Origin of the sequence: Gluconacetobacter takamatsuzukensis (genome assembly GCF_014174275.1) — a bacterium.
In the GTDB taxonomy this organism is placed as follows: domain Bacteria; phylum Pseudomonadota; class Alphaproteobacteria; order Acetobacterales; family Acetobacteraceae; genus Gluconacetobacter; species Gluconacetobacter takamatsuzukensis.
Map to the genome: position 1 here is coordinate 1 of NZ_JABEQK010000006.1, position 115343 is coordinate 115343.

The 115343-nt window shown below is 65.8% G+C and carries 93 protein-coding genes, 3 tRNA genes and 1 pseudogene (1 of these 97 running past the window's edge); 26 read left to right on the forward strand and 71 right to left on the reverse strand.

The window, feature by feature from the left end; genetic code table 11:
* Window positions 1-2547: hypothetical protein (locus tag HLH27_RS09010; protein WP_456305487.1), on the forward strand; the 2547-nt coding region annotated here is incomplete at its 5' end.
* 139 nt (window positions 2548-2686) lie between these two features.
* Here HLH27_RS09010 and HLH27_RS09015 read toward each other — a convergent pair.
* Window positions 2687-3655: a mitochondrial fission ELM1 family protein gene (locus HLH27_RS09015; RefSeq protein WP_246375682.1), complete on the reverse strand. Its 969-nt coding sequence runs from the start codon at window positions 3653-3655 to the stop codon at window positions 2687-2689.
* A 104-nt stretch (window positions 3656-3759) separates the two neighbouring features.
* Between HLH27_RS09015 and HLH27_RS09020 the strand changes: the two genes are divergently transcribed.
* Entirely contained in the window at window positions 3760-4956 is a 1197-nt protein-coding gene (locus tag HLH27_RS09020) for a DEAD/DEAH box helicase (protein ID WP_182949704.1), read from the forward strand.
* A gap of 164 nt (window positions 4957-5120) precedes the next feature.
* On the opposite strand, the gene HLH27_RS09025 is transcribed toward HLH27_RS09020, so the two are convergent.
* Complete coding sequence (locus HLH27_RS09025; RefSeq protein ID WP_182949705.1) at window positions 5121-5318, reverse strand: hypothetical protein; 198 nt, start codon at window positions 5316-5318, stop codon at window positions 5121-5123.
* A gap of 444 nt (window positions 5319-5762) precedes the next feature.
* On the opposite strand from HLH27_RS09025, the gene HLH27_RS09030 reads away from it, so the two are divergent.
* From HLH27_RS09030 to HLH27_RS09040, 3 genes are all read left to right on the forward strand, one after another.
* Window positions 5763-6818 (forward strand): DegT/DnrJ/EryC1/StrS family aminotransferase, encoded by a 1056-nt coding sequence (locus tag HLH27_RS09030; protein WP_246375684.1) that lies wholly within the window; start codon window positions 5763-5765, stop codon window positions 6816-6818.
* A gap of 50 nt (window positions 6819-6868) precedes the next feature.
* Window positions 6869-7936 (forward strand): glycosyltransferase, encoded by a 1068-nt coding sequence (locus HLH27_RS09035; protein WP_182949706.1) that lies wholly within the window; start codon window positions 6869-6871, stop codon window positions 7934-7936.
* Between the two features lie 386 nt (window positions 7937-8322).
* On the forward strand, window positions 8323-8889 hold the full coding sequence (locus HLH27_RS09040; protein ID WP_182949707.1) for a class I SAM-dependent methyltransferase: 567 nt from the start codon (window positions 8323-8325) through the stop codon (window positions 8887-8889).
* A 453-nt stretch (window positions 8890-9342) separates the two neighbouring features.
* Here the strand turns inward: HLH27_RS09040 and HLH27_RS09045 are convergent, their stop codons facing one another.
* Window positions 9343-9945, reverse strand: a complete 603-nt coding sequence (locus tag HLH27_RS09045) for an acyltransferase (protein WP_182949708.1) — start codon at window positions 9943-9945, stop codon at window positions 9343-9345.
* 591 nt (window positions 9946-10536) lie between these two features.
* On the opposite strand from HLH27_RS09045, the gene HLH27_RS09050 reads away from it, so the two are divergent.
* The 4 genes from HLH27_RS09050 to HLH27_RS09065 all read left to right on the forward strand — a co-directional run bounded on the left by HLH27_RS09050 (window position 10537) and on the right by HLH27_RS09065 (window position 15710).
* Complete coding sequence (locus tag HLH27_RS09050; RefSeq protein ID WP_182949709.1) at window positions 10537-11574, forward strand: M14 family metallopeptidase; 1038 nt, start codon at window positions 10537-10539, stop codon at window positions 11572-11574.
* 319 nt (window positions 11575-11893) lie between these two features.
* Window positions 11894-12589, forward strand: coding sequence for a gluconate 2-dehydrogenase subunit 3 family protein (locus HLH27_RS09055; RefSeq protein ID WP_246375686.1), 696 nt, complete (start codon window positions 11894-11896; stop codon window positions 12587-12589).
* A gap of 14 nt (window positions 12590-12603) precedes the next feature.
* On the forward strand, window positions 12604-14382 hold the full coding sequence (locus HLH27_RS09060; protein ID WP_182949711.1) for a GMC family oxidoreductase: 1779 nt from the start codon (window positions 12604-12606) through the stop codon (window positions 14380-14382).
* Window positions 14379-15710 carry a c-type cytochrome gene (locus HLH27_RS09065; protein ID WP_182949712.1) on the forward strand — a complete coding sequence of 444 codons (1332 nt, stop codon included), beginning with the start codon at window positions 14379-14381 and terminating at the stop codon, window positions 15708-15710. The genes HLH27_RS09060 and HLH27_RS09065 overlap by 4 nt, the downstream gene beginning before the upstream one ends.
* A gap of 88 nt (window positions 15711-15798) precedes the next feature.
* On the opposite strand, the gene glyA is transcribed toward HLH27_RS09065, so the two are convergent.
* Complete coding sequence (gene glyA, locus HLH27_RS09070) at window positions 15799-17097, reverse strand: serine hydroxymethyltransferase (RefSeq protein WP_182949713.1); 1299 nt, start codon at window positions 17095-17097, stop codon at window positions 15799-15801.
* Window positions 17098-17304: 207 nt separating this feature from the next.
* Between glyA and HLH27_RS09075 the strand changes: the two genes are divergently transcribed.
* The 3 genes from HLH27_RS09075 (at window position 17305) to HLH27_RS09085 (ending at window position 20825) form a co-directional block, all read left to right on the forward strand.
* On the forward strand, window positions 17305-18765 hold the full coding sequence (locus HLH27_RS09075; protein ID WP_182949714.1) for an amino acid permease: 1461 nt from the start codon (window positions 17305-17307) through the stop codon (window positions 18763-18765).
* 99 nt (window positions 18766-18864) lie between these two features.
* Complete coding sequence (hemB, locus tag HLH27_RS09080; RefSeq protein ID WP_182949715.1) at window positions 18865-19860, forward strand: porphobilinogen synthase; 996 nt, start codon at window positions 18865-18867, stop codon at window positions 19858-19860.
* A gap of 185 nt (window positions 19861-20045) precedes the next feature.
* Window positions 20046-20825: an arginyltransferase gene (locus tag HLH27_RS09085; RefSeq protein WP_246375688.1), complete on the forward strand. Its 780-nt coding sequence runs from the start codon at window positions 20046-20048 to the stop codon at window positions 20823-20825.
* A gap of 27 nt (window positions 20826-20852) precedes the next feature.
* Here the strand turns inward: HLH27_RS09085 and parC are convergent, their stop codons facing one another.
* From parC to HLH27_RS09245, 32 genes are all read right to left on the reverse strand, one after another.
* Window positions 20853-23072 (reverse strand): DNA topoisomerase IV subunit A, encoded by a 2220-nt coding sequence (gene parC / locus HLH27_RS09090; RefSeq protein ID WP_182949716.1) that lies wholly within the window; start codon window positions 23070-23072, stop codon window positions 20853-20855.
* A gap of 90 nt (window positions 23073-23162) precedes the next feature.
* Window positions 23163-23912 (reverse strand): DNA repair protein RecO, encoded by a 750-nt coding sequence (gene recO, locus HLH27_RS09095; RefSeq protein WP_182949717.1) that lies wholly within the window; start codon window positions 23910-23912, stop codon window positions 23163-23165.
* 42 nt (window positions 23913-23954) lie between these two features.
* Complete coding sequence (gene tsf, locus HLH27_RS09100) at window positions 23955-24860, reverse strand: translation elongation factor Ts (RefSeq protein WP_182949718.1); 906 nt, start codon at window positions 24858-24860, stop codon at window positions 23955-23957.
* A gap of 121 nt (window positions 24861-24981) precedes the next feature.
* Window positions 24982-25770 (reverse strand): 30S ribosomal protein S2, encoded by a 789-nt coding sequence (rpsB, locus tag HLH27_RS09105; protein WP_182949719.1) that lies wholly within the window; start codon window positions 25768-25770, stop codon window positions 24982-24984.
* 167 nt (window positions 25771-25937) lie between these two features.
* Window positions 25938-29366, reverse strand: a complete 3429-nt coding sequence (gene dnaE, locus HLH27_RS09110) for a DNA polymerase III subunit alpha (protein ID WP_182949720.1) — start codon at window positions 29364-29366, stop codon at window positions 25938-25940.
* A gap of 161 nt (window positions 29367-29527) precedes the next feature.
* Window positions 29528-30223 carry an ABC transporter ATP-binding protein gene (locus tag HLH27_RS09115; RefSeq protein WP_182949721.1) on the reverse strand — a complete coding sequence of 232 codons (696 nt, stop codon included), beginning with the start codon at window positions 30221-30223 and terminating at the stop codon, window positions 29528-29530.
* A complete protein-coding gene (locus tag HLH27_RS09120) occupies window positions 30216-31466 on the reverse strand; it encodes a lipoprotein-releasing ABC transporter permease subunit (RefSeq protein ID WP_182949722.1) in 1251 nt (416 codons plus the stop codon). Before HLH27_RS09120 ends, HLH27_RS09115 begins: the two co-directional genes overlap by 8 nt.
* Before the next feature lie 3 nt (window positions 31467-31469).
* Window positions 31470-32786, reverse strand: a complete 1317-nt coding sequence (proS, locus tag HLH27_RS09125; protein ID WP_182949723.1) for a proline--tRNA ligase — start codon at window positions 32784-32786, stop codon at window positions 31470-31472.
* Window positions 32787-33208: 422 nt separating this feature from the next.
* The gene (locus tag HLH27_RS09130) at window positions 33209-34855 is read right to left on the reverse strand and encodes a ribonuclease J (RefSeq protein ID WP_182949724.1); all 1647 of its coding nucleotides are present in this window, start codon (window positions 34853-34855) and stop codon (window positions 33209-33211) included.
* Window positions 34856-35122: 267 nt separating this feature from the next.
* Complete coding sequence (locus tag HLH27_RS09135; protein WP_182949725.1) at window positions 35123-35908, reverse strand: biotin--[acetyl-CoA-carboxylase] ligase; 786 nt, start codon at window positions 35906-35908, stop codon at window positions 35123-35125.
* Entirely contained in the window at window positions 35905-37329 is a 1425-nt protein-coding gene (gene nuoN, locus HLH27_RS09140; protein ID WP_182949726.1) for an NADH-quinone oxidoreductase subunit NuoN, read from the reverse strand. Before nuoN ends, HLH27_RS09135 begins: the two co-directional genes overlap by 4 nt.
* Before the next feature lie 23 nt (window positions 37330-37352).
* A complete protein-coding gene (nuoL, locus tag HLH27_RS09145; protein ID WP_182949727.1) occupies window positions 37353-39293 on the reverse strand; it encodes an NADH-quinone oxidoreductase subunit L in 1941 nt (646 codons plus the stop codon).
* A 7-nt stretch (window positions 39294-39300) separates the two neighbouring features.
* A complete protein-coding gene (nuoK, locus tag HLH27_RS09150) occupies window positions 39301-39624 on the reverse strand; it encodes an NADH-quinone oxidoreductase subunit NuoK (RefSeq protein ID WP_012227311.1) in 324 nt (107 codons plus the stop codon).
* Window positions 39621-40400 (reverse strand): NADH-quinone oxidoreductase subunit J, encoded by a 780-nt coding sequence (locus HLH27_RS09155; protein ID WP_182949728.1) that lies wholly within the window; start codon window positions 40398-40400, stop codon window positions 39621-39623. Before HLH27_RS09155 ends, nuoK begins: the two co-directional genes overlap by 4 nt.
* 57 nt (window positions 40401-40457) lie before the next feature.
* On the reverse strand, window positions 40458-40946 hold the full coding sequence (nuoI, locus tag HLH27_RS09160; RefSeq protein ID WP_182949729.1) for an NADH-quinone oxidoreductase subunit NuoI: 489 nt from the start codon (window positions 40944-40946) through the stop codon (window positions 40458-40460).
* Entirely contained in the window at window positions 40946-41971 is a 1026-nt protein-coding gene (gene nuoH, locus HLH27_RS09165) for an NADH-quinone oxidoreductase subunit NuoH (protein ID WP_182949730.1), read from the reverse strand. Before nuoH ends, nuoI begins: the two co-directional genes overlap by 1 nt.
* 6 nt (window positions 41972-41977) lie before the next feature.
* Window positions 41978-44044: an NADH-quinone oxidoreductase subunit NuoG gene (gene nuoG / locus HLH27_RS09170; protein WP_182949731.1), complete on the reverse strand. Its 2067-nt coding sequence runs from the start codon at window positions 44042-44044 to the stop codon at window positions 41978-41980.
* A gap of 5 nt (window positions 44045-44049) precedes the next feature.
* A complete protein-coding gene (nuoF, locus tag HLH27_RS09175) occupies window positions 44050-45387 on the reverse strand; it encodes an NADH-quinone oxidoreductase subunit NuoF (RefSeq protein WP_182949732.1) in 1338 nt (445 codons plus the stop codon).
* A gap of 15 nt (window positions 45388-45402) precedes the next feature.
* Window positions 45403-46041 (reverse strand): complex I 24 kDa subunit family protein, encoded by a 639-nt coding sequence (locus HLH27_RS09180; RefSeq protein ID WP_182949733.1) that lies wholly within the window; start codon window positions 46039-46041, stop codon window positions 45403-45405.
* Between the two features lie 5 nt (window positions 46042-46046).
* On the reverse strand, window positions 46047-47297 hold the full coding sequence (locus HLH27_RS09185) for an NADH-quinone oxidoreductase subunit D (RefSeq protein ID WP_182949734.1): 1251 nt from the start codon (window positions 47295-47297) through the stop codon (window positions 46047-46049).
* A gap of 52 nt (window positions 47298-47349) precedes the next feature.
* Window positions 47350-47991 (reverse strand): NADH-quinone oxidoreductase subunit C, encoded by a 642-nt coding sequence (locus tag HLH27_RS09190; RefSeq protein WP_182949865.1) that lies wholly within the window; start codon window positions 47989-47991, stop codon window positions 47350-47352.
* Window positions 47992-48007: 16 nt separating this feature from the next.
* Window positions 48008-48583 (reverse strand): NuoB/complex I 20 kDa subunit family protein, encoded by a 576-nt coding sequence (locus HLH27_RS09195; protein ID WP_182949735.1) that lies wholly within the window; start codon window positions 48581-48583, stop codon window positions 48008-48010.
* 21 nt (window positions 48584-48604) lie between these two features.
* A complete protein-coding gene (locus HLH27_RS09200) occupies window positions 48605-48970 on the reverse strand; it encodes an NADH-quinone oxidoreductase subunit A (protein ID WP_182949736.1) in 366 nt (121 codons plus the stop codon).
* A gap of 288 nt (window positions 48971-49258) precedes the next feature.
* A tRNA-Asp gene (locus tag HLH27_RS09205) sits at window positions 49259-49335 on the reverse strand.
* A gap of 113 nt (window positions 49336-49448) precedes the next feature.
* Window positions 49449-49523 (reverse strand) — tRNA-Val (locus HLH27_RS09210).
* A gap of 76 nt (window positions 49524-49599) precedes the next feature.
* Window positions 49600-49884 carry an HU family DNA-binding protein gene (locus tag HLH27_RS09215; protein ID WP_182949737.1) on the reverse strand — a complete coding sequence of 95 codons (285 nt, stop codon included), beginning with the start codon at window positions 49882-49884 and terminating at the stop codon, window positions 49600-49602.
* Between the two features lie 171 nt (window positions 49885-50055).
* Entirely contained in the window at window positions 50056-52437 is a 2382-nt protein-coding gene (gene lon / locus HLH27_RS09220; protein ID WP_246375717.1) for an endopeptidase La, read from the reverse strand.
* 354 nt (window positions 52438-52791) lie between these two features.
* A complete protein-coding gene (gene clpX, locus HLH27_RS09225; protein WP_114727217.1) occupies window positions 52792-54051 on the reverse strand; it encodes an ATP-dependent Clp protease ATP-binding subunit ClpX in 1260 nt (419 codons plus the stop codon).
* 209 nt (window positions 54052-54260) lie between these two features.
* Complete coding sequence (locus HLH27_RS09230) at window positions 54261-54899, reverse strand: ATP-dependent Clp protease proteolytic subunit (RefSeq protein ID WP_182949739.1); 639 nt, start codon at window positions 54897-54899, stop codon at window positions 54261-54263.
* A 200-nt stretch (window positions 54900-55099) separates the two neighbouring features.
* A complete protein-coding gene (tig, locus tag HLH27_RS09235) occupies window positions 55100-56437 on the reverse strand; it encodes a trigger factor (RefSeq protein ID WP_182949740.1) in 1338 nt (445 codons plus the stop codon).
* 264 nt (window positions 56438-56701) lie between these two features.
* Window positions 56702-56786 (reverse strand) — tRNA-Leu (locus HLH27_RS09240).
* Between the two features lie 29 nt (window positions 56787-56815).
* Window positions 56816-58288: an NAD(P)H-hydrate dehydratase gene (locus tag HLH27_RS09245; protein WP_182949866.1), complete on the reverse strand. Its 1473-nt coding sequence runs from the start codon at window positions 58286-58288 to the stop codon at window positions 56816-56818.
* A 151-nt stretch (window positions 58289-58439) separates the two neighbouring features.
* On the opposite strand from HLH27_RS09245, the gene HLH27_RS09250 reads away from it, so the two are divergent.
* Complete coding sequence (locus tag HLH27_RS09250) at window positions 58440-58892, forward strand: CopD family protein (protein ID WP_182949741.1); 453 nt, start codon at window positions 58440-58442, stop codon at window positions 58890-58892.
* 45 nt (window positions 58893-58937) lie between these two features.
* On the opposite strand, the gene HLH27_RS09255 is transcribed toward HLH27_RS09250, so the two are convergent.
* A complete protein-coding gene (locus tag HLH27_RS09255) occupies window positions 58938-60770 on the reverse strand; it encodes a glycoside hydrolase family 15 protein (RefSeq protein ID WP_182949742.1) in 1833 nt (610 codons plus the stop codon).
* A 376-nt stretch (window positions 60771-61146) separates the two neighbouring features.
* Here HLH27_RS09255 and HLH27_RS09260 point away from each other — a divergent pair, with 376 nt between their 5' ends.
* Window positions 61147-62667: a DEAD/DEAH box helicase gene (locus HLH27_RS09260; protein WP_338029884.1), complete on the forward strand. Its 1521-nt coding sequence runs from the start codon at window positions 61147-61149 to the stop codon at window positions 62665-62667.
* Window positions 62668-62829: 162 nt separating this feature from the next.
* Complete coding sequence (locus HLH27_RS09265; RefSeq protein WP_182949867.1) at window positions 62830-64110, forward strand: class I SAM-dependent RNA methyltransferase; 1281 nt, start codon at window positions 62830-62832, stop codon at window positions 64108-64110.
* Window positions 64111-64265: 155 nt separating this feature from the next.
* On the opposite strand, the gene HLH27_RS09270 is transcribed toward HLH27_RS09265, so the two are convergent.
* The 4 genes from HLH27_RS09270 to HLH27_RS09285 form a co-directional block, all read right to left on the reverse strand.
* Window positions 64266-66332: a M13 family metallopeptidase gene (locus tag HLH27_RS09270; RefSeq protein ID WP_182949868.1), complete on the reverse strand. Its 2067-nt coding sequence runs from the start codon at window positions 66330-66332 to the stop codon at window positions 64266-64268.
* Window positions 66333-66460: 128 nt separating this feature from the next.
* Entirely contained in the window at window positions 66461-69799 is a 3339-nt protein-coding gene (locus HLH27_RS09275) for a TonB-dependent receptor domain-containing protein (RefSeq protein WP_220790352.1), read from the reverse strand.
* A gap of 106 nt (window positions 69800-69905) precedes the next feature.
* Window positions 69906-70772: a FecR domain-containing protein gene (locus HLH27_RS09280; protein ID WP_182949744.1), complete on the reverse strand. Its 867-nt coding sequence runs from the start codon at window positions 70770-70772 to the stop codon at window positions 69906-69908.
* A 33-nt stretch (window positions 70773-70805) separates the two neighbouring features.
* Complete coding sequence (locus HLH27_RS09285) at window positions 70806-71327, reverse strand: sigma-70 family RNA polymerase sigma factor (protein WP_182949745.1); 522 nt, start codon at window positions 71325-71327, stop codon at window positions 70806-70808.
* 365 nt (window positions 71328-71692) lie between these two features.
* On the opposite strand from HLH27_RS09285, the gene HLH27_RS09290 reads away from it, so the two are divergent.
* Together HLH27_RS09290 and HLH27_RS09295 are read left to right on the forward strand one after the other, a co-directional pair.
* The gene (locus tag HLH27_RS09290) at window positions 71693-72424 is read left to right on the forward strand and encodes a hypothetical protein (RefSeq protein ID WP_182949746.1); all 732 of its coding nucleotides are present in this window, start codon (window positions 71693-71695) and stop codon (window positions 72422-72424) included.
* An 80-nt stretch (window positions 72425-72504) separates the two neighbouring features.
* Window positions 72505-73173 (forward strand): glutathione S-transferase, encoded by a 669-nt coding sequence (locus HLH27_RS09295; protein WP_182949747.1) that lies wholly within the window; start codon window positions 72505-72507, stop codon window positions 73171-73173.
* A 66-nt stretch (window positions 73174-73239) separates the two neighbouring features.
* Here HLH27_RS09295 and HLH27_RS09300 read toward each other — a convergent pair whose 3' ends face one another.
* The 6 genes from HLH27_RS09300 to HLH27_RS09325 form a co-directional block, all read right to left on the reverse strand.
* On the reverse strand, window positions 73240-75432 hold the full coding sequence (locus tag HLH27_RS09300) for a beta-N-acetylhexosaminidase (RefSeq protein WP_182949748.1): 2193 nt from the start codon (window positions 75430-75432) through the stop codon (window positions 73240-73242).
* Between the two features lie 2 nt (window positions 75433-75434).
* Window positions 75435-76214, reverse strand: a complete 780-nt coding sequence (locus HLH27_RS09305) for a copper homeostasis protein CutC (RefSeq protein WP_182949749.1) — start codon at window positions 76212-76214, stop codon at window positions 75435-75437.
* Window positions 76214-77023 (reverse strand): glucosamine-6-phosphate deaminase, encoded by an 810-nt coding sequence (nagB, locus tag HLH27_RS09310; RefSeq protein ID WP_182949750.1) that lies wholly within the window; start codon window positions 77021-77023, stop codon window positions 76214-76216. Before nagB ends, HLH27_RS09305 begins: the two co-directional genes overlap by 1 nt.
* Window positions 77020-78402, reverse strand: a complete 1383-nt coding sequence (gluP, locus tag HLH27_RS09315; protein WP_338029874.1) for a glucose/galactose MFS transporter — start codon at window positions 78400-78402, stop codon at window positions 77020-77022. The genes nagB and gluP overlap by 4 nt, the downstream gene beginning before the upstream one ends.
* A 2-nt stretch (window positions 78403-78404) precedes the next feature.
* Window positions 78405-80825 (reverse strand): TonB-dependent receptor, encoded by a 2421-nt coding sequence (locus HLH27_RS09320; protein WP_182949751.1) that lies wholly within the window; start codon window positions 80823-80825, stop codon window positions 78405-78407.
* Window positions 80826-81185: 360 nt separating this feature from the next.
* A complete protein-coding gene (locus HLH27_RS09325) occupies window positions 81186-82325 on the reverse strand; it encodes an ROK family transcriptional regulator (protein WP_182949752.1) in 1140 nt (379 codons plus the stop codon).
* A gap of 158 nt (window positions 82326-82483) precedes the next feature.
* Here HLH27_RS09325 and HLH27_RS09330 point away from each other — a divergent pair, with 158 nt between their 5' ends.
* Complete coding sequence (locus tag HLH27_RS09330; protein WP_182949753.1) at window positions 82484-83413, forward strand: ROK family protein; 930 nt, start codon at window positions 82484-82486, stop codon at window positions 83411-83413.
* A 9-nt stretch (window positions 83414-83422) separates the two neighbouring features.
* On the opposite strand, the gene HLH27_RS09335 is transcribed toward HLH27_RS09330, so the two are convergent.
* Entirely contained in the window at window positions 83423-83662 is a 240-nt protein-coding gene (locus HLH27_RS09335) for an SRPBCC domain-containing protein (protein ID WP_338029875.1), read from the reverse strand.
* 13 nt (window positions 83663-83675) lie between these two features.
* Window positions 83676-83849: an SRPBCC domain-containing protein gene (locus HLH27_RS09340; RefSeq protein ID WP_182949755.1), complete on the reverse strand. Its 174-nt coding sequence runs from the start codon at window positions 83847-83849 to the stop codon at window positions 83676-83678.
* A 158-nt stretch (window positions 83850-84007) separates the two neighbouring features.
* Here HLH27_RS09340 and HLH27_RS17340 point away from each other — a divergent pair.
* Together HLH27_RS17340 and HLH27_RS09350 are read left to right on the forward strand one after the other, a co-directional pair.
* Window positions 84008-84187 (forward strand): annotated as a pseudogene (locus tag HLH27_RS17340) (DUF6597 domain-containing transcriptional factor); the annotation flags it as partial.
* A 237-nt stretch (window positions 84188-84424) separates the two neighbouring features.
* A complete protein-coding gene (locus HLH27_RS09350; RefSeq protein WP_182949757.1) occupies window positions 84425-84700 on the forward strand; it encodes a helix-turn-helix transcriptional regulator in 276 nt (91 codons plus the stop codon).
* Window positions 84701-84706: 6 nt separating this feature from the next.
* Here the strand turns inward: HLH27_RS09350 and HLH27_RS09355 are convergent, their stop codons facing one another.
* The 9 genes from HLH27_RS09355 to HLH27_RS09395 all read right to left on the reverse strand — a co-directional run bounded on the left by HLH27_RS09355 (window position 84707) and on the right by HLH27_RS09395 (window position 92812).
* Window positions 84707-85090 carry a HesB/IscA family protein gene (locus HLH27_RS09355; RefSeq protein ID WP_182949758.1) on the reverse strand — a complete coding sequence of 128 codons (384 nt, stop codon included), beginning with the start codon at window positions 85088-85090 and terminating at the stop codon, window positions 84707-84709.
* A 46-nt stretch (window positions 85091-85136) separates the two neighbouring features.
* Window positions 85137-85574, reverse strand: coding sequence for an SUF system Fe-S cluster assembly protein (locus HLH27_RS09360; RefSeq protein ID WP_408870824.1), 438 nt, complete (start codon window positions 85572-85574; stop codon window positions 85137-85139).
* 17 nt (window positions 85575-85591) lie between these two features.
* Window positions 85592-86059, reverse strand: a complete 468-nt coding sequence (gene sufU, locus HLH27_RS09365) for a Fe-S cluster assembly sulfur transfer protein SufU (RefSeq protein ID WP_182949759.1) — start codon at window positions 86057-86059, stop codon at window positions 85592-85594.
* A gap of 15 nt (window positions 86060-86074) precedes the next feature.
* Window positions 86075-87325, reverse strand: a complete 1251-nt coding sequence (locus HLH27_RS09370) for a cysteine desulfurase (protein ID WP_182949760.1) — start codon at window positions 87323-87325, stop codon at window positions 86075-86077.
* 1 nt (window position 87326) lies between these two features.
* Window positions 87327-88589, reverse strand: coding sequence for a Fe-S cluster assembly protein SufD (gene sufD, locus HLH27_RS09375; protein ID WP_182949761.1), 1263 nt, complete (start codon window positions 88587-88589; stop codon window positions 87327-87329).
* The gene (sufC, locus tag HLH27_RS09380; protein WP_456305488.1) at window positions 88586-89359 is read right to left on the reverse strand and encodes a Fe-S cluster assembly ATPase SufC; all 774 of its coding nucleotides are present in this window, start codon (window positions 89357-89359) and stop codon (window positions 88586-88588) included. The genes sufD and sufC overlap by 4 nt, the downstream gene beginning before the upstream one ends.
* A 15-nt stretch (window positions 89360-89374) precedes the next feature.
* A complete protein-coding gene (sufB, locus tag HLH27_RS09385) occupies window positions 89375-90865 on the reverse strand; it encodes a Fe-S cluster assembly protein SufB (protein WP_182949763.1) in 1491 nt (496 codons plus the stop codon).
* Between the two features lie 14 nt (window positions 90866-90879).
* Window positions 90880-91350: an SUF system Fe-S cluster assembly regulator gene (locus HLH27_RS09390; protein ID WP_182949764.1), complete on the reverse strand. Its 471-nt coding sequence runs from the start codon at window positions 91348-91350 to the stop codon at window positions 90880-90882.
* 148 nt (window positions 91351-91498) lie between these two features.
* Complete coding sequence (locus HLH27_RS09395) at window positions 91499-92812, reverse strand: DUF445 domain-containing protein (RefSeq protein ID WP_182949765.1); 1314 nt, start codon at window positions 92810-92812, stop codon at window positions 91499-91501.
* 184 nt (window positions 92813-92996) lie between these two features.
* On the opposite strand from HLH27_RS09395, the gene HLH27_RS09400 reads away from it, so the two are divergent.
* The 3 genes from HLH27_RS09400 (at window position 92997) to HLH27_RS09410 (ending at window position 98360) form a co-directional block, all read left to right on the forward strand.
* Entirely contained in the window at window positions 92997-95810 is a 2814-nt protein-coding gene (locus HLH27_RS09400; protein ID WP_182949766.1) for a phosphoenolpyruvate carboxylase, read from the forward strand.
* Window positions 95811-95941: 131 nt separating this feature from the next.
* Window positions 95942-96697 carry an MBL fold metallo-hydrolase gene (locus HLH27_RS09405; protein WP_246375690.1) on the forward strand — a complete coding sequence of 252 codons (756 nt, stop codon included), beginning with the start codon at window positions 95942-95944 and terminating at the stop codon, window positions 96695-96697.
* A 16-nt stretch (window positions 96698-96713) separates the two neighbouring features.
* Complete coding sequence (locus HLH27_RS09410; RefSeq protein ID WP_182949767.1) at window positions 96714-98360, forward strand: S10 family peptidase; 1647 nt, start codon at window positions 96714-96716, stop codon at window positions 98358-98360.
* A gap of 77 nt (window positions 98361-98437) precedes the next feature.
* Here the strand turns inward: HLH27_RS09410 and HLH27_RS09415 are convergent, their stop codons facing one another.
* From HLH27_RS09415 to adhP, 7 genes are all read right to left on the reverse strand, one after another.
* A complete protein-coding gene (locus tag HLH27_RS09415) occupies window positions 98438-99391 on the reverse strand; it encodes a D-2-hydroxyacid dehydrogenase family protein (RefSeq protein WP_220790354.1) in 954 nt (317 codons plus the stop codon).
* Window positions 99392-99593: 202 nt separating this feature from the next.
* A complete protein-coding gene (locus HLH27_RS09420) occupies window positions 99594-100157 on the reverse strand; it encodes an HD domain-containing protein (RefSeq protein WP_246375693.1) in 564 nt (187 codons plus the stop codon).
* A 107-nt stretch (window positions 100158-100264) separates the two neighbouring features.
* Entirely contained in the window at window positions 100265-100774 is a 510-nt protein-coding gene (locus tag HLH27_RS09425; protein ID WP_182949769.1) for a RidA family protein, read from the reverse strand.
* A 7-nt stretch (window positions 100775-100781) separates the two neighbouring features.
* Window positions 100782-101201: a c-type cytochrome gene (locus tag HLH27_RS09430; RefSeq protein ID WP_182949770.1), complete on the reverse strand. Its 420-nt coding sequence runs from the start codon at window positions 101199-101201 to the stop codon at window positions 100782-100784.
* Complete coding sequence (locus HLH27_RS09435; RefSeq protein WP_182949771.1) at window positions 101201-102802, reverse strand: flavin monoamine oxidase family protein; 1602 nt, start codon at window positions 102800-102802, stop codon at window positions 101201-101203. The genes HLH27_RS09430 and HLH27_RS09435 overlap by 1 nt, the downstream gene beginning before the upstream one ends.
* 297 nt (window positions 102803-103099) lie before the next feature.
* Window positions 103100-104524, reverse strand: a complete 1425-nt coding sequence (locus tag HLH27_RS09440) for a M20 family metallopeptidase (protein WP_182949772.1) — start codon at window positions 104522-104524, stop codon at window positions 103100-103102.
* A gap of 88 nt (window positions 104525-104612) precedes the next feature.
* Window positions 104613-105641 (reverse strand): alcohol dehydrogenase AdhP, encoded by a 1029-nt coding sequence (adhP, locus tag HLH27_RS09445; RefSeq protein WP_182949773.1) that lies wholly within the window; start codon window positions 105639-105641, stop codon window positions 104613-104615.
* A gap of 329 nt (window positions 105642-105970) precedes the next feature.
* Here adhP and HLH27_RS09450 point away from each other — a divergent pair, with 329 nt between their 5' ends.
* The 3 genes from HLH27_RS09450 to HLH27_RS09460 all read left to right on the forward strand — a co-directional run bounded on the left by HLH27_RS09450 (window position 105971) and on the right by HLH27_RS09460 (window position 109509).
* Complete coding sequence (locus HLH27_RS09450; protein ID WP_182949774.1) at window positions 105971-107617, forward strand: phospholipase C; 1647 nt, start codon at window positions 105971-105973, stop codon at window positions 107615-107617.
* Window positions 107618-107771: 154 nt separating this feature from the next.
* Window positions 107772-109070: a cytochrome-c peroxidase gene (locus HLH27_RS09455; RefSeq protein ID WP_182949775.1), complete on the forward strand. Its 1299-nt coding sequence runs from the start codon at window positions 107772-107774 to the stop codon at window positions 109068-109070.
* A gap of 85 nt (window positions 109071-109155) precedes the next feature.
* Window positions 109156-109509 (forward strand): RidA family protein, encoded by a 354-nt coding sequence (locus tag HLH27_RS09460; protein WP_182949776.1) that lies wholly within the window; start codon window positions 109156-109158, stop codon window positions 109507-109509.
* 123 nt (window positions 109510-109632) lie between these two features.
* Here the strand turns inward: HLH27_RS09460 and HLH27_RS09465 are convergent, their stop codons facing one another.
* From HLH27_RS09465 to HLH27_RS09490, 6 genes are all read right to left on the reverse strand, one after another.
* Window positions 109633-110727, reverse strand: a complete 1095-nt coding sequence (locus tag HLH27_RS09465; RefSeq protein ID WP_182949777.1) for a branched-chain amino acid aminotransferase — start codon at window positions 110725-110727, stop codon at window positions 109633-109635.
* A 123-nt stretch (window positions 110728-110850) separates the two neighbouring features.
* The gene (gene bla, locus HLH27_RS09470; RefSeq protein WP_182949778.1) at window positions 110851-111702 is read right to left on the reverse strand and encodes a class A beta-lactamase; all 852 of its coding nucleotides are present in this window, start codon (window positions 111700-111702) and stop codon (window positions 110851-110853) included.
* Window positions 111703-111713: 11 nt separating this feature from the next.
* Window positions 111714-112541, reverse strand: a complete 828-nt coding sequence (locus HLH27_RS09475) for a nitroreductase family protein (RefSeq protein ID WP_182949779.1) — start codon at window positions 112539-112541, stop codon at window positions 111714-111716.
* On the reverse strand, window positions 112534-113979 hold the full coding sequence (locus HLH27_RS09480; protein WP_182949780.1) for an NAD-dependent succinate-semialdehyde dehydrogenase: 1446 nt from the start codon (window positions 113977-113979) through the stop codon (window positions 112534-112536). Before HLH27_RS09480 ends, HLH27_RS09475 begins: the two co-directional genes overlap by 8 nt.
* 76 nt (window positions 113980-114055) lie before the next feature.
* Window positions 114056-115135 carry a phosphotransferase gene (locus HLH27_RS09485; RefSeq protein WP_182949781.1) on the reverse strand — a complete coding sequence of 360 codons (1080 nt, stop codon included), beginning with the start codon at window positions 115133-115135 and terminating at the stop codon, window positions 114056-114058.
* Window positions 115136-115159: 24 nt separating this feature from the next.
* Window positions 115160-115343, reverse strand: partial view of an SDR family NAD(P)-dependent oxidoreductase gene (locus HLH27_RS09490; protein WP_220790355.1) — the final stretch only. 557 nt of this gene lie beyond the right edge of the window; the window shows 184 of its 741 coding nt (coding positions 558-741); its start codon lies off the right edge, out of view; the stop codon is at window positions 115160-115162.

The window sequence follows — 115343 nt, forward strand, 5'->3', positions numbered from 1 at the left end:
ACCCAGGGCACGTGGCGCTATTCCACCGATGGCGGCGCGAGCTGGACCGTCCTGCCGTCCGACCTCTCCAGCACCAACGCGCTGGTGCTCGGCAGCAACGTGCAACTCGACTTCGTGCCGGTGGCCAACTTCAACGGCCAGCCCGGCGCCCTGACGGTCCAGGCAATCGACAGCAGCAACAACGATACCGGCGCGGCGCCGGTCTATACGGATGGCGGCACCCCCGTCTATGGCGCCGACCTGGCCGGCACCACGACCGTGCGGGCTGGCGTCGACGTCAACAATGCCGGCGGCACCTCCTCGATCAGCGCCACCACCGCGCCCCTGACCATCCAGGTCGCCCCGGTCAACGATGCACCGATCGTGGTCGCGGGCAAGGAAACCGAGACCCTGGCGGCAGGCATCGAGGACGAAACCGCGCCCCCGTCCGCCACCGTCCACGACCTGTTCAACCCCAGCTTCAACGACGCCACCGACCAGCAGCCCGGCTCCACCGCCAACACCCTCGCCGGCGTCGCCATCACGGCCGACACCGCCACCCCCGATCAGGGCACCTGGAAATACTCCACCGATAACGGCCGGACCTGGACCGCCCTACCGTCCGACCTGTCCCCTACCAACGCTCTGGTCCTGCCGCAGAGCGCCCAGCTCCTGTTCGACCCGGCACCCAACTATAATGGCCAGCCCGGCGGCCTCACCGCCACCCTGATCGACAGCTCCACCGACGTCCCGGTCTATACCGACGCCAACGGCAACCCCGTCACCGGCGCCCAGATCACCACCGCCCAGACCGGCGTCGACGTCTCCCATCCAGGCACCAACACCGCCCTCAGCGTCGCGTCCGTGGACCTCAACACCAGTGTCGCCCCGGTCAACGACGCTCCGATCGCCACCGGCAGCGCCACCCTGTCTGCCGGCACCGAGGACACGACCGGCCCGGCGCAGACGGTCCAAACCCTCTTCGGCGGCAATTTCTCCGACACCGTCGACCAGCAGCCCGGCTCCACCGCCAACACCCTCGCCGGCGTCGCCATCACGGCCGACACCGCCACCCCCGATCAGGGCACCTGGAAATACTCCACCGATAACGGCCGGACCTGGACCGCCCTGCCGTCCGACCTGTCTCCCACCAACGCTCTGGTCCTGCCGCAGAGCGCCCAGCTCCAGTTCGACCCGGCATCCAACTATAACGGCCAGCCCGGCGGCCTCACCGCGACCCTGATCGACAGCTCCACCGACGTCCCGGTCTATACCGACGCCGCGGGCAACCCCGTCACCGGCGCCCAGATCGCCACCGCCACCACTGCCCAGACCGGCGTCGACGTCTCCCGTCCAGGCACCAATACCGCCCTCAGCGTGGCATCCGTGGACCTCAACACCAGTGTCGCCCCGGTCAACGACGCACCAATCGCCACCGGCAGTGCCACCCTGACCGCTGGCACCGGGGACACGACCGGTGCGGCACATACGGTCCAAACCCTCTTCGGCGGCAATTTCTCCGACACCGTCGACCAGCAGCCCGGCTCCACCGCCAACACTCTCGCCGGCGTCGCCATCACCGGCGATACCGCCACGGCAAGCCAGGGAACATGGCGCTATTCCACCGATGGCGGTAAAAGCTGGCAGTCTATTGATCCGGCTACACTTTCGCCGTCTTCAGCCATCATATTGCCGGCCACCGCCCAACTGAGCTTCCAGCCGGCGTCCAATTTTAGCGGCAGCCCCGGAAAACTGACGGTGGCGTTGATCGAAACCGGCTCGACGCTGATCAATGGAACGGACATGTCCCGGGCCGATGTCAGCGGCCTGATGACCGATCCCACCAGTGCGGTTTCCAACACAACCGTCGACCTCGCCACAATGGTTGCCAATACCCGACCGCAGGGCGTCCCGGCCCTGCCCGGCGCAACCGGCAGCAACGGGGAAAGCCCCGCATCAACGGTGACATCGTCGGTCGACAGTTCGTTCAATACCATCTTCCAGCGCGGCGTGGCCGCCGCGCATCAGAACTGGATATTCGGAACGGCCATCAATCATTTCATCGTTGTCGACCAGCAAGGCAGCACAACAGTACCAATGGGCGCGTTCCTGACCGACGACGGAACCGAAAGCCAGCTCGAACTCACCGCCACGCTGACAGATGGCAGTCCGTTACCTGACTGGCTCTCGTTCGACTCGCGCAGCCGGATCTTTACCGGGACCGCTCCGGAAGAGGCGTTCGGCTCCCTCGACATCAAGGTGCGCGGCCGCGATCTCTTCGGACACGAAGCCGAAGTCGGCATTCATATCGTCATCGGCCACCAACACCAGTTGCTCGACCTGCAAGCAGTGCCGCAGGCCATCCATCAGACGTTCGACACCATCCAGACGACCGTCAACAGGCTGATGCTCGACCCACATCTTGCTTCGTTCAACGATCAACCATCTACGCATTCACAGGGAAAACCCTCTCTACGCAGCCAGTTGCGGCATTTGGGCGCCAAGGCGCACCAGCGCGATGCCCGTGCCCTGCTCGATAAGCAGACACCCCACCATGCATTGCTCTGATATTCATGAACCGCCAGACACCGGCACCGCCGAGCCCTATCCAGTGCAATAATACCAGTGCAATAATACTTGAAACCGGAAGGGCGGTTCATCGGCACGGGTGAGCGAGATCAGCGCACCCGTATTTTCGGTCAGGCTTTCAGCCGAGACGGAGCCGCTGCCGCATCGTCTCCGCCACCTCGATCGTGTCATCCAGCGGCGTCACCGCCCAGTCCTCCATCCGCCCCGCGAACCGGCGGATACGCCCGGCGGCAGCCAGTTCGCGCAGGAACAGCCCGATCCGCCGCGACCGGCCCGGCAAATCCACGACCATCACGGGGGCCATACCCGCCACGGCCTCGGACACCATCGAAACACTGTCCTGCGTCACTACGACAGCATCGGCGCAGGCCAGCAACCCCAGATAGGGATTGTCCCCGCACATGTCCCACACCCACCCGCCGAGGGGCGACAGGGCATCGCGGACAATCCGGCACACACCCTCTCCCGTCCGCCGCGACGGCGTCACCGCCACACCGACCCCATCCCGGCGCATCATGTCCGACAGTTGCGCCGCCAGACGTGTCGCCACCGCCTCGTCCAGCCGGAAACGGCCATTAGAGCCGCCCAACAACACAGCTACCAGCGGACGCGGCAGATGCCCCAGGCGCGGCTGCCATTCCACTCGCGCCGCCGCCAGCCGTTCGGGCGAAACCCCATGCAGCGCGGTACGCGACAGCAACACATTGGGGCCGCTGATTTCATCATGCCGGTTGGCAACCACCAGATCGAACCGATCCAGCCGCATGCGGGGATTCTGGATCTGCACCACCCGTCGCCCCGGCCCGCGCAGGGCAGCGCCAACCGCCCCACCCGTACCGCCAACGCTGAACACCAGCCCAGCCGCCCCCGCATCAATCGGATCGACAGCCCGCAACGGCACGGGCCACCACGCAGCAGGCACCCGGCCCCACAGCCCCCTTGCCCGCACCGGACAGAAAAACGGATCCAGCCCCGCGCGCGCCGCCAGCCCGAAGGCCTGCGACCGCATCCCGGCCAGATCTTCCGCCACCACCGCCACCGCGCGATCCGCAGAAGGCAGGCCGGAGGGTGCGTCATACATGCTCATCGCGCCATCTGCCGTCCCTGGCCACCAACCGTCAATGCCGAGGCCACTCCCCGGAACATTCGCTTTCTTCCCCCCAGTCGCCACACACGGTATCCCTTCATACGATGACCGACACTCCTCCCCCTGCCGACCCGACCAGCACCGACGCCCCCACTTTCGCGCAGTTGGGCCTACAACCGCGTATCCTGGCCAATGTCGCCCGCGCGGGCTACGCCGCGCCCTCCCCGATCCAGGCCCTCGCAATCCCACCGATCCTGGCCGGAAAGGATGTGGAGGCCCTGTCGCGCACCGGCAGCGGCAAGACCGCCGCTTTCGCCCTGCCCCTGGTCCAGAAGCTGCTCGCCACCCCCCGCCCCGCGACGACGGAGCAGGACGGCGTCCCCGGCACGGTGCGAACGCTGATCCTGTCGCCGACCCGCGAACTGGCCAGCCAGACCGCGTCCGCCATCCGCACCTGCGCCCATGGCTGCCAGTTGATGATCGGCCTGGCCATCGGCGGCGTCCCCAAGGACCGCCAGACCCGGGCCCTGCGCGGGGGCGCCGACATCCTGGTCGCCACCCCCGGCCGCCTGCTCGATCATCTGGCCGACGGGACGATCGGCCTCGACGAGACCACCTGCCTGATCCTGGACGAAGCGGACAGGATGCTGGAACTGGGCTTCATCGAGGATATCCAGGCCATCGCCGAACGCCTGCCGACCCGGCACCAGACCTTGCTGTTTTCCGCGACCATGCCCCCTGCCGTCGCCACCCTGGCCCGCCGCCTGCTTCACCGGCCGTTGCATGTCGCCCCGCCCGAGGCCACCACCCCGCCCCCCCGCATCCGCCAGCAGGTCGCCTTCGTCGCGGCCACGCGCAAGAACGCCACACTGATCGCATTGCTGAAACGCGACCCGCCGGACAAGACACCGGACAGGGTCATGGTGTTCACCCGCACGAAACAGGCCAGCGACACCGTCGCCCGCGCGCTGGAATCCGCCGGCCTGTCCGCAGCGGCCCTCCATGGCGATCACAGCCAGGCCCGGCGCGACCGTACGCTCGCCGCCTTCCGGCGCGGCACGTTGCGCGTACTGGTCGCAACCGACGTGATGGCACGCGGCATCGATGTCGAAGACGTGACACTGGTGGTGAATTACGACATCCCCGAACAGCCCGAGGCCTATATCCACCGCATCGGCCGCACCGCCCGCGCCGGCCGCCGCGGCACCGCCCTGTCCCTGTGCGCGCCGGAGGAGCGGCAATTGCTGCGCGAGATCGAACGCCAGACCAGCGCCAGGATCACGGCCATCGATCCCTCCTGAGCGCTTGCCAAACATACGTGCCGGCGGCGATCGCCCACCAACCCGCATTTACGGGCAAGCGCTGGCCGCGTCATGGCATTGCAGGTCCGATGCAACGCTACCAATCATCTCCATGACCTGTCCGACCGCTCTCGTGATGCATGACGATGGCCCGTCCGGTACGGTCAGCAACGCATCGCGCCCCACGCGCTGTCGAAGCTGACGACTAGCCCCCTCCAAGCCGTCAGCGGCAGATCAATCAGCTCTGGCGCGGCCTCGCACCGTGAGCTGGCCACACGCTGCCGATCATGGAAATACACCCACTCGATCGCATCCAACCCGTCCGCGCCACCGGGATACAGCGCCAGCGCCGTGACGAACACGCTCTCCAGATCTTACCCTGCCGTCGGAACTGTAGCACGAACCATTGCCGCCTGCCTGGCAGCCATTAGTTAAGGGAGTCCAGCAAAAGGCGTTTTCATGTCTCGGAAACGGCCACCCCAACATCACCGCTCACCAGCCCCGTCCCAATGCACTGAATACGGAACACGCGTGAAGACCCGATCACGAAAAACCGGCTTTCATGTGCAGTATGGGGTCAATCTTTATTTCGATCGTCCCGTGGAATCCGGAACTTGACATGAACATTAAATCGATCGACAAAATTTTTTTACATCGCCTCGGAATCACTTTTCGGCTATCGAACGTCGAACACGAGAAACGGATATATCACTGTGTTCACAGCAAAATCTGCGCCTCATTCGTTTGATCAGCCCATTTACGTCACACGCCCCATGCTCCCGCCTGTGGAGCAACTCGCTTCACGCATGGCCGAAATCTGGGACGCACAGTGGCTGACCAATGGTGGCCCCAAGCATGCCGCGCTGGAAACAGCGCTCGGCACTTATCTCGATGCAGCCAACATCTCCCTGTTCAACAACGGAACCATCGCCTTGATCACCGCTTGCCAGGCTTTACGTCTGTCAGGTGAAGTCATCACGACGCCGTTCACGTTCGCCGCCACCCCCCACGTGCTGTCGTGGAACAATATTACACCGGTATTCGCCGACATCGATCCGGTGACGATGAATCTCGATCCCCGCAATATTGAGCCGCTGATCACAAATCGCACCAGCGCGATTCTGGCGGTCCATGTTTTTGGTACGCCGTGCGATGTGGAAGGTATGCAGACAATTGCCGACCGCCATGGCCTGAAAGTAATCTACGACGGTGCCCACGCATTTGGAACGACCGTTGGCGGTCGATCGGTGACAAGCTTCGGCGACGCCACCATGCTGAGTTTCCATGCCACAAAGCTGTTTCATACGGCAGAAGGTGGGGCTCTGGTCGTTCAGAATAGCGAAATCAAAAAACGCGTGGATTTCCTGAAGAACTTTGGCATTCAAGACGAAACGACCGTGTTGATGCCCGGTATCAACGGCAAGATGAGCGAGCTTCATGCCGCCCTCGGATTGTTGACGCTGAACATGGTAGCCGACGAACGCAAACGTCGGCAGGTCATCGCCGACATATACCGCGAACGCCTCGGCGATCGACCGGAGTTGGTGATGCCTCCAGTCGTGGAGGGAGCAACTCTTAGCCAGCAATATTTCGCCATTCGCGTAAGGAATAGCGAAAGCCGAGTATCCCGAGACTATTTATTCGATAAATTGCGTCAATATAATATTTATACAAGAAAATATTTTTATCCTCTATGCAGCAATTACAGTTGCTATCGCATGTTACCCAGCGCGCAGGACCACCTCCTGCCAGTCGCACAGCAGGTCGCTGAAGAAGTCCTGTGCCTCCCGTTTTATGGCGGCTTGAGTGCCCAGGATGTCCACCGTATCTGTGACGCCATCTTATTCATTCTCGCTGCCTGACCGCAGAGACCATTCCTGCTCTCATATTAAAACCGCCGGAGACTGCCTTCATGCCTCGCGTCAGTATCATTATGGCAAGCTATCAGCACCGTCCCTTCGTTGCTGCGGCAATCCATAGCGTTCTCAGGCAGACTTATCAGGACTTCGAAATCGTCGTTACTGACGACGGGTCAGTAGACGGCACTCCGGACGTCATAGCCTCAATTCAAGATCCGCGCATAAAATTAAGACGTTTTGAAACGAATCGTGGAGCCTGCAGCGCGGGAAACGACGCTCTGAATCGCGCAACAGGAGAATATATTAGCAATCTGAGTTCGGATGACGTCTACTTGCCGCACAAACTCGAAAAGCAAGTAGCCTATCTGGATGCGCACCCTGAAATAGGAGCCGTTTTCGCCTATCCAATCTTCATCAATGAAGACGGAGCGGTTATTGAAAATCAAATATCCACATTTAATCACAAGGTTTTCCTTGCCCCCAACCGCAGCCAGGTTGATTGGCTACGGCATTTTTTCTTTGTAGGGAATTGTCTCTGCCATCCGACCATTCTAATACGGCGACGCTGCTACGAGGAGCTCGGCGTCTACGACGAGCGTTTGGCGCAACTTCCCGACTTCGACATGTGGATCCGCCTGCTCGCCGCATATCCTATTCACATTATGGCCGAACCGATGATCGGCTTTCGTATCCTCAACAACAATGGGAATGTCAGCGCGCCCAAGGCGCAAAATATTGTCCGCGTCGCATGGGAAACGACACGTGTGCTTCGTCAGTACGCAAGACTGCCCGGCGATCTCTTTGCTGCCGTATTTTCTCCGGAACTGGAAGCGTTGAACATCAATAAATCCGTCAACCCCGCCATAGCACTCGGGCGCATCTGCATGGCGACGAATATCACCCATTTGCATAGCCTAGGCCTTGAATTACTTTACAACGCCCTCCCTCCCCAATCGGAAGAGCATTCTCCCTCTGGAATCACTTATAGAGAATATCTAAATTACACAGGGAATTCTGACATTTACAATACTCTCATCAAAGAAAAATTCCAGGCGCTGGAAAACACGTTGCATAATATAATCGCAATGTCTCCGCTGGATACAAAAAAAATACCGCAATAAACAAGACTGGGGATAGAGAACTTCGGCACCAATTATGCCCTCAGTTGCTAACCGCACGAATGCCGAAGATGCGGCCTCTGTCCTGAACCGCCCGGTCTACCGCGAGGCACCAGGCTGGCACCGGGACTACAATGAAAGTCCTTTTCACTCGGCTCTCGACCTCATAACGCCAAAAGAATATGCTGTCAGGATAAAATTTTGCTGGCCCATATAGGGGCGACGAAGCCTAAAGACCGGATTCGCAATCCGGTCCATCGTCGCCAGACGTTTCAGGCGTTTCAGGCGCACGACTACACCGGATACCCCAGCGCCGGCAGAACAATCGACCCAGATCCTATTGCCATGCGAATTGACCTAATCTTCTTCTACCAATTCGGAACGATGTCATGAATAAACTCACGGACGGCTTTTATACATCAGCACTCTCCACTGGACGCTTACATCTTGGTTGCGGGCGCAACGTGATGCCTGGCTGGACGAATGTAGATTATGAACCACAACCAGATGCATTTCGCTGGGATCTTGTGGAAGATCTTCCTCTACCGAATGCATGTGTTCAATATATATTTTCCGAACATTTTATTGAACATATCTCCTATTCGGAGGGACAGAAATTGCTTCGGGAATGTAAACGCATCCTCAAGCCAGGTGGCGGGCTACGTCTCAGCACTCCAGATTTAGCATTTCTTATCAATCAGTACACCCAAGGAAGAATAAACGAGTGGCATGATATGGGTTGGGCGCCCTCTACACCATGCGCAATGATTAACGAAGGTCTGAGATTGTGGGGACATCAGTATGTTTATGACCAACAGGATCTTCATCGTTCGCTAGCCTTGGCTGGCTTTTCGAGGATCGAGACGGTCCAGTGGCGAAAGAGTAATAACGCGACATTCAATGATCTGGAGATTCGCCCATATCATCATGAAATTATAGTTGAGGCGTGGGTATAAGCAGCGAGATTTTATACGGAGGATTGATCTTCACGAATCTGTCCCATACGACTTCACATGCAGAAACGATACATCGTCGATGCGCCGAGCAAAGCGGGAAGTACGTATCGGATTCAGATAACGCAAGACGTTTTCCGTGCGGTTGAATTCTGGCGAATAAGGCGACAGGTGCGGCAATGGCCCGATGGGCGACCTGCTCGTTGATCTCCAACCGGATGCAGATTCATCGGTGACTGAGCGTGGTCGTCGCACCATACCCAGTCACCGACCGCGAGCAGTCGGTTACGAAACAAAACCATGATCTACCTGCACTGTAAGTATGCAGCGACACGGCTTTCCTAATCAACGCTTCGAATTCACCTCAGGCGCATAGCATACAATTTCATATTTACACTCAATATTGTCACTCGGGTAGAGGAACAGAACCACATCGCGAAAGAACAACAATAAACATCAAAAATTTTCTTTCCGCATCTGCTCTTCCAGGACCAAAAGATCTTTACTCCGAGATTTAATTCTTTTTGCAGGAGAGCCAAAATAAACTCCCCATTCCCCCAAAGACTTCGTAACCAACGATAAAGCACCTACCGCGGAACCTTCTCCAACACGAACACCCGGCAGAACAACACTACCCGATCCCACTATAACGTGCTTTTCCAAGACAACTGGTCCAATATTTATTTTCAAATATTTCCTCGGAATCGTTGGATTGGTGAGAGACTTCCCCGAATAGTCGTCCGTTCCAGAATAAATACGGACCCCTTGGGATATGCCAGAAAAATCTCCAAGAGTAATGCCACCGACACATCCCAAATAGGCACTACCTCCAATGTGAATATAATTCCCCAGCGTTAGCAATCCAGAATGCGCAGCAATAACAACATTGCCGTCGATTCGTACGTTTCTTCCTATTTCTATATTTTCGATCCCTATGATTGTACAATTTTTTGCAATCCTGACACATTCACCTACACTCTTGAATCCGAATTTTCTTAATTCGACTGTTTCAAAATAACCCGGATCGAATGGATTAGGCGCTTTTTCAGAATGTGGCATCGTTCACTGCCTTAAAATAAAACTTATCGCATGACATTATAGGCATGCAATCCATCGATGCGCTATCACCTCATTCAGAAGCAGTCGCCGACGCCTCACCGTTGCCATTTCGCTGGTATCGTCCATGGGCGCCACCGGCCCCATCTCCATCCCTCCTATAAATGGGCGGATGCGCCCGGCAGCGCTTGTCCGCAGTTCCCCAGCATGGCAATAGCAACTAAGCTCGACGCGGCTGTAAGCTCGCGGCGGTTCCAACTGCATTACGCTGCGCATACTGATCGCAACCGGCACAATGACGCCCGGTATCGATGTCGAAGATGTGACGCTAGTGGTGAACTTCGACATTCACGGGCAATCCGAACCTATATTCTCAAACTCATGGCCATCGATCCTTCCTGAGTGCCTGTCTACATGCGCGCCGACGGCGATCGTCCACCGTTCCCCATGTTCAGACAGGCGCCGAGCGCGCTACGGCATTGCAGGTCTGGCGCGACGCTATAAAATCGTCTTCATGACCTGTCCGACCGCTCACGTGGTGCATGACGATGGCCTGCCCGGCACCTGCCTCCCGGACGCGCGGGGTCTGACAGGATGAGCTGCGGCACAGGCTCCCGGCCCGGCGCGTCGCCCCGCGTCCGCGCCCGCCCGAAATTCCTCGAAACCCTGCCGCCGCCGCCGCCGGCACTGCCCGCTTTCGCCCAGGAGATCACACCGCCGGACCTCTCGCCCTGGCTGACCGATCATTGCGGTATTCCCGGCGTGGTGCATCACGAAGCCCCCCGCCCCGGCCCTCACGTCGTGCTGACGGCTCTGGTCCATGGCAACGAATTCGCGGGCGCCATCGTGCTGGACCGGCTGCTGCGCGAGCGGATCCGGCCAAACCGGGGGCGCCTGTCCCTGATCTTCGCCAATCTGGAAGCCTTTGCCCGCTTCACGCCCGACAATCCCATCGCCTCGCGCTTCGTCGAGGAAGACATGAACCGGGTATGGAGCCGGCAGATCCTGTCCAGTCCACGCCATTCGGTGGAACTCGACCGCGCGCGGGCGATCCTGCCGGTGATCGAAACCGCCGACATCCTGATGGACCTGCACTCGATGCTCTGGCCCGGCGCCCCGCTGATCCTGGCGGGCGCGACCGAGAGCGGGCGCCGCCTCTCGACGATGATCGGCGACCCGCCACTGGTGGTCGCCGACCACGGCCACAAAGCCGGCCCACGCCTGATCGACTATGAACGCTTTGCCGACCCCGACAGCCCCTACGCCGCCTGCCTGCTGGAAGCCGGCGCGCACTGGACGGCCAATACGGTCGAAACAACGGACAGCGCGGTCCGCGCGCTGCTGCGGCATTGCGGTTTGCTGCCCGCCGGCACAACGCCCCCAGCCACCACCTGCCGCCAATTGATGGTGACTGATATCGTAACGGCCCACACCCCGGGCTTCCGCTTCGTCAGGCCCTTCCGGGGCGGCGAAGTCATCCGCCGCCGGGGCACTCTGCTGGCCCAGGACGGCCCGGACGAAATCCGCACCCCCTATCCCGATTGCATGCTGGTCATGCCCAACCTGCGCCCCAGCCGAGGACAAACCGCAGTCCGGCTGGCCCGAAGGCTCCCCGCCCGGTCACGAATATAGCCCCCTCATCGACAACAGCTGCTCTCTACCCGCAGATCGGTTCGGCCCGAATGTCCAAAAGCTCTTCGCCTGTCGATTGAACGTTCCGAGACTCAGTCGATATCAGCACAGATAATCGTCCCACCGGTTATCGGAGATCAAGGAAACATCGGAAATGAAAGCAAAAAAACAGAAATCACATGACAAAAATAAACAAAAATAAATAAATTTTATTTTCACCCATCAAACTTCCCCGATACAAAACCGACATGCAAAATTAAGGATAAAATTTATATTATCAAGAAAATATAGGGGATTTTTCAACATAATGGAGACCGCCATGAAACGACCCTCGTCAACCCGACGCCGCTTCCTGGCTGGTCTCCTGGGTTCCACATCCTTCTGGCTTTACTCCGGTCATGATGTCTGGGCCGGTAGCCTGGCGACGGAGACCCATCCCTACACGCCCCGCTATTTCACCCCGGAGGAATGGCGCTTCCTGAACGCTGCATGCGAACGGATCTTTCCGACGGATGCACACGGCCCCGGCGCGCGCAGCCTCGGCGCGCCGGAATTCATCGACCGCCAGATGGACACGCCATATGGGCACGGGGCGTTGTGGTACATGTCCGGGCCCTTCCTGACTGCACCGGCCAATCTCGGTTATCAGCTTTCCCTTACTCCGCGCGACATCTATCGGCAGGGCATCGCGGGGGCGGACGCCTATACCCGCCAGCACCATGACGGCCGAGGCTTTGCCGACCTCGATGCACAGGCACAGACGGCGCTCCTGAAAGATCTGGAACACGGCGAAATGTCGCTTGGTGCCGTTCCGGCGCACCTGCTCTTCGAACAATTGCGCCAGAACACGCTTGAAGGCGTTTTTTCCGATCCCCTGTACGGCGGCAACAAGGGCCTCGCAGGCTGGACCCTGCTCGGCTTCCCCGGGGCCCGCGCCGATTTCATGGATTGGGTCAATCAGGAGGGCGCACCCTACCCGTTCGGCCCCGTCTCGATTTCCGGCGAAACGGCCTGAGGATTTTCAGTATCATGAACGCAGGAAAAACCGACGCGATCATTATCGGCGCAGGCTGGGCCGGCGCGATTCTCGCCAAGGAACTGACGGAAGCAGGCCTCTCAGTCACCGTTCTCGAACGTGGGGACGATCGCGCAACAGCGGTGGAGGGAGACTATCCCGGCTCCATCGACGAACTCAGGGGTGCCATCCGTCATCGCCTGTTCCAGAACCTGTCACAGACGACCGTCACCATTCGCAATACGATCGGGCAGGTCGCGGTGCCCTATCGTCGCCTCGCCGCCTTTCTGCCCGGCGAAGGTGTCGGCGGGGCGGGACTTCATTGGTCCGGGGTCCACTTCCGCGTCGCACCCGACGACCTCGCCCTGCGCAGCAACGTCATCGCCCGCTATGGCAGGAACTTCATTCCGGAAGGCATGAACCTTCAGGATTACGACGTGACCTACGAGGAACTCGAACCCTTCTTCGACAAGGCGGAAAAAGTCTTCGGCACGTCTGGCGAGCCCCACACCATCAAGGGAAAGATCGCGGGCAAGGGCAATACCTTCGCACCCGACCGGTCCGACGCCTTCCCCCTGCCCGCGATGAAAGACGTCTATTCCGCAAGCCTCTTCAAGACCGCCGCGGCCAATGTCGGCTACCACCCCTATTCCCTGCCCGCGGCCAATGCCTCGGCCCCGTATACAAACCCCTACGGCGCGCAGATGGGGCCATGCAATTTCTGCGGATATTGCAGCGGGTACGATTGCTACATGTATTCCAAGGCATCCCCCAACGTGAACATCCTGCCTGCCTTGCGCCAGGATCCGAAATTCACGCTGATCACCAAAGCCCATGTCCTGAAAGTCAATCTCGACAGCGACCGGAAGAAGGCAACCGGCGTCACCTATCTGGACCTGCGCACCAATCGGCAAGTCTCACTGGACGCCGATCTCGTCATCATCAGCGCCTTCCAGTTCCATAATGTCCACCTCATGCTGCTGTCCGGCATCGGCCGGCCTTACGACCCGATCGCCAACACCGGCACGGTGGGGCGCAATTTCGTCTACCAGACGATCACGACCTCCCGCGCCTGGCTTCCCTCCACGCACTATACCAACCTGTTCGTCGGTGCCGGTGGGGCCGGCGTCGCCATCGACGATTTCAACAGCATGAATTTCGATCACGGGCCGCTGGGCTTCGTGGGCGGCTCGCCCGTCTGGGTCAATCAGGCCGGCGCCAAGCCCATCGCCGCCGCCATCGGCGGACCAGGCGGCAAGGCCCCGACCTGGGGCGAAGGCTACAAGGACGCGATGGTGGAAACGTACCGCCACTCGCTCACGATCGACGCGCACGGCAGCAACATGGCGTACCGCGACGTCTATCTGGACCTCGATCCGACCTACACCGACGCCTACGCCCAGCCTCTGCTCAGAATGACGTTCACGTGGAAGGATAACGATATCCGCATGAACCAGTATGTCGTGAGCAGGATCGAACCCATCATGAAGGAAATGGGGGCAACACGCTATTCCCTGGCAAAACTGGAAACCGGCGAACTCTTCGATACGCGCCGCTACCAGACGACCCACCTTGGCGGCGGAGCCGTCATGGGCGCCGACCCGAAGACGAGTGCCGTCAATCGCTATCTCCAGAGCTGGGACGTCCCGAACGTCTTCGTCATCGGTGCCAGCGCGTTCCCCCAGGGCATGGGGTACAATCCAACCGGCATGGTCGCGGCACTGGCCTACTGGTCGGCCTACCATATCCGCACGATCTATCTGAAAAACCCCGGCCCCATGGTGCAGGCATGAAGCATCGTGCGTTCCGGCCCGCGACCATTCTGGGTACCGCCGCGCTTCTCCTGCTTGCCCACCTGCCGCAGGCGCATGCGGAGGGTTCGGACAATCCGGTTGCCAGGGGGCACTATGTCGCGGACGCCTCCGATTGCAGCGCATGCCATACGGTCAAGGGCGGCCCCCCGTTCGCGGGCGGAATGGCTTTCAAATTGCCGATGGGGTCGATCTATTCATCCAATATCACGCCAGACCCCACCCATGGCATCGGTGCCTGGTCGGAGGCGGAATTCGCCCGCGCCGTGCGAGAAGGCGTACGCCGGGACGGCACAAGCCTCTACCCGGCCATGCCGTTTCCATCCTATGCCCGCATCAGCGACAGCGACATGCACGCGCTCTACGTCTATTTCATGAAAGGCGTGCAGCCCGTGGCCAGGGCAACTCCAGCCGCCGACATTCCGTGGCCCCTGTCCATGCGCTGGCCGATGTCCGTCTGGAAGACCGTGTTCGCCCCCGCCGTCCAGTCCGCGCAGCAGGATGTCAATCGCCCCTTCCCCGACCCGGCCATCGCCCGTGGCGCATATCTGGTGGAAGGGCCAGGCCATTGCGGCGCCTGCCATTCCCCACGCGGCCTCGCCTTGCAGGAGAAAGCCCTGTCCGGCAGCGCGGGCACGCTCTTCCTGTCGGGCGGCGCCCCGATCGACGGCTTCGTCCCCACCAGCCTGCGCCAGGATCGGCGAACCGGTCTGGCATCCTGGTCGGAGGACGACATCGTTGCATTCCTGTCCACAGGACGGAACCGGAAAGGGGAATCGTTCGGCGGCATGACGAACGCCATCGTCCACGGCACGCAGCACCTCACCCCGGAGGACCTGCACGCCATGGCCCGCTATCTCCTCACGCTCGGCCCCAGCCATCCCGCCGCACCGGCATGGCATTACGATCCGGCAGCCGCGGCAGAACTGCAACGGGGCGATGCCACAGCGCGCGGAGCCAGATTATACGTCGATCATTGCGCCGCCTGTCACCGCACGGACGGAAAGGGCTACGCGCCCGTCTTTCCGCCACTGGCGGGCAACCCCGTGATCATGAGCGACCAACCGGACTCGCTGGTGCATGTCGTTCAAAGCGGCGCGGCACTTCCCGGCACAGCCAGGGCCCCTTCCGCATTCGTCATGCCGGCCTATGGCCGGATGCTGAGCCCGCAGCAGATCGCCGACGTCGTGACCTTCATCCGAGCAGCCTGGGGCAACAATGCTCCCCCCGTCGATGCGGCGACCGTGGCCGAGCTCCAGAAATCCGCCCCGCCCCCCGTCCTCGACGGCAAACCCGTTCCCCTGAACTGACAGGCGAAACGCCGTCGCTCGCCACGTCGATCGGCGGCAAGGCCTCGACGCGCGCCGGCACTCAACCGGCGCGCGCGGGCCGACCTGCTCAGCGATAGATGGGGAAGCGCGCGCAGAGTGCCTTCACCTTCTCATGCACCGCCTGCTCGGTCACGGCGCACCCCTCATCGCCCTTCTCGGCCACGGCCGTCAGAACCTCGTCGATCATCACGCCGATCGCACGAAACTCCTCGACACCGAAGCCACGCGCGGTCGCGGCCGGGCTGCCCAGACGGATGCCCGACGTCACCGCCGGCTTCTCCGGATCGAACGGCACGGCATTCTTGTTCGCCGTGATCCCGGCGCGCTCCAGGGCACGCTCGGCGGCACGACCCGTCACCTTCTTGGGCCGCAGGTCGACCAGCAGCAGATGGCTGTCGGTGCCGCCGGTCACGATGTCGAAGCCGCGCGCCAGCAGCGTCTCGGCCAGCACGTTGGCATTGGCCGCCACCGCTTCCTGATAGGTGCGGAATTCCGGCTGGAGGGCCTCACCGAACGCCACCGCCTTGGCGGCGATGACATGCATCAGCGGTCCGCCCTGCAGGCCGGGGAAAACCGCCGAGTTGATCTTCTTCGCCAGATCGGCATCGTTGGTCAGGATCAGCCCGCCACGCGGCCCGCGCAGCGTCTTGTGGGTGGTGCTGGTCACGACATGGGCGTGCGGCACCGGCGAAGGATACAGGCCGGCGGCCACCAGACCTGCAAAATGGGCCATGTCGACCATCAGGAAGGCCCCGACCTCGTCCGCGATGGCGCGGAAACGCGCGAAATCGATCACGCGCGGATAGGCCGAGCCCCCCGCCACGATCAGCTTCGGCCGCTCGGCACGCGCCAGGCGCTCCATCTCCTCGTAATCCAGCAGGCCGTCCTCGCGGCGAACGCCGTACTGCACCGCGTTGAACCATTTGCCGGAATAGTTCGGCGCGGCCCCATGCGTCAGATGGCCACCCGCCGCCAGGCTCATGCCCAGGATGGTGTCGCCGGGGCTGACCAGCGCCATGAAGGCGGCCTGGTTGGCATTGGCCCCCGAATGCGGCTGCACATTGGCGAACCCGGCACCGAACAGCGTCTTCACCCGCTCGATCGCCAGGGCCTCGACCTTGTCGACCTCGACGCAGCCACCGTAATAGCGCCGGCCCGGATAGCCCTCGGCATATTTGTTGGTCAGGACGCTGCCCTGGGCCTCCAGCACTGCCTGCGAGACCATGTTCTCACTGGCGATCAGCTCGATCCCGTCACGCTGCCGCTCCAGCTCGCCGGCGATCATCCCCGCCACGGCCGGATCACGGTCCGCAAGGGGGGCACGGAAATAGGACTGCAACCCGCTCTGGCTCAAATGGTCCGGCATCGTTATATTCTCCAAACTTTCGTGCAACGCTTCAGCCAGTCCCCGGAAGAATTCCCGTCGCCCGTGCCCACGCGTCATTGCAATTTTGCGCATTCTAGCGTCTCCACGCCGACGAGGCCACACGCCGAATAACCGACATCCGCCCGCCGGCCGCGCCGCGACCCGGTTTGTTCCTGTCCGACATTCCCTTATCAGGAGACGCCCTGCATGGCGCAGCCGCCAGTCACCCGTTCCAGCTCAAGCCTGCTTCGCCGCAAACGAATCGAAATTCCCTCCGATACGCAGGGCCTGCGGCGGGTCCTCGGCCCGGCCAGCCTGATCGCGCTGGGAATCGGCTGCACCATCGGCGCCGGCCTGTTTTCGCTGACCGGCATCGCCGCGTCCGAAAATGCGGGTCCCGCCGTGGTGCTGTCCTATATCGTCGCCGCGGTCGCCTGCGGCTTCGCCGGCCTGTGCTACAGCGAACTGGCCAGCATGATCCCCATCGCCGGCAGCGCCTACAGCTATGCCTACATGGCGCTGGGCGAGGTCGTGGCCTGGATCATCGGCTGGGACCTGGTGCTGGAATATGCCGTCGGCGCCGCCGCCGTGTCGGTCAGCTGGTCCCGCTACGTCGCGTCCTTATTGGGCAGTTGGGGCATCTCCCTCCCCCCCAGGCTGCTCGCCTCGCCCTTCGAGACGGTCGTGCTGCCCGACGGCAGCCACGTCACGGGGCTGATGAACCTGCCGGCGGCCTTCATCATCTGCGTCGTCTCGGCGCTGCTGATCCGCGGCGTGTCCGAATCGGCCCGCGTCAACGCCGTCATCGTGGTGGTGAAGCTCGCGATCATCGTCGCCGTCGTCGCGTTCGGCCTGCCCTATATCAAGACGGCGAACTACGTCCCCTTCATCCCGGACAATACCGGCACGTTCGGCCATTTCGGCCTGTCGGGCATCATGCGCGCGGCCGGCACCATCTTCTTCGCCTATGTCGGATTCGACGCCGTCTCCACCGCGGCGCAGGAGGCCCGCAATCCCGGGCGCGACATGCCCATCGGCATCCTGGGCAGCCTGCTGGTCTGCACCGTCGCCTATGTCCTGTTCTCGCTCGTGCTGACCGGCCTGGTGAATTACAAGGACATGCTGGGCGACGCCGCCCCGGTCGCCACCGCGATCGACCAGACCCCCTTCGCCTGGCTGAAGCTGGCGGTGAAGCTGGGCATCATCTGCGGCTTCACCTCGGTCCTCCTGGTCCTGCTGCTAGGGCAGAGTCGCGTGTTCTACGCCATGTCGCGCGACGGGCTGCTGCCACGCCTGTTCGCCTCCATCCATCCGCGCTGGCGCACGCCGTGGTATTCCAACCTGCTGTTCATGGTCCTGACCGGCGGGCTGGCGGCGTTCCTGCCCATCGACCAGCTCGCCCACATGACGTCGATTGGCACCCTGCTGGCCTTCGTCATCGTCTGTATCGGCGTCATGTTCCTGCGCCGCAGCGCTCCGGACATGGAACGCCGCTTCCGCGTGCCCGGCGGCCCGATCATCCCCATCCTCGGCATCGTCTGCTGCACCGCGGTCATGCTGTCGCTGGACGGGCTGACCTGGATCCGGCTGGGCGTATGGATGGCCATCGGCATGCTGATCTATTTCGGCTACAGCCGGCGCAACAGCCACCTGGCGCACGACGCCTGACCCGTCTCGGGCGCGGCGGGAATCTCCCCCGCGCCCGCGCATCTGGCCACCCTCGCGAACGCGTTCCATAATGCGCCGGTCATTTCCGGAGACCGCATCATGACGCTCGGCCAGTTTCCCACCACCCGTCTGCGCCGTAACCGCCAGGACCCGTTCACCCGCCGCCTGGTGGCCGAGACGACGCTGACGGTCGACAACCTGATCTGGCCGATCTTCGTCATGGAAGGCACCGACAGCCAGACCGACGTGGCATCGATGCCCGGCGTGCGCCGGGTCACGCTGGACCGGCTGGCCGCCCATGTCGAACCGGCGGCAAAACTGGACATTCCCGCCCTCGCCCTGTTCCCGATCACCCCCACCAGCCAGCGCGACGCAAAAGGGTCCGAGGCCGTCAATCCGGACAATCTGATGTGCCGCGCGGCCCGTCTGCTGAAACGCGAATTCCCCCATATGGGCCTGATCGGCGACGTGGCGCTCGACCCCTATACCGACCACGGACATGACGGGCTGATCCGCGACGGCTACGTCGTCAACGACGAATCGGTCGACGTGCTGTCGCGCCAGGCGGTCAACCAGGCGGCGGCGGGCATCGACATCATCGCCCCGTCCGACATGATGGACGGCCGCATCGGCGCCATCCGGCGCGACCTGGACGCCCAGGGGCTGGTCGGCACGCGGATCATGTCCTACGCCGCCAAATATGCCAGCGCGTTCTACGGCCCGTTCCGCGATGCGCTGGGCTCGGGCGGCCTGCTAAAAGGCGACAAGAAGACCTATCAGATGGACCCGGCCAACAGCGACGAGGCCCTGCGCGAAGTGGCACTGGACCTGGCCGAAGGCGCGGACATGGTGATGGTCAAGCCGGGCATGCCCTATCTTGACGTCATCCGCCGCGTCCACGAACGCTTCGCGGTACCCACCTTCGCCTACCAGGTCTCGGGCGAATACGCGATGCTGACCGCCGCCATGGAAAATGGCTGGCTGGACCCCGAGCGCACGATGCTGGAAAGCCTGCTGGCCTTCCGCCGCGCCGGCGCCAACGGCGTGCTGACCTATTTCGCGGTCGAGGCCGCGCGCCGCCTGCGCGAGGGCTGAGCCGGCGGCGGCGCCCCGTCACGCGCACGTCACAAATCGTCGTTTTCATGGCGGTTTGTGATGCAAGGCGGTGCCTTTGCCGTTACCATCGGTCCGGACCGGTGCCTCGCGACGCTTCAGGTTATCGTACGGGGCCCCTGTCACCATCGGCCCGTATGGGGCGCTGAAGCCTGTCGAGGAGGCGTATGACCTATACATCGCCGCGTCGTCCGCAGCTTTTCTACACGACCGCCCCCATGCCATGCCCCTATGTTTCCGGCCGCATGGAGCGCAAGGTCGTGACCGACATCGGCGGCCCGGACGCCGAACGGCTGCACAACCGCCTGTCCCGCGCCGGCTTCCGGCGCAGCCACACCATCGCCTACGCGCCGGTCTGTCCGTCGTGCAATGCGTGCGTGCCCATCCGGGTCCCGGTCGCGACCTTCAGCCCGGACCGGACGCAGCGCCGCACCTTGCGCCGCAACGCGACGATCGAAGGGTTCGAGGTCCCGGCCCACGCCACCACCGAACAATTCGTCCTGTTCCAGCGCTACCAATTCGCCCGCCACGCGGAAGGCGACATGGCGGCGATGAATTTCTACGATTACCGCGCGATGATCGAGGACACGCCCGTCGATACGGCGATGGTCGAATTCCGCACGCAAGAAGACCAGCTGGTCTGCGTCAGCCTGATCGACCGGCTGGATGACGGGCTGTCGGCGGTCTACAGCTTCTACGATCCCGGCATGGAAGAGCACTCGCTGGGCTCATACGCCATCATGCACCTGATCGCCTATGCCGGGCGCCTGGGCCTGCCCTATCTCTATCTGGGCTACTGGATCCGCGACAGTGCCAAGATGGCCTACAAATCCCGCTTCCGCCCGGCGGAAATCCTGCATCACGGCAGCTGGACGGCACTCGACCCGACCAACCTGCCCGCCAGCGGCGGCAACGCGACCCGCTTCCCCGCCGGCCTGCCGGAATAGCAGGCCGGCGAGGCCGGAAACCCGCCCTTACGCCTTCGGTCGAGGCTTGCGCGTCGCCCAGGCCGGCGCCGCCCGGCCGACATCCGCCCGCTTGCCCACATAATCGCGGAAATCGGCAAAGGGCCGCACCCGCGCCGGATCGGGCCACGCCACGCCCCCCGTGGACGAAAGGATGCACGCATCCAGCAGCCCGCCATCTTTGTATTTCTGCAAGGCCACGCCCAGCCCCCGCGCCATTTCCGGCAACTGCGCCACCGGAAAGACCAGCATGCGGTGATTCTGGCCCAGCACCACCACATGGTCGCCCTCGACCGGCAGGCAGATGCGCGCGCTCTCGTCATCCTTCAGGTTCAGCACCTGCCGCCCGGTGCGCTTTTCCGCCACCAGATCCTCGTCCCGGACCACCAGCCCACGGCCGGAACTCGACACCAGCAGATGCCGCTCGCCCTCGCGCACCGGAAACACCGCAATCACGTCCTCGTCGTTCGACAGCTCGGCCAGCAGACGGATCGGCTGGCCGTCGCCCCGGCCGCGCGGCAGGTCCGACGCCCGCAGCGTAAAGGCCCGTCCATCGGTGGCGAAGAAGCACAGCCGATCGGTGGACTGGCATTCCACCGACAGGCGGAACCCGTCCCCCTCCTTGAATTTCTGGGCCGCCGGATCGACCCCATGCCCCTTGACGGTCTTGACCCATCCATTGGCCGACAGGATCAGCGTCAGCGGCTCGCGCTCCACGGCCTCGACCACCGACACATCGATGGCGCGCGGCGGCGCCGCCAGCTCGGTGCGCCGCGCACCCAGCGCGCCGCTGCCGAACGCCTTGCGGATCTCCTTGATTTCCCCGCCGATCGTCTTCCAGCGCAGGGCCTCGCTTTCCAGCAGCGCGGTCAGACCCGCACGCTCGGCGGTCAGGTCGGCATGTTCCTTGCGGATCTCGATCTCTTCCAGGCGGCGCAGGCTGCGCAGCCGCATGTTCAGGATCGAATCCGCCTGCAATTCGGTCAGCGAGAAAGCCGCCATCAGCCCGGCCTTCGCATCGTCCTCCTCGCGAATGATGCGAATCACCTCGTCGAGGTTCAGATAGACCGCCAGGAACCCGTCCAGGATCTCCAGCCGCCGATCCACCGCCTGCAACCGGTAGCGGCTGCGGCGCTGCAACACCTCGTGCCGATGGTCCAGCCACGCCTGCAACACCTCGCGCAGGTCGCGCACGCCGGGCACCCGGTCGGCCCCCAGCACATTCATGTTCAGGCCGAACCGGCTCTCCAGCGGCGTGGCGCGGAACAGCGTCTCCATCAGCACTTCAGGCTCGACGCCACGCGTCTTCGGCTCCAGCACCAGACGGATGTCGGTGGTGCTCTCGTCGCGGATATCGCCCAGAAGCGGCAGCTTCTTCTGCTCCATCAGGTCGGCGACCAGCTCGATCAGGCGCGATTTCTGCACTTGGTACGGAATTTCCGTCACCACGATCTGCCAGGTGCCGAACCGCCCCTGCTCCACTGCCCAGCGGGCGCGGATGCGGATGCTGCCGCGCCCGGTCTCATAGGCCTGCAACAGCGTCGCGCGATCCTCGACCACCACGCCACCGGTCGGAAAATCCGGGCCCGGCATCAGCGCCAGCAGATCGGCCACGCTGGAATCGGGCTTGCGGACCAGCAGCATCGCCGCGTCGCAGATCTCACCGACATTATGGGGGGGAATGTTGGTGGCCATGCCCACCGCGATTCCCGCCGCGCCATTGGCCAGCAGGTTCGGAAAGGCCGCCGGCATCACGACCGGTTCCTCTTCCTCGCCATCGTAGGTCGGACGAAAATCGACCGAATCCTCGTCGATTCCCTGCAACAGCGCACGGGCGACCTCGGTCATCCGGGCCTCGGTGTACCGCATGGCCGCCGCGTTATCACCGTCGATCGAGCCGAAATTCCCCTGCCCCTCGACCAGCGGGTAGCGCACGGCAAAATCCTGCGCCAGCCGCACCAGCGCCTCGTAGACCGAGGCATCGCCATGCGGATGGTATTTACCGATCACGTCACCGACGACGCGGGCGCATTTCTTGAACCCCGAACTCGGGTCCAGCCGCAATTGCCGCATCGCGTAGATCATCCGCCGATGCACCGGCTTCAGCCCATCGCGCACGTCGGGCAGCGACCGCGACATGATGGTGGACATCGCATAGGCCAGGTAGCGTTCGCTCAACGCTTCCGCGAGGGGGGTCTCCTCGATATGGCCACTGGTTTCCACTGACATGCGCACTCCTCCTGTCCGGAGGAACAGATAGAGAAAACGCAGGATTTGTCCATCAGGCGGATGCAGGGCCAGTCGCCGGCCAACCGCCGCTCAGTCCGGCGCGGCCATCGCCCCGATCATGTCCGCCAGCCGCAGCCGCGCCGCCGGCAACGGCCGGTGATGCTGGCCGAAAGCGTCGCGGGCCAGAAAATGCCCCGTCAGCCGCAACCCGTCCTGCCAGTCGGTGCTGGTGCCCGGATCGGCCTCATCCAGAAACAGCGGCGGCAGGCGCAACAGGCGCGGCCGCCACGTCCCCGCCCCGGCGTCGCTGACCGCCCGCCCGGTCCGGGGCGACACCCAGGCCAGCCCGCCCGTCGCCCCCGTCACCGCACAGGCCGACAGATCGAGGCCATAGCCCAGGTCGCCCAGCAGGCAGGCTTCCCACCGCAACAGCGCGGCCATGCCGTTCCAGCCCGCCATCTCGGGGTCGAGGCTGATCAGCGCGAAGAAGCGGGTCAGAAGATGAAAGATGCGCGGATGGGGCTCGCGCTCCGGCAGGCTGCCATCGGCCACCGCGCAGACCGAGGCCAGCATGGCCAACGCCAGCGGTGCGGCCATCACCCGGGCCGCCGATCCATGCACCAGTTCGCCGGAAAGATTGCCCAACTGCTCGGGCAGGCGCCCGCGCCACACGGCACGGACCAGATTGCCCGGTTGCCACAAGGCCCGCCCGGCGCGCGCGGAACCGCCGCGCGACAGACCGTGGAACAACCCGTGCTCCTCGGTCAGCAGATGAACGATGGCGCTGCTCTCGCCATACGGGGCGGCAGACAGCACAAGGGCGGGTGCCTCCCATTCCATCAGGAAGGCCCCGCCCCGCTCATGCCGTATGCCGGGCGCCGATCAGGCGCCGGCGGCCTTCGCGACTTCCGCCGCGAAGTCGTTTTCTTCCTTCTCGATGCCCTCGCCGAGCTGGAAGCGCTCGAAGCCGATCAGCTTCGCGCCGGCCTTCTTGACGATCTCGCGCACCCGGCTCTCACCGTCATGCACCCACACCTGCTCCAGAAGAACGACTTCCTCGTAGAACTTGCGGATACGGCCATCGACCATCTTCTCAATGATCGCCTCGGGCTTGCCCGACGCACGCGCCTGCTCGACCAGCACGGCGCGCTCGCGCTCCAGCGAGGCCGGATCGACACTGTCGATATCCAGCGCGGCCGGACGGGTGGCGGCAACATGCATGCCGATCTGGCGACCCAGGGTCTCAAGCGCCTCGCTCTCCGACGGCGCCTCGATGGCGGCCAGAACGCCGATCTTGCCCAGGCCCGGACGAACGGCCGAGTGGATGTAGCTGGCCACGACGCCCGACGGCACGCTCAGCACGCGGGCGCGGCGGATCGACATGTTCTCGCCGATGGTCGCGATCAGGTGCGTCAGTTCGTCGGCAACCGTGCGGCCGCTCTCGAGCACGACTTCCTTGATCTTCTCCAGGTCCTCGCCAGCGGTCAGCGCGGCCTTGGCCACGGCCTCGACGAAACCCTGGAAGCTCTCGTTGCGGGCAACGAAATCGGTCTCGGCGTTCACTTCGACGATCGCGGCGCGGTTCGCGGCCGAAGCCACGGCAACCAGCCCCTCGGCCGTGACACGGCCCGACTTCTTCGCCGCGGCGGCCAGACCCTTCTTGCGCAGCCAGTCGATGGCCGCCTCGATCTCGCCGGCGGCCTCGTTCAGGGCCTTCTTGCAATCCATCATGCCGGCGCCGGTCTTCTCGCGAAGTTCCTTCACCAGGGCAGCGGTAATCTCCGCCATATCCGTCTCTCCTCAAGGCAGGGGCGCGCCCTGCCTTCCGGCCGGACGCGCCCGCGCTTTCATCATCATCAAGACCCCGTCCCGTGGATGGGCCGGGGTCCCTTCAGTCGATCCGCCGGGATCAGACCGCCGGGGCGGTCTCGGCTTCTGCCGCCGCAACTTCGGCGGCCGTGTCGATCGGCAGTTCCTCGGCAGCGCCGAAATCCTCGCCCGACGCGCCCAGCTCGGCCGAAATGCCGTCCAGCACCGCGCCCGACACCAGCTCGCAATACAGCGCGATGGCGCGGATGGCGTCGTCATTGCCCGGAATCGGGAAGGTCACGCCACGCGGGTCGGAATTGCTGTCCAGGATCGCGACGACCGGAATGCCCAGCTTGTTGGCTTCCTCGACCGCCAGCTTCTCCTTGTTCGTGTCGATCACGAACAGGATGTCCGGCAGGCCGCCCATTTCCTTGATGCCACCCAGCGAACGCTCCAGCTTCTCGCGGTTGCGGGTGATGTCCAGGATTTCCTTCTTCGTCAGGCCGTGCGTGTCGCCGCCCAGCATGTCGTCGATCTGGCGCAGGCGCTTGATCGAACCGGTGATGGTCTTCCAGTTCGTCAGCATGCCGCCCAGCCAGCGGTGGTTGACGTAATACTGGCCCGAACGCTTCGCGGCTTCGGCGATCTGGTCGGCGGCGGCGCGCTTGGTGCCGACGAACAGGACGCGGCCGCCACCGGCGACGGTGTCACGGATCGCCTTCAGGGCGCGGTCCAGCATCGGGACGGTCTGCTGCAGGTCGATGATATGGACCTGGTTGCGCACGCCGAACAGGAACGGCGCCATGCGCGGGTTCCAGCGACGGGTATGGTGTCCGAAATGGACGCCGGCTTCCAGCAGTTGGCGCATGGTGAAATCGGGCATAGCCATGGCGGCTGTATCCTTGGTCTTCTGGTTGTTCCTCCGCGAGGCCCCCGTCCCGCTTGGGGACACCAGAGGAATTGCCTCGCGTGCGAATTGCCGGTGTTTCCACCGACGGGGGTCCTATGGCCATTTTTGTCCCGCAATGCAAGCGGAACGTGGCAGAAAACCGCCTCTCAGCCCTGCTCCACGCGCGCCACACCCGCCACCGCCCGGATCGCCTGGGCCATGCGCGGTGTCACCCGATAGGCTCCGCGCAACGTGACCTCGACATCCCGCGTCTCGGCCACCGATGGCAGCAGCACGACCCTACCGCGCCCCCCCCGGCTATCGGCCAGGATATCGTGGATCGGCGACACCGCATCCTCACGGTCGAACCAGATGCGCAGTTCCGCCGCCGCGTCGGCCGCCGCCTGTTCCAGCGACACAACGTCACTGGCCGTAATGCGCAGCGCCTCGCCATCCAGTCGCAGATCCGCCGTCACCAGGATCGCGCTCCCGGCGGTCAGGATCTCGCGAGTGCGCGACAGAACCTCGGAAAACAGCGTGACCTCGCACCCGCCGCTGGAATCCGACAGCCGCACCCAGGCCATCTTGCTGCCGGTGCGCGTCGGCCGCTCCTTTCGGTCGACCACGCACCCCGCGATCTTCACGCGGGTCAGCCCCGCCTGCGCCGCCGCCTCCAGCCCCGTCGCCCGCACCGCCCCCAGCCGGCGCAGCAACGGCCCATAGGAATCCAGCGGATGAGCGGTCAGATGAAAGCCTATGGCCTCCGCCTCCATCCCCAACCGCTCGAATTCCGGCCAGTCGGCCACGTCGGGCAGCCGCAACGGCTCGGGCGCCGGCGTCGCGCCACCACCGCCGAACAGGCCGATCTGCCCGCTGGCCGCCTCCTCCGCCTGCGCATTCGCCCGGCGCAGCACGGTTTCCGCCGCCATCGCGACCAGATGCCGGTTCGGCGTGATGGTATCGAAGGCCCCGGCCTTGGCCAGATTCTCGATCTGCATCTTGTTCAACTGGCGCGGATCGACCCGCGCCGCCAGATCGGCCAGATCCGCGAACGGCCGCACGCCGCGCGAGGCCGCCAGTGCCTCCATCGCCGAAAACCCGACCTTCTTCACCGCCGCCAGCGCATACCGGATGCCCAGCCGCCCGTCCTCCAGCCGCTCGACGGTAAAATCCGCGCCCGAGGCATTGATGTCGGGCGGCAGCACCGGAATCCCCAGCCGCTCGGCTTCCTGCCGCAGGGCCGCCAGCTTGTCGGTCTTTTCCCGCGCCAGCGACATGCACGCGGCCAGGAAGGGCACCGGATGGTTCGCCTTCATCCACGCCGTCTGGTACGACACCAGCGCATAGGCGGCAGCATGGGATTTATTGAACCCATAATCCGCGAACTTGGCCATCAGGTCGAAGACCTCGACCGCCTTTTCCCGGTCGATGCCCCGCCCCACCGCACCTTCGGTAAAGATCTCGCGCTGCGTATCCATCTCGGCGCGGATCTTCTTGCCCATCGCGCGACGCAGCAGGTCGGCGCCGCCCAGGCTGTAGCCCGCCATCTTCTGGGCGATCTGCATCACCTGCTCCTGATAGACCATGATGCCGTAGGTCTCTTCCAGGATCGAGCGGATCTCCTCGTGCGGCGGCTCCCATGCTTCCCCATGCTTGCGGCGGCAGTAATCGGGAATATTCGCCATCGGCCCCGGCCGATACAGCGCCACCGCCGCGATCAGGTCTTCCAGCCGTGTCGGGCGCATCTGTTTCAGCACGTCGCGCATGCCGGCACCTTCGAACTGGAACACGCCGCCGGTATCGCCGCGCGCCAGCATCTCGTAGGTCAGCGCATCGTCCAGCGGCAGGGCCGACAGCTCCACCGTCTCGCCCAATCCCTTGAGAAACTGCACCGCGCGTTGAAGGATCGTCAGCGTGGTCAGGCCCAGGAAGTCGAACTTCACCAGCCCCGCCTGCTCGACGAACTTCATGTTGTATTGCGTTACCAGCATGTCGCTCTTCGGATCGCGATAGAGCGGCACCAGTTCGACAAGCTGGCGGTCGCCGATCACCACCCCGGCGGCATGGGTGCTGGCATGCCGATACAGGCCTTCGAGCTGCTGGCCGATCTCCAGCAGCCGGCGGATCGCCTCGTCGTCGTCCCGCATTTCCTGCAACCGGGGCTCGCCCTCTATCGCCTGTTTCAGGGTCACGGGCTTGGCCGGATTGTTCGGAATCAGTTCCGCGACCTTGTTGACCATGCCGAACGGCAGGCCCAGCACCCGGCCCACATCGCGCACGGCGGCCCGCGCCTGCAATTTTCCAAAGGTGATGATCTGCGCCACCCGGTCGGGCCCATATTCCCCCCGCACGTAGCGAATCACCTCGTCCCGCCGGTCCTGGCAGAAATCGATATCGAAATCGGGCATCGACACGCGCTCGGGGTTCAGGAACCGCTCGAACAGCAGGTTGAAGGGAATCGGATCGATATCCGTGATCGTCAGCGCCCAGGCGGCCAGCGACCCCGCCCCCGATCCACGCCCCGGCCCCACCGGAATATCATGCGCCTTCGCCCACTGGATAAAGTCGGCAACGATCATGAAATAGCCGGGGAACCCCATCTTCGCGATGATGTCGAGCTCGAAGGTCAGCCGGTCGCGATAGACCTGCCTGGTCTCCTCGTCCATCGTCATCCGCGCAAGGCGATGCTCCAGCCCCTCGGCCGCCATCGCGCGCAGCGTTTCCTCCTCGGTCGCACCAGGCTGCACCTTGGGGCAGACTGGCAGCAGCGGCTTGCGCGTCTCGACCCGCACCGCGCAGCGCCGGGCGATGGCCAGCGTGTTGTCGCAGGCCTCCGGCAGGTCCGCGAACAATTCGCGCATCATCTCGGGCGGCTTGAACCAGTGCTCCGGCGTCACGCGCCAGCGGTCGCGCTCCGCGATCGTCCGGCCCTGCGCGATGCACAGCAGCGCATCATGCGCCTCGTACATTCCCGGATCGGGAAAGAAGCATTCATTGGTCGCCACCAGCGGCAGGCCCAGCCGGTCGGCCAGCGCGATCATGCCCGGCTCCACCGCCTGCTCGACCGGCAACCCATGGCGATGCAGTTCCACCGCCAGCCGGTCGCCGAACGCCTCGCGCAAAGTCTCCAGCAGGCGCGCGGCCTCCTCCTGCTGCCCATCGGCCAGCAGACGAAACAACGGCCCCCGCGTGCCCCCGGTCAGCAGGATCAGCCCTTCGGCCCGCGCGCACAGCGTCTCCAGCGGCACGGTCGGTTCCGCGGTATCGCCCTGCAAAAACCCCTGCGAGGACAGATATTGCAGGTTCATCAACCCGATATCGTTCTGCGCCAGCAGCACCACCGGCTCGGCCGGCAGCCCCGGCTTGTCCCCGCGCGGCGGCAGGCCGATCTGGCAGCCGATGATCGGCTGCACCCCCTTGCCCGAGCAATATTGCGAGAATTCAAGCGCGCCGAACAGATTGCCCGTATCGGTGATCGCCACCGCCGGCATCCGCATGTCCTTCGCCAGACCGGCGATATCCGGCACCCGGATCGCCCCCTGGCTCAGCGAATAGGCGGAATGGACACGGAGATGGACGAAATCGGCATAGGACATACCGGCAATTCTATCACAAGGCAGGCGTTCTTTTTTTGAAAAAAAGAACCAAAAAACGTCTGATCCATTCAGGAGCTTTGTGCTTGCGCCTGAGAATGTCCCGAACGGATCAAAAGTCTTTTTGCTTCTTTTTCTTCAGAAAAAGAAGAGGACTCTTCCCCTTAAAGACTCAGATCCACCAACTGCCCATCACGCAGGGTCACAACCCGATCCATCCGCGCCGCCAGCTCCTCGTTATGGGTCGCAATCAACGCCGCCACCCCCTGCCCGCGAACCATATGCAGCAACTCGTCGAACACAGCCCCAGACGTATTCACGTCCAGATTCCCCGTCGGCTCATCGGCCAGCAGAATGCCCGGCCGGTTGGCCAGGGCCCGGGCAATCGCCACACGCTGCTTCTCCCCACCCGACAGCCGCCCGGGCAGATGATCCAGCCGATGCGCCAGCCCGAACGAGCCCAGCAGCGCCTCCGCCCGCACCCGCGCATCGGCACGGCTGACCCCGGCGATCAACTGCGGCAGCACCACATTCTCCCGCGCCGTGAATTCCGGCAGCAGATGATGCGCCTGATAGACAAAGCCGATCATGCGGCGACGGATCGCGGTGCGTTCCAGATCGCCCAGCCGCCCGGCATCCTGCCCGCCGACGATCACCTCGCCCGCATCGGGCGATTCCAGCAGCCCCGCCAGATGCAGCAGCGTCGATTTGCCGGTTCCCGAAGGTGCGACCAGCGCCACGATCTCACCTGCCCGCAGGGTCAGGTCGACACCGCGCAGCACATCCAGCCGCTCGTCGCCACTGCGAAAGGTGCGGCGCACATCGCGCAGCACCAGCGGGGTCGCGGATGCATCATTCATGGCGCAGGGCCTCCACCGGATCAGTCCGCGCGGCACGCCACGACGGATAGAGCGTCGCCAGCAGCGACAGCACCAGCGCCATGCCGATCACCTCGAACACCTGCGGCCAGACCAGCTTCGCGGGCAGCCGCTCCAGGTAATAGATCTCCGGATTGAACAGGTTGGTACCGGTCAGCGATTGCAGGAACTGGCGAATGCGCTCGATGTTCAGGCAGAACACGATCCCGATCGCGGTGCCGATCGCCGTCCCCGTCACCCCGACCGAGGCCCCGCACATCAGGAAGATGCGCATGATCGCCCCGCGCGTGGCACCGATGGTGCGCAGCACCGCAATGTCGCCGGTCTTGTCCTTCACCATCATGATCAGCGACGAGATCACGTTGAACGCCGCCACCAGCACGATCAGCGTCAGGATCAGGAACAGCACGTTCTGCTCCACCTGCACCGCACCGAAGAACGCATTGTTGCTCTGCGTCCAGTCCAGCACCCGCACGCGCGGATCGCCGACAACCGCCTGCTCGATGGCCTGACGCACCGGCCGCACATTCGTCGGGTCCTGCGTCATCACCTGGATCTGCGTCACCTGCCCCGGCATCTCGAAATAGATCTGCGCGGCGGCCAGCGGCAGAAACACATAGCCCACATTGTAATCGTTCATGCCGGCATCGAAGATGCCGACCACATGATAGGCCCGGATGCGCGGCATGGTGCCGAACGGCGTCGCCGCCCCGTTGGGCGAGATCAGCGTGATCTTGGACCCCACCGACAGCCCCGCCCGCTCGGCCAGCGTCACACCGATGATGATCGCATCATTTCCGACAAACTTGTCCAGCGACCCGGCAACCAGCGAATCGCTGACCTCATGCAGGTCCCGCAGCCCCTGCATGCTCATGCCCCGCACCATGCCGCCGGCATTGTACGAGCCCGAATTCAGCAGCGCCTGCCCCTCGATCAGCGGCGTCGCATTCACCACCCCGGGCACCTGGCGCACGGTGGCGGCCAGATCGTCGTAATCGCCGATGGTCCGCGTCACGCCGAACAGGCTCAGGTCACCGTTCAGGCCCAGGATCCGCCCCATCAGGTCGGCCTTGAACCCGTTCATCACCGACATGACGATAATCAGCGTCGCCACACCCAGCGCGATGCCGACCAGCGAGAAAATGGCGATGACCGATACAAACCGCTCGCCCTTGCGGGCGCGCAGGTACCGGCCGGCAACCGCCCGTTCGAACGGACCGAACATGGATCAGCCCCCGAGGATACGCGCCAGGGCCTCATCCACCGGCAGTTCCAGGCGCGTGCCGTCGGCGCGGCGCTTCAGTTCGACCACGCCCTCCTTGGCCCCGCGCGGCCCGACGATGACCTGCCACGGATGGCCCATCAGGTCGGCATCGGCAAACTTCACACCCGCGCGCTCGCCCCGGTCGTCGTACAGGAAGGTCTCCGGCGACGCGGCATAGATCTTCTCGCAGATGGCGTCGCAGGTCGCATCGCCCGATTTCAGGTTCAGGATCGCGGCGCGGAACGGCGCCACGCTGTCGGGCCAGATGATGCCATTCTCGTCATGGCTGGCCTCGATGATCGCGGCCACCAGGCGCGAGACGCCGATCCCGTACGACCCCATCTCCGGATAGAGCGGCGCCCCATCCGGCCCGCTGACGGTAATCCCCATCGATTCGGTATATTTGCGGCCGAAATGGAAGATATGCCCGACCTCGATGCCCCGGCCCTCGCGCCGGCGCTCGTCCGGCACATCCGCCCAGGCGGCCTCGTCATGCTTCTCGTCCGTCGCGGCATAGAACGACGTCATGCGGGTAAAGAACCGGTCCAGCGATTCCCGGTCGTCGATATCCACCGCCTCCGACAGCCAGTCCTGCGCCTCGAACGCACTGTCGAAGAACACACCGCTTTCGCCGGTCGGCGCCAGAATCAGGAATTCATGGCTCAGTTCGCCGCCGATCGGCCCGGTATCGGCCACCATCGGGATCGCCTTCACGCCCAGCCGCTGGAAGGTGCGCAGATAGGCCAGCATCATCCGGCGATAGGTATCGACCGCCGAGGCATAATCGGCATCGAAGCTGTAGGCGTCCTTCATCAGGAACTCGCGCCCGCGCATCACGCCGAAGCGCGGCCGGACCTCATCGCGGAACTTCCACTGGATATGGTACAGCGCCTGCGGCAACTCGCGGTAGGATTTGACCACCTGCCCGAACAGGTCGGTGATCATCTCCTCGTTGGTCGGCCCGTACAGCAGCTCGCGCTCATGCCGGTCCTGGATGCGCAGCATCTCCGGGCCATAGGCGTCATAACGGCCCGACCGCTTCCACAATTCGGCGGACTGGACGGTCGGCATCAGCAATTCCTGCGCCCCGATCGCATCCTGCTCCTCGCGCACGATACGCGCGATGTTCTGTAGCACGCGCCATCCCGCCGGCAACCAGGCATAGATCCCCGCCGCCGTCTGGCGGATCAGCCCGGCCCGCAACATCAGCCGGTGGGAAATGACCTGCGCCTCGGCAGGATTCTCCTTGAGAGTGGGCAGGAAGCCGCGCGACAGACGCATACCGTTATCAACCTCGAAAAACCGGCGCAGCGCCGGGTGGATCGTTATTCAGGACAAGAGGAATACGCCAGAATCCCCGCCGCCGCCATGTCTGCCGATGCGGCCCGCGCACACCCAACTGTGAAGGGTTCAGTCCGCCCGGGCCTGTTCAACAAGCGCGTGAGGCAGGTGACAGGCCCAGCCAGGACTCATAAAGTGCGCCCACCCAATCCGGAGGAAACGCCGGGTTTAGGGAAAAAACGTCCAGGGCCGGCAGGAAGGGCAACAGCGCACCTTTCTGCCGCAACCCTCGCAAAGCCCCCGATGTCCCGGATCCGCAACCGCCCGGATTCAGATCGCAGGCGACACCCGGTCAATCGACAGGATGACCGGCCGCCCGGTCCCTGGAATCCGCATGCGCATTCCAGAGACCCGAGAGTCGATCAGACCCGCAGCAGATGCACGTCGACCAGCGGCCGCTTCTGCAGTTTCCGTCCCAGCGCACGCCGCAGCGCCGTCTTCGCCGCCTCACGGAACGTATTGTCGTCCCGGCGCAGCTCGTCGGGGATCTCGTCCAGCGCATTGCCGAATTCTTCCGTCAGGCGGGTGGTCTCGGAATCCTCCGGGTCCAGCAGCCCGGGCGCGCTCACCTTCGGGTCGCCGATCAGATAGCCTTCGTCATCCACCGCGAAGCTGCCCATCACGATGCCGTTGAACAGCATGCGCCGGCGCGCGGCCAGCACGCCGCCATTCATCGGCAGCAGCCGCCCGCCATCCAGCACCAGCCGGCCGGTCGGCGCGGTATCCACCACCTCGACCGTGCCCGGTGCCAGGTTCAGGATGTCGCCATCCTCCAGCAGGATCGGCAGCACGCCCTTTTCGCGGGCAATGGCGGCATTGGCCGTCAGATGGCGCCATTCGCCATGCACCGGCACCGCAAAGCGCGGCCGCACCAGGTCGAACAGCTTCCGCACATCGCCGCCCGTGGCATGGCCGGACACATGGACCAGATGGTCACGGTCGGTCAGCACCCGCACGCCGCGCCGGGTCAGGTTGTCCTGCACCTGCATCACCGCCTGCTCGTTGCCGGGGATCATGCGGCTGCTGTAGATGACCGTATCCCCCTCACCCAACGAGATGTTGGGGTGGCTGTCGCTGGCAATGCGCGACAGGGCCGAACGCGGCTCGCCCTGGCTGCCGGTGATGATCATCACCACTTCGTTGTCGGGCAGCGAATTGGCTTCCTGCTCGGACAGAAAGGGCGGCACATCGGCCAGATAGCCGCATTCCCGTGCCGACACGTCCAGGTTGCGCAGCGAACGGCCAACGATCACAACCGACCGGCCGGCCGCCTGCGCCGCCTTGGCGATGGTCTCGATACGGGCCACGTTGCTGGCAAAGCAGGTCACGGCAATGCGTCCGCTCAGCGACCCGATCAGGTCGGTCATGCTCCGCCGCACATCCGATTCCGACGCCGAGGGCCCCTGCGTCATCACATTGGTGCTGTCGCACACCATGGCCAGCACGCCCTCGTCGCCCAGGGCTTCGAAGGCCGCGATATCGGTGGGCGGGCCCACCATCGGCTGGGGGTCGAATTTCCAGTCGCCGGTATGCACCACGATGCCATGGGGCGTGCGCAGCACTACCGCCTGGGCCTCGGGCACCGAATGCGTCACCGGGATGAAGCGCAGGTCGAACGGTCCGACATTGAAGGCACCGCCAGGGGCGATGACATGGATCTTCACCTGCTGGTTCAGATGCGCCTCGCCCAGCTTGCGGCGCAGCACCGAGGCCGCGAAGGGTGTGGCATAGATCGGGCAGCCCAGGCGCGGCCACAGATGGGCCACCGCCCCCAGATGGTCTTCATGCGCGTGGGTAATGACCAGCCCCGCTAGATCGGCCTTGCGGTCGACGATAAAGACCGGGTCCGGCATCAGGATCTCGGCCTCGGGCGTATCGTTGCCGGAAAAACCGATGCCGCAATCGATCGCCAGCCAGGTGGACCCCAGCCGGTAGAGATTCAGATTCATGCCGATCTCGCCCGTTCCGCCCAGGGGCAGAAAGGCCAGACCATCATTGGTGTCGTTCATAATCTATCCTTTTGTACCAACACGAATCATGACGGGAAAACAGTCCCTTCATGGGAATATGCATATAGGGGCGGCCGCATGGCCCTCGGTGGGCCTGCCGGCATCTCTCCCCTCGCGGACAGCAATCCTGTCCATCAGACTCCAACGCCCCTCCTGGGGGCAATCCCGCCGCGTCCGGCCGCGCGGTCCGGCGGATCGGAGCCGGGAACCATCCGTTCCCGCTCGACGATCATCGACCCCGTGCGACCCTAAAACCCTGACCGGCCGTCAGGTTCCCGTGCCCCCCGACGCCCCGGCGGCGTCGCGGTCCAGCAGCAGGATCTCGCCGGTCGAAATCCGTTTCACCCCCTCGGCACAACGCAGCAGGAGCATCCCCTGCGCGTCCAGGCCGACGAACGAACCTTCTAACTGCCCGCTTTCGCCGCGCACTACAAGTCTGGTGCCTACAGGGTGGGCACGCTCCAGCCATGCCGTGCGCAGAACATCGAACCCACGGTCCCGCCAGACAGCCTGCCAGCGATCCAGTTCGGCACAGATCCCACGGGCCACAAGCTCGGGCTCCGGCGCGGTTCCGTAGTCGGCGACACAGGCCAGCGCCCGCCCGGCAATCGAAGGCACCGCCCGCAGATTGGCCCCGAACCCGATGACCAGCCACCGCCCCGTGGCATCGCTCCCGCTCTCGATCAGGATACCGGCGGTCTTGCGTCCGGCCAGCAGCAGATCGTTGGGCCATTTCAGCCGCAACAGGGCCGGATCGTCGATCCACGGCAGGATCGCCCCATGAAAGGCCAGCCCGGCCACGAACGGCCAGAGCCCGACCGCCCCATCCACCCCGGCGGGGCGCAGCAGAACCGAGAAAGCCAGATTGCCGCCGGGGTCCTGCCAGTCGCGCCCCCGGCTCCCCCGGCCGCTGGTCTGCCGGCGGGCCATGACCGCCAGCCCCGCCTCCGCTCCCTGCCCCGCCTGCGCGATGCAGTAATCGGAGGTCGAGCCCAGCTCGTCATATATCTCAAGGCGCCAGGCCGTCCCGCCCGGCGCCGTACCCGCACTCACCTGAACAGGGCCTGTGCCGCCGCCTGGGCCGCCGTCGAAACCGGCCCCAGCACGATCAGGAACCCGGCCGTGGCAATCCCCATCCCGACCGAGACGAAGGACAGCGACAGCGGCCGCCGGTCGAGCGGCGCCGCCGCCTCGTCGAAGAACATCACCTTGATGATGCGCACATAGTAATAGGCACCGATCACGCTGCTGACGACACCGACCGCCGCCAGACCGAACAGATGGGCATTGATCGCGGCATAGAACACCATCAGCTTGCCGAAGAACCCGGCCAGCGGCGGCGCCCCCGCCATGCTGAACATGAAGATCGCCATCGCCGTCGCCAGCCCCGGATCGGTACGGCCCAGCCCGGCCAGGTCGGCAATCCCCGTCACCGCACGCCCCTTGCGACGCATGGCGATGATCACGGCAAAGGCCCCGACATTCATCAGCAGATAAGTGGTCAGATAGACCAGTGTCCCGCGCATGCCCTCTTCGGTACCGGCCGACAGGCCCATCAGCGCATAGCCCATATGGCCGATCGAGGAATAGGCCATCAGCCGCTTGATATCGGTCTGTGGAATGGCCGCCAGCGAGCCGAACAGCATCGACACGATCGAAATGGCCTCAATCAGGATCTGCCATTGCGGCGCGACGTGGCCGAACGGCCCCGCCATCACCCGCAGCAGCAGCGCAAAGGCCGCGATCTTCGGCGCACCGGCCATGAAGGCCGTCACCGGCGTCGGCGCACCCTGGTAGACGTCAGGCGTCCACATATGGAACGGCACCGCCGAGAGCTTGAAGGTCAGGCCCGCCAGCATGAACACGATGCCGATCATCAGCCCCATCGGCACGGCCGAGGTGGCACTGAGCGCCGTCTGGATGGCGCCATATTCCATGGTGCCGGCAAAGCCGTAGACCAGCGCCGAACCGTAGAGCAGCAGGCCAGAGGCCAGCGAACCGAGCACGAAATATTTCAGCCCCGCCTCGGCGCCCCGCACATCGTCCCGCGCGAAGGCGCAGAGGATGTAGATGGCCAGCGACGACAGTTCCAGCCCGATGAACAGCGTCATCAGATTACCCGACGATGCCATCATCATGGTGCCGAGGGTCGAGAACAGCAGCAGGACCGGGAATTCGAACCGCTCCACCTTCAGTTCCCGCGCATAGCCCACGGTCAGCATCGTCGCCAGCGCACCGCCGGCCAGGCTGAGCAGCTTCATGAAGCGGGCAAAGCTGTCATTGACGAAGATGTGGTTGTAGCCGGTCCCGTCCGGCGACACCACGACCAGGAACGCGGTCAGGACGAAGGCGCCGATCGTCAGCATGGAGCAGGAGAGGAAGGGCTGCCCCTTCTTTTGCACCACCCCGAAGACGAGGATCGCGAGGCCGCACAGCGCCAGGACGATTTCCGGCAGAGCAAGTGTCCAGTTCATCGGTTCAAACCCGTTCCCGGAGATCAATGGAAGACCAGCAGGGTGGAGACGAGCACCACCAAGCCGATCAGCATCGTGAAGGCATAGATCGCGATCGAACCGGTCTGGGTCCGCACCGCCTGCGCGGCGGTGCCCGCCGTCATCCGGGCCAGACCGTGGGGAATCCCCTCGATCACCCCTTCGTCCGCGCCCTTCCACAGCAGGTTGGCCAGCGCGCGATACGGCCGCACGAACAGATGGTCATACAGTTCGTCGAAATACCATTTGTTCAGCAGGAACAGGTAGATCGGCCGCAGGCTGGTCGCGAACGACGCCGGAATGGTCGGGCTGGCCACATAGCACAGATAGGCAACCAGAATCCCCAGCACCCCGGCAAAGGTCGGCACCAGCGCAATCAGTTCCGGCGTCTGTTCCAGTGTCGCGATGATGGTATTGCCCGGCGCGTTGACGATCGCCCCGTTCCAGAAGGCCGCCTGGCCCTCGCCGACATAGTACGGCGCCAGCAGCAGGCCGGCCAGTACCGCGCCGACCCCCAGCAGGACCAGCGGCAGCGTCATCCACGCCGGGCTCTCATGCGCGCCCTCGTGCAGGTGGGCATCGCGCGGCGTGCCGTGGAAGACCAGGAAGATCAGGCGCCAGCTATACAGCGCGGTGATGAAGGCGGTGACACAGCCCAGCGTCCAGCCATAGAAGCCCAGGCTGCTATGGGCCATCCAGGTCGCCTCCAGGATCGCATCCTTGGACCAGTAGCCGGCGAACGGGAAGATCCCGGCCAGCGCCAGGCTGCCCAGCCACATCGCGCCATAGGTCAGCGGGATCTTCTTCCACAGCCCGCCCATGCGGAACATGTTCTGTTCGTCATGCACGGCATGGATCACCGACCCCGCACCCAGGAACAGCAGCGCCTTGAAGAAGGCATGCGTCGTCAGGTGGAACATCGACGCCTGATAGGCCCCGGCCCCAACCGCCATGAACATGTAGCCCAGCTGCGAGCAGGTCGAATAGGCGATGGTGCGCTTGATATCCGGCTGCACCAGCCCGACCGTGGCGGCGAAGAAGCAGGTCGTCGCCCCGATGAACAGGATGAACGCCTTGGTATCGGGGGCGAACTCGACCAGCGGCGACATCCGCGCCATCAGGAACACGCCCGCCGTCACCATGGTCGCGGCATGGATCAGGGCGGAGACCGGCGTCGGCCCCTCCATCGCGTCCGGCAGCCAGGTGTGCAGGAAAAGCTGCGCCGACTTGCCCATCGCGCCGACGAACAGCAGCAGGCAGATCGTCTCGTAGATCCGATGCGTGCCGAACAGCGTATAGGTATCGTCACCATGCGCCGGCACCAGCGCGAAGATATTGTCGTACGTCACCGAGCCGAATTCGACGAACAGCAGCGCGATCCCGACCATGAAGAACAGGTCGGCAACGCGGTTGACCACAAAAGCCTTGATCGCGGCGGCGCAGGCGCTGGGGCGGTCGTACCAGTAGCCGATCAGCAGGTAGCTGGCCAAGCCAACGCCTTCCCAGCCGAAGAAGAGCTGGATCAGGTCGTTCGACGTCACCAGCATCAGCATGGCGAAGGTAAACAGCGAGAGGTAAGAGAAGAACCGATAGGTCGGGATCGTCTCATGCCCCATATAGCCGATGCTGTAGATGTGCACGAGGGCCGAGACCGCCGTGACCATGGCGACCATCGACAGCGACAGCGTGTCCAGCCGCAGCGTCCAGGCGGCATGGAAGCTGCCGGCGCGGATCCAGTCCGCCAGTTGCACCACCACCGGCATGCCGCCGGCATGCATCGCGGTAAACAGCGCGCCGCTGCCGCACAGGGCCGCGATCACCATCACGGACGTGGTCAGCGCCTTGGCCGGCCCGTCGCCCATCATCCGTCCGAACAGGCCCGCCACCATGCAGGCGAACAAGGGTGCCAGGACCGCGATCTCGAAGAGGGTAGATGCCGTTTGCATGGCCCGCTCAGCCCTTCATCATGGTGATGTCTTCGACCTCGATCGAACCGCGATTGCGGAAATAGACCGTCACGATCGCCAGCCCGATGGCGGATTCGGCCGCCGCGATGGTCAGGACGAACAGGGTGAAGACCTGCCCGGACAGATCGCCGAGCGCAGAGGAAAACGCGACGAAATTCAGGTTCGCCGACAGCAGGATCAGTTCGATCGACATCAGGATGATGATGACGTTCTTGCGGTTCAGGAAAATGCCGAACACACCCAGAACCAGCAGGATGGCACTGACCGTCAGATAGGGCCCGATGCCGATGCTTCCCAGTCCGCCGGTCATTGCGCCAGCCCTCCATGATTGTCGGCGCCGTGCCCGCTCTCGGGCGCCCCGTCGGCCGGGGCCGCCCCGGCCGGCTTGCCCTGGGGCACGGGCTCGGCCGTCACCCCGTACGATCCGGGAACCGACGCGATGTAGTAGGATTGCTCGGGCCGGCGGAAGCCGCCATTGGCGGCCACCCCCTGCCCCAGCGGCACGGTCATCATGGCGAGCGTATCCGCCGCCGTGCGCTCGTGCTGCCGGTCGATGTTCTGCCGGCGCCCCATCGGCCGTTCGCGCAGCGTCAGCACGATGGCACCGATCATCGCCACCAGCAGCACCAGGCCGCAGGCCTCGAACAGGAAGACATAGTGCGTATACAGCACGTCACCCAAGGCCGCTGTATTGGTTCGGCCCGGCGCCGCCACCACATGCGGAACCGAGGCGATATCGGCCGCCACCTGCCAGTGGCTGAAGGCCAGCGCCAGTTCCGCCAGAAGCACCAGTCCCACGGCCGCCCCGAAGGGCGCGTAACGCTGCAACCCTTCGCGCATCTGCGCGAAGCGGACATCCAGCATCATCACGACGAACAGGAACAGCACCGCGACGGCGCCGACATAGACAATGACCAGGATCATCGCCAGGAATTCGGCACCCGCGACCAGGAACAGACCCGCGGCATTGAAAAAGGCGAGGATCAGGAACAGCACGGAATGAACGGGGTTGCGCGCGCTGACCACCATTCCGGCCGACAGGACCAGTACCGTCGCGAACACGTAGAAGACGATTTGGGTCATCATCGGTGACCTTCCTGCCGCATGGCTCTTTTCTCCCGCTGCCTCACTGGCTCGGCGGCCTCAACGATAGGGCGCATCGAGTTCCAGCCGTCGTGCCAGGACACTTTCCCAGCGGTCGCCGTTCGCGAGCAGCTTGTCCTTGTTGTACATGAGTTCCTCGCGCGTCTCGGTCGCGAACTCGTAATTCGGCCCCTCGACGATCGCATCGACCGGGCAGGCTTCCTCGCACAGGCCGCAATAGATGCATTTCGTCATGTCGATGTCGTAGCGCGTGGTGCGCCGCGACCCGTCATCGCGCGGTTCGGATTCGATCGTGATCGCCTCGGCCGGGCAGGTCGCCTCGCACAGCTTGCAGGCAATGCAGCGCTCCTCGCCGTTCGGATAGCGGCGCAGCGCATGTTCACCGCGGAAACGGGGCGACAGCGGCCCCTTTTCGTAGGGATAGTTGATCGTCACCTTGGGTTTGAAGAAGGCCCGCAGCGTCGCTCCCATGCCGGCCACCAGCTCGGCCAGCAGGAAGGAACGGACCGTTCGGTCAAGAGTGCCCATCAGCTCGCTCCTCCCTGGGGCAACAGCCCGGTGGCCAGCAGGAAGCCCGCCGTCAGCACCATCCACACCAGCGAGAGCGGGAGGAACACTTTCCACCCCAGCCGCATCAGCTGGTCGTAGCGGTAGCGCGGGAACGTCGCGCGCACCCAGATGAAGACGAACAGGCAGAACAGGATTTTCGCAATCAGCCACAGCGGCCCCGGGATCCAGGTAAAGGGCGCGATCCCGATCGGCGGCAGCCAGCCACCGAGGAACAGGATGCTGACCATGCCCGACATCAGGAACATGTTGGCATATTCGCCCAGGAAGAAGAGGCCGAAGGCCAGCGCCGAATATTCGACGAAGAATCCGGCCACCAGTTCACTCTCGCCCTCGGGCAGGTCGAACGGCGCGCGATTGGTTTCCGCCAGCGCCGAGATGAAGAAGATGATGAACATCGGGAACATCGGCAGGCAGAACCAGACATGGCGCTGCGCCAGCACGATGTCGTTCAGGTTCAGGCTACCCACCGCCAGCAGCACCGACACGATCACCAGGCCGATCGAAACCTCGTACGACACCATCTGCGCCGCGGCACGCAGGCCGCCGAGAAAGGCATATTTCGAATTCGACGCCCAACCCGCGATCAGCACGCCATAGACACCCAGCGACGAGATCGCGAGCAGATACAGCACCCCGACATTGATATTGGCGATCGCCCACCCGTCATTGGTCGGGATCACCGCCCAGGCGGTCATGGCCAGCGAAAAGGTCAGGAACGGCGCGAACAGGAACAGGAACCGGTTGGCCCCAGACGGGATCACCGTTTCCTTGGTGATCATCTTGATCGCGTCGGCAAAGGCCTGGAGCACGCCGAACGGGCCATTGACGTTCGGCCCCTTGCGGAGCTGCATCGCCGCCATGACCTTGCGTTCGGCCAGCGTCAGATAGGCCACGCCCAGCAGAAGCGGCACCAGAACGGCCAGGGCCTCGAGAACCGTCAGGATCACCTGGCCGATCATTGTGTGCAGAAAGAAATGCGCCACGTCGCCTTACTCCGCCGCCACGGTCCGGGGATGGACATAGATCCGCGAACATTCACCCATCGTCGGGCTGGCCCGGCAGATCGGATCCGTCTGATAATAATCGTCGAACACCGGGCGGAACGGCGCCGGCAACACCGCGCCACCATCCGACGGCCCGGGCAGCGCCGCCGCATCCACCGCATCCAGCCCGCCGATCACCCGGAAGACCGGATTGACCGTGGCCAGCCGCTCGCGCAGCACCTCCACCGTGTCGTAGGGCAGCGTATGGCCCACGACTTCCGAGAAGGCGCGCAGGATGCGCCAGTCCTCGCGTGCGTCGCCCGGCGGCATGACCGCCCGGAACGACCGCTGGACCCGCCCCTCGGTATTCACATAGGTGCCCGATTTCTCGGCATAGGCCGCACCGGGCAGGATCACATCCGCCCGCGCCGCCGCCGCGTCGCCATGATGGCCCTGATAGATGACGAACGTCTTCGGCCCGATCTGCGCGGTATGGAACTCGTCCGCCCCCAGCAGCCACAGCACGTCGACGCCGCCGCTCATCATCCCGGCGGCACTGCGCCCGCCCTTGCCCGGCACCAGCCCCAGGTCCAGACCGGCAACCCGGCTGGCCGCGCGATGCAGGACATTGAAGCCGTTCCAGCCGGCGCCGATCGCACCGGTCTCGACCGCCAGCGCCCAGGCCGAAGCCAGGATTGCCCGCGCATCGGGCCGCGTCAGCGCCCCATGCCCGACGATGATCATCGGCTTCTTCGCCGCCTTCAGCGTCGCGGCGAAGGGATGCGTGCCGTCGCGCAGAGCGGCCAGCACATCCGGCCCCTCGCCCAGCACGTCCGCCGAGTAGGTCGGGTCGGCCGTCGGCGTACCGATCAGCCCGATCGGGAAACCGCCCCGGCCCGCCGCCAGAAAGCGCTTGCGAATGCGCGCATTCAGCACCGGCGCTTCCTGGCGCGGGATCGAACCCACCACCAGCAGCGCATCGGCATCCTCGATCCCGGCAATGGTGGTGCCGAACGTGTAATAGGCCCGCTGCGACAGATCGTAATCCGCGCCATCCTGGCGGCAGTCGATATTGGGCGAACCCAGCGCAACCATCAGGTCCTTCAGCGCCAGCATGCTCTCGGCGTCGCACAGATCGCCGGCAATGGCGCCGATCCGGTCGCCCGGCACGCCATCCAGCCGCCGGCCGATGGCCACGAACGCATCCTGCCAGGAAACAGCCTGCAACTTGCCATGGACCCGCACCCAGGGCCGGTCCAGCCGCCGATGCTTCAGCCCATCGACCGAGAAACGCCCCTTGTCGGCCAGCCATTCCTCGTTCACCGCGTCATTGACGCGGGGCACGGCCCTCAGCACGGCGCTGCCGCGCACCTGCAGGCTGATATTGGTCCCCACCGCATCGCTGACATCGATCGAATCCGTCCGCTTCAGCTCCCACGGCCGGGCGGTGAAGGCATAGGGTTTCGAGGTCAGCGCGCCCACCGGGCAGATGTCGATCAGGTTGCCCGACAGTTCCGAGGTCAGCGCCTTCTCGACGTAATTGGTGACTTCCATGTTCTCGCCGCGCGAGACCGCACCCAGTTCGGGCACGCCCGCGATCTCGGTCGCGAAACGGATGCAGCGCGTGCACTGGATGCAGCGCGTCATCACGGTCTTCACCAGCGGGCCGAGATATTTGTCCTTCACCGCGCGCTTGGCTTCCTGGTAGCGCGAATGATCGGCACCGTAGCCGAAGGCCTGGTCCTGCAGGTCGCATTCGCCGCCCTGGTCGCAGATCGGGCAATCCAGCGGATGGTTGATCAGCAGGAATTCCATCACCGCCCGTCGCGCCTTGCGCACGATCTCGGTGTCGGTCAGGATTTCCATCCCCTCCGCCACCGGAAACCCGCAGGACGCCACCGGCTTGGGCGCCCGCACGACCTGCACCAGGCACATGCGGCAATTGCCCGCCACCGACAGGCGCTCATGGAAACAGAAGCGCGGGATTTCCTTGCCGGCCGCCTCGCACGCCTGCAACGCGCTGGACCCGTTGGGAACGTCGACCACGATCCCGTCGACGGTTACTTTCACCATCGTTCTTACTCCGCCGCCACGGGGATACCCACGGGTGCCCCCGGGGGCACCTGCGTGATCCGCCCACCGCCATGCGCGGCCTTGTAGGACTGGATGCGCTCTTCCATCACCGGGCGGAAATGCCGGATCAGCCCCTGGATCGGCCACGCGGCCGCATCGCCCAGGGCGCAGATCGTGTGGCCCTCGACCTGGCGCGTCACCTGTTCGAGCATGTCGATTTCCTCGATTTCCGCCCGCCCTTCGACCATCCGGTTCATGACCCGCATCATCCAGCCCGTGCCCTCGCGGCACGGCGTGCACTGGCCGCAGCTCTCATGCTTGAAGAATTGCGAGAAACGGGCGATCGCCTTGATGATGTCGGTGGATTTGTCCATGACGATCATGCAGGCGGTGCCCAGGCCCGACCGCTCGGCGCGCAGGCTGTCGTAATCCATCAGCACCGTCTCGCACACCGACGCCGGCAGCACCGGCACCGAACACCCGCCGGGGATCACCGCCAGTAGATTGTCCCAGCCGCCGCGCACCCCGCCGCCATGCTTCTCGATGATCTCCTTCAGCGGCACGCCCAACTCTTCCTCGAACACGCAGGGCGTGTTCACGTGGCCCGAAATGGCCATCAGCTTGGTGCCCGCATTGTTCGGCCGCCCCAGCGCCGAGAACCACGCCCCCCCGCGCCGCAGGATGGTGGACGAAACCGCGATGCTCTCGACATTGTTGACCGTCGTCGGACAGCCATACAGCCCCATCGCCGCCGGGAAGGGCGGCTTCATGCGCGGCTGGCCCTTCTTGCCTTCCAGGCTCTCCAGCAGCGCCGTTTCCTCGCCGCAGATATAGGCGCCGGCACCGCGATGAATGTAGAAATCGAAATCCCAGCCCGATCCGGCGGCATTCTTGCCGATCAGCCCGGCGGCATAGGCCTCGTCGATCGCGATCTGAAGATGGCGCGCCTCATTGAAGAACTCGCCGCGAATATAAATATAGGCCGCATGTGCCCCCATCGCGAAGGACGCGATCAGCGCGCTCTCGATCAGCTTGTGCGGCTCATGGCGCAGGATCTCGCGATCCTTGCAGGTCCCGGGCTCGGACTCGTCCCCATTGATGACCAGGTAATGCGGGCGCCCGTCCGAATTCTTGGGCATGAACGACCATTTGACACCGGTCGGAAAGCCCGCCCCGCCCCGGCCGCGCAGGCCGGACCCCTTCATCTCGTTGACGATGGCATCGCGCCCGCGCGCCAGGATCTCGGCAGTGCCGTCCCAGTCGCCGCGCTGGCGCGCGCCCGCCAGCCGCCAGTCGTTCTGACCGTAAAGGTTGGTGAAGATCCGGTCTTTATCCTGAAGCATTGCCGTCTCTCCCGCTCAACCCTGATCCGCCGGACTGTCCGCCAGCGTCTTGCGCCCGCCGGCCGGCGCCGAGCCCACCCGGTCGATCGTCGGTCCCGGCGCCGGGCGTTCCCCGCGACGCAGCGCCTCGATCAGCTCGATCGTGCGCGGCCCGTCCAGATCCTCGTAGAAATCGTCGTCAACCTGCAGGATCGGCGCATTGGCGCAGGCCCCCAGGCACTCCACCTCGGTCAGGGTGAACAGCCCGTCGGCGCTCGACTGGCCGAAACCGGAAATCCCGGTCGCCTTCTTGCAGGCCGCGACCACATCGTCCGACCCCCGCAGCCAGCACGAGGTCGTGGTGCAGACCTGAAGATGATACCGCCCGATCGGCTTGGTATTGAACATCAGGTAGAAGGTCGCCACCTCGTAGACACGGATCGGCGCGACCTCCAGCCGGCGCGCGATCTCGTCCATCGCCACGCGCGGCACCCAGGCGCTGCCGGTCTGCCGGCCCATCTGCTTCTGCACGACATACAGAAGCGGGAGCGTGCCGCTGGCCTTACGCTCGGGCGGATACTTGGCCAGGATCGCCGCGATCTGCTCTTCGCTCTCGGCATCGAAGGCGAAGGAGTCGGGCTGTTCGATCTGGTCGATGGGGGAATGAGCGGACATCTCTGTCACCTGTCTATCTCGCCGAACACCAGGTCCAGCGACCCGATGATCGCGACCGCGTCGGCCAGCATGTGGCGGCGCGACATCTCGTCGATCGCCTGCAGATGGGCAAAGCCCGTGGGCCGGATCTTGCACCGGTACGGCCGGTTGCTGCCGTCCGCGACCAGATAGACCCCGAATTCGCCCTTGGGGCTTTCGACCGCCGTATAGGTCGCCCCCGGCGGCACGTGGTACCCTTCGGTGAACAGCTTGAAATGATGGATCAGCGCTTCCATCGACCGCTTCATTTCCCGGCGCGGCGGCGGGGTAATCTTGTGGTCTTGGATCTTGACCGGCCCCGGCTTGATCTGCGCCAGGCACTGCTCGACGATCTTCACGCTCTCGCGCATCTCGGCCACGCGCACCAGATAGCGGTCATAGCAATCGCCTTGGCGCGTGACGGGGATGTTGAACGTCACCTTGTCGTAATTGTCATACGGCTGCGCGCGGCGCAGGTCCCACGGCACGCCCGAGGCACGCAGGCAGGGGCCGCTGAAACCCCAGGCCAGCGCCTGCTCGGTGGTGAACACGCCGATCCCGACCGTCCGCTGCTTCCAGATCCGGTTGTTGGTCAGCAGCGTTTCCAGGTCGTCGATCCAGCGCGGGAAGTCCCGCGCCCATTCCGCGATCCGCTCTTCCAGCCCCGCCGGCAGGTCGCGCGCCACGCCGCCCGGACGGAAGTAATTGGCATGGAAGCGCGCGCCCGATGCCGCCTCGTAGAATTCGATCAGCTTCTCGCGCTCTTCATATCCCCACAGCGCCGGGGTCAGCGCACCGCAATCGAGCCCGAACGAGGTCAGGTTCAGGATATGGTTCAGGATGCGCGTCATTTCGGCGAACATCACGCGAATCCATTTCGCGCGGTCGGGGATCTCGATCCCCAGCAGCTTTTCCGTCGCCAGTGCGAACGCCTGCTCCTCGCACATCGGCGAGACGTAATCGAGCCGGTCGAAATAAGGCAGCGCCTTGGGATAGGTCTTGTATTCGATCAGCTTCTCGGTGCCGCGATGCAGCAGCCCGATATGCGGGATGGCGCGGGCGACGACCTCGCCCTCCATCTCCAGCACCAGGCGCAGCACGCCATGCGCCGACGGATGCTGCGGGCCGAAATTCAGGGCGTGGGAATCGATCTCCACGGTCCGGATTTCCGCCTTGGCGGCCGCGTCTGCCGACAGCAGCTCTTCGGGAATATCCTCGTGAAGGACAATGTCGCTCATCGTCCGCTCTCCCTCACCTTGCGCGCCCTCGCCATGTCTCTGGATGGTCCCGTCATCGCGGCAGCTTCAGCCCCTGGCGGGATTCATGCGCCTTCTCGTCGCCCGGCAGGGTCAGGATGCCCTCCCACGGCGACTCGAAATCGAAATTGCGGAAATCCTGCGTCAGCTTCACCGGCTCGTAGACCACCTGGCGGCGATCCTCGTCGTACCGCATCTCGACATAGCCGGTCAGCGGGAAGTCCTTGCGCAGCGGATGCCCCTCGAACCCGTAATCGGTCAGGATGCGGCGCAGGTCCGGCTGCCCCGAGAACAGGACGCCGTACATGTCATAGCACTCGCGCTCCCACCAGGTGGCACACGGCCACAGATGATGCACCGACGCCACCGGATTGGTCTCGTCCGTGGTCACGATCACCCGGATCCGATGGTTATGCGTCACCGACAGCAGGTTGTAGACGACATCGAATCGCTCGGCCCGCGCCGGGTAATCGACCCCGCACAGATCCATCAACTGCTCGCAGGCATAGCGCGGATCGTCGCGCAGCAGGCCCATCAGCGCCAGCAGCCGGTCGCGGCTGGTCCGCACGACCAGCTCGCCATCCTCGATCGCGGCCGAATGGATACCCGGCACGCCGGTCGACAGCGCAAAGGCCAGGGACCCCAGCGCGCCACGCGCCAGGGACACCTTCGTCATCAGTTCGGTGCCCGGTTCAGCCACGGAGAATCGTCCCTGTCCTGCGGATTTTCTTCTGCAACTGCAGGATGCCGTAGATCAGCGCCTCCGCCGTCGGCGGGCAGCCGGGGACATACACATCCACCGGCACGATCCGGTCGCATCCGCGCACCACGGAATAGGAATAATGGTAATAGCCGCCGCCATTGGCGCAGGACCCCATCGAGATCACCCAGCGCGGCTCGGCCATCTGGTCGTAGACCCGGCGCAGGGCCGGCGCCATCTTGTTGGTCAGGGTGCCCGCCACGATCATCACGTCCGACTGGCGCGGCGACCCGCGGGGGATGATGCCCATCCGGTCCAAATCGTAGCGCGGCATGTAGGCGTGGATCATTTCCACCGCGCAGCAGGCCAGCCCGAAGGACATCGGCCACAGGCTGCCGGTGCGCCCCCAGTTGACCAGCTTGTCGAGGTTGGCAACGACGAACCCCTTCTCGGTGATCTCGCCGGTAATACCCTTGATGACGGCATCCTGCTCCGGCCCCGGGGGCAGCATGTCGCGGTTCCAGGCTATCGCGCCCTGCCCGTCACCTGTCGCATCAGCGGTACTCATGCCTCGTCTCCTCCCCTAGGCTCAATCCCAGTCCAGCGCGCCCTTGCACCATTCGTAAATGAACCCCACCGTCAGGATGCCCAGGAACCCCATCATCGACAGAAAGCCGAACAGGCCGATCCGCGACAGGCTGACCGCCCAGGGGAACAGGAAGGCAACCTCCAGGTCGAAGATGATGAACAGGATCGCCACCAGATAGAACCGGACATCGAAACGATGCCGCGCATCGTCGAACGCCTCAAACCCGCATTCATAGGCCGAGACCTTCTCGGCATAGGGCTTCTGATGACCGAAGAGCAGGGAGCTTCCCAGCATCGCGCCGGCGATAATGACCGCCAGGACACCGAAGACGAGAACTGGAAAATAATCCGCGAGAACGGACGTCATGGCGTGTCTCCCTGACTGATGGCACGCGTGCTGCGGGCGTCACGACGAAACAGGGCGTCGTCATGCTCAGGAGGTTAGACCCATCGTCCGGATGCGACCAGACCGCGACGCGCCATCGGGGGATGAACATTCCCGTGATGATGAATACGCTATGCGGATATGCGCGTTACGGACGACTTGTCTTGCCGCCGGCCAAAATATTGATGGGCCGGCCCAGATCCGATTATTGGAAAAATGCACCTTCAACAGGTGCCATAGGGTCGATCATTATTAAACATGAAACGACCGTGGCGCGAGTGACGGGGCTCGAACCCGCGACCTCCGGCGTGACAGGCCGGCGCTCTAACCAACTGAGCTACACCCGCGAAGGCGTGAGGCGGTGTTTAACCATGCTGCCCGGATGCGTCAACCGGACGATCGTCATTTTGTCCGGCATCCCGCCGGTGCGGGACAGTCATCCGGCACCGGACCGGCATGGTGGTGGGCGATGACGGGATCGAACCGCCGACCCTCTCGGTGTAAACGAGACGCTCTACCGCTGAGCTAATCGCCCCCAGACAAGGCTGGCCCGTCGGGGCCAGCCGGGGGCAGGCAGACGCGCCGCCTGCCCCGGTCCTGTCAGCGCGTGATCAGCTCACGGCTTCCTTCAGGTTCTTGCCCGGCTTGAAACGCACCGAGGTCGAAGCCGGAATATCGATTTCCTCGCCCGTGCGCGGATTGCGGCCCTTGGCCGCCTTGCGGGTCGCCGTCACGAAGGTGCCAAAGCCCACCAGACGGACTTCCTGCTTCTTCGACAGGGCCTTCTCGATCGCGTTGAACACGGCGTCGACCACTTCGCCAGCCTTCGCCTTCGGCAGATCGGCATCATCGGCCACAGCGGCGACGAGTTCCTGCTTGTTAAGTGGCTTCTCCATTTTACGCCTTTCTTTCTCTGTGCACGCGCCGGAACCGAGCTCTCGCCAACGCCGCATTGGCCCGCACTATGCAGCCGTTTTTTGCCGCGTCAACCGAGCACGCAGCCCCGATCGGCCGAAAATCCGGCCAAACCGGGGGGTTGGTGCCATTTTGACACAATCAATGCGGTCTCAATGCGGCAGGGACGCAGCAGCCATTCCCGTGGCAGGGGCCGGGCTGGCCACCGCGTCTTCCGACTCCTGGCTCCATTCGATCGGCTCAGGCCGCCGCGCCAGCGCCTGGCCGATCACGTCGTCGACATGCGACACCGGGATAACGCGCAGCCCCTTCTTCACCGTCTCGGGAATATCGACCAGGTCCTTCTCGTTGTCCTTGGGGATGAACACGGTCTTGATCCCCGCGCGATGGGCGGCCAGCAGCTTCTCCTTCAGCCCGCCGATCGCCAGCACCCGGCCGCGCAGCGTGATCTCGCCCGTCATCGCCACGTCGCGCCGCACCGGAATGCCGGTCAGCACGCTGACCAGCGACGTCGCCATCGCAATGCCGGCCGACGGTCCGTCCTTCGGAGTCGCTCCCTCGGGCACATGCACGTGCAGGTCGCGCTTCTCGAACAGGGTCGGCTTGATGCCGAACGTCACCGCCCGGCTACGGACATAGGACAGCGCCGCCGCGACACTCTCCTGCATCACGTCGCCCAGCTTGCCGGTATGCTTGATCGCCCCCTTGCCCGGCACCATCACGCTTTCGATGGTCAGGATCTCGCCGCCGACCTCGGTCCAGGCCAGCCCGGTCACCACGCCGACCATGTCCTCGGCCTCGGTCTCGCCATAGCGGAACCGCTTCACGCCCGCGTATTTTTCCAGGTTCTTGCGGGTGATCGCCACCTTCTTCGTCTTGCCGGTCACGATCTCGCGCACCGCCTTGCGGGCCAGGGTCGCAATCTCGCGCTCCAGGTTGCGCACGCCGGCCTCACGCGTGTAGCTGCGCACCAGCTCGCGCAGCGCATCGTCGCTGACCGACCATTCGTCGGCCTTCAGGCTGTGCGCCTCCGCCTGCTTGTTCAGCAGGTGGCGCTTGGCGATCTCGACCTTCTCATCCTCGGTGTAGCCCGACAGGCGGATGATCTCCATGCGGTCCAGCAGCGGCTGGGGCATGTTCAGGCTGTTGGCGGTCGTGACGAACATCACATCCGACAGGTCGTAATCGACCTCCAGATAATGGTCGGCAAAGGTCCCGTTCTGCTCCGGGTCCAGCACTTCGAGCAGGGCGGAGGACGGGTCCCCGCGCCAGTCGGCCCCCAGCTTGTCGATCTCGTCCAGCAGGAAGAGCGGGTTGGAGGCCTTCGCCTTTTTCATCCCCTGGATGATCTTGCCGGGCATCGAGCCGATATAGGTCCGCCGGTGGCCGCGAATCTCCGCCTCGTCCCGCACGCCGCCCAGCGACATGCGCACGTAATGCCGCCCCGTCGCCTTGGCGATCGACCGCGCCAGCGAGGTCTTGCCCACGCCCGGCGGCCCCACCAGGCACAGAATCGGCCCTTTGACCTTCTGCGCCCGGCTCTGGACCGCCAGATATTCCAGGATCCGCTCCTTGACCTTCTCCAGCCCGTAATGGTCGGTATCGAGCACCTTCTCGGCCTCGGCCAGGTCGCGGCGCACCTTGGAGCGCTTCTTCCACGGCAGGCTCAGGATCCAGTCCAGATAGTTCCGCACCACCGTCGACTCGGCCGACATCGGGCTCATCGCGCGCAGCTTCTTCAGCTCGCCCATGGCCTTGTCGCGCGCTTCCTTGGGCAGGCGGGCCTTGGCGATCTTTTCCTCGAGCTCGGCGGTCTCGTCCCGCCCCTCGTCGCCCTCGCCCAGTTCCTTCTGGATCGCCTTCAGCTGCTCGTTCAGATAGTACTCGCGCTGGGTCTTCTCCATCTGCCGCTTGACGCGGTTGCGGATGCGCTTTTCCACCTGCAGGACGCCGATCTCGGCCTCCATATGCGCAAACACCCGCTCCAGCCGGGCATTGACGCCGGGGATCTCCAGGATCTCCTGCTTTTCGGCGATCTTCAGGTTCAGATGGCTCGCGATCGTGTCGGCCAGCTTCGACAGATCCTCGATCTGGTTCAGCGAAACCAGCACCTCGGGCGCGATCTTCTTGTTCAGCTTGATATATTGCTCGAACTGCGAGACCACGGTGCGCCCCAGCGCCTCGCCCTCGTTATCGGCGGCAGGCTCCTCGGCAACCGGCGTGATCTCGGCCTCGAAATGCCCGTCGATATCGTGCAGCGCGGTAATCCGCGCCCGGCGCACACCCTCGACCAGCACCTTCACCGTGCCGTCGGGCAGCTTCAGCAGTTGCAGGATCGTCGACACCGTGCCGTAGCGATAGATGTCGTCGGCCGACGGATCGTCCTGCGAGGCATTCTTCTGCGCGACCAGCAGGATCTGCTTGTCATGCTTGGTGACCGCCTCCAGCGCCCGGACCGATTTCTCGCGCCCGACGAACAGCGGCACGATCATGTGCGGAAAGACGACGATATCGCGCAGCGGCAGCACCGCCATCGTCTCGGAATCGGAGATCCCCGCCCCCTCCACATCGGAGTCGGCAGCGCTCACCGGCAGGTCATGCTTCTCGACGGCAGCCTCGGGGCCGCTCTCGGGACGATCGGAATCGGGTCGGTTGGATTTGGGCATATCGTGTGACCTCCTTAAGGACGATCGCGGGCGGGCGCCCGATCGCGGCGCGCCCCACCCGGTGTCATCACTGACGCAATGACGGATAACATCATGTCGTCATTCGAGGCCGCCACGGCAAGGCCCCGGACGACGGGAAGAAATCGGGGCGCCACCCGCATGGGGCACACCCCCGATGCGGGACGGAAATCCCGGAAGGAAAGACCGGAGAGGAACGACCGGTCAGGCCGACTGTTCCGCCGGCTTTTCCTTGCCATAGACATAGACCGGGCTGGTCTTGTTCTCGGCGACCTCCTTGTTGATCACCACCTCTTCCACGTTCTCCAGCCCCGGCAGGTCGAACATGGTGGACAGCAGGATGCTCTCCATGATCGCCCGCAGGCCGCGCGCACCGGTGCGCCGGGCGATCGCCCGCAGCGCGACCTGCTTCAGCGCGTCCTCGGTAAAGGTCAGCTTCACCCCTTCCATCTGGAACAGGCGGGCATACTGCTTCACCAGCGCATTCTTCGGCTTGGTCAGGATCTCGATCAGCGCCGCCTCGTCCAGGTCCTCCAGCGTCGCCACCACGGGCAGACGGCCGATGAATTCGGGGATCAACCCGAATTTCAGCAGGTCCTCAGGCTCGACATCGCGCAGGATCGCACCCGTCCGCCGCTCGTCGGGCGACTGGACATCGGCACCGAAGCCGATCCCCGAACCCTTGCCGCGCGCGCCGATGATCTTGTCCAGCCCGGCAAAGGCACCGCCGCAGATGAACAGCATGTTGGTGGTATCCACCTGCAGGAATTCCTGCTGCGGATGCTTGCGGCCACCCTGGGGCGGGACCGAGGCCACAGTCCCTTCCATGATCTTCAGCAGCGCCTGCTGCACGCCCTCGCCGCTGACATCGCGCGTGATCGACGGATTGTCGGACTTGCGCGAGATCTTGTCGATCTCGTCGATATAGACGATGCCGCGCTGCGCCCGCTCCACATTGTAGTCGGCGGCCTGGAGCAGCTTGAGGATGATGTTCTCCACATCCTCGCCCACATAGCCGGCCTCGGTCAGCGTGGTCGCATCGGCCATGGTGAACGGCACGTCGAGAATCCGCGCTAGCGTCTGGGCCAGCAGCGTCTTGCCCGACCCGGTCGGCCCGACCAGCAGGATGTTCGACTTCGCGATCTCGACGTCGTTGTTCTTCTGGCTGTGGGCCAGGCGCTTGTAATGGTTGTGGACCGCGACCGACAGCACCTTCTTCGCATGGAACTGCCCGATCACGTAATCGTCCAGAACCTTGCAGATCTCCTTGGGAGTCGGCACGCCGTCGCGCGACTTCACCAGATGCGTCTTGTGCTCCTCACGGATGATATCCATGCAGAGTTCGACACATTCGTCACAGATGAAGACAGTCGGACCAGCGATCAGCTTCCGGACCTCATGCTGCGACTTGCCGCAGAACGAGCAATACAACGTGTTCTTGGAATCGCTGGACTTGTTATTCATAACCACTCCTACCCCCGGATTGCCAGCCCGCGCGGGGCCCGGACCGGGGTCGAAAATCTTGACTCAGGATAGGGCTTCCATCAAGCCTGCCCAAGCCGGCGGGTACCGCCGAAGAGAAAAAACCGCACCCGCCCCTAGTGCGCCGGATCCGAAACCTGAAAGATCCCGGATCCGGGACACTAAATAAACCAATAGTTTAGCGACCAGTCTCAGCTCTTGGCGACCGCTGTCGAGGCATGATTGCGCACCACCTCGTCCACGATGCCGAAAGCCAGCGCCTCGTCAGCCGACATATAGCTGTCGCGCTCCAGCTTGCGCTCGATCTCCTCGAGCGTCTGGCCGGTATGGGTCTCGTAGATCTCGTTCAGGCGCTGGCGGATCGTCAGGATCTCGCGCGCCTGGATTTCGATGTCGCTGGCCTGCCCCTGCGCGCCGCCCGAGGGCTGGTGCACCATGACGCGGGCGTTCGGCAGGGCGAAACGCCGCCCCTTCTCGCCACCCGCCAGCAGCAGCGACCCCATCGAGGCCGCCTGGCCGATGCACACCGTGCTGACCGGGCTGCGGATGTACTGCATGGTGTCGTAGATGGCCAGGCCGGCCGACACCACGCCACCCGGGCTGTTGATATAGAACGAAATCTCCTTGGTCGGATTCACGCTCTCGAGATACAGGAGCTGCGCCGACACCAGGGCAGCCACCTGATCGTAGACCGGTCCGGTCAGGAAGATGATCCGTTCCTGCAACAGGCGGGAATAGATGTCGAAAGCCCGCTCCCCGCGCGAGGTCTGTTCGACCACCATGGGTACTAGGGCGTTGCTGAAGATCTCCACGGGATCCCGATCCCTCATAGTCTCATTCCCGTTCCTGAAAACGCGAAGACCCGACTCACCATCCCCGGGGGCGCCTTGGGCGTCCATCGGGAAAGGTGGCCGGGTCGTTCCCCGGTTACCTCACACAAGATAGAGATAAACCGAGCGGATACCACCCCACCGCCATCATTTCGCGGCGATAAAAGCGATGGGGGGCCGATGGCGGGAAGCCGGACCGATCACAGATCGGCGGGCGGGATCTCGGCCAGTTCCTCGGGCGTCACGTCCTTGTCGGTCACCGTGGCCAGCTCGATCACATAATCGACGACCTTGTTTTCGAAGATCGGGCCACGCAGGCTCTCGGCCGCCTGCGGGTTCTTGCGGAAGAAGTCGAACACCGCCTGTTCCTGGCCCTGATAGCGCATGGCCTCGGCGCGGATCGCCTGCAGCATCTCGTCCTGCGAGACCGTGATGGCGTTCGCACGGCCGATCTCGGCCAGCAGCAGGCCCAGCTTCACCCGGCGCTCGGCGATCTTGCGGTAATCGGCCCGCAGGGTCTCCTCGTCCTTGCCCAGGTCTTCCTCGTCCAGCTGGCCTTCCTTGCGGTCGGATTCGACGCGCTGCCAGATCTGGCCGAACTCGGCATCGACCATGCCCTGCGGCGCTTCGAAATCGGTCTTCTCGGACAGCGCATCCAGCAGCTCGCGCTTGATGCGCAGGCGCGAAAGCTGCTCGTATTCCTGCTCGACCTGCTTGGTGATCAGCTCGCGGACCTGCTCCAGCCCCTCGAAGCCCATCTTCTTGGCCAGCTCGTCGTCGATTTCGACATCGACCGGGCGCTTCAGCCCCTTGGCCTTGATGTCGAAGGTCGCTTCCTTGCCCGCCAGGGCCTCGGCCGAATAATCGGCCGGGAAGGTGACGGTGATCACCTTCTCCTCGCCCGGCGACAGGCCCTCGATCTGCTCGGCGAAACCGGGGATGAAGCCCGCGCCGCCGATCTCGACATTCACGTCGTCCGCGGTGCCGCCTTCGAACGGCACGCCGTCCAGCTTGCCCACGAAATCGACGACCACGACATCACCATGCGCCGCCGGACGGATCTCTTCGACCGTCACGAAGTTGCGCTGGCGGCTCGCAATGTCCTTCAGGGCCTTGTCGACCGTCTCGGCATCCGCCGTCGCCTTCAGGCGCGTCAGTGCCAGGTCCGACAGGTCAGGCTGCGCGATCTCGGGCAGCACTTCCATCTCGACCTTGAATTCCAGGTCGGCCTTGCCGTCCACCTCGGCGCCCGAGACCAGGTCGACCCGCGGCTGCAGCGCGGGGCGAAGGTTGCGTTCCTCCAGCAGCGTACGCGTGGCGTCGCTGACGGCCTGCTCCAGCACTTCACCCTGCACGGCGGCGCCGTAGCGCTGCGTGACGAGGCTCAGGGGCACCTTGCCGGGACGGAAACCCGGCAGGCTCATGGACTGCCCCATCTCCTTCAGGCGGGCGGTCCGCTTGCTCTCCAGTTCGCCGGCGGGCACCGTGACGGTGAAACCGCGCTTCAGGCCGTCGGAAAGCGTTTCAGTAACCTGCATCTGCCAGGCCATCCTCTCGGTCAGAACTTACAAAGAACGCACGTGTCCACCCCGGCCGGCGACATCCGCACGCAAAAAACCGGCGCGGGCAACGGCCGCACAGCGCCCGCTCCCCCCACCCATTCAACCAGTCTCCAGTGCCCTTCCGATTCCGGAATGCGCTTGTGCCTTCCAGAAGCGGAAGGGCACTGGACTCAATCCCTTGGCGGCCTGCCGATCCAGGACATTCTCGCGAGAACCCTCAGGCAGGACACTGGGCCGGGCTGGTACGGGCGGAGGGACTTGAACCCCCACGACTTGCGCCACCAGAACCTAAATCTGGCGTGTCTACCAATTCCACCACGCCCGCATCGACGCCCGGCCTCCAAGCGCGCGGCTTTAGCGCACACCGCCAGATCCGGCAAGCCGACAATGGCGCGAGTCCCCCAGCGCGACCGCCCGCGCCCGCGCCGCACCCAGATGCCGGTCGAACTGCTCGGCCACCGGCCACGGGCCGGCCTGCATCCCGGCCTCGCCATGGATCCACACCCCGGCACAGGCCGCATCCCAAGGCTCCATCCCCGCCGCCAGCAGGGCCGCGATGATCCCGGTCAGCGTATCGCCCGACCCGGCAGTGGCCAGCGCCGCCGTGGCATGGTCGTTGATCGCCACCCGGCCGTCCGGCGCCGCGATCACGGTATCCGGCCCCTTCAGCACCACCACGGCCCCGATCCGCCGCGCGGCCTCCCGCGCCGCCTCCAGCCGCCCCTTCGCCGGCGCCCCGAAAACGCGGGCAAACTCTCCCTCATGCGGCGTGATCACACCCACCCCGGCCAGCCGCTCCGGCTGCCCGGCCGCCCACGCAAACGCACCGGCATCCGCCAGCACCACCCGCCCCGCCCCCAGCAGCGCAGGCAGCACCCGGCCGACTTCTTCTTCCGTCAGCCCCGGCCCGCAAACCCACACCTTTCGCCGCCGGTCCTCCAGCAGGGCGGACAGTTCGCCGTCATCCACCACCAGCCCCGGCTCGGCCATCCGGTACAGCCCCGCCGCGTCCCCGGCCGCCAGCCGCACCAGCCCGGCCCCGGCCGTGCGCGCCGCCCCGGCGGCCAGCCGCGCCGCCCCGGGCATCCTGCCGCCCCCGCAGATGCTGACCACGCCCCGCGCGTATTTGTGACTGTCCACCGTCTGGCCCGGTACCTGCCACAGCCCCGGCGCGTTGCGCCAGGTGCGGACGGCCACCGCATCCCACACCGCATCCGGCATGCCGATATCCGCCACCACCAGCCGCCCCAGCATCTCGCGTCCCGGCAGCAGCAGATGCCCCGGCTTGGCCCGCACGAACGTCACGGTCATTTCCACCGAGGGCGCGTAGCCCAGCACCAGCCCCGTCGCGCCATCGATGCCGCTGGGCATATCCACCGCCACCACCCGCCGCGCCGCCGCCAGCACCGCTGCCAGCTCCGGCTCGATCGCCCTACTGAGCCCGGCGCCGAACACCGCATCGATCACCAGATCGGCCCGCGCGACCTCGTCCACCGTAAAAGCCACCCGCGGTCCCTGCCATTCGGCAGCCGCCGCCGCCGCATCGCCCCCCGGCCGAGGCAACGCCAGGCTCGCCACGGCAACCGGCCACCCCGCCTGCGCCAGGCGCCGCGCCGCGACATACCCGTCCCCGCCATTATTCCCCGGCCCGCACAGCACCAGCACCCGGCACGGCGCGACATGACGCATCACGGCGCGCGCCACCGCCCGCCCGGCATGCTCCATCAGGTCGCGCATCGGCACCGTCCGGCTGCCGGCCCTGTCGATCAGGGCCATCTCGGCGGGGTCGGGCAATAGCAGCGCGGTCGGGGACGGAAGCTGGTCCATCGGGCAATCTCCTCCGGTCGGGGGCGGCACCTCGGGGGCGACCCGCGCGCCGCCGTCTTGCGCGCCGGGGCGGAATTGGCGATCAAGCATACCATCGACGTCCGCGCCACGTCACGCGGACCATCCCCAATCCCCACGGCCGGGAGCTGACATGACCTCCTCGATCCTCTGGAGCCTCGTGCTCGCGATCCACCTGCTCGGCATGACCGCCTGGGTCGGCGGCATGGTCTATGCCGTGTTCGTCCTCCGCCCCAGCCTGGGGCTGCTGGACGCAACCCAGCGCGCATCGGTCCACCTGCAGACCCTCACCCGCTTCTTCCGCGTCGTCTGGCACACGATGCCCACGGTCCTGGTCACAGGCTGGCTGATGATCCTGCACGAGGGCGGTTTCGCCGCCATCCCGTGGCAGGTCAACGTGATGCAGCTCCTGGGCCTGGCCATGGCCGGCGTGTTCGCGCGCATCTATTTCGGCCCGTTCCAGAAGGCCCGCCGCGCCATCCGCCCCCAGCCGGCCCTGTTCGACACCATCCGCTCGCTGGTCACGGTCAATATCGGCCTCGGCGTCCTGACCATTCTCGCCGCCGCCATGGCCCGCGGCCTCTAGGCCGGCGCGGCAGCGCCGCTCCCGGCGACCCGGCGCGCGCGGCCCCTACAGAACCGGCAGCGGCGCCGCCCCCATGGTGGTGATGCGCCCGGCATTGAGGATCGACGCCGAGTTGATCAGCGACAGGTGCGAGAACGCCTGCGGAAAATTCCCCACCTGCCGCCCGGTGGTGGCGTCATATTCCTCGGCCAGCAGCCCCAGGTCGCTGCACAGCGCCAGCAGCCGGTTGAACAGGGCATGGGCCTCCTCCATCCGCCCCTGGGCGACATAGGCATTCACCAGCCAGAACGAGCAGGCGATGAACGATCCCTCATCCCCCGCCACCCCCTCGACCACATGATCGGGCAGATAGCGGCGGACAAACCCATGCTCGTCCAGCAATTCCCGCTCGATCGCCGCGATGGTGCCGCCCACGCGCGGGTCCTCGGCCGGCAGGAACCCCACGACCGGAATCAGCAGCAATCCCGCATCCAGCCCGGTGCCGCCGAAATACTGGACGAAGCTGTTCTTGTCCGCGTTGAAGGCCTCGCGGCACACCGTGTCGTGGATATCCTGCCGCAGGGCCTTCCATTCCTCCAGCGGCGCCTCCAGCCCGTATTTCTCGACATCGCGAATCGCCCGGTCGAACGCCAGCCAGCACGAGATCTTGGACACGGTGAACTGCCGCCGTCCCCCGCGCACCTCCCACATTCCCTCGTCCGGCTCCTTCCAGATCGTCGCCAGATGCTGCAACAGCCCCACCTGCAACCGCCAGCCGTCGGTGATGGCGCACAGGCGCGTCTGCCGGGCGACATGCAGGGCGGCGATCGCCTCGCCATACACGTCGAGCTGTAGCTGCCCCGCCGCCGCATTGCCCACCCGCACCGGCTTCGAGCCCTCATAGCCCGGCAGCCAGCCCGCCTCCCATTCGTTCAGCAGCCGCTCGCCGGCGATGCCGTACATGATCTGCACCTGGTCGGGGCTGCCCGCGACGGCCGCCTGCAACCAGTCGCGCCACGCCATCGCCTCGTCGTAATAGCCGCCGGCCATGATCGCGATCAGCGTCAGCGACGCATCGCGCAGCCAGCAATAGCGATAATCCCAGTTGCGCCCGCCCCCCAGCTCCTCGGGCAGCGAGGTGGTGGGCGCCGCCACGATCCCCCCCGTCGGCTGGTAGATCAGCGCCTTGAGCGTCAGCAGCGAACGCCGGACGATGGAGGCATGCTCCCCCTGATAGGTGCAGCGCCCGATCCAGTCCGACCAGAACTGCTCCGTCCGGTGCAGCGCCGCCCGCGCATCGATGGGCTGCGACAGCGCACCGTGCGAATCCATATAGGTCAGCACGAAGGGCACCTGGTCGCCCTCCGACACGATGAAGCGCGACACGGTATGGCGGTCCTCGCCATGCAGGGCCACCGGGCAGCGCAATACGCAGCGCGAAGGCCCGGCGATGGCGCTGATGCCCATATTGTCCGGCAGCCGCGTGACCCAGGGCACCGACAGCCCGTAATCGAAGCGCAGCACCAGCCAGTTCAGGATCGGCACTGCCCCCCGCCGCCCTTCGATGATCCGGATCAGCGTCGGCTCGGCGGCGCCGATCGCCATGAAGTCCAGAATCGCGACCACCCCGGTATGGGTCTCGAACACCGTCTCCAGCACCATGCCCTGGTTGCGGTACGACCGCGTCACCGTCACCGGCGTGCCCCCGCGCTCCTCGTCCGGCGCCAGTTGCCAGTGCCCGTTCTCGCCATCGCCCAGCAGGGCCGCGAAACAGGCCGGACTGTCGAATCGTGGCCAGCAAAGCCAGTCGATCGACCCGTTCCGCCCGACCAGGGCGCAGCTGCGTCCATCGCCGATCAGGCCATAATCCTCGATTTTCAACGGCGTGACTGTGACCACGGATCCTCCAGAGACAAGACGCCAGAGACATGACACCCAGGACCGGCGGCGCCGAAGGGCAACCCCGTCCCCTCCGATGCTCCGCGCTTGATTTTCGTCCCATTTATCGATACGGACAGTCACGCGGAATCGGAGGATTCGCCTTCATTTTCGCAAGGCCCTGCTTCGTCGCAGGAAAACAGGCCGAAAAGCCTGCCGAACCACATCGTGGCGGAATGGACGGGACCACACCACTGACACGTTCGAGAGAATTTTGAGCGCCAAGACGAATGCCTCCGCTTCGGCCGAACATGACGCCGAAGCCCATCCCGTCTCCATTGTTCCACCTGACACGGACGCCGGCTCCCCCGGTGGCGAGCCGTCCGCTTCCGGTGCCGTGGATCTCCCCGGCGAGCAGGCAGACGCAGCCCCGCAGCCGCTCTTTTCCGATCTGGGCCTGTCCGAGCCGATCCAGCGCGCCATCGACGAAGCCGGCTACCGCCATCCCACGCCGATCCAGGCCCAGGCCATCCCATATGTGCTGATGGGCCGCGACGTGCTCGGCGTGGCGCAGACCGGCACCGGCAAGACCGCCAGCTTCACCCTGCCGATGCTCGAGATCCTCTCGGGCTCCCGTGCCCGGGCCCGCATGCCGCGCTCCCTGATCCTGGAGCCGACGCGCGAACTGGCGCTGCAGGTGGCCGAGAATTTCGTCAAATACGGCAAATACCTCAAGCTGAACCACGCGCTGCTGATCGGCGGCGAAAGCATGGCCGAGCAGAAGGACGTGCTGAATCGCGGCGTCGACGTGCTGATCGCGACTCCGGGCCGGCTGATCGACCTGTTCGAGCGCGGCGGCCTGCTGCTGACCCAGACCCGCCTGCTGGTGATCGACGAAGCCGACCGCATGCTCGACATGGGGTTCATCCCCGATATCGAGAAGATCGTGGGCATGCTGTCCCCGCTGCGGCAGACCCTGTTCTTCTCGGCCACCATGGCGCCGGAAATCCGGCGCCTGGCCGACATGTTCCTGCAGAACCCCAAGGAAATCACCGTCAGCCGCCCCTCCTCGGTCGCCACGACCATCGAGGCCGGCCTGGTGGTGGTCGACGAGGAAGACAAGCGGCGCGTGCTGCGCCAGATGCTGCGCAGCGACGCGGTGCAGAACGCCATCATCTTCTGCAACCGCAAGCGCGATGTCGACGTACTGTGCAAGTCGCTGGTAAAGCACGGCTTCTCGGCCGGCGCGCTGCATGGCGACCTGCCGCAGTCGGTCCGTTTCTCGACGCTCGAGCGATTCAAGGCCGGCGACCTGAAATTCCTGGTCTGCTCCGACGTCGCGGCCCGCGGCATCGATATCGGCGGCCTGTCGCATGTCTTCAATTTCGACCTGCCCTTCCATGCCGAAGATTATGTGCACCGGATTGGCCGCACCGGCCGCGCCGGCCGCACCGGCCACGCCTACAGCCTGGCCTCGCCGCACGACCGGGGCCTGGCCGAGGCGATCGAAGCGCTGATCGGCCACCCGATTCCGCGCCTGGCGGTCGAGGGCGTGACCCAACTCGAATGGTCCGAGGAAGAACGCCCCCGTGGCGGCAAGGGTCGCGGACGCGGCCGGGAGAAGGACGACCGCCGCGGCGGCAAGCCCGCCCGCCCCGCTCCCGCCGCGCCGGTCGAGGCCAGCCCGGCTCCCGAAGCCGCTGCCGCGCCCCCTCCGCCGCCCCCCGCGCGCAAGCCCGCCCCGCCCCGCCATCATCGGGAGCGCGAGCAGGACGATTCCGCCGCGCACATCAACGGCAACCCGGTTCTCGGCTTCGGCGCCGAGGTTCCGGCCTTCATGCTGCTGCCGCGCCGGCAGTTCACGATCACGCCCTCGGCCGAGGACGAGAGCGCCCACACGGCCGACGAACTGGCCTGACAGCCTGACCGACCCTGCGCGCCGGCAATGATCCAGCCCGCAGGTCCCGTGCCTCGCGGCGGGCGGCCCTCACGGCCGCCCCGCTCCGGCATGCGGAAACACATGACAGGCGCGGCCCATACCGGCGCAGGCCGGCCGGGACAGCTTGGACACATGAAACCGATGAACATCGAAATCGATATCAGCGCGCTCGGCGCCGACGGCGACGGCATGGCCCGCATGCCGGACGGCGAACCGCTGTTCGTCCCCGGCGCCCTGCCGGGCGAGCGTGTGCAGGCCGACCGGATCGACGCCCGCTCGGCCCACCTGCTGTCGGTCCTGCGCCCCAGCCCGGATCGGGTGGACCCGCCCTGCACCCTGTTCGGACAATGCGGCGGCTGCGCCATCCAGCATTTGTCCCTCCCCGCCGCGCTGGACTGGAAGGCCGAAACGGTCGTCCACGCCCTGGCGCGCGCCGGCTTTGCCGATCCCCGCGTCACCGCACGGTTCCAGAGTCCGCCCGCCTCCCGGCGCCGCGTCGACCTGGCCATCCGCCGCCGGCCCGACGGCGTGGCGATCGGCCTGCATGCAAGACGTGGCGACGTCGTCGACCTGACGACCTGCCCGGTCCTCGCCCCTGCCCTGTTCGCCCTGCTGCCCGCCCTGCGCGACGTCGCCCGCTCGCTGGGCGCGCTGCGGCAGAACGGCGACGTGCTGATCAACCTGCTCGATTCGGGGCCGGACCTGCTGCTGGCGACCGACGGCCCGCTGGAGCCGAGCGACCGCGCCAAGCTGGCGGAATTCGCGCGCCACCAGCACATCCCCCGCATCGCCTGGCGCCAGGCCGGCACGACCGACATACCGGAGACCGCCGCCCAGTCCGGCCCGGTGCATCATGCGTTCTCGGGCGTCACCGTCGCCCCGCCCCCCGGCGCCTTCCTCCAGCCCAGCAGCGAGGGCGAGGCCGCGATCATCGCGGCGGTCCTGGCGGGATTGCCGCGCAAGCTGGGCCGCCGCGACGCGATCGTCGAACTCTATGCAGGCTGCGGCACCCTGTCCTTCGCGCTGGCCGAAAAAGCCCGGGTCCTGGCCTTCGAAGGCCACCCCGACGCCGTCGCCGCCCTGCGCCGCGCCACCAGCGGCACCCGAGTCGTGGCCGAGCAGCGCGACCTGAACCGCCAGCCGATCATGGCCCGCCAGATCGCCGAGGCCGCGGCCGTCGTCCTCGACCCGCCCTATATGGGCGCCGGCGCCCAGATGGCGCAGATCGTCGACGGCAAGCCGGCCCGGGTCATCTATGTCAGCTGCAACCCGCAGGCGCTGACCCGCGACGCCGCCGGGCTGAAGGCGGCCGGCTACCAGCTGGACGGGGTCACGGTCATCGACCAGTTCCTGTGGTCGACCGAGGTCGAAGCCGTCTGCGTCTTCAGCGCCCCACCCGCCCCGCGCCGCCGGACCCGATAAACCCCCGGCAGGCACCCGGCCGATACGCCGCACGACGCGAATCGCCCCACACAAAAAAACAGGGCCCAGATCGCCTCAAGCTGAAGCGACCCGGGCCCGATCCGATACGGACACCCTCATTCAAACCGGCCGGGCGCTCCCCGGCCGGCCTCGCATCACCAGATCTTCACGCGGTCCTGCGGCTTGAGATAGAGCGTCTGCCCCGCCTTGACGCCCCATGCGGCATACCATGCGTCGATATTGTGCATCGGCATGTTCACGCGCGCGACCGGCGGCGAATGCGGATCGACGACGATCTGCTGGTGCATGGCATCGTCCCGCACCTTCTCGCGCCAGACCTGCGCCCAGCCCAGGAATACCCGCTGATCGCCCGTCAGCCCGTCGATCACCGGGGCCGGCTTGCCGTGCAGCGAGGCATGATAGGCATCCAGCGCCAGCGTCAACCCGCCCAGATCGGCGATATTCTCGCCCATCGTCAGCTTGCCGTTCACATGCACGCCCGGCAGCACCTCGAACGCATCGAACTGCGCACCCAGCCGGTCCGCAAGCTTCTGGAACCGCGCCGCATCCTCCTTGGTCCACCAGTCGCGCAGCCGTCCATGCTCGTCGAACTTGCGGCCTTCGTCATCGAAGGAATGGGTCATCTCATGCCCGATCACCCCACCGATGGCACCGTAATTGATCGCCGGGTCCGCCTTGGGGTTGAAGAAGGGCGGCTGGAGAATCGCGGCGGGGAACACGATCTCGTCGAACACCGGCATATTGTAGGCATTGACCATTTGCGGGGTCATGTCCCACTCGTCGCGATCCACCGGCTTGCCCAGATGCCCCAGCCAGTAACGCCATTCGAAGGCGATGGCCCGCGTGGCATTCCCATACACGTCGCCCTTGCGGACCGTCAGCGCGCCATAGTCGCGCCACTTGTTGGGATAGCCGATCTGGACGGTGAAATTGTCCAGCTTGCGCAGCGCGGCGGCACGGGTCGCTGCCCCCATCCAGCTGTTATGTTGCAGCCGGACATGGAAGGCCGCCTTCAGCTCGTCCGTCAGATGGCCCATCTCCACCTTGCTCTCGGGCGGGAAATAGCGCGCGACATAGACACGGCCGATGGCCCAGCCCATCGCGGAACTCGTCGCCCCCACCGCACGCTTCCAGCGCACGGGCAATTGCGGCTGGCCGGACAGCGTCTTGCCGTTGAATGCGAACCACGCATCGACAAACGGCTTCGACAGGTCGGGCGCCGCATTATCCGCCAGATGGAAGGCCAGCCAGGCCCGCAGGGTCGCGATATCCGCCGCCCCCAGGATCTTCGCCTCCCCCGCAATCGCGTCGGGCTCACCCGCGATCAGCACGCGCTGCGCCAGGCCTTCCTCGGGGATTCCGGTCCCCTTCAGCCATGTCGCCCAGTCGAAGCCGGGCGCGTCCTTCTGGAGCTGCGCCAGCGTGCGCGGATTATAGCTCTTCTCCGGATCACGCATCTCGTCGCGCGCCCAGTGAACCTTCGCAATCGCCGTCTCCAGGGTCACGATATCCGCCGCCGCCTGCTTCGCGTCGGGCCAGCCGATCAGGCCGAGCATCGTCTCGACATAGGCCTGGTACGCGGTCTTCTTCGCGGCGAAGGCCGGCTTGGCGTAATAATCCCGGTCCGGCATGCCCAGCCCCGCCTGGTCGAGGTCCAGCGCATATTGCGTCGGGTCCTTCGCATCGGGCTGGATCATGAGCGAGAACGGCGAGGTCTGGAACGTCTCCTGCGCCGACGCGACCAGGGCGGCGAAGGACGCGGCATCGTGCACGGCGCGAATCGCCGCCAGATCGGCCGCCAGCGGCCTGGCGCCCAGCGCCTCGACCCCCGCCTCATCCATGAACGAGGCATAGAACGTGCCGAGCTTGCCCTCGATCGTGGTGGGGTTCGCCTGCGCCTGGGCCGAGACGTCGTTCAGGATCGCCTGCACCCGCGTGCGCGACAGTTCCGCAAGCTCGTTGAACGGCCCCCAGCTCGTCCGGTCTGCCGGGATGACCAGATGATCGACATAGGTGCCGTTGGCATAGCCGAAGAAATCGTTGCCCGGCTTCACCGACAGGTTGCGGCCCGACAGGTCGAAGCCCCACGCGCCCTGCGACGACGCGGGCACGCCCGGCGCCGCGGGGGCCGCCACGGTAGCGGCCCCCGCGCCCGTCCCCGCCAGCATCCCGGCGAGGCAGGCGGTGCCCAGCAGTATCATGGTCCCGGCACGGCGTTTCGCGACGCCCCGATATTTCGTACGGATCAAATCGATTCCCCCTGGCGCGCGGCCGCGCGCCGATTGCGTGTCATGGTCGTCCAGGCCGTGCGAGCCACAAATGCCCGCGCTCAGAAATTCGCCTGGACCGTAAGCTGGAACGAACGGCCGATGATGCCGTCGAAATAGCGCGAGGTCGAACCCGTATACGGATATTGCGGCCGCGCATCGAACACATTGTTGATATTCAGGTTTGCCACATAATGCTTGAGGAAGGTGTAGCCAATGGTCGTGTTGAACGTGAAATATTGTTTAAAGGTCGCGATCGAATAGGTATCCGGGGTGACGTTCAGCGCATAATGGCTCTTCCCGTAATAGATCATCTGCCACTGGAGCATCAGGGGCCCACGGAAATAACTGATATTGGTCGTGAAATTATCGCGCGGATTGCTCGTGTCGCCGACCTGCGCATAGGTCTGGCCCAGCAGCGTCTGCTGGTTGAAGAGGTAATGCATGTAATTGACGGTCATCTCGACCGCGCCCGATTTCGGGCCCAGCCCGACATCGTCGAGCGTCAGGAAGTAATCCAGCCTGGACTGCACGCCGCGCACATGCTGGCTCGCGATATTGTAATAGCCCTCCTTGAAATTCGTGATCTGCCCGGAGGCATCCCGCGTAAAGGCCGAGCAGTAGGCATTCGGAAAGCTCGTCGAATCGTAGCACGCATCCATGATCTGCGTGATGTCGAGTTGCTGGATCTCGTTCTGGAGGTCGATATCCAGGAAGTCGGAATTGATGGTCAGCCCGCGCACCCAGCGCGGCTGCAAGGTGACGCCGCCGGTGAAACTGTTCGCCGTCTCGTTCTGCAGATGGCGGTTGCCGCCCGAACTGCCCAGTACGGTATAATTGTTGATGTTCGACGTGAAATTGGCGGGCACACCCGCACTGGCGCAATTCGCGCGCCGCGTCGCCGGATTGGGCCCGGAGGTAATGAATTGCGGCGAGCACGGATCGTTCCCGCTATCGTAAACCGAGCCATCGGGCGCGAACAGTTCCGTAATCGACGGCGCGCGGAGCGAGCGGGTATAATTGCCGTGGAACACCACATCGCGCACCGGCGCATAGGTGCCCCCCGCGGTCCAGGTCCAGAATCCGCCGGTGATGGAGTTGTTGACATAGCGCGCCGCCGCATCGCCCGAGAATTCATACACACCGGGAATATGCATCTTCGGGGCGACCAGCGGAACTTCCAGTTCGGCGAAGGCCTCGTGCGTATGATACTGGCCCGAAACCGGCGAGATCGGAATCGACGTGCCATATTGCTGATAGCTTCCGTCCGCCATGGGCTCGCCGAGGAAGAACGCGCCAGGATTGAAGCTCGTCCCCTCCCGCCGATGTTCGTAGCCCAGGTCCCAGCGCACATCCCCCGCCGGCAGCTTGACGACGGTGCTCTTGACCTCGGCCACGATGTCGAACTGGCTATTGGTCTGCGAGGCCTTGCTCATGGCGGTGATATAGTCGACCGCAGCCTGGTTCGCGGTGCCCGCGCCGAACGGATTCAGCGCCACGCAGTTCGCATTCTGGGTCGGCAGCGGTGAACTCACATAGCCGGGCGCGCAGCCGATCGACCCGTCGGGCAATCGGACGGCATTCAGCGCATTGACGTAATTCTGCGTCACGATCTGCGGCTGATAGGTCTGCGACATCGAGCGGCCATAGGTGCCGGTGATGTCCCAGTCGAAATGGCGGCCGGCAAACTCGAAATCGCCGTTCAGCCCCCCGACGAAGCGGAATGTCTGCGTGTTGGTGGTAAAGGCGCCGGTACCGTAATCGGTATTGGCCCGGGCCATGTAGAACTTGTCGGTCGGCAGGCCCTGGGCGGCAAGGTTCGAGATGATGGTGGCGCGCTCGGCACTTGTCAGGAACGGGTTGCTGGTGCTCAGCACCAGGTTGCCCTCCTGCGTGCCGTCGGCGGCCCCCGTCATGGCGTCCCCGAACAGGGCGGTATTGTAGCTGGGCTGGGCGGAAGTATTGAAGGCGCTCGAATTCTGGTACCAGCCCTCGAACTTCGCCTTCAGGTGATCGGTGATGTCGTAATGGGCCAGCGTGGTCAGGTTCAGCCGCGTCTGGCCGACGATCAGGTTGTCGTAATTGCCGATATTGAACCCGTTGCCGCCCGATCCGGAAATCGCGTCGCCATTGACCGAACGATAGGCCAGCGGCACCAGCGCCGAGCCCGTCTGGTTGAAGATCAGCGGCCGGCCGGCGGCATTGGTCACGCCGGCATAATTCTTGCCATACAGGGTCGGATAGGTATCGGCGGTGACGGGCATGCCCGAATTGGTAAATTCCAGATAGCGCTGGCTGTTTTGCAGCACATATTGATACGGGCTGTTCGGATTGTTGCTTTGCCCGAAATAATTGCTGTCCCCGCCGCCATATTGCGGCCGCGCGGCACGGGTCAGCGGAAGCTGGTCGTTATATTCGACATCGAAGACGACACCGCCCCGGTCATGGTCGAAATGCCGCCCGGCCAGCAGCGCGATCTTGGCCGACCCGTCATCGAGCTTCTGCGAGAAGCCGCCCTGCGCGGTAAATTCCACCCCCTCGAAATCGCTCTTGAGGATAAAGTTCTGCACACCGGCAATCGCGTCCGACCCATAGGCCGGCGCCCCGCCGACGCTCACCGTCTCGACTTTCTTGATCAGCGAGGTCGGAATGATGGCAAGATCCACCGGCGACCCCGCCACCGTGCCGAAGATCGACGACGAGGCATCGGAGACGAACCGCATCCCGTCCACCAGCGTCAGCGTGCGCTGCGCGCCCAGGTTGAACATGTCGGCAAAGAACTGGCCCGCCCCATAGGAGCCCTGGGCCCCCATGTTGGAATTGTCGGGCGCGCCATAGGCCGGGTTTTCACGCAGCAGCGCGGTGCCGACATTGGTATAGCCACGCCGCGCCAGCTGCTCGGCATCCAGCGTGCTGGTCGGCATGATGTCGGTCAGCGCGGAATGGGCCAGGCGCGAACCGGTCACGACAATGGCTTCCGGGTTCGCCTCCGCCCGCTCCGGCGCCACCAGAACGGCGGCATTCGTGGCCTTGATCCCCTCTTCCCGATGCGTGGGCGGCGGCGTCGCGACGATCTTGAGCCCGCCCGACGGCGTCGTGGCAACGGCCAGCGCCGTGCCGCGCAGGGCCAGGCTGACCGCCGCCATCTCGCTCATCTGGCCGCTGATCGCCACCGCCTGCCGGCCCGCCACCTGCTCGGGAGAAAACGCGATGGGTATTCCGGTCTGGGCCGATATCCGCAACAGGGTTCGGGCCAGCGGCGCCGGCGGCAGGGAAAACGCAAAGGATTTCGCCTGGCTGGCAGAGAGATCGGCGGCTCGGCCGGACGAAACGCCCCCAAGGCACGAGCCCGCGAGCAGGAAAAAGGTGGATATACCGACGAGCCGCTGGTTTCTCTTCATCTCTTCCTCATCATTACGGACTGTTTCGGTGTGTCCGTCACAGGGGATGAGGATCGAGCGGCACAAAGTGATACCGGCCACGAAACTTTTTTTTGCGCGGCGGCCGTTACGTCATGGCATTGATCGTCACGACCCCGAAGGGCAGGTGCCGGACGGAGACAGGAAAGATCTCTTCAAGCTGCAACAGCGAACGCGCGGTATCGTTCAGCGAAAACACACCGCTGGCCCGGATACGCGCGGCGCGCGGCGTGATGTAGAGCGACCCGCGACAGTAGGGCGCCAGCCCCGTGACCACCTCGCCGAGCGTCCCGTTCTCCACGATCAGCATGCCGTTGCGCCACGAGGTCGCAAGCCCCCAGTCGATGGCCCGCTCGCGCGGCCCATCCGGCTCCAGGTCGATGGCATGGCTGGCCGGCAGGGTCATCTGCGGGCCGCGCATGGGCATGACGGCCAGCGCATCGTCATGAGCCGTCACGATGGTCCGCCCGTCATCGCGCTGGACCATGAAATCGCCGGCGCGCGCCCGGATCGTCCCGGCGCGGGTGGCCACCTGAACGAACGGCGACGCCGCATCGGGGCGGCTTTCCACCAGCACCGTTCCATGCAGCAGCGTGAAGGCACTCCGCCCCCCGCCGGCGGCGAAGGTGATGGCGCTGCAGGGCGCAAGCGTCGCGGTCGACCGCGCCCCCAGCGCCAGTTGCTGCGTCTCGCCATGGCGCGTGCGGATATCGGCCCGCAGATCCCCCGACAGAAGGTCCGGCCCGGTCAGCACGCCCCCGACACAGGCCGCGCCCGCGGCCACCCCCAGCCCCCGGCGCAGCAGCGTGCGGCGCCTCACCCGGCGCAGATAGACATCCCCCAGCGACTGCCCGCCCAACGTCGCCCGCAGGCGCTCGAGCTGCTGCTCCACCGAAAGGGACTGGCCGTTTCCGCCCTGCGATGAGTCCGTGGGCCGTTTTGGATCGGAAACCATGATGCTTTCTATTACGAACAGGAACGCGGGAACTCAAGGCTTGTCCAGCACGCCCGCGCAGGCGCGTTCGGCGGCGTCGATATATTTCCGCACCATGCTGACCGAGACGTCGAGCCGTGCCGCGATGTCCTGATGGCGCAGATTGTCGATGCGATAAAAGAAGAATGCCGCCCGCGCCCGTGGCGACACATCCTGCAACGCATGATCCATGTGCTGGAGCAGCTGGAGGAATTCGTTCTGCTCCTCCGGGCTGGGCGCGGTTTCGGCCGAGGTCGCCCGCAGCGCATCCAGATAGCTGGCCTCCAGCAGGCTGCGCCGCCTCAGTTCCGAAATCAGCCGCCGCGCCACGACCAGCAGAAAGGCGCGCGGCTCCCGCAGGCTCTCCGCCTGCCGCGATGCGGCCAGGCGGACAAACACTTCGGAGGCGATCTCCTCCCCCTTGCTGCGCGAGCCGAGCTGGCGCGCCATGCGCCCGACCAGCCAGCCGAAATGAGACTGGAACAGCCCTGTCAACGGGTCGGGAAGCCGTGAATGCGTCAGGGGCTGTTTGGTCATCTTACGTTCACAAGGCAATGCCCGGCGCAACAGTCACCGAATACCGTCGCGGCCCGAATGTATAAATACACAAATAAATCGTACAATCATCGAGCCTGTACGACATATGAACGCTTTTCAAGGAGAGTTATGTTCACACATTATTGATATCGTCTAGGCATCATCGTTGACGGAATGTTGCACGCGGCCTTTCCCGGGAACATTATGCAACGATCCGTCATGAAAATCATAACGGGACTGCAATAGGCAATAGGGCCCGACAGAACAGCACACGCTTTTTTCCCGGATGTGTCCTGACGACCACCCGCCCCCCGGGGCGCAATCCATCCGCCGGCATGCAGCCGGCATCATTCGCGGAGTAAAGGATGCGCCTGGGATTTCTGGCCGCTCTTCCAGCCTGTCTTTTCGCGGCCGCGCCCGCCGGGGCCGAGGATATCGCCGTTCGCGGTGCGTTTCATCCGGTCGTGGTGTCGACTCTCGGCCGGATGCAGGCAACGGCGGACGCCATTCGCCTGAAAGACGGCCGGCCAAACGGCCTCCATCTCCACGTCCGGGCCCTCCTGGAACCAGGCGACCGTCCGCCCGAGGACGCCCGCCTCTTTTTCGATGCACGACAGGGCCATCTGTCCCTGTTTCCCGACGGCGGCAACGAAATCGTCTTTCCCGCCGACACGGCCCTGCAAGCGGAAAACCCGAATGTCGTGGCATCCCTGTCCAGCGATCAGGAAATCAGCTTCCAGGCAACGGTCAGCATCGACCAGCCTCCGGCAACCCGCTTCACAGGCCGCGACGCAAGGGGCTGGATGAAGACGCTCGATCGTCAGATCGGCCGCAAGGCCGGTTTCGTCCTGTCGGCCTTTCTCCCCGAGACCAGAACCGTCACCATCACCCTGCCACCCCGGTCGGAATTCTCGGTGACGGAAAGCGGCAGGACATCCAGCCTCGTACGCAACCGGGGCGACAAGCCCTATGATTTCACGTTCCAGCCCCGCGCCTATCCCGCCGAGGCCGTGTTCGAAAGCACCAGGCCGATCGCCGGCATGACAATGGTTTTCCCGGTCCGGTTCGACAGCTGGAAGCGCCCGCCCTCACCCTGAACGGACCACCCCCGTCCGGCGTTACCATCCCTCCCGATGCCCCACAGCATCACAGGAACGGCGCCACAAGGACGGTCCCCATGATCACCGTGCATCATCTCGAAAATTCCCGCTCGCAACGCGTGCTCTGGCTGCTGGAGGAACTCGGCCTGCCGTACGAGATACGGTTCTACAAGCGCAACCCCAGGACGATGCTGGCCCCACCGGAACTCCGCAAGATCCATCCTCTGGGCAAGTCGCCGATCGTCACCGACGGCGACCTCACCCTGGCGGAAAGCGGGGCCATCATCACCTGGCTTCTCGACGAATACGGCAATGGTCGCCTGCGCCCTCCTGCCGGCTCACCGGACGACCGCCGCTTCACCTACTGGCTGCATTATGCCGAAGGCTCGGCCATGCCGCCGCTGGTGATGAAACTGCTCTTTGACATGCTGCCGTCGCGCGTGCCCCTGCTGCTCAAGCCGTTCGCGGCCCTCATCGCAAAGGGCGTGCAGGCCCAGTTTCTGGGGCCGGAAATCAAACGCCACATGGCATTCTGGGAACAATCGCTCACCGAAACCGGCTGGTTCGCCGGCGATGCATTCACGGCGGCCGATATCCAGATGAGCTTCCCGCTGGAGGCCGCCTGCGCCCGCGCGGGGGGCGCACCCCTCCCCCATGTCAGGGCGTTTCTGCACCGTATCCACACCCGGCCCGCATGGGTCCGGGCGCTGGAACGCGGCGGCCCCTATGCCTTTGCCGAGGCATAACCGGAATACACTTCAAGGGGCCCTGCCCCTTGACCCCGGCAGAGCCCTGACCTTCCCCCCCGGCCGTCACAAGCCCAGAAGCTTCCTCACGGCCGGCTCGATTGCGATCATCAGCCCCGCAGGCGGCAGGTTCACCCCGGCGAAGGAGCCGGAGACATCGGCGGAACTGTTGATGGCCGCATCTTCCTGGTCGAAAATCGCCCTGTCCGGCGCCGAAAGCGTCCGCTCCCCATCCAGCGCCTTCAGCCCCGCCCCGGCGATGACGGCAAGATGCCGCGACGTCACCAGCGCATCGGACAGGCCGCGAACCTGCGCCACCGGGGCAAAGGCCGCATCATTGTCCCGCCAGGTCGCAAGCTGCCGCCGCAGCGCCGGCACCACCGAATGGTCTCCCGCCACATAGCGCGCCACCAGCGCCGAGAACCGCAGCGCGGGCGCCGGATCGGGCGACGCGATTTCCCCGATCTCGTCCAGCCGGTTGCCATGCCGCCCCACATAGCGGTTCATGTTGTAGTTGCGCAGCGGAACCGTGGCACTCGCCAGCACCATCACCGGGTCGACCGTGCCGGGCGAAAGCCGGGCCGCCATCCGCCACCTGTTCGCCTCGCCCTGCAAACCGGTGATCTGGAGCTCGGCATTCACCACGGCCAGGCGGCGATACATGTCGTCGACATCCCGCACCTCGGCCGGCGACCAGAACCGCTCGGCAATCGCGGCGGCACGCGGCCAGATCCGCGCATCCAGCATCTCGTCGGTCACAAGCTCCGCCCATAGCGGCGCCTCGCCACCCAGCACGAAGGCTTTCTGCGCATCGGTCAACGGCGGCGGCGCGGGCTCCTTCAGGAAGGCGGCAACCAGGTCGGGGCGCGTGCCCTTCTTCAGCAATCTGTCGGCTTGCTCACGCGTAATCCCGTTCGCGGCCGGATCGTAGGGGTCGACCAGATAATGCTGCCCGGCCGGCTGAAGCAGATCGAGGTAATAACCGGCGGAAACGATGACGGGATGATGCCCTTCGGTGGCCGAGGCGATGAATTTCGAACTGCGCCACACATCCACGACCACGTCGGAGGGAATGGCCGCCTCGCTCACCTCGTCCCACCCGACCATGATCTTGCCCTGCGCGGCCAGCACCTTCTGCACCTGCGCGGTAAACGCCGCCTGCAATGCCTGCGGGGTGGCGTAGCCATGGTCCTTCATCCAGGCCACGATCTTCGGATTCGTCATCCACTCGTCGGGGTCGACCTCGTCCCCGCCGGAATGGAAATAGATATCGGGAAACAGCCGGCCCATTTCGCCATAAAGCTGGCGCACCAGCCGCAGCGTCGCCGGCAGAGTCGGGTCCAGCGCGGCGGTATTCTTGTTCTTCGGCTCCGGATCGACCGGGCTCCGGGCGGCCAGTTCGGGGTGCGCCAGCAGCACGGCCAGCGCATGGCCCGGCAGGTCGAATTCGGGCACGACCCGGATACCCCGATCCCCCGCATAGGCCACCACGTCACGAATCTGCGCCTGGGTATAATATTGCCCGTGCGACCCCTTGGCAGTCAGCTCCGGCAGCACATGGCTCTCTACCCGAAAGCCGGTGCCGTCGCTCAGATGCAGGTGCAGCACATCCAGCTTCAGCATCTCCATCGCATCGATCTGGCGCTTGAGCGTCTCGACCGCCACGAAATGGCGCGAGGTATCGATCATGATCCCGCGCCAGGCAAAACGCGGATGGTCGGCAATGGTCGCAAAAGCCAGTTTCGGGCCGTTTTCGTCCCGCCCGATCAATTGCGCGAGCGTCGCCAGACCGTGCATCACGCCATCGGGCCCGTCGGCGGTCAGCGTGGCGCCGTCCGGCCCCACAACCAGCCGGTAATCTTCCTTCGCGCGTGTGGTCAGCCAGCCCGCATCCTGCCCGGCCTCGATCCGCACCGGCACCGGCGCGGCCTTGGGGTCAACGGGGCCGTCGCCCGCCGGCAGCACCCGCCCGGCCAGCGCGTCGGCCCGGCGCAGGAACCGCCCGGCCGCCGCCTGCATCATCGCGGACGGCGGACGGCTCCACGACACGACAAAGCCACCGCCCAGCGGCAGGGACCCGCCGGGGAACGCCACCGAAGAGGGCACCGGCATCAGCGCCGGAGCGGCAGCCGCCGCAGCCGCCACGGGCTCCGCCGCCACCGGCTGTTCGCCCGGGGGCGTCGCGCAGGCCGAAAGCCCCATCGTCACGGCAAGCAGCGAAGACCCGAGGAGGGCCGCACGCGCGGTCGAAAACTTCATGCTCATTCTCTCCTGGAACAGTCCCCGGACATCGTCGCGGCGGCGCCCGCATCGTCCAGCGCCCGCCGCACCGCCCCGACCGTCGCCCTGTCGGTCGGCACCGGATTGTCGCCGAAACCGGCATTCCGCACACCCTGCCCACGCGGCATGTCACGACCGCGGCAGGACCCATGCACCTCTTCAACCCCCGTGGCAGCTACCAGCGCCGCCGCCGACTCCGGCGAGACCCCTCCACCGGCCATGACGGCAATGCGCCCCCCGGCCCGCGCGACCAGCGCGCGCAGCCGCTCGCGCCCGTCCCACGCCGTGGCGCCCCCACCCGAGGTCAGGATCCGCGCAAACCCAAGCCCGATCGCCACCTCCAGCGCCACGCCCGCGTCGGCGGCCTCGTCGAAGGCCCGATGCAGCGTGGCATGGCGCACGCCGCAGGCGCGGGCATGGTCCAGCAGCCGGCCCAGCATGGCCTCGTCAAGCCGCCCATCCGTCCGGCAGGCGCCCAGCACGATGCCGGCCAGCCCCGCCTGCGCCACGGCGGCGATATCGCCGCGCATGACCGCCTCCTCGGCCGGGGAATAGACAAAATCGCCCGGCCGGGGCCGGATCATGGCAAAGACCGGGCAGGACGCACTGGCGGCCAGCGCCATCAGCCCGGGCGAAGGCGTCAGCCCGCCCACCACCAGCGCGGCGCAAAGCTCCACCCGGTCGGCACCGCCCGCCACCGCCGCCGCCAGCCCATCGGCCCCCTCGACGCAGACTTCCAGCAGGATGCGCCGCCCCTGCATCACCGCCCGCCCGACGCCGCCGACTGGATCGCGACCAGCTCCGCATCATGGCGCATCTGCCATTCGATCGCGTCGCGCTGGGTCAGGGCCGAGGCCGCCGCCTCGTCCAGCAGGACAAGGCAATCCGGATGGAATTGCAGGGCGGACCCCGGCACGGCGGCGCAGACCGGCCCCTCGATCGCCCGTGCGGCAATCGCGGCCTTGCCGGCCCCCGTCACCACCATCAGCGCCCTGCGCGCCTCCAGGATCGTCCCCGTGCCCATCGTGATGGCCCGATTCGGCACGCGCGACAGGTCGCCGCCGAACATGCCGGCATTCTGCACCAGCGTCGCCTGTGCCAGCGTCACGACGCGGGTGCGGCTGGCCAGCGACGATAGCGGCTCGTTGAAGCCGATATGCCCGTTCTCGCCCAGGCCCAGAAGCTGGAGGTCGATCCCCCCCGCCCGCGCAATCCGCGCCTCATAGGCAGCGGCTTCGGCATCGGCATCGGGCGCCGCCCCGTCCGGCACATGGGTCCGCCCCGGCGCCAGATCGACGTGCGAGAACAGATGCGCCTGCATGTAATGGCGGTAGGACTGGGCATCCTCAGCCCCCAGCCCGACATATTCGTCAAGATTGAAGGTGGTGACGCCCCCGAAACCGATCCCCCGCGCGCGCGCGGTCCCGACCAGCAGCCGGTAGATCGCCTCCATGGTACGCCCGGTCGCCAGCCCAAGAACCGAATCCGCCTTGTCGCGCACCTGGTCCGCCAGCAGCCGGGCGGCCAGTCCGGCCGCGCGGGCGGCATCGGGGCAGATGATGATCTTCACGGCGTGTCGCTCCTTCCCGTGGCCGGGGCCGCCCGTCGCGTCCCCGCCCCGCCCCCTGCGCGCAGCGCCAGGATCCAGCCCCCGATGAAGATATAGGCCGGAATGGCCAGCACCATGAAAGCCGGCGTGGTGCCCAGCAGCGGGATAAGATGCACGAAAACCTGCGGCAACACCGCCCCGCCCGAATAGGCCATGACCAGAAACGCCGTGATCCGCCCGCCATCGGGGCCGCCCTCGGCCAGCACGACGGGGAAAAGAGCCGGCAGGATCATCGCATTGGCAAATCCCAGCAGCGCCACGCAGAACACCGGCACCATCCCCGGCGCGACCATCGCCACCAGGCACAGCAGAATCCCGCCGACGCAGGACAGCAGCATATAGCGTTCCTGGTCGACGACACGCGGCACAAGCACCATGCCGGCCAGATAGCCTGCCATCATCGCGGCCAGGGTCAGCGCCGTCAGATATTTCGTCACGTCCAGCGACAGGCCGAAGGACCGTCCATACAGCCCGATGGCATCGCCGGCCATCACCTCCACGCCCACATACAGGAACATGGCAAAGGCGCCGGTCAGCAGCCACCCCGGCTGCGCCGCCCCCCGCGCGCCGCCGGCCGGGGCGGCGGTCTCGATCGCGATCTCGGGCAGCCTCGCCCGCGCGGTAAAGATCGCCAGCAACAGCAGCAGCCCCGCCATTGCGGAATAGGGCGCGTGGACGGCATGGGTAAAGGCGGCCAGCGTGGCCTCCCGGGCCGGGCCGGGCGGCGTCCGGGCGATATCGGCCGCCACACCGCCGACATTGGGCATGACGATCACGGCAAACAGGGCGGGCGCCACGATGCCAGCAAACTTGTTGGCAATGCCCATGATCGCGATGCGCTGCGCGGCCCGGTCATGCCCGCCCAGCAGGCTGACATACGGATTGATCGTGATCTGCAACAGCGACAGCCCGGCCCCGATCACGGTCAGCCCGCTCAGCGCCCCCACATACCATCGCGCGTTGACGCATTCCCCGAACAGCGCGGTCCCCGCCGCCATCACGACCAGCGCCAGCGACAGGCCGCGCCGCAGCCCGATCCGCCGCGTCAGCACCGTCGCCGGCAGCGGAAAGATGAAATAGGCCAGATAGAAACAGACAGGCACGAGGAACGACGTCACGTCATCCAGCTCGAAGGCCACCTGCACGAACGTGATCAGCGGCCCGTTGAGCCAGGTCACGAAGCCGATGCTGAAGAACAGCGTGGCCATGATCAGGATGGGCCGCCAGCCATAGGCCCCGGCGGGGCTGCGTGCCGCAAGCCCGGCCACCCACGACCACCCGGACGTGCCACCGGCCGGTGCAGGCACCGGCCGGCGCGAGAAATCGGATTCCTCCCGCAAGGTCAGAACCCGGTGGACAGCGAAACCATGGCGGCAAACACACCACCGACATAATAGACCGGCGGGCTCCCCGCCGCGATCTGGCCGGTCGAGGTCACATGCGCCTTGGCGTTGGCCGAGTAGCTGGAACCGGAAAGATAATGATTATCGCCCAGATTGGTCAGGTTCAGCTGGATCTGCGGATGCTTCATCGGCCCAATGGCCTTCATCCGATAGCCCAGCGTCAGGTTCGACGTGATGTAGGAGGGCATCTTCTCGTCGTTCATGAAGGTCGTGTACTGGCTGTCGACATAGCGCAGGTCGAAATTGCCGAAGAAGCGCCCATCGTCGTAATTGATCCCGATGGCACCGGTAAATTTCGGCGCCGCGACCGCGATCTTTCCGGCCGTGGGCAGCACGCCCGTCCCGGTGTTGAAATTGTTGTCGAAGGTCGAATGCAGGAACTGGCCCGACAGGTACGGGCTGAAATGATGCCAGCGCCCCAGCCCGAACTCGCCCTGGATACCGCGCGAGGTCTGGCCGCCGATATTGATCGGCGAGGCCACCATCTGGTTGGTGCCCGGAATATAGCCGGTCGACGTCACCTGGTGGTTGGTCATGTTGATGTTGAACAGCGACATCGAGAAATTATAGAACCCGCCCTGATGGCGATAGCCGATTTCCTCGCTGATCGAATATTCCGGCTTGAGGCTCTGCGGCTGCATCGTCGCATGCGACGAATTCGGGTCGAAGATCTGCGAATAGGCCTCGACCGACTCCGGCGCCCGGAACGCCGTGGTGCCGTTGATGAAGATCTGGTCGTGCGGCGTGATCTTGTAGCTGGCCGAGAATTGCGGCAGCGGTTCGAAATAATTGCCCTGCATCTTGTAGGGGTCGGCACCGGGGATCAGGTTCGTGCCCTGGCGCGAGACCATGGCCACGCGGAAGCCGGCGCTGATGGTCAGCCTGTCATTCAGCAGCCGCTGCGTGTCGGCGATGAACAGCGTGTTCACCTGCTGCATGAAATTCAGGTCGTATCCCGACAGGATATGCCCGTTCACGCTGATCGGCGTGCCCGACCAGCCGCTGCCGTCCGCATAGACGGGCTGGAAGTCCGACAGTTCCTGATGCGTCGTATAGGCATACCACCAGCCGAAGGAGAACGTATTGCTGTTGGTGATCCGCCAGTCGGCCGACATGTTCAGCCCGCCCGTCTTCTGGTCCCACGGATCGACGCCCAGGGTCAGGATGCTGCCGTTGACGACGGTGCCGCCCGAAAGCTGTCCATATTGCTGCGTTCCGTAATACCCGCCGACCGCCGGGATGTTCTCGCCGCCCAGCGACGGGCCGAACTGATGGACGTAATAGGGCGTGACATGCAGCTTCAGCCGGTCGGTCAGCGTAAAGTTCATCGGCAGCACGATCAGCTGCTGATTGAGGTTCTGGCTGTTCAGCTTGTAGTAGTTCGCATTGCCCGGATAGAAATTCTGGTCGTAGGAAAACCCGACGCCATACTGCTTCCACTGCGCCATGGTCGGCGCCCGCCACGAGGTCGATTCCTGACGGTTGTACGAGAAGATGGCGGCCACATCATTGCCGTCGCCCCATTCCTTCACGAACTTGGTGTCGAGGTGATAGCGCAGGAACCCGCCCGGCCCGCGCGCCCCGTTATCGTAGGCGGTGTGCGAGAAGGACAGAAAGCCCCGCACCCCGGAATTGCCGATGTCACCGGTATCGAACCGCAGGAATTCCTTGTTGAAACTGTAGGAACCACCGGCAAGGTCGGCAAATCCCCCCATATGGTGCGAAGGGTTGATCGCCGTCGCGGTAATCTGCCCGCCCACGGCGTTGTAGAACGGCGCATTCAGGTCCGGCGCCCCCTGCGAGACCGTGACCGAGCCGAGATTCTCGGTATCGACCAGCGTCCCGGTATAGGGCGCGTAATTGATGGGGTCGGCCAGCGGCGCGCCTTCGAACAGATAGCCGAACTGCGTTTCGTTCAGGCCGCGCACCTGCAGATGGTCCCCGGTAGTGCCGAACGGGTCCTGGCTGGTCACGGTCACGCCCGGCAGGTTCGCGATCAGCGACGTGATGTTGGACGAGGGCGACTGCTTGGCAATGAAATCGCGCGTCACCCCGCTCTGCGAGCGCGGCGCCGATTGCGGCGGCATCAACCCGCCGCCCGGCGTGCGGTTGGTAATGCCCGTGGCCGCCACGGCATGGCTCGTGACCGAGACTTCTTCCGACGACCGGTTGAACTGGCCCAGCACGGACGAACTCAGATCGTCGCCCCCGGACGACCGGTTCTGGGCCGCCGGCGCGCTCGCCGTGGCCTTCCGGTCATGGCCGGTGGCCGTCTTCTTCGTCTGGGCATGCGCGGATGCCGCGACAAGGCCGGTCAGCGCAACGCAGGAAAGGGAAAGCTGACGAAACGAGATGCGCATGGTGACAACTCCACGACCCGACTGACGGTGAACAGTCTCTGTCATTGCTCTTCAGAAACAAGCTCGCAAACGGGTTTTTAATGCGCAACAGGAATTTAATCCGGGATACTTAATTCAAACAAGAAACAAAGTGATTTTGCCCTCCCCCTCCGAAAATGTTGCCATAATGACACAATCTCGCCGTCCCCCGGCCGCTCGGAGCCTGGCCGTAAATGTGGGCTGGTGAGCGAGAGCGGCCCGCAGGGCCGCGCCCGTCATGTGTTTCCGAGCACCGGAGCGGAGCGGCCTTGATGGCCGTGAGCACCGGAGCGCAGGAAACGCGCGTCGGATCGCCGCCAGATCGCGTTTACGGTCAGGCTTTCAAACCCCGTCGGGGCCGAAGATGAAGTAGCGGGCGGCAAGGCTCGCGGCACCGCAGGCAAAACTGTCCGGCTCGAAATCCCGGAAATGGATCATGCCGCGCGACGCCGGGCGCCGCAGAATGTGGGATTCGGTCTCGCGTTGCAGCGCATGGCCATAGATCCCGTCACGCAGATTCGGGTCCAGCATCACCACCACATGGCTCGGATCGATCAGCTGGATCAGATGCGCGGTCGCCAGCCCCATCGAGGCCCCGGCATGATGCAGGATCGACAGTGCCTCGGGGTGCGCCCCGGCCGCCAGCCGCGCCAGTTCGGCAATGTCGGTCGGCAGCCCCGCCCGCCGCGCGGCATTGCCGATCGCCAGCAGCGAGGCCACGGTTTCCAGACAGCCCCGATTGCCGCAGCGGCACGGCAGGGCATGGGCCATGTCGGTCACGATCGGCGCGTGAGACATCTCCCCCGCCCCGCCGGCATACCCGCGCAACAGCCGCCCATTGACGATATTGGCACAGCCGATGCCGTTACTGATGAAGATCACGCTGAAATCCGGGCTGCCGCGCAGGGCGCCGAACAATTGCTCCCCCAGGATCAGGGCGTTCGCATCGTTCTCGATCCAGGTCGGCAGGCCAGTCCGCTTCGACAGCAGGCCGCCGATATCCACATCCCGCCACCCCAGCGCCGCACAGGCCAGGCAGGTCTGGCGATCGTTGGCCACAAAACCCGGCAGCGCCATGCCCACGCCCGAGACATGCCCCCTGGCCGAACGCAGTCCTTTCCGCAAATGCGCGATCGCATCGCACAGGGATGTCACACAGGTTTCCAGGTCGGCATGGCGCGGCAGCTCCATGCGATCATGCACCGTCCCGTGCAGGTCAGTCAGCACCACGATGGCCGGATCGTTCTGGAGCGAGATGCCGATGAACCACGCCGCCTCGGCCCGCACGGCCAGCGGCACCGACGGTCGCCCGCTCCCATGAACCGGCGCCTGCTCGCACAGGATTTCCTGTTTCAGCAGGTCGCGCACCAGGCTGGATATGGCGGCCTTGCTCATGCCCAGCCGCGACGCAAGCTCGCTTCGGCTCTCCGGTCCATTCCGGCTGAGGCTGCTCAGAATCAGATAATGTCCGGTGGACAGCATGGGCAAAGGTCCCTGGAGAAAACGGCGGTCTATAGTTTATAATATGAACTATGTTGACGGAATACGGAAATGCCTGTTTACAAAAAGGGCGGGTAAACAGGGTTGGCGTGCACGGGCCCGCCTGTCGTCCGGCGGGCAATCTGAGTGTGGAACCCTTCATGATTCTTTGCGCCGATATTGGTGGATCGTTCATCGATTTCGCGGTGGTTCACCCCGATGGACGGACCGACCACCGCCGCGCCGTCCCGACTCCCCTCGACGACGCACCGGCCTTCATCGGCGCTCTGGTGGCGCTCTGCGCACCATGGCCCGGCGTGCCGCTCCATATCGCCATCGCGGGCGTGGAATGCCCCGATACCGGCATCATCCGCGCGGCCAACATCCCCTGCCTGCAATCCCTGCCGCTCGCCGCCCACCTCCAGCGCGAAACCGGCCGCGTGGTCCGAATCGCCAACGATGCCGATTGCTTCGCACTGGCCGAGGCCCATTTCGGCGTCGCAAAGGGCCACCGCAATGTCTTCGGCGTCATTCTGGGCACGGGAATCGGCGGCGGATTCGTCCTCGATGGCCGAATCGTCCCCGGCCTCGGCGGCGTAACGGGCGAATGGGGCCACGCCCCGGTCGTCATCCCGCCCCCCGCCCTGCACGGCCAGGACGCAGACAGCACCCAGTCCCTGGTTCCCCTCTTCCGCTGCGGCTGCGGCATCTCGGGCTGCCTCGACACCATCGCCGGCGCCCGCGCGCTGGAACGGCTGCATCTCTGGGCCGGCGGCGCACCGCAGACCAGCCGCGCGATCCTCGAATCCTGGCAGGCTGGCGACCCGCAGGCCGGCCGAACGCTCGCGATCTGGCTGTCCTACATGGCCGCCGGCCTCGCCCACGTCATCAACGTCACCGGCAGCACCATCGTCCCGGTCGCCGGCGGCCTCAGCAACGCCCACGCCCTCATCGACGCCCTGGACGAAGCCGTCCGCGCCCGCATCCTCACCCCCACCGCCACACCCCTGCTCAGGCGCGCGGCCCTGGGCGCCGATGCCGGCCTGCTCGGCGCAGCCTGCCTCGGGCTGGACATCCGCATACAGGATTGAAAGGCCAGCTCACGCCCGGCTTTCCACCAATGTCTTCAAACCGTGCAGGACGATATCCCAGTTCCGCGCGGCATGATCCGCCTGCTCTTCCGTCGCGCAGTTCGCAGTCGTCACCCGGACATTCACCCGCCCATTTTCCTCGTCCAGGCGATAGCGAATGACCAGACGCGCCTCCGGCACATCCTCGGTCCCCGAAAAGCTCGACCAGTAGCTGTAGGACAAGCCGCTCGGGGGCGCGAAAGCCAGCACCGTGCCATGATCCTCATAGGGTTTCCCCCTGATATTCCCCCCGAAAGACCATCGGCGCATCGATCCGCCAGTCCGTCGTCAGTTTCGTGCCGAAGAAATAACGTTCGATCATCGGCGGACTGGTCAGGGCGTCCCAGACCGTAGCAAGAGGCGCATCAATCAGAATATTGGCCGATTTTTCATACATCGCGCTATCCTCCGGACAGGACGCAAGGATAGGCTCGGTGCCAGGCCATGGCTTGTAAAAACCCGACGGAACCACCCCACGCGCTGGATCGTGCCATCCTGTCGCTTCCTGCCTGCGTACGAACCGGCAGAATTCCCCCGCCAGCCGATCTGTCCCCCATGATCGAACATTTCTGGTGGGTACAATGGGCCCTCGAACACGAACAGACATCCGAGGTCCTGTCCTATCCCTCGGTTCATATCGTATTTGAAAACGGGATTGCCGAAATCGTCGGAATCGTGAGGAAAAAATTCGTTCGAAAACTCGACGGCAATGGAGAGGTCTTTGGAATCAAATTCCGTCCCGCCATGTTCCGCCAGTTCGACAGCACGCCCGCCTACAGGCTGACGGACAGGACGCAGCCGCTGGATTGCGCAATCTGGGATCGCGCATGCGTCTCCCAACTGCTCCACGCCCGATCGATACAGCAAAAAGCGCATCTTGCGGAAACGGCCCTGCGCCGAGTCGCCAAAACCGACGATCGACGCGCCCTCCAGATTCGCGATCTGGTCGAACATGTCCGCATCAATCCGGATATGCGCTCGGTAGCCGATCTGGTCCTGAAATCAGGATGGGCGGAACGCGCGCTGCAACGGCTATTCCGCGACTATCTGGGGGTCAGCCCCAAATGGGTCATACGGCGCTTCCGGCTACAGGAAGCGGCGGAATGCCTGGCGAGGCAGACCGGCACGATCGCGTCGGTCGCCGCGGAACTCGGCTATTTCGACCAGACCCATTTCGCACGCGATTTCAAATCCGTCATCGGTCTCTCGCCCCGCCATTTCCTGGACAAGGCGCGGACGACACGATAACGCGCGTCAGACGTGGAAGCTCTCGCCGCAGCCGCACCGGCCCTTCTCGTTCGGATTGTTGAAGGTAAAGCCCGATTCCAGCTGCTTGACCTCGTAATCCATTGTCGTGCCGATCAGGAACAGGGTCGCCTTGCGATCGACCAGCACGGTCACGCCCTTGTCGGTCACGACCTCGTCGCCCGGCCCGGCCGCCTCGACGAAGCTCATGTCATAGGCATGGCCCGAGCAGCCCTTGGTCGAGATCGCGATCCGCAGCAGCTGCCCGGCATGGGCCGTGGCATACAGCGCCCGCAGCCGGTCGGCCGCGCGGTCGGACAGCGCCATCAGGGGCGGCAGGGCCCGCCGGGCGGGAGCAGGCGAGGCAGCCGTCGCGTTGCTGGAAACAGTCATTGGCAATCTCCCGGTCCCGGGGGGCATGGCGCCCCGCCGCGACGTGTCAGAACATGTTCAGGCTCAGGCGGGCATCGTCGCTCATGCGCGACATGTCCCATGGCGGGTCCCAGACGATCTCAACCGTCGCGTCGGTCACACCGGGGACGGTGCGGACCGCCTCCTGCACCTGCATCGGCAGTTCCTGTGCGCTGGGACAGTTGGGGGCCGTCAGCGTCATTTCAACACGCACCGTACCGTCCCGATGCAGGTCGATGGCGTAGATCAGCCCCAGCTCATAGATATTCACCGGAATCTCCGGATCGAACACGGTGGCGATCGCCGCGATCACGGCCTCCTCGTCGGGCACCGCCGCGGCACCCTCCGCCGGCGGCTGGCCATCAGGCGTCCAGCCCTCCACCGCGGGGCCGTCGCCGGCCGACGGCGCATCGAACGAGAAGGCGTGTCCGTCCGCCCCGTTTCCGGTCTCTTCCATCGCGGCCATCCTGTCGGTCTGCACCATCATTCCCGCCTCATCCCGTCCCTCGTCTCACCCACCGGCGTCCCCACCGGCACCTCGGCCAATGCCGCCTCCAGCGCCGACCAGGCCAGCGTCGCGCAGCGAATGCGCGACCGGTGCCGGTGCAGGGGCGCGAAAACCATCAGTTCCGGCGGGGCATCGCCATCCTGCCCGGTCTGTAGCAGGGCGGCGAAATCCCGCCCCATGGTCACGGCCCCGCTCCTGTCCTGCCCCGCCGCCAGCCCGGCCATCATGTCGGCCGACGCCAGGCAGATCGCGCATCCCCGGGTCTGGTGGCGGACCGTCTCGATCCGCCCGTCCGCATCCAGCCACACCCCGACCCGCACCCGGTCGCCGCACATCGGGTTCGTGCCCTCGCCCCGGCCGGTCGCGCCATCCAGCGGCCCGGCATGCACGGGCGTGCGCGCCCGTTCGATCACCTGCCGCTGGTACAGCCCGTCCTGGTCCATCGCGCCGCGCCCGCCTCAGACGAAGAAGCCGCGGATCTGCGTCAGCGTCGCGGCCAGGGCATCCACCTCCTCGCGCGTCGTGTACAGCGCGAAGCTGGCCCGGGCGGTCGCAGACAGGCCCAGCCGCCGCATCAGCGGCTCGGCACAATGATGCCCGGCCCGCACCGCAATCCCGTTCCGATCCAGCAAGGTCGCGATGTCATGCGGATGCACGTCGTCCATCGTGAACGAAATCACGCCCCCACGCTCGGCGGGCGCTCCCACCACGCGCAGGCCCGGCACCTCGGCCAGGCGCGGCAGTGCATACTCAACCAGCGCCGTCTCGTGCGCCGCGATGGCGTCATACCCGATCGCCTCGATATAGCTGATGGCCGCACCCAGCCCGATCGTCTCGATGATCGCGGGCGTCCCGGCCTCGAATTTATGCGGCACATGGGCCCAGGTGGACCGCTCGAAAGTGACCGAGGAAATCATGTCCCCGCCGCCCAGAAACGGCGGCATCGCCTCCAGCAGTTCGCGCCGCCCCCACAGCACGCCGATCCCGGTGGGACCATACAGCTTGTGGCCGGTGAACGTGTAGAAATCGGCATCGATTGCCTGCACGTCGACCCGGCGATGCACGACGAACTGGCTGCCGTCGAACAGCACGCGCGCCCCCGCCGCATGGGCGATGTCGGCAATCCGCCGCGCCGGCGTCACGGTGCCCAGCACGTTCGACATGTGGGTCACGGCTACCAGCGCCACCTTGCCATCCGCCACCAGGCGTTCCAACGCCTCCAGCTCGATGTCGCCCGAATCGGTAATGGGCGCCACGCGCAGCTCGATCCCCGCCCGGTCCCGCAGCATCTGCCACGGCACCAGATTGGCATGGTGCTCCATCTCCGAGATCACGACCGCCTGCCCCGGCCGCATCAGGCTGCCGAAGGAATGGGCAACCAGATTGATCGCCTCGGTGCTGTTGCGGGTAAAGATCACCTCTTCCCGCGCCGGGGCCCCGATCAGCCGGGCCACCTGGTCGCGCACCGCCTCGTAGGCATCGGTGGTGCGCTCGCTCATCCAGTGCAGGCCGCGATGGATGTTGGCGTATTGCGTGCGCATGGTGTCGCCCATCGCATCGATCACCTGGACCGGCTTCTGCGCCGAGGCAGCACTGTCCAGAAAGACCAGCGGGCGCCCATGCACCGTCTCGCCCAGGATCGGGAAGTCGGCACGCCGGTCACGCAGCGCATCGATGGGGTCGGTCATCACCACGGGCGAGACATCCATGTTACGCGTCCTTTCGGTTCCACCAGGTCTCGACGGCGCGATCCAGCACCGCACGCAGGGCCTCGTCTCCCATCAGTTCCACCGCATCGTGCAGGAAGGCCTTGACCAGGATGGCCCGGGCCTCTTCCCCCGCCACGCCACGGCTGCGCAGGTAGAAAAGCTGGTCGGCATCCAGCGCCCCCACGGTCGCGCCGTGGCTGCACCGCACATCGTCGGCGTAGATTTCCAGTTCCGGCTTGGCGTCGATCTCGGCACTGTCCGACAGCAGCAGGGCCTGGTTCATCTGGTAGCCGTCGGTCTTCTGCGCAACACGCTCGACCAGGATCTTGCCCTGGAAGACGCCCCTGGCATGACCCGCCAGCACGTTCTTCACCGTCTGGCGCGAATTGCACGAGGGCGCGGCATGCGTGATCACGCTGGTCAGGTCGGCAACCTGCCGCCCATCCAGCAACTGCGCGCCGTTGACATGCACGATGCCACCCTCGGCATTCAGCCGCGCATGGACCTCGTGCCGCGCCAGGGCCGCGCCCAGGGTCAGGGTAAAGCTGTCATAGGACGCATCGGCCCCGACCTCGGCATGCACCACCGCCAGATGCCGGGCAGCCGGGTCCTCGGTCTGCAACTTGGCATGGATCAGGTGCCCGCCCTCGGCGACCCCCACATCCAGCACCGGATTGTTCAGATAGTCGCCATGCCCGACCGACAGGTCCAGCACCGACAGGCGCGCCCCCGCCCCCAGCACGATACGGTGCCGGGGATGGACCGACAGCGCCACCCCGTCCGGCGCAACCACGACCGACAGCAGCGCCATCCGCCCGGCATCGACACCGGGTGCCACCGTCAGCGTCAGCCCGTCCTCGGCCAGCAGCGCATTCAGCGCGCTGGCGACGTCGTCATGCGGCACCAAGTCCGCGCCGGCCGCGAAACGCGCCACCGACACACCATCCGGCAGGCGCGACAGCGCGGGCACGAACCGGCCATTCACCATCACCGCGCGCGCCAGGCCTTCTTCCAGCGCGTAGGCCCGCACGGCCTCGGCCAGCAGGGCCTCGACCGCCGCCCCGTCAGGCTGCGCCGGCGCGTCGGCAAAGGGAACATCCGCCAGCGTCCGCAGCGAGGTATATTTCCACGCCTCGACACCCGTGCGCGGCAGGCCCGCCTTGCGCAGCAGGTCGGCCGCCTGCGCGCGCACCGCATTCCCCTCCTCGGTGTAGCGGTTCAGGAACGCGGCGGCGCTGACGCCGGCGGGAGAGATCGCGTTCACGCGGCCTCCGCCAGGAAACGGGCATAGCCCTGGGCCTCGAGCTGCTTGGCCAGTTCCGGCCCGCCGCTATGGATGATGCGCCCGCGCGCCATCACATGGATTCGGTCGGGCACGATGTAATCCAGCAGCCGCTGGTGATGGGTGATCACCAGCGCCGAGAAATCCGGCGCGCGCAGCGAATTCACGCCCTCGGCCACGATGCGCAGCGCATCGATGTCCAGCCCGCTGTCGGTCTCGTCCAGAATGGCGAACGAGGGGTTCAGCATGCGCATCTGCAGCACTTCGTTGCGCTTCTTCTCGCCACCCGAGAAGCCGACATTCACATTGCGCTTCAGCATGTCGTCGGACATCGACAGGTGCTTCGTCTCCTGCCGCACCGCCTTCAGAAAGGCCACCGCGTCCAGCTCGTCCTGCCCGCGGGCGCGGCGCACCGCATTCACCGCCGTGCGCAGGAAGTTCGCATTGTTCACGCCCGGCAGTTCGACCGGCGCCTGAAAGGCCAGGAACAGGCCCAGCGCCGCACGCTCTTCCGGCTCCAGCGCCAGCAGGTCCTGGCCCTTGAAGGTCGCGCTGCCTCCCGTCACCTCGTAATCCTCGCGCCCGGCCAGGACATAGGACAGGGTGGACTTGCCCGACCCGTTCGGGCCCATGATGGCATGGACCTCGCCGGCCGGAATCTCCAGGTCGACGCCGCGCAGGATTTCCTTGTCCGCGCCGTTATCCGAAATCTTGGCGCACAGGCCGGCAATCCGCAAAAACTCGTTGCTCACGTCACTCATCTCCGTTCAGCCGACGCTGCCTTCAAGGCTGATCTGCAGCAATTTCTGGGCCTCGACCGCGAATTCCATCGGCAGTTCCTTCAGCACGTCCTTGCAGAAGCCGTTGACGATCAGCCCGACCGCATCTTCCTCGGACAGGCCGCGCTGGCGGCAATAGAACAGCTGGTCTTCCGAAATCTTCGACGTCGTCGCCTCATGCTCGATCTTGGCCGACAGGTTGCGGCTTTCGATATAGGGCACGGTATGCGCACCGCACTGGTCGCCGATCAGCAGGCTGTCGCACTGGGTAAAGTTCCGCGCGCCAGCCGCCTTGGGCATCATCCGCACCAGCCCGCGATAGGTGCTGTCGGAATGCCCGGCACTGATGGTCTTGGCGATGATCGTCGAGCGCGTATTGCGCCCCAGATGGATCATCTTGGTCCCGGTATCGGCCTGCTGGTGGTTGTTCGTCACCGCGACCGAATAGAACTCGCCCACCGCCCCGTCGCCCTGCAGGATGCAGGACGGATATTTCCAGGTGATGGCCGACCCGGTCTCGACCTGCGTCCACGAGATCTTGGACCGGTCCCCCCGGCACGCGCCGCGCTTGGTCACGAAATTATAGATCCCGCCGCGCCCCTGCTCGTCGCCCGGATACCAATTCTGGACCGTCGAGTATTTGATCGACGAATCTTCCATCGCCACCAGCTCGACCACCGCGGCATGCAGCTGGTTCTCGTCGCGCATCGGCGCGGTGCAACCTTCCAGGTACGAGACCGAAGCCCCGTCCTCGACCACGATCAGCGTGCGTTCGAACTGCCCGGTATTGCGCGCATTGATGCGGAAATAGGTCGACAGCTCCATCGGGCAGCGCACGCCCTTGGGCACGTAAACGAACGACCCGTCGGTAAAGACGGCCGAATTCAGCGCCGCGTAGAAATTGTCGGCCACCGGTACCACGCTGCCCAGATAGCGGCGCACCAGCTCGGGGTGCTCGCGCACCGCCTCGGAAATCGGGCAGAAGATCACCCCGGCCTTCGCCAGCGTCTCGCGGAAGGTCGTCACCACCGACACGCTGTCGAACACCGCATCCACCGCGACCGGCGGCCGGGCGGTCTCGCCCTCGGGCAGCTCCACCCCGGCCAGCAGCGCCTGCTCGTGCAGCGGAATGCCCAGTTTCTCGTAGGTGCGCAGCAGTTCCGGATCGACCTCTTCCAGCGATTTCGGCCCGGGCTTCTTCTTTGGCGCGGCGTAGTAATGCGCGTCCTGGAAATCGATGGGCGGATGGCTGACCTTGGCCCAGGTCGGCTCGGTCATCGCCTGCCAGGCCTGGAACGCCTTCAACCGCCATTCCAGCAGCCATTCCGGCTCCTGCTTGCGGTGCGAGATCAGGCGGATCGTATCTTCGGTCAGGCCCTTGGGGGCCATGTCCATCTCGATCTCGGTCTCGAAGCCCCACTTGTAGGTGGACTGGCCCAGGCTCTCGACCGCATCGCGGGTTTCGGCAATCGCTGGCATGTCTTCCTGCTCCCTCAGACTGCGACGGCCGGGCCGGCAGCGGATATGTCATGGGCCACGCACGCGGCCCCCGGTCCCCGCGCGGCCTGCCCGCGGGTCTGCATGTCGGCCAGCGTGATCCGGGACAAGGCCCCCCGGATCGCGTCATTGACCGCATCCCACTGCCCGCACAGGCCGCACAGGGTGCGCGCATCGCACTCCCCGCCATCGACGCATGCCGTCAGCGAGATCGGGCCGTCCACGGCGGTGATGACCCGCGCCACCGAAATCTCGTTCAGCGGCAACGCCAGACGGTATCCCCCACGCGCGCCGCGCAGGGAAATCACCAGTTCGTCGGCCGCGAGGATCTTCAGCACCTTGGCCACCGTGGGCTCCGGAATCCCCGTGGCGTGCGACAGGGCCGGCGAGGTCATCATCTCGTCCTGCTGCGCCAGGCGAACCAGGGCAACGACGGCATAATCGGTCAGCTTCGAAAGCCTCAGCACCCCCACCTCCCTTTTCGTCCCTGGATTGCGGCCCGCCGCATAGCGGACCAATTCAGTACTGATTTATGATCCAGATGATGCCCAATGGCGCCATCGTCAAGTGCAAACCACGCACACCGGGCCGTCATGGCCGCATGGCGCGGGCCGGTCATCCCACCTGCGCCCCGAAAACCAGGTGCAGCGCCAGCGCCAGCAGCGCCCCGGCCAGAAAGCCGACCAGCGTCCCGTTCAGCCGCACGAACTGCAGATCCTTGCCCACCCGCAATTCCAGCCGCGAGACCAGCATGTCGGTATCCCACCCCGCCACCACCCCGGCGATGAAGCGCGACAGCCGCTCGCGCACGAAGGGCAGGCTGCCCAGGATCATGCGCCGCGCCCACTCGACCACGCGCCCGCGCAGGGCCTGGTCCGTGCGCATCTGGTCGGCCAGGCGCTGCAACGTGTCCCGCACGATCGAGGCCGTCCAGCCGTCGGCACAGCCCATGTCGGCCTCGATCATCAGCCGCATCCGGCGCCAGACATCGCCGCCCCAGTCGCGGATGCTGTCATGGGTCATCACGCCCGCGATGGCGCCCGTGATCTCGCGCCGCCGCTCGGGGTCGGTCTCGATCCGGTCGATCTCGCCGCGCACCCAGGTCGTGAAGCCCTCGCGCAGCTCCGAATTCTGCGGATCGATCCGGTCCAGTTCCTGATTGACCGCGATCAGCACCTTGGTCGCGATCGAGCCGCCGATGGCCCAGCCCAGGATCCGGCCACCCTGCTCGCGCACGCGGTCCTCGATCATGGCGCGCAGCGATTCTTCCTTGGCCTTCAGCCCGTCCTTCATCCGCGCCAGCAGAAACGACAGGACTTCCTGGTGCCGATCGCCCTCCACCAGCGCCCGTAGGGTCCGCGCCACCACCGGCGCCACCTCCTCGCCCCCCAGGATCAGCGGCAGCATCCGCGTCACGGCCGATCCGGCCCGTCCGTCTTCCAGCCGCGCCATCACCGCGGGCGCCGCACCGGCCAGCGTGCGGCACACGGTCTGCGCGGTCGCCGGGTCGTCCAGCAGCCCGGCCACGATTCCCGGCAGGTCGATCCGCTCCAGCGCGGCGGCCACGTCGGCCTCGGTAAAGACATGCGTCGCGACGAAGCGGCCCAGCGCCTCGCCCAGCCGCGCCTTCTGCGCGGGCAGGATGGCGGTGTGCGGAATCGGCAGCCCCATCGGCCGGCGGAACAGCGCGGTCACGGCAAACCAGTCGGCCAGTCCGCCCACCACCCCGGCCTTGGCGCCGGCGCGCAGCACGTCCAGCCACAGTGCATCGGCCACAAGGCCGGAGGCCGGCGCGGCATAGGCCGCCACCGTCAGCGCCCCCATGCCGCCCAGCAGGCCGCTTGCCGCCAGGCGATATCGGCGCAATGTCTGCAAGGCGGCCCGATCCGCGTCGGACCCGGCGTTCTGCGCATCGGGGCTCGTCTTCATCCCCTGTTCGATACCACTCCGCCCGCACGGACCCAAGCGCCGCCCGCGCACCCCGCCGTCCCGTCTGCGGCACGCCGGCCGAAATTCGGCGTGATCCGGCCCGGCAGACATTGCGATGGGAACGCGAACATGAAACGCTGCCACGGCGTGACGCACGGATGATTACGGAAAAGACAGGCCAGCAATGACCGACACCTCCATCAGCGATGCGGCGGAAATGCTGCTCGACCTCGCACGGCAATCGGTGACGGGGGCCGAGGATCTGTCCGCGGGCAATCCCATCATCACCCTGGCGCGCCGAATCGGCCGGCGGCTGACCGCCGGCACCCTGACGACCGACATGCTCGACGGCGTGGTGCGCCACCTGCGCGACGACGCCTTCCGCAGCCGGGCCGCCCGGCTGGGCAGTTATGTCGACGGCACCGACGATTCGCAGGTCGCGACCCGCCTGCGCGCGGTCGCGCGGACGGTCGCCGGCGCACCGGGCCCGGACGGCACGCCGCCCACCTTCGGCGCCTTCCGCAAGACCGTGGAACGCTGCCGCTTCGCGGCCGTCTTCACCGCCCACCCCACATTCGCCCTGGCCAACCCGGTCTACGACCTCCTGGCCACGATGGCCTCGGCCGACCCCGCCACCCCGCCCGCCTTGCCGGAGCTGGAAACCCACCGCCGCGCCGCCCCCCCGACCCTCGAGGAAGAATTCTCCCTCGCCTCGGCGGCAATCCTGCGCGGCCGCGACGCGGTGGACCGCCTGACCGGCGCCCTGCTGGCCGAGGCCCGCGCCCGCTGGCCCCATGAATGGTCGATCCTCACCCCCCGCCCGGTGATCCTGACCAGCTGGGTCGGCTACGACACCGACGGCCGCACCGATATCGGCTGGTGGGACACGATCCGCCTGCGGCTGCGGATGAAGAAGCTGCAACTGGAACGGCTTCAGGGCCAGATCGCGCCCCTCCTGCCCCTGACCGAAAGCCTGCACGCGCGGGTCGCCGGCGCGCTGGACGCCGTCACCGCGCAGATCGATTCCTGCCCGGTCGGCACGACGGTCCAGCCCGAAGCCGTCGCCGCCTTCGCCGCCGTGCTGATCGGCCGCAGCGACGAGGCAATCCCGGCCGCCAGCCTGCTGGCTACCCCGTTTCAGGAGGCCATCGACGCCGCCCCGCCCGACGACCGGATGGCCCTGTCCGTCGCCCGGGCCGGGCTGCTGGCCCACGGCATGGGCGCCGCCCACACCCATGTGCGGCTGAACTCGACCCAGATCCACAATGTCGCGCGCCAGCGGCTGGGCATCGAGGACAATCCGGAAAACCCGTCGCAGCGCCGCGCCCTGCTGACGCATATCAACGATGCGCTGGAACAGGCCCAGCCGGTCGAGATCGATTTCGGCTCCCTGCTGGTCGAGCAGGCAACGGCCGCCCGCCTGATGATGACGGTGCGCCAGATCGTCCGCCACATCGACAATGAAAGCCCGGTCCGCTTCCTGATCGCCGAGACCGAGAGCGGCTATACGCTGCTGGCCGCGCTCTGGCTGGCCCGCACCTTCGGCATCGCCGACCAGGTCGAGATCTCGCCGCTGTTCGAGACGCAGGAAGCGCTGGAAAACGGCGCCCATATTGTCGAGGAGGCACTGCGCTCGCCCCACTGGCGCGACTATCTGCGCCGGACCGGCCGGATGAGCCTGCAATTCGGCTATTCGGATTCCGGCCGCTATGTCGGCCAGCTCGCCGCCACCTACCTGATCGAACGGCTGCGGCTGAAAATCTGCGACCTGCTGCGGCGCTGGGACCTCACGGAGGTCGAGGTCATCCTGTTCGACACCCATGGCGAGAGCATCGGCCGCGGCGCCCACCCGTTCCGCCTGGCCGACCGGCTCGACTATCTGTCCCCGCCGCAGGCCCGCGCCATCTTCGCCGATGCCGGCCTGCATATCCGCGAGGAGACCGCCTTCCAGGGCGGCGACGGCTACCTGCTGTTCGGAACCCGGGCGCTGGCCGACGCCACCGTCAGCATCATCGCCGAACACGCCTTCGCCCACGCGCCCCGCGACCGCGACCCGGTCTATGACGAGCCCGATTTTTCCGCCGATTTCTTCTCCACCATCGGCGCGGGCATGGCGACCCTGGTCGAGGACCCGGGCTATGCCGCCCTGCTGGGCGCCTTCGGCCCCTCCCTGATCGACAAGACCGGATCGCGCCCCTCGGCCCGGCAGAGCGATGCCGGCGCCGCCACCACGCGCATCAGCCATCCCAGCCAGTTGCGCGCCATCCCCAACAACGCGATCCTCCAGCAGCTCGGCTGGTGCGCCAACACCATCCAGGGCCTGGGCACCGCCTCTGCCCGCCACCCCGAGACGTTCGAGGAATTCCTCGGCCGCAGCCCCCGCTTCCGCCGCGCGCTCGATTTCGCGGCTCATGCCCTGGCCCATTCCGACGACATGGTGCTGCGCGCCGTGATCTACATGCTGGACCCGGACATGTGGCTCAACCGCGCCACGGCCGAAACCGACCCGGCCCGGCGCGACGCCTACCTGGCCCTGATGCAGGGGCTGGAGCGGCTGAATTTCTGGGCCAGCACCCAGGCCATGTTCCGCCGCATCCAGTCCGACCACCTGGCCCTGCGCCGTGCGTGGGCGCAGGCGCCCGCCATGGGCACCGAGGAGAAGCTGCTGCACGCCATCCGCATCGCGATGATCGAGCAGATCTGGCTGCTGTCGACGCGCATCCCCTATTTCTCGCCGCGCAACGCCTTCTCGCGTGAGGTCCTGACGACGCGCGTGCTGTGCCTGGAAATCCCCGCCGCCCTGCGCGAGATGGACCAGGTCTTCCCCTCCGTCACCCGCAGCGGGCTGGAACTGGATTATCACGAGGACCACAGCCCCCGCTCCGAAGGCGCCTATGTCCGCGAACACGCCGAAATCTTCGCGCCCATGCTGCGCCTGTTCAACCTGCTGCGCGAAACCAGCGTGGCGGTGATGCACCATGTCGGAGCCTTCGGCTGAGCCTTTCGTCCGAATCCCGCCCACGCCCGTCCTGGCAGGTCCGCGAACCACCGCCCCCCACCGGCCGCCCCCTGCCGGCGGCGGCGCACCTGCCGGGGCTGCGGCGTGTCGTCGCCCCCAATCCCGGCCCCATGACCGGGCACGGCACCAACAGCTGGCTGGTCGATCATCCGGGCGGCACGGCCGTCATCGACCCGGGCTCCGACCATCCCGCCCATCTCGAGGCCCTCCTCGCCGCAGCCGGCGGGCGGATCACGCATATCCTGCTGACCCACACCCACCACGACCACCTGACGGGCGCCCGCCCCTTGGGCCGGATGGCGGGCGCGCCGGTCTGCGGCTTCCGCCACAGCGCGGTCCCCGCCTTCACACCCGATATCGCGCTCGATGACGGGTCGGTGGTGGCCGGCCTGACCGCCCTGCACACACCGGGGCACGCGACCGACCATCTGTGCTTCCTTACGGCGGAACGCATCGTCTTCACCGGCGACCATATCATGGGCTGGTCGACGACCATGGTGCCGCCCGCGCCCGATGGCTCGGTGCGCCAGTTCCTCGACGGGCTGGCACGGATCAACGCCCTGGCGCCCACCCTGCTGCTGCCGGCCCACGGGCCGCCGATCCCCAATCCCGAATCCTGCATCCATGCCCTGGCCGCCCATCGCCAATCACGCGAGGACAGGATCCTGGCCGCCCTGCGGCAGGGCCCAGCCACGCTCGAGGAGATGATGCGGCGTGTCTACCGCGCCATACCGTCCACGCTCCGCCGCGCGGCGGAACTGAATCTGCTGGCGCACCTGGAAAAATTGCGTGATGACGGTTGCGCCATTCACGATCGCGATGGCTGGCGCGCCAATGCCCCCCACGAAGAGCGCCCGTCCCCCTGACGAACCGGAGGAACCGTTGACCACACGCCTGTCCCTGCTGCTGTCCGCCTCGCTCATCTGCCTGGGCCTCTCGCCGGCACGCGCCGCCATCGACCATCCCGACGCGGCCCATGCCGACACCGCGCATGCCGCCCACCCGGCACAGCCCATCGAACGGACCAGCAGCGGCACGATCACGATCGACGGCAAGCCCATCGCCTACCAGGCCGTCGCCGGCACGCTGGTGGTCCATCCCCATGGATGGGACGATTCCGACGAAACCGTCCAGCACCAGACCCCGGGCAGCGACGCCCACGCCATCGACGGCAATCCCGATGCCACGGCGTCGATGTTCTACGTCGCCTATTTCCGCAAGGACAGCCGGGCGGAATCCCGTCCCGTCACCTTCATCTACAATGGCGGCCCGGGCTCGTCCTCGGTATGGCTGCACATGGGCGCCTTCGGCCCCCGCCGGGTGGTGACGAACGACGACAGCCATACCCCCGCCGGCCCCTACCGGCTGATCGACAACCCGCAGAGCCTGCTGGACGTCACCGACCTGGTGTTCATCGACGCACCGGGCACCGGCTTCGGCCGCATCAACGGCAAGGACAAGGAAAGGCTGTTCTGGGGCGTCGATGCCGACGGCCAGGCCTTCACCAGCTTCGTCACCCAGTTCCTGGCGAAATACGGCCGCTACAACTCGCCGAAATACCTGTTCGGCGAAAGCTACGGCACCATGCGCTCGGCCGTTCTGGTCAACGACCTGCAAAACCAGGAAAGCATCGATTTCAACGGCGTGATCCTGCTGTCGCAGATCCTCAGCTACGATAACAGCGTGGACGAACCAGCACTCAATCCCGGCATGGACGAACCGTTCGTGCTGGCCCTGCCGACCTACGCCGCCACGGCCTGGTACCACCACAAGCTGCCCCAGCAGCCCGACGACCTGAAAACCTTCCTCGCCGAGGTCGAGCATTTCGCCAGCACCGACTACCTGTCGGCCTTGCAGCAGGGCGCGGCATTGCCCGATGCCGACCGGGCGCGGATCGTCGAACGGCTGCACGCCTATACCGGCCTGCCCGCCGACTATATCCGCCGCGCCGACCTGCGCATCGACGGCGGCGAATTCTCCAAGACCCTGCAATCCGACGACGGCATGACGACCGGCCGCCTCGATACCCGCTTCTCCGGCCCGGCGCTGGATCCGCTGAGCGAGGAAGCCGGATACGACCCGCAATCGACCGCCATCAGTTCGGCCTATGTGTCGCTGTTCAACGATTATGTGCGCAAGACGCTGAACTACGGTGACGGCCTGACCTATCGTCCGGAAATCGACATCCAGCACTGGAACTTCCACCACGCCACCGGCGGCCCCGACAGCACGGAATCCGACGGCCCGGCCAACGTGATGCCCGACCTCGCCGAGGCGATGAAGACCAATCCGACCCTGAAAATCATGCTCAACGCCGGCTATTTCGACCTGGCGACCCCCTATTACGAGGGGATCTACGAAATGCGCCACCTGCCGATCCCGGCCGCATTGCAGAAGAACATCGAATTCCGCCAGTACCAGTCGGGCCACATGGTCTACGCCAACATCCCGGCCCTGACCCAGCTCCACGACAATATCGCGGACTTCATCCGCCGCACCGACAACCAGCCGGCAACCACGACGCCGTAAGGTCCACAACCGGGTGGGGCGCCCGCCGTCTCACCCGCCGTCTCACCCGCCGCCGACAGGCGTTATGGATGCACCCGTCACAAGCTCCTGACGGGGCAGCCGTCGAGCCAGGCGTGAATATCCTGCACCGCCTCGCGGAAGTAGGTGGCGTAATTGTCCCGGGTGACATAGCCCAGATGCGGTGTCGCCAGCACATTGGGCAGGGTGCGATAGGGATGCCCGGGCGGCAATGGCTCCCGTTCGAAGACATCCAGCCCCGCACCGCCGATCCGGCCGCTCTCCAGCACCGCGATCAGGGCCGCCTCGTCCACGATGGCCGCCCGGGACGTGTTGATCAGCAACGCATCCCGCCTCATCAGCGCCAGCTCGCCGGCCCCGACCAGGTGGCGGGTCGTCGCCCCCAGCACCAGATGAATGCTGACGATATCGCTTTCCGCCAGAAGCTGTTCCCTGGAGGCGGCAAACGCCACGCCGGCCGCCGCCGCGCGTTCCGGCGTAAAATGGGGGCTCCATCCGCTGACCTCCATGCCGAAGGCCAGCCCGACGCGCGCAACCGCGCTCCCGATCCGGCCAACCCCCAGCAGCCCCAGCCGATGCCCGGCAAGATCCTTGCCGATGCTCTGCTGCCAGAGGCCGTCCCGCCGCATGGCCAGGCTTTCGGGGACGACCTGCCGCGCCAGCCCCAGGATAAGGGCCCATGTCATCTCGACCGGCGGCGTCAGGCTGCTGGCCGTGCCGCATACCGTCACGCCATGCGCCCGCGCGGCCTGCAGATCGATCGACGCATTGCGCATGCCGCTGGTCACAAGCAGGCGCAGGCGCGGCAGGGCAGCAAACAGCCGCGCCGGAAACGGCGTTCGCTCGCGCATGACGATCACGATATCCGCCGATGCCAGTGCCGCGATCAGCTCCGCCTCGTCATCGATATGCGCCGTCAGCACCCGCACCTCGACCCGATCGCGCAGGGACGCCCAATCGGCACCTTGCAATGCGACATTCTGGTAATCGTCGAGGATAACGCAGTTCATCATGATCGCCGTCCATAACCGTCCCGCTTCGATACGCCGGAACCGTCACCGCGAGCCATGTCATTTCAGCGTGTGGTCCGACGCTGCCAACAGGCACGCCCCTCGTACTTCCGCGCCATCGGGGCGGAACGACCTGACCGGCCGCGCATACCGAAGCACGGAAACCGCACCGGACCGTCAGCCGGGCAGCGGTGCAACCCGCCTGTCAGGTGATGGCCATCGCGGCCATCATGTACAATCCGGCATCCCCCTTGCCGAGGTCGCGCAGGATCTCGCGCTTCTCATGCAGGTATAGGGCACGCCCCCTCGTTTCATGGCGCAGGATCCGTGCCGCATTGTCGATCAGGCTGGCGATGCAGATCGTCTGCGCCTCGGCCGAGGCCCGGGCAAGCTGCGCGTGATCCACAATGCCCGGCATGCCATCGGACGACCGCTTGGCGGGCGTCGTCACCATCTCCACCAGCGACGCAACGTCAGGCCCGAAGACCGAGTTGATTTCCGCCAGCGTCACCGGCGTACCCTCCAGCACATCATGCAGCCATGACGCCGCCACGACCTCCGGCCGCGCGCCGGTGCCGGCAACCAGCTCGGCAACGCGCATCGGGTGCGCAATAAACGGCTCATCTGTATAACGCAGGCGCTGACCGGTCGCGGCATGGATCGATGTCGCGAAAACGGCCGCGCGCCTTATCAGATCCGTCACCGTCGGTCCTCCCCGCCCGCATATCCACCGCCTGAAGCCCGAATGGACAGGCACGCAGCCGATCATCCGGCGCGGACTTCCACTCGGGCTTCTTAATGCCCGGACAGGCCCCCGGGTTCCCGGCAGGTGCCGCTCATCGGGTATCCCGGGGGAGCAACCCCCGGGGACCGCCGTCAGTGGGCGCGAACCGCGACGACTTCGATTTCCACCAGCCAGCCGGGATTGGCCAGATGCGCGACCTCGAAGGCCGAGCGGGTCGGCAGCCTGGGCTGCGCCGGCGTACCGTAGAATTCGGTATAGGCCTTCATCATCCCCGCAAAGTCGATCTTGCCCAGCTTGGGATCGGCGACCAGGTAGATGTGCATGTTGACGACATCGCCCATCGTCAGTTTCAGCTTGGCCAGCTCGGCCTGGATGCGCGTCAGCGCGCCGCGCACCTGGGTTTCCGTGTCGCCATAGGCGGCCAGCGTCTTCGGATCGGCAGCCTTGTCGACCGCCGGGGCCCCCATGCCGCTCAGATAGATGGTCGAGGCACCCGGCGGCACCTCGATCGCGGTGGCGATGGGGAAATGGCTGGCCGGATCGCCATGCCGAACCACGTCCGCCGCCCGGGCGGCCGAAAACGTCCCGCCGGCCATGACGGCCGCCAGCGCGGCGATGCCGCAAGTCTTGAAAATCGTCATGTCCCTGTCATTCCTCTTCGGGGCTGATGGTCGGGTGCTGGGCCGCGACATCCGCCGGCTTCACCGTGTCGGTATAGTGATTGCCGAAATGGGTGCGGATGTAATTCACCACGTCCGCAACCTGCTTGTCGGTCAGCATGCCGGAAAACCACGGCATGCCGCCGAAACCGTTCAGCACGACGTAGACAGGATAGTCCGCGCTGGCCAGCTTGGCATTCCCGGCCAGCGCCGGAAAACGCGCACCGGCACCCTCGGCGCCCTTGGCATCGGGCATGTGGCAGCTCTGGCAGACATGCTTGTAGACATCGGCGCCGTCCAGCAACGGCTGCATCTTGCCCACGACGGCGCTCGCGCTGTCGGCCCGTGCCTGCGGGGCAAGAAACGCGCCGGCCGCCAGGCCGGCCAGAAGCAGAAATACGGACCGCATCAGGCAGCTCCCTGCGCGTGTTTATGCAGACGGGTGATGGCATCCAGCGACGACAGGATGGCGCCTTCCTGCCAGCAGCCAACATGCGACGCATGCTCGCCGGCCAGCACGATCCGGTTGTCGATGTCGCACAGCGCCTTGTAATGGGTCTTGCGCGCCTGTTCCGACCACATGGAACAGCAGCCGAGCGTCCACGGCATGCGGCTCCACGCCATCGACACGCCCCCGCGGAACTCCTTGCGGTAATTGGGATGAATGACCTGGCCCTGCGCCAGCCCGTGCTCGATCCGCTCGGCCGGCGTCATGCCGGCGAAATCGTAGGCCGCCGGCCCGAACATATAGCCGCCCAGCAGAACCGCCGGCCCGTCCGAGAAATAGCCGTGGCTGGGGTACGAGATCTGGCTGATCGGCTGGTCGGTAAAGCTGATGCCGCCATAGATCTGGTCGTCCTGCTCCCAGAACCGGCGATTGAACTCCAGCCCCAGCTTGACCGACGACGCATAGGGCACCGCCGCGATCGCCGCCTTCATCGGACCGCTGACCTGCACGTCCAGCTGCGAGAGCACGGGCAGCGGAATCGTGCAGACGCAATAATCCGCCTCCGCCTGCCGTACCGCCCCGCCATGGGACATGTCGTTGTAGGTCACCGTCACATGACGGTCGTCCTGATGAATCGCCGTCACCTTGCAGTTCAGCGTGATCAGGTCGTGCACCTGGCGGTTGAAGCCCTTGCCGATCTGGTCCATGCCGCCGACCGGCTGGAACATCGTCGTCTGCATGTCCAGCCGCTCATGGAACGCCATCCACTGCCACAGACCCGACCGCATGACATCGTCCCGCGCGAACAGGTCGGACGGCACGGGCGCACCGTCCGGCCCGCCACCCTGCGGCTTGGCAAAGCCGCGACGCAGCGAGCTGATCGCCCCCTTGCGATAGGCCCCATCGGCCGTCAGCCCGCCCCAGCCACGCATGGCCGACGCGACATGCGCCCGCTCGTCGGCCGAAATCACCTCGTCCAGCTTGTGCTGGTTGATCGCCTTGGCCAGCAGTTCCGCCGTAAACCCGGTGAAATCCGCCGCATAGTCGCGGTAGCGCACGGGCTTGCCGTCGAACACGTCGCTGGAATGCAGCCAGGAATTATGATTCAGCTCGACAAACGGTTCCAGCGCGACACCGAAGGTCTTGCAGTAATGCAGCAGGCCCTGGTGATGATACGGAATCCGCCACGGGCCGGGATTGATGTAATTCCCCGAGGCAAACTGCACTTTCTGCACAGCCCCGCCCAGTTCGGTCAGCGTGTCCCCGCCCCGCAGCGAGATGTTGCGGCCGCCGGGCCGGTTCTGGAACTCCAGAATCTGGACCTGGTACCCGGCCTTGCGCAGTTCATACGCCGCCAGCATGCCCGCCAGCCCGGCGCCCAGCACCAGGACCTTCGTACCCGGCTTGCCGCCGGTCAGGGCGGGCGGCCCCTTGAAATCCGTCCCGGCCGCGTGGCCCAGGCTCGTCATGGCCTGGTACAGGGCAGCGCTGCCCCCCAGGATTCCGATTCGTGTCAGCATCTGGCGGCGGGTCGCCACCGGACGCCGAAAAGCATTTGTCATCAAGTTTCCCCAGCAGACAGGACAGAAAACCTTACCATTCAAGGGCGTTCCCGGGCGGCACAGCCGACCGGGGGCAGAAACACCATGCCAGTTATAGGGGCCTGTCCCGTATGGGCAATGGACATGATCCCCCTATCGTAACGGTTTTTTAAGCCCTCCATACGCCACGCGGCCGAAAACCCGTCATTTCCCCGCACCTTATCGACAATCCGGAGAAAACCGCGCGTGGCAGGCCGTGATTTAAATGCAACTCTGAAACAAAAAAATCGTTACAATATATCCATAAATCCGGACATCTCACGAATCCTGCCGCCTGATCGGCGGCATCAGGTCGGGCGGCATCGGGCTGACATAGGGGCGTTCGGCCAGCCGCGCGGCATGATCCCGCCGCGCCCGCGCCAGCAGTTCCGGATCGGACAGCACGTCCACCGCGGTCGCCGCCATCACCTTGGCGACATGGACCATGCCCTTGTGGGCGACCGCCGACTTGCCCTGCGCCGTCATCTGCCACGAATGCAGGGCGGTGCCGATGGCGCAGGTCGCGCCCAGGGCCTGCACGGTCGGCACCGTCCAGCTGACATCCCCCACATCGGTCGACCCCAGCAGGATCGGCCCGACGGGCGAGGGGTATGGCAGCACGACATCGCACAGCGGCATGTCGGTCGCCGGCGGCAATCCCACCTGGCGAAACGCCGCCACGATGTCCTCGTGGGTGAAGGTCTTCTGCATCTCCCGGCCGAAGGCCCGATCCTCGGCGTCGAAGGGCGGCGGCCCCAGCCGTTCCAGGTTCGCCTGCATCGCCGCCTCCAGCGGCGGATTCGGCAGCAGGTTGGCCATGCCGCTGACGACCGTGCATTCGACCCGGGTCTCGGTCATCATCGCGGCCCCCTCGGCCACCCGGCGCACCCGCTCGGCCAGGGCCAGCATGTCGTCCAGCTCCGCCGCGCGCACGGTATAGCGGATCACGACCCGCGACTGGACCACGTTGGGCGCGGCCCCGCCCGCATCCTGATAGGCATAATGGATGCGCGAACTCGGCAGCATATGCTCGCGCAGGTAATTCACCCCGACATTCATCAGTTCCGCCGCATCCAGCGCCGAACGGCCCAGATGCGGGGCCGAGGCGGCATGGGCCGACCGGCCGATGAAGGTGAAATCCAGGCGCATGTTGGCCAGCGCCGCCGGCGGAAAGACCGTGGCAAAGGCAAAGGGATGCCACGAGATCGCAACATCCACGTCGTCGAACACGCCGGCGCGCACCATAAATCCCTTGCCCGCCCCGCCTTCTTCGGCCGGGCAGCCATAATAGCGCACCCGCCCCGGCATCCCGGTCTCGGCCAGCCAGTCCTTCAGCGCCGTCGCCGCCAGCAGCGACGCCGACCCCAGCAGGTTATGCCCGCAGGCATGGCCGTTTCCGTCGCCCGCCAGGGGCTGGTGCACCATCGCGCCGGCCTGCTGGCTCAGCCCCGGCAGCGCGTCATACTCGCCCAGGAAAGCGATCACAGGCCCGCCTTCCCCGGCCTCGCCCATGATCGCGGTCGGCAGCCCCGCCACGTCGCGGGTCACGCGAAACCCTTCCCGCTCCAGGGCCGCATCATGCAGCGCGACCGAACGGAACTCACCGAAATTCAGTTCCGGCACCGCCCACACCGAATCGCTCAGCGCGATCAGCGGCGCCTTGCGGGCCTCGACGCATTCCCAGATCTGCGCGCTGTTTCGCATCGCCCGTTCCCAACCCATCCGTCCATGACGCACGAGTCATAGCCCATAACGACACCACCCCACCACGGTCCCGTCACGGGCTACCCGCCTACCCCCGCAGGTCGAGCACCTTGCGCCCATGCACATTGCCCGCCTCGAGGTCAGCGAAGATCTGGTTGATGTTCTCCAGCCGGTCGGGCTCGATCACGGTCTTGACCTTGCCGTCCGCGAAGAAGGACAGCGCCTCGATCATGTCCAGCCGCGTGCCGACGATCGACCCCCGGACCGTGACCCCGGTCATCACCATGTCGAAGATGGAAATCGGGAATTCCCCCGGCGGCAGGCCGTTCAGCACGATCGTGCCGCCGCGCCGCGCAAAGCCCATCGCCTGCGCGAAGGCCGAGCGCGAAACCGCCGTGACCAGCACCCCATGCGCGCCGCCGACCTGCGCCTGGATATAGGGCGCGGGATCGACCGACCGCGCATTCACGGTCAGCGCCGCGCCCAGCACCTTGGCCGTCTGCAATTTCTCATCGTCGATATCGATCGCGATGACGTTCAGCCCCATGGCCACGCCATACTGCACCGCCATCTGGCCCAGCCCGCCCACGCCCGACACCGCGACCCATTGGCCGGGTCGCGTGTCGGTCATCTTCAGGCCCTTGTAGACCGTCAGCCCCGCGCACAACACCGGCGCGACCTGCAACGGGTCGATGTTCTTCGGCAGATGCGCCACGTAATTGGGGTCGGCCACCACATATTCGGCGAAACACCCGTTGACGGTATAGCCCGTATCGTCCTGCGTGGGGCACAGCGTCTCCCACCCGCCCAGGCAATGTTCGCAATGGCCGCATGCCGAATACAGCCAGGGCACGCCCACCACGTCGCCCTTCTTCACCCATTTGACGGCACCGCCGACGGCCACCACATGCCCGACCCCCTCATGCCCCGGCACGAAAGGCGGCTTCGGCTTCACGGGCCAGTCCCCCCGGGCAGCATGCAGGTCGGTGTGGCACACGCCGCACGCATCCAGGCGGACCAGGATCTGATCGGGACGGATCGTCGGAATATCCAGTTCCTCGATCGTCAGCGGCTTGCCGAATTCACGGACGACGGCGGCCTTCATCTTTCCGGTCATGCTCGTTCCTCGCAATGCATGGGGGTGGCGCACTAGGGCGCCATGCCGGGCATGCTAGCCTGCCTGCACGCGGCCGGACCTGATCTACGTCAAGCCCCCATGGATCGGGGCCGGCGCATGGCCGCGCGCCCGCCTCCGGCATGTATCATGAACAATTCATACTCTTTCGCTCCCGTTCCATTCTGGCCAAGGCCCGGCCCACGCCCTATAGAACGAGAGCCGACCGCCGGGGCCGCCGTCGGGACGGCGATGGCCCGAAGGCGATCGTCCCGCACGATCGGTTCGCCTCCGGGGCCGCAGAACCGGAATCAGCAGGATACGCGCTCGGCATGACCCCTCCCCGCCCCGTCCGCCTCGCCGGCGCCCTCGCGGCCCTGCTGGCCATCACGCCCGCCATGGCCGCCCCCGCCGAAAACGCAGCGACGGCAACGCCGATCCGGCACCTGATCGTGGTGTATGACGAGAATGTTTCGTTCGACCATTATTTCGCCACCTACCCGCAGGCCGCCAACCCGCCCGGCGAACCTGCCTTCACGGCACGGCCCGATACGCCGGCGGTCAATACGCTGGTCACGGCGGGGCTGCTGACCAGCAATCCCAATGCCGGCCCCGCCAACGGCCCGGATGCCAGCCTGCCGTTCCGCCTCGACCGCACCCAGGCCGCCACCGCCGACCAGAACCACGCCTATACCGCCGAGCAGATGGCCTATCACGGCGGCAAGGCCGACCTGTTCCCCCTCCATACCGGGCGGGGCACCCCCGGCGGCGTGGGCGCCTTCGCCACCCGGGGCCAGGTCATGGGCTATTTCGACGGCAACACCGTCACCGCGCTGTGGCAATACGCCCAGCATTTCGCCATGAGCGACGCCACCTATACCGACACGTACGGCCCCTCCACCCCCGGCGCGCTGGAAGTGGTCTCGGGCCAGACCGGCGGCATGCAGATCGTCAGGACGACGCAGCAGGCGGCCACTAAACATGCCTACACGCCCTATATCGCCGACGGCCAGGGCGGCTGGACGATGATCAACGACATCGATCCGGCCTACGATGTCTGCTCGGTTCCCGACAACCAGGTCACGATGCGCGGGCGCAATGTCGGCGACCTGCTGAACCAGGCCGGCATCAGCTGGGGCGGCTTCATGGGCGGCTTCGCGCTGGATACGCGCAACCCCAACGGCACGACCGGCTGCGCCCGCTCCACCCCCTCGCCCGTGGTGGGCGAGACCATCGTCGACTACATCCCCCACCATAACTGGTTCCAGTATTTCCCCAGCACCGCCAACCCCACCCATGCCCGCCCGGCCTCGATCGCCGCCATCGGCCACACTTTCGCGGCAGACGGCATCACGCGCGATCCGGCCAACCATGAATATGATCTGCGCGATTTCACCGCCGCCCTGCGCGCCGGCAACCTGCCGGCGGTCTCGTTCCTCAAGCTCCCGGGCTATCAGGACGGCCATGCCGGCTATTCCGACCCGCTGGACGAACAGCAGGGTATCGTCGAAATCCTGAACATGGTGCAGCAGCGGCCGGAATGGCGCGACACCGCCATCATCATCGCGTGGGACGATTCCGACGGCTGGTACGACCACGCCTTCGTCCCCCCCACCCATTCCTCCAGCGATCCGCAAGCCGACCAGCTGGACGGCCCCGGCCGCTGCGGCAGCACCCCCCGCCCGATGGGCGTCGACGGCCGCCCCGTCAACGGCCGCTGCGGCCCCGGCACCCGCATCCCGCTGCTGGTCGTCTCGCCGTGGGCCAAGACCAACCATGTCAGCCACGTCCTGCTGACCCAGAGCTCGGTCACCCGCTTCATCGAGGATAACTGGCTGCACGGCGCACGCCTGGGCGGCGGCGCCTTCGACGCCGACGCCACCGACCTGCGCGACCTGTTCGATTTCACCCAGCCGCCCCGGATGGGCCGCCTGCTGCTGAATCCCAAGACGGGCGAGCCGCTGCGGAGTGCGCACTAAGCACGCAGGGCTCAGCCCTGCACACGGAAGGGGACTCTCGTCCCCTTCATCTCTATTCGTTGAGGAGGTGCAGGAGGCAAGCCTCTTGCCGGGGAGCCAGAGCATAGCCCTGACAGAACGCCACCGACATCGAAAAACACCCAGACATTACAAAATGTTTTTCAAACTCTGCACATTTCTGGCGCTCCTGCCTGTCCCCGCCTTGGCCGCCTGCCTGCCGACACTGGACGGCAGCAACCCCTGTCCCATCACGCTGCATCGGCCGCCCACCGTCCTGCTCTCGGCGATGGCGCAGATCGGGCGCAGTCTGTTTCACGACCCCGCCCTCTCCGGCTCGGGGCGGCAATCCTGCGCCTCCTGCCACGATCCCGCCCATCACTACGCCCCGGCCGGCTCGGCCGCCGTGGCACAGGGCGGCACCGACCTGACGCGGGACGGGCTGCGCGCGGTCCCGACCCTCACCTATCTGGAAACCCGCCCCGGCTTCAGCATCGGGCCAGACGATGCCGAGACCGAATCCGCCGCCACGCCGTCCACCGCCGCCATCGGCCCACACGGCGCCAAGACGGCACAGAACAATACCGATTCCGCCGCCAACCTGGTCCCGCAGGGCGGCCTGTTCTGGGACGGGCGCGCCGACACGCTGCAACAGCAGATCAACGGCCCCCTGTTCAACCCCGACGAGATGGCCTCCACCCGCGCCATCGTCCTGGCCCGCCTCGCGCGAGGCCCATACGCCCCGATGCTGCGCCGCCTGGGCGGCCCCGCCGTCGCCCGTTCGGACGACCTGCTGCTGTCCGAAGCCCTGTTCGCCATCGCGCGCTATCAGATCGAAGACCCGTCCTTCCACCCCTATGCCAGCCCCTTCGACGACTGGCTGGAGGGCCGGGCCCGCATGACGCCCGCCCAGCGCCGCGGCTACTTGCTGTTCAATGACCCGGCAAAGGGCAATTGCGCCGCCTGCCACCCCGACCGCCCCCGACCGGACGGCACGCCCCCGCTGCTGACCGACCATCAGTTCGAGGCCCTGGGCATTCCCCGCAACCGCACGCTAGCAGCCAACCGCGATCCCGCCTTTCACGATCTGGGACTCTGCGGGCCGGTCCGCACCGACATGGTCGGCCGTGCCGACCTGTGCGGCCTGTTCGTCACACCGACCCTGCGCAATGCCGCCACTCGGCACGCCTTTTTCCACAATGGCGTCTATCGCACGCTGGACGAGGTGATGGATTTCTACGTCCTGCGGGATGTCGCCCCCGACCGCATCTACCCGAAAGATCACGACGGCCGGCCGATGCGGTACGACGACCTGCCGCCCCCCTATCACGCCAATCTCGACATCACCGACGCCCCGTTCGACCGCCATCCAGGCGACGCACCGGCCCTGACCCCGCGCGAGCGGCAGGACATCATCGCCTTCCTGCACATGCTCACCGACCATCCGGCCCGCTGATCCAACGGATCACGGGTCCATCTGTCACGGGCGCCCATGTTATTCTATCGTTCGTTCCGTCGACCCACGAACAGAGAGACCGGCCATGAGTCCGATTACCCGCCTGCAACCCGAAACCCGCCTGTGCGGCGCGACGATCCATAACGGGCTGGTCTACCTGGCCGGTCAGGTCACCGAGGACCCGTCGCTGGAAATCGAAGGACAGATGGCCGACATCCTGCGCCAGGTCGACGCCCTGCTGGCCGAAGCCGGCACCGACAAGAGCCACCTGCTCTCGGTCCAGCTTTTCCTGGCCGACATGGACGATCTGGAAGGCATGAACCGCGCGTGGGACCACTGGCTGGACCGCGACAACAAGCCAGCCCGCGCAACCGTCGAAGCCCGTCTGGCCGACCCCGCCTGGCGCGTGGAACTGACGGGCATTGCTGCCATCCCGTAAGGGGGCGCGTTTCAGGGGCTCTGCCCCTGACCCCGGCAAAGGCCGGCGGCCTTTGCAAACCATCTTGTTTTTATTCAATAGATCGGAAAGGCGGGGCCTGGTTGCCCCGCCATATCGTGTCGATCAGTCGACGCGCTGGACCCAGCCATAAGGGTCCGGACGCTGGCCGCGCTGGATGCCGATCAGCGCATCGCGCAGCCCTTCCGTCACCGGATCGGCCCCATTGCCGGCACCGATCACGATCTCCCCCCGATGCCCGCGGAAACGGCCGATCGAGGTCACGACCGCCGCCGTGCCACAAGCAAAGGCTTCCACCAGGCGCCCGCTGGCCGCATCTTCGTAGCATTGCTCGATGCTGTAGCGTTCCTCGCGCACCGTCAGCCCCTTGTCGCGCGCCAGCGTCAGCAGCGCGTCGCGGGTGATACCGGGCAGGATCGTGCCCCCCAGCGGCGGCGTGACCAGCGTGCCGTCCTTCATCACGAAGAAGATGTTCATGCCGCCCATCTCCTCGATCCACCGATGTTCGGCGGCATCCAGGAACAGCACCTGGTCGCAGTTCTGCGCCTTCGCCTCGCGCTGGGCCAGCAGGCTGGCGGCATAATTGCCGCCGCACTTGGCGGCGCCCGTGCCCCCGGGGGCGGCGCGGGTATAATCCTCCGACACCCAGACCGACACCGCACCACCGCTGAAATACGCCCCGACGGGCGACGCGATGACGATGAACAGATATTCCGACGAGGGCTTCACGCCCAGGAAAGCCTCGCTCGCGATCATGAACGGCCGCAGATACAGGCTGGCGCTCTCGCCCGACGGAATCCAGTCGCGATCGACCCGCACCAATTCGCGCACCGCCTCCAGGAACAGCACATCGGGGACCTCGGCCATGGCCATCCGCTCGGCCGACTGACGAAAGCGGCGGGCATTGGCATCGGGGCGGAACATCACCACGCCGCCATCGGCGGCGCGATAGGCCTTCATGCCCTCGAAGATCTCCTGCGCGTAGTGCAGCACCGCGGCGGCGGGGTCGAGCGCGATCGGCGCGCGTGCCTCGATCGTCGGGTTATGCCAACCCTGCCCTTCCTTGTAGCGGACGACCGCCATGTGGTCGGTAAAGACGCGGCCGAACCCCGGATTGGCCAGCAGTTCCGTACGCCGTGCCGCCGATACCGGCGCGGGGTGCGGAATATGCGTGAAACGGAATTGATCGGCGCTATCCATGATCCTGCTCTCTCACGACGAAACGATGCGTGCCGCATGCACGACAAGACAGGCACGCGCCACACGGCACGCCCCGACCGGTCAGAGTCCCCAGATCACGCGGCGCGTCAAGTCCGCGGGCCGTTACCCCAGCGTCGCGGCCACCTGCCGCCCGATACCGGCAAAGAGCGCGGCGAACTGCGCCTCGGTCGGCACACCGCCGCGCGTATAGACCGCCATGACCATCGGCCCACTGCCTCCGGGCCAGGCAATCGCAAGATCGCCGGCAATGTCCCTGCCGTTATTCCCCGTCTTGTCGCCCACGACCCAGTTGTCGGGCAGGCCCGCGCGCAGGCGGTTCTTTCCGGTCTGGCAATTGACCATCCAGTCCTTCAGCATCGCCCGCGATCCGTCCGACAGCACATCGCCCAGGACAAGATGCCGGACGATTCCGGCCATCGCCTCGGGCGTCGTCGTATTGCGCACCCCACCCAGGGGCGTGCGGTTCAGGAGGGGCTCGATATCGTCAAGGCGCGTCACGTCGTCGCCGAGCGCCCGCCAGAATCGCGTCAGCACGGCCGGGCCGCCGATACGCGCCAGAAGCTTGTTGGCACAGACATTGTCGCTGAATTCGACCGCCCCCGCGCACATCTCGCGCACCGACAATCTGCCACGGCCCAGATTCCGCTTCGCGACGGGGGCATACATCTCCCCCATATCCGCCGCCGCAAAGCCGATGACCTCGTCAAGGTCCGCCTGCCCCCGGTCGACATGCGCCAGCACGCAGGCGGCCAGCGACGCCTTGAACGTGCTGCACATCACGAACCGTTCGTTCTGCCGCCAGGCAAAAATCTTTCCGCTGGAGATATTCCGGGCAAAAACGCCGACATTCCCGCCCGTCGCCCGCTCATACGCCGCGATCGGCCCCGCCGCCCCCGCATAGGCCGGAGACACAAGCAGGGCCGGCGCGGCTTGCAGAAAATCGCGGCGTCGCATGCGCGTCATCCCTATCGCAGCGCAAATCCCAACGCATCCAGCGCCTCGCGCAACCGGTCGCGACCGCTCAACGATTGCGGCCCGGCCACGCGGCGCACCATGGCGTCGGACCATGCGCGCGGCGCCAGCCCCTGTTCGCGCTGGAAGGCCTCGTCGATCCCGTCATACCGCCCGATTGCCTCATCCTCGCCCGCGATGTCGTAGCGTTCGCGATGCAGCACGACCGATTGCGGCAGGCGCGGCTTGATCGCGGCAGGTCGGTCCGTGTCCGGATGGCCCACGCACATGCCAAAGACCGCCATGCACCGATCCGGCAGCCCCAGTTCGCGCGCCACCTGCTCCGGGTGATTGCGCAGGCCGCCGATATAGACGATCCCCAGCCCCTGGGCTTCGAGGAAGGCGGCAGCATTCTGCGCCGCCAGCGCTGCGTCGACGACGCCGACCAGGAACGTCTCCAGATAATCCAGCCCCTCGGTGGCATGCGACCGCTCCGCCCCCAGCCGCGCGAGCCGGGAGAGATCCACCAGCCAGGCCAGGAACAGCGGCGCCTGGCGGATATGCGCCTGCCCGCCGGCCAGTTCCGCCAGCCGCGCCCGCCGCCCGGCATCCTCGACCGCCACCACGCTCCACACCTGGAGGTTGGACGAGGTCGAAGCCGACTGCGCCGCCGCCACCGCCCCCTCCAGCACGCGCTCCGCCACCGGGTCGGGCCGATAGGCACGCACCGAGCGATGAGCCAGCAGATGGCGGAGCATCGCCTCGTCGGGCAGGCCGCCGGGCGCGGCACCCTCGCGGTAACGCGCCGCCCACAGCGTCTTCAGCGTGGCCGCGTCAGACATTGTAGTCACGGATCGTCACGAACCGGGTGTCCAGATACGCATCCAGCGCCTCGCTGCCGCCTTCCGAGCCATAGCCGGAATCGCCGATCCCGCCGAACGGCACTTCCGGCAGCGCCAGCCCCAGATGGTTCACCGTCAGCATCCCGGCCCGCACCTCGTCGCGCAGGCGGGCGGCCGTGGGCGCGGCGCCGGTAAAGGCATAGGCCGCCAGCCCGTAAGGCAGGCGATTGGCCTCGGCCAGCGCCTCGTCCAGCGTATCGAACGGGTTCATCAGCGCGACCGGGCCGAACGGCTCCTCGTTCATGATCCGCATGTCGGTGGTCAGGTCGGTCAGCACCGTCGGCGCGAAGAAATAGCCCGCATTGCCGATCCGCTGGCCCCCGGTCACAATCTTCGCCCCCTTGCCCGTCGCATCCCCGATCAGGGCCTCCATCGCTTCCACGCGCCGCACATTCGCCAGCGGTCCCATTTTCGTCTCGGGCAGCAACCCGTCTCCGACACGAATCTCCTTCGCCACGGCGGCGAACCGCTCCACGAACCGGCCGAAAACCGGGCGCTCCACCAGAAAACGGGTGGGCGAGACGCAAACCTGCCCGGCATTGCGGAATTTCGCCGCCGCCAGCGTCGCCGCCGCCCGGTCGATATCGGCATCGGCGCAGATAATGGCCGGCCCATGCCCGCCCAGCTCCATCGTTGCCCGCTTCATGTGCGACCCCGCCAGCGCGGCCAGCATCTTCCCCACGACGGTCGAGCCGGTAAACGTCACCTTGCGGATCGCCGGATGCGCGATCAGCATCTCCGAGATTTCCGAGGGCGTGCCATAGACCAGTCCGATCACCCCCGCCGGCACCCCGGCATCGGCAAAGGCGCGGATCAGCGCGGCCGGCGCGGCCGGCGTTTCCTCGGCGGCCTTGACGATGATCGAACAGCCGGTCGCCAGCGCCGCGCCGACCTTGCGCACCACCTGGTTGACCGGGAAGTTCCATGGCGAGAACGCCGCCACCGGCCCCACCGGGCTGCGGATCACCGCCTGACTTACCCCCACCGCCCGCGACGGGATCAGCCGCCCATAGGCCCGGCGCCCTTCCTCGGCCAGCCAGTCGATCGTATCCGCCGCCCCCAGCAATTCCGTCCGCGCCTCGGCCAGCGGCTTGCCCTGTTCCAGGGTCAGCACCGGGGCAATCCCGTCGACCCGCGCCCGCAGCAGCGTCGCCGCCTGGCGCATGATCCGATAGCGGTCGAACACCGACATGCGGCTCCACAGCGCAAAGCCCCGCTCGGCGGCAGCCACGGCGGCGGCCAGGTCGGGCTGGCCGGCATGGGCGACCCGCCCGATGACCTGCTCGGTCGCGGGATTGACCACATCGATAAACCGCCCGTCCCGCGCCGCGGTCCACTGGCCGTCGATGAACAGCAAGGTATCCGGATAAGACGACATGTCGGGCAGCCTCCAGCAACTGGACGAATGGGACGGGAGCTTGCCGCATCCGCCCCTGCCGGTCAAAGAGGCCGCATCAGCCTCCCTGCCGGCCGGCCCACGCCTCGCGGATCGCGTCCCGCCCCCTCCCGGGCGGCAGGGCCAGCGCCCAGTCCAGCGCCTGCCCGGCCTGCACGCTGTTGCGGCGGATATAATCGCGATTGGCGGGAAACAGCACGCTGCGCCACTCCGTCAGCAGCACACGCAGGACCAGCCGCGCCACCACCAGATCGAACAGCAATTCGATTTCCGCCGCCTCCGGCGTCACCACGGTCGCAAACCCGGCCAGCATCGCCGCCACGCCGCCCAGCGGGTCGCGACCTTCCCCCATCTGGTACGATGCAGCCACCGCCAGATCGTTGATGCGCGGGGCAAACACCGCATCGCCGAAATCGACGATCCCCGCCACCCGCCCGGCATCATCCGCCGCAACCAGCAGGTTCGACCCGTTCAGGTCATTATGGATCGGCTGCCGGGGCAACGCATCGACCAGCGGACGCACCCGGTCGCGAAACCGGTCGAGAAACCCCGCGATCGCCAGGCGGCGCGCCGGCTGCGGCACATGGGGCAGCAATCCCCCCAGGTCACCCACCCGCAGCGAATTCCACAGGACCGCCCGCTCCTGCCCCGGCGGCGCCATGTCCTGCAATGCCCGCGCCATCAGCCCGACCGCCCGCCCCGTCCCATGGGCCAGACGCGCCGACCGGGTGCCCGCGCCCATCGGCACGCCCTCCACCCACCCGACCATGCGCACCATCAGCCCTTCCGCGCCGGGCACGGTCAGGACGGCAATCGCCTCCCCCCCTCGGGCAGGGACAATCCCGGCCAGCCCGAACTCCCCTATTTCTCCGGCAAGACGCTCCATGATGCGCGAGACGAAGGCGGCATCCTCTGTCGTCTCGACCGCATTCATGACCTTCAGCACCGTCCGCCTTCCATCCGCGTCACGCAGCAGGAAATTGGCGTCCCGCTCCCCCGGCAGGGCGGTCGCGGACACGTCCAGCCCATAGACCGTCCACGCAATGTCCCGCGCCTGCGCCACATCGATGGCAGGCCGGTCGCAGCAGAACTGGGCAAAGGCCGCTTCCAGCCCCGCCGGCACCTCGGGACCCGTCACCGGCGCGCATGTCCAATCGGATTCTCAGACATGCTGGCCGCCATTGATATGGATCTCCGCCCCGTTGATGTAGGACGAGGCCGAGGAACACAGGAAATAGATCGTCTCGGCCACCTCGCGCGGCGCCCCCAGCCGCTTCATCGGCACGTCCGACGCCACAAGCTGGTCGGTCCCCGGCGAGAGGATCGCGGTCGAGATCTCACCCGGC

What these genes read in the sequence shown, in the direction of transcription:
- sufU (WP_182949759.1), bottom strand. Translation starts at nt 86,059, where the DNA reads ATGGACCAGGACGGGCTGTACCAGCGGCAGGTGATCGAACGGGCGCGC.
- HLH27_RS09430 (WP_182949770.1), bottom strand. Translation starts at nt 101,201, where the DNA reads ATGCGGTCCGTATTTCTGCTTCTGGCCGGCCTGGCGGCCGGCGCGTTT.
- HLH27_RS09420 (WP_246375693.1), bottom strand. Translation starts at nt 100,157, where the DNA reads ATGATCGGCTGCGTGCCTGTCCATTCGGGCTTCAGGCGGTGGATATGC.
- HLH27_RS09400 (WP_182949766.1), top strand. Translation starts at nt 92,997, where the DNA reads ATGACCGACACCTCCATCAGCGATGCGGCGGAAATGCTGCTCGACCTC.
- hemB (WP_182949715.1), top strand. Translation starts at nt 18,865, where the DNA reads ATGACGCTCGGCCAGTTTCCCACCACCCGTCTGCGCCGTAACCGCCAG.
- HLH27_RS09350 (WP_182949757.1), top strand. Translation starts at nt 84,425, where the DNA reads ATGCGCTCGGTAGCCGATCTGGTCCTGAAATCAGGATGGGCGGAACGC.
- HLH27_RS09085 (WP_246375688.1), top strand. Translation starts at nt 20,046, where the DNA reads ATGACCTATACATCGCCGCGTCGTCCGCAGCTTTTCTACACGACCGCC.
- HLH27_RS09450 (WP_182949774.1), top strand. Translation starts at nt 105,971, where the DNA reads ATGACCCCTCCCCGCCCCGTCCGCCTCGCCGGCGCCCTCGCGGCCCTG.
- HLH27_RS09190 (WP_182949865.1), bottom strand. Translation starts at nt 47,991, where the DNA reads ATGACGAAGGTGTCCCTGGCGCGTGGCGCGCTGGGGTCCCTGGCCTTT.
- rpsB (WP_182949719.1), bottom strand. Translation starts at nt 25,770, where the DNA reads ATGGCTATGCCCGATTTCACCATGCGCCAACTGCTGGAAGCCGGCGTC.
- dnaE (WP_182949720.1), bottom strand. Translation starts at nt 29,366, where the DNA reads ATGTCCTATGCCGATTTCGTCCATCTCCGTGTCCATTCCGCCTATTCG.
- HLH27_RS09035 (WP_182949706.1), top strand. Translation starts at nt 6,869, where the DNA reads ATGCCTCGCGTCAGTATCATTATGGCAAGCTATCAGCACCGTCCCTTC.
- nuoG (WP_182949731.1), bottom strand. Translation starts at nt 44,044, where the DNA reads ATGGTGAAAGTAACCGTCGACGGGATCGTGGTCGACGTTCCCAACGGG.
- HLH27_RS09330 (WP_182949753.1), top strand. Translation starts at nt 82,484, where the DNA reads ATGATTCTTTGCGCCGATATTGGTGGATCGTTCATCGATTTCGCGGTG.
- HLH27_RS09065 (WP_182949712.1), top strand. Translation starts at nt 14,379, where the DNA reads ATGAAGCATCGTGCGTTCCGGCCCGCGACCATTCTGGGTACCGCCGCG.
- HLH27_RS09360 (WP_408870824.1), bottom strand. Translation starts at nt 85,574, where the DNA reads ATGGCCGCGATGGAAGAGACCGGAAACGGGGCGGACGGACACGCCTTC.
- parC (WP_182949716.1), bottom strand. Translation starts at nt 23,072, where the DNA reads ATGTCAGTGGAAACCAGTGGCCATATCGAGGAGACCCCCCTCGCGGAA.
- HLH27_RS09280 (WP_182949744.1), bottom strand. Translation starts at nt 70,772, where the DNA reads ATGGTTTCCGATCCAAAACGGCCCACGGACTCATCGCAGGGCGGAAAC.
- HLH27_RS09050 (WP_182949709.1), top strand. Translation starts at nt 10,537, where the DNA reads ATGAGCTGCGGCACAGGCTCCCGGCCCGGCGCGTCGCCCCGCGTCCGC.
- HLH27_RS09195 (WP_182949735.1), bottom strand. Translation starts at nt 48,583, where the DNA reads ATGAGTACCGCTGATGCGACAGGTGACGGGCAGGGCGCGATAGCCTGG.
- HLH27_RS09290 (WP_182949746.1), top strand. Translation starts at nt 71,693, where the DNA reads ATGCGCCTGGGATTTCTGGCCGCTCTTCCAGCCTGTCTTTTCGCGGCC.
- nuoK (WP_012227311.1), bottom strand. Translation starts at nt 39,624, where the DNA reads ATGACCGGCGGACTGGGAAGCATCGGCATCGGGCCCTATCTGACGGTC.
- HLH27_RS09115 (WP_182949721.1), bottom strand. Translation starts at nt 30,223, where the DNA reads ATGAATGATGCATCCGCGACCCCGCTGGTGCTGCGCGATGTGCGCCGC.
- HLH27_RS09435 (WP_182949771.1), bottom strand. Translation starts at nt 102,802, where the DNA reads ATGACAAATGCTTTTCGGCGTCCGGTGGCGACCCGCCGCCAGATGCTG.
- sufB (WP_182949763.1), bottom strand. Translation starts at nt 90,865, where the DNA reads ATGCCAGCGATTGCCGAAACCCGCGATGCGGTCGAGAGCCTGGGCCAG.
- HLH27_RS09320 (WP_182949751.1), bottom strand. Translation starts at nt 80,825, where the DNA reads ATGCGCATCTCGTTTCGTCAGCTTTCCCTTTCCTGCGTTGCGCTGACC.
- HLH27_RS09285 (WP_182949745.1), bottom strand. Translation starts at nt 71,327, where the DNA reads ATGACCAAACAGCCCCTGACGCATTCACGGCTTCCCGACCCGTTGACA.
- HLH27_RS09270 (WP_182949868.1), bottom strand. Translation starts at nt 66,332, where the DNA reads ATGATACTGCTGGGCACCGCCTGCCTCGCCGGGATGCTGGCGGGGACG.
- HLH27_RS09355 (WP_182949758.1), bottom strand. Translation starts at nt 85,090, where the DNA reads ATGACTGTTTCCAGCAACGCGACGGCTGCCTCGCCTGCTCCCGCCCGG.
- HLH27_RS09015 (WP_246375682.1), bottom strand. Translation starts at nt 3,655, where the DNA reads ATGAGCATGTATGACGCACCCTCCGGCCTGCCTTCTGCGGATCGCGCG.
- HLH27_RS09275 (WP_220790352.1), bottom strand. Translation starts at nt 69,799, where the DNA reads ATGAAGAGAAACCAGCGGCTCGTCGGTATATCCACCTTTTTCCTGCTC.
- HLH27_RS09030 (WP_246375684.1), top strand. Translation starts at nt 5,763, where the DNA reads ATGGCCGAAATCTGGGACGCACAGTGGCTGACCAATGGTGGCCCCAAG.
- recO (WP_182949717.1), bottom strand. Translation starts at nt 23,912, where the DNA reads ATGGAATGGGAGGCACCCGCCCTTGTGCTGTCTGCCGCCCCGTATGGC.
- HLH27_RS09230 (WP_182949739.1), bottom strand. Translation starts at nt 54,899, where the DNA reads ATGAGGGATCGGGATCCCGTGGAGATCTTCAGCAACGCCCTAGTACCC.
- tig (WP_182949740.1), bottom strand. Translation starts at nt 56,437, where the DNA reads ATGCAGGTTACTGAAACGCTTTCCGACGGCCTGAAGCGCGGTTTCACC.
- HLH27_RS09250 (WP_182949741.1), top strand. Translation starts at nt 58,440, where the DNA reads ATGACCTCCTCGATCCTCTGGAGCCTCGTGCTCGCGATCCACCTGCTC.
- HLH27_RS09060 (WP_182949711.1), top strand. Translation starts at nt 12,604, where the DNA reads ATGAACGCAGGAAAAACCGACGCGATCATTATCGGCGCAGGCTGGGCC.
- nuoN (WP_182949726.1), bottom strand. Translation starts at nt 37,329, where the DNA reads ATGAACTGGACACTTGCTCTGCCGGAAATCGTCCTGGCGCTGTGCGGC.
- nuoI (WP_182949729.1), bottom strand. Translation starts at nt 40,946, where the DNA reads ATGGGCACTCTTGACCGAACGGTCCGTTCCTTCCTGCTGGCCGAGCTG.
- HLH27_RS09460 (WP_182949776.1), top strand. Translation starts at nt 109,156, where the DNA reads ATGAGTCCGATTACCCGCCTGCAACCCGAAACCCGCCTGTGCGGCGCG.
- nuoF (WP_182949732.1), bottom strand. Translation starts at nt 45,387, where the DNA reads ATGCTTCAGGATAAAGACCGGATCTTCACCAACCTTTACGGTCAGAAC.
- HLH27_RS09455 (WP_182949775.1), top strand. Translation starts at nt 107,772, where the DNA reads ATGTTTTTCAAACTCTGCACATTTCTGGCGCTCCTGCCTGTCCCCGCC.
- HLH27_RS09465 (WP_182949777.1), bottom strand. Translation starts at nt 110,727, where the DNA reads ATGGATAGCGCCGATCAATTCCGTTTCACGCATATTCCGCACCCCGCG.
- HLH27_RS09305 (WP_182949749.1), bottom strand. Translation starts at nt 76,214, where the DNA reads ATGCAGGGGCGGCGCATCCTGCTGGAAGTCTGCGTCGAGGGGGCCGAT.
- HLH27_RS09045 (WP_182949708.1), bottom strand. Translation starts at nt 9,945, where the DNA reads ATGCCACATTCTGAAAAAGCGCCTAATCCATTCGATCCGGGTTATTTT.
- HLH27_RS09405 (WP_246375690.1), top strand. Translation starts at nt 95,942, where the DNA reads ATGACCGGGCACGGCACCAACAGCTGGCTGGTCGATCATCCGGGCGGC.
- HLH27_RS09185 (WP_182949734.1), bottom strand. Translation starts at nt 47,297, where the DNA reads ATGAGCGACATTGTCCTTCACGAGGATATTCCCGAAGAGCTGCTGTCG.
- HLH27_RS09200 (WP_182949736.1), bottom strand. Translation starts at nt 48,970, where the DNA reads ATGACGTCCGTTCTCGCGGATTATTTTCCAGTTCTCGTCTTCGGTGTC.
- HLH27_RS09370 (WP_182949760.1), bottom strand. Translation starts at nt 87,325, where the DNA reads ATGGATGTCTCGCCCGTGGTGATGACCGACCCCATCGATGCGCTGCGT.
- HLH27_RS09295 (WP_182949747.1), top strand. Translation starts at nt 72,505, where the DNA reads ATGATCACCGTGCATCATCTCGAAAATTCCCGCTCGCAACGCGTGCTC.
- lon (WP_246375717.1), bottom strand. Translation starts at nt 52,437, where the DNA reads ATGGCGGTGCTGCCGCTGCGCGATATCGTCGTCTTTCCGCACATGATC.
- nuoL (WP_182949727.1), bottom strand. Translation starts at nt 39,293, where the DNA reads ATGCAAACGGCATCTACCCTCTTCGAGATCGCGGTCCTGGCACCCTTG.
- HLH27_RS09040 (WP_182949707.1), top strand. Translation starts at nt 8,323, where the DNA reads ATGAATAAACTCACGGACGGCTTTTATACATCAGCACTCTCCACTGGA.
- glyA (WP_182949713.1), bottom strand. Translation starts at nt 17,097, where the DNA reads ATGCCGGACCATTTGAGCCAGAGCGGGTTGCAGTCCTATTTCCGTGCC.
- HLH27_RS09475 (WP_182949779.1), bottom strand. Translation starts at nt 112,541, where the DNA reads ATGTCTGACGCGGCCACGCTGAAGACGCTGTGGGCGGCGCGTTACCGC.
- HLH27_RS09155 (WP_182949728.1), bottom strand. Translation starts at nt 40,400, where the DNA reads ATGATGACCCAAATCGTCTTCTACGTGTTCGCGACGGTACTGGTCCTG.
- tsf (WP_182949718.1), bottom strand. Translation starts at nt 24,860, where the DNA reads ATGGCGGAGATTACCGCTGCCCTGGTGAAGGAACTTCGCGAGAAGACC.
- HLH27_RS09480 (WP_182949780.1), bottom strand. Translation starts at nt 113,979, where the DNA reads ATGTCGTCTTATCCGGATACCTTGCTGTTCATCGACGGCCAGTGGACC.
- HLH27_RS09265 (WP_182949867.1), top strand. Translation starts at nt 62,830, where the DNA reads ATGAACATCGAAATCGATATCAGCGCGCTCGGCGCCGACGGCGACGGC.
- HLH27_RS09245 (WP_182949866.1), bottom strand. Translation starts at nt 58,288, where the DNA reads ATGGACCAGCTTCCGTCCCCGACCGCGCTGCTATTGCCCGACCCCGCC.
- proS (WP_182949723.1), bottom strand. Translation starts at nt 32,786, where the DNA reads ATGCGTCTGTCGCGCGGCTTCCTGCCCACTCTCAAGGAGAATCCTGCC.
- HLH27_RS09340 (WP_182949755.1), bottom strand. Translation starts at nt 83,849, where the DNA reads ATGTATGAAAAATCGGCCAATATTCTGATTGATGCGCCTCTTGCTACG.
- HLH27_RS09120 (WP_182949722.1), bottom strand. Translation starts at nt 31,466, where the DNA reads ATGTTCGGTCCGTTCGAACGGGCGGTTGCCGGCCGGTACCTGCGCGCC.
- HLH27_RS09325 (WP_182949752.1), bottom strand. Translation starts at nt 82,325, where the DNA reads ATGCTGTCCACCGGACATTATCTGATTCTGAGCAGCCTCAGCCGGAAT.
- HLH27_RS09075 (WP_182949714.1), top strand. Translation starts at nt 17,305, where the DNA reads ATGGCGCAGCCGCCAGTCACCCGTTCCAGCTCAAGCCTGCTTCGCCGC.
- HLH27_RS09300 (WP_182949748.1), bottom strand. Translation starts at nt 75,432, where the DNA reads ATGAAGTTTTCGACCGCGCGTGCGGCCCTCCTCGGGTCTTCGCTGCTT.
- HLH27_RS09180 (WP_182949733.1), bottom strand. Translation starts at nt 46,041, where the DNA reads ATGTCCGCTCATTCCCCCATCGACCAGATCGAACAGCCCGACTCCTTC.
- HLH27_RS09055 (WP_246375686.1), top strand. Translation starts at nt 11,894, where the DNA reads ATGAAACGACCCTCGTCAACCCGACGCCGCTTCCTGGCTGGTCTCCTG.
- HLH27_RS09415 (WP_220790354.1), bottom strand. Translation starts at nt 99,391, where the DNA reads ATGATGAACTGCGTTATCCTCGACGATTACCAGAATGTCGCATTGCAA.
- HLH27_RS09020 (WP_182949704.1), top strand. Translation starts at nt 3,760, where the DNA reads ATGACCGACACTCCTCCCCCTGCCGACCCGACCAGCACCGACGCCCCC.
- clpX (WP_114727217.1), bottom strand. Translation starts at nt 54,051, where the DNA reads ATGAATAACAAGTCCAGCGATTCCAAGAACACGTTGTATTGCTCGTTC.
- HLH27_RS09425 (WP_182949769.1), bottom strand. Translation starts at nt 100,774, where the DNA reads ATGACGATTTTCAAGACTTGCGGCATCGCCGCGCTGGCGGCCGTCATG.
- HLH27_RS09215 (WP_182949737.1), bottom strand. Translation starts at nt 49,884, where the DNA reads ATGGAGAAGCCACTTAACAAGCAGGAACTCGTCGCCGCTGTGGCCGAT.
- bla (WP_182949778.1), bottom strand. Translation starts at nt 111,702, where the DNA reads ATGCGACGCCGCGATTTTCTGCAAGCCGCGCCGGCCCTGCTTGTGTCT.
- HLH27_RS09440 (WP_182949772.1), bottom strand. Translation starts at nt 104,524, where the DNA reads ATGCGAAACAGCGCGCAGATCTGGGAATGCGTCGAGGCCCGCAAGGCG.
- adhP (WP_182949773.1), bottom strand. Translation starts at nt 105,641, where the DNA reads ATGACCGGAAAGATGAAGGCCGCCGTCGTCCGTGAATTCGGCAAGCCG.
- HLH27_RS09130 (WP_182949724.1), bottom strand. Translation starts at nt 34,855, where the DNA reads ATGAACGACACCAATGATGGTCTGGCCTTTCTGCCCCTGGGCGGAACG.
- HLH27_RS09395 (WP_182949765.1), bottom strand. Translation starts at nt 92,812, where the DNA reads ATGAAGACGAGCCCCGATGCGCAGAACGCCGGGTCCGACGCGGATCGG.